Genomic DNA, 114248 nt, shown 5'->3' on the forward strand with positions numbered 1-114248 from the left:
CGGGACGACCGCGACGCCGAGCCCGGCGCGCACGTACCCCGGGACCGGGCGCAGGTCGGCGACCTCGACGGTGACCCGCCGCGGCGAGCCGAGCGCGTCGAAGGCCCGGTCCAGCAGGACCCGGTTGCCGAACCCGCGCGGGGTGTCGATGAACGCCTCGCCGGCGAGGTCGGCCAGCCGGACGGCCTTCCGGGCGGCGAGCCGGTGCGTGGCCGGCAGCACCACGACGAACGGGCGCGTGTCGACCCGCAGCACGTCCAGCCCGGCGAGGTCGGTCTCGGGCAGGCCCACCAGAGCGACGTCGAGCCGGCCCTGGCGGACCTCGTCGGCCAGCCCGGTGGAGCCGGTGATCGACACCGTCACGTGGATGTCCACCAGCGGGTAGCGCCGGTGGAACGCGCCGAGCAGCGCGGGCAGGTCGACGCCGCCGATCGACGTCAGCGTGCCGACGCGCAGGCTGCCGCGCAGGCCCTCCGAGGCCTCCTGGACGGTCGCGCGCGCCCGTTCGAGGGCCTCGATCGCCGCTTTGGCCTCGGGCAGGAACGCGGCACCCGCGGCCGACAGCGCGACCCGGCGGGTGGACCGGTCGAACAGCCGCGTGCCGAGCTCGGCTTCGAGGGACCGCACGGCGGCGGACACGGTGGACTGCACCGCGAACACCCGCTGGGCGGCCCGGGTGAAGCTGAGTTCCTCGGCGACGGCGACGAAGTACTCGAGCTGACGCGTCTCCATCCACCCAATCTATCGCCTTGACCGATAACTGGGACCAGCACTTTTCGTTGGACTTGCTGAGTCGGCGGGGTGATCGTGGACAGCGGAAGATCCACTGGCGTTCTGGAAGGTCCCGATGTCCGTCACCCTGTCCCCCGCCCGGCTCCGCGTGAGCCGCGGGCTGGGTTTCCGCGTCGTCGCGGTCGCGTTCGCGACGGCACTCGCGTTCTCCACCCTGCCGACCCCGCTCTACGCGCTTTACCAGCAGCGGGACGGCTTCCCCGCTTTCCTCGTCACGGTGATCTTCGCCGCCTACGCGGTCGGCGTGATGCTCAGCCTGTACCTCGCCGGGCACGTCAGCGACTGGCTCGGGCGCCGCCGCGTCCTGCTCGCCGGGCTGCTCGCGGAAGCCCTCGCCGCCGCGCTCTTCCTGCTGTGGCCGGACGTTCCCGGCCTGATCGTCGCGCGGCTCCTCAGCGGCGCGGGGATCGGCGTCATCACCGCGACGGCCACCGCGCACCTGTCCGAGCTGCGGGCCCCCGCGCTCACCGCGACCGTCATGAACGCCGGTGGTCTGGCCCTCGGCCCGCTCGTGGGCGGGGTGTTCGCGCGGTTCGCCGTCCACCCGCTGAGCACGCCGTTCGCGGTGTTCCTGGTCGTGCTCCTGCTCGAAGCGATCGCGGTGAGCCTGGTGCCGGAGACGGTCGAACGCCGGGAAGAGCGCCCGGCCTACCGCCCGCAGCGGCTCTCGCTGCCGCCTTCGGCCCGGCGCGAGTTCACCGGCGCCGCGATCGGCGCGTTCGCGGCGTTCGCGCTGAGCGGCCTGTTCATGGCGCTCGCCCCGGCTTTGCTGGCGCACGAACTGCACGAGCCGTCCCGCCTGCTCGCCGGGCTCGCGCCGTTCACCATGCTGGGCAGCGCGGCGCTCGCCCAGATCGCGTTCTCACGCCTCGGCACGCGCGCGCAGCTGCGGTCCGGCTACGTGCTGATGGGCACCGGCCTGGTGCTGCTGACGGCGTCGGCGTTCGCGGCCTCGCTCCCGCTGTTCTTCGCCGCCAGCGTGCTCGCGGGCGCCGGGTTCGGGCTGGGCTTCCGCGCGTCGGTCGGCACGGTGGCGGCGCTCGCGGACGACCTCACCCGCGGCGAAGTGCTGGCGGCGCTGTTCCTCGTGGCGTACGCGGGTCTGGTGCTGCCGGTGCTGCTCGTCGGGCTGGCGCTGCTCCTGGCGCCGGGTTCGGTGGCGCTGGCCGGGTTCGCGGTGCTGGAACTCGCGCTGCTCGCCTGGTCCGTTCACCGCTCGGTGTAGACGAACCCGATCTTGTCGACCTCGCCGCCGGCGCGCCCGTGGAAGCCGGCGAGCTGCCAGCCCGCCGGCGCCACGCGGGTCACGCAGTCCGCCGTCGCCGAGCCGCCGGCCAGGGTGCGGCCGGTGCTGGTCGTGAACGCCGCGGAGAAGATCCGCGTGTGCCCTTGGTAGCTGCCCTGGCACAACGTCGCTCGCGTGACGTATTCGCCGGCGCCGAGGGTCAGCGCGGCCGCCGTCCCGCCGGTCCCGCCGTGGGTCAGCACCGTGCCGTTCTCGAGCGTGACGCCGAGCTGGTCCACCCGCGAGCCCGCGCGCAGCGAGAGCGTCCGGACGCGGGCGCCCGCTCCGACGGCGCCGACGTCGGTGAAGTAGTCGCCGTGGGGGCCGCCGAACTGCTCGGACAGGCGCAGCGCCGGGTTGCGCGTCCAGCCGAACCCGACGGTGACCGGGTCGTGGTCGGACAGCATCCGGCCTTGGTCGTCGAGGAACTTCGCGTGCTCGTTGTGGTAGGCCGTCGCGTCGAGGGAGACGAGCGGGCTGCCGCGGTAGAGGACCTTGTCGACGACTTCGCAGTCGTCGGTGACGTGCTGCGGGTCGCACACCAGCGCGGGACTGCCCGGCGCGGGCGCGGACCCGCCGCGGACGAGCTGCACCCAGGCGTCGGTGAGACCGTTGTCGGCGGCGAACGCCGCGATCGTGTCCGCCGCGCGGGTGTAGCGCGTGTTGGTGTCGCCCATGACGAGCACCGGGTTGCCCGCCGAGTGGGTGCGGATGAACGCGGTCAGCTGCGCCAGGTTCGACGCGCGCGACTCCTCGTCGCCGTCGTTCGTGCCCGCGTTGGTGTGCACGTTGTACGCGTCGACGTAGACGCCCTCGGCGAGCCTCAGCCGCATGAAGGTGAATCCCTTGGGCGTCAGGCAGTCCCCGGAGTCGAACTGGCACGACTTCCAGCGCACGCGCTCGAAGTCGCCGGTGTCGTAGGGCAGCGACGACAGCGTGTTCAGGCCGCTGCCGATCCCCGCGCCGCCGCTCGTCGGGGTGCGGTACGGGTGGTGGTCGGCCGCGTAGAGCGTGGCGTGGTAGTTGAAGTCCTCCTCGACGTGCACCACGTCGTAGGGGCCCAGCCGCTGCCCGATGGCCGTCGTGGCCGGCTCGCGGGGAGTCGGCGCGCTCGAAATGCCTTCGGGCAGCCCGGCGACGTTGTAGCTCACCACGGAGAAGGTGCCGCCGTCGGCGGAATCGGCGTGCGCGGCGGCCGGCACCAGCGCGGTGGCCCCGCACAGCAGGACCACGACGGCGAGGCGGATCTTCACGGAGTACCTCGTTCTCCCGGGGACGAGCGACCGGAATGATCGGGCGGCGCCGGGACGCGCGTCAAGGGCCCGCGGAGGAATTCGGCCGAAAGCCGGACCGTTCCTTTCGCCGCCACCGTGAATTCGTCGAATTCGACCGCCGCTCGCTGATTCCGGGACATCGCCGCACGGGTCCTCGCGGCGGCCTACAGTCTTGAGGATGACCGGACCGCCGATCGTCGCCGGGGTGGACGGGTCGGCCGAGTCGCTCGATGCCGTCCGCTGGGCCGCGCGGGCCGCGCGTTTGCGGGGCGCGCCGCTCGAAGTCGTGCATGCCCTCGATGTGCCCGCGCTGCTCGCCGGTGGGGTCGTGCCGCCGCCGGACGAGCTGGTGGACGGCCTGCGGGCGCGGGGCCGGCGGGCGTTGCGGATCGCGCGGGAGCTCGCCGCCGCGCAGGGTGTCGATGATGCGGCCACGCGGCTCGATCCCGATCGGGCGGCGCAGGCGCTGATCGACGCGTCGAGGTCCGCCGCATTGCTCGTCGTCGGCTCGGCCGGGCACGGGCGGCTCACCAGCCTGCTCGCCGGCTCGGTCGCCGCGGCCGTCGGGACGCACGCGCGGTGCGACACCGTCGTCGTCCGCGGGGACGGCTGGGACGAGCCGGACGCGGCGCAGCGCCCGGTCGTCACCGGGATCGACGGCAGCGAAGCCGGCAGCCGGGTCCTCGAAGCCGCGCTGGCCGAAGCGCGCACCCGCGGCGCCCCCCTCGTCGTGCTGCACGCCTGGGCGGACACGCCACCGCCGCGCGCGGATCCCCGGTGCGTCACCGAAGCCGGGCACCGGCTGCTCGGCGCGGGGGTGCTGGCCCACGACACCGGCGACGTCGAAGTCGAGCGCGTCCTGGTGCACGCCCACCCGCGGCGGGAGCTGATCGAGCGCAGCGGCGACGCCCAGCTCGTCGTCCTCGGCGACCGCGGCCGCGGCGGCTTCCCCGGTCTCCTGCTCGGTTCGACCGGCCAGGCCCTCCTGCACCACGCCGCCTGCCCGGTCCTGCTGGTCCGCACCGCCGGGTGAGGAGAAGTGAAACGGAAGTGCCGCCGTCCAGGATGGGGGCATGAAGACTGCGATCCGAGCCGGACTGGTGGCCGCGCTGGCGAGCGCCACGGTGCTGGCGGCCCCGGCCCAGGCGGCCACGATCACCCAGAAGACCGCCGTCTGCCATTCCGGCGACTTCGGCGGCTCGTTCACCCTGCGCTACGACACCTCCGGCGGCTACCACCACATGCTCGGGGCGACGACGTCGTCCGGGCCGTACATCGGCGACGCGGGCAACCTGCTGCTGCGGATCTCCTACCGCGACGGCTTCACCACGCACACGGTCTACACCCGGTCCGTGCCGACGTCCGGGACCACGAGCCTGACGCTGCCCCCGGGCGTCGACGTGCCGGCGACCGCGGTCGGGACGGCGTCGACGACCTTCAGCAACGGCACCGACTCCTGCATCGCGACGGTGCCGATCACGTAACCGGGTCGAGCGCCGCCCGCAGGATGGCCCGCGCGGAACCCGCCAGCATCTCGGCGGCCCGCGCGCGGTCGAGGCCGCCGATGTCGGTCAGCCAGACCAGCGACTCGATGCCGGACGCCGAGCGGATCGCCGTGGCCAGGCCGTGCACGTCCAGGTGCGGGTGCGTGTCCGCGAGCGGGACGAGGGCCTCCTCGATCCAGCGGATCGCCCGGCCCCGGCGCAGCACCGGCTGCCGGGCGCCGGGTTCCAGGGACAGCCGGAGCTGCGCGCGCAGCTGCGGCTCCCAGCGCAGGGTGAAGGCGATGAACTCCCGCATCACAAGCTCGAGCCGCGCGACGGGATCGGCGGGCGCGTCCGCGGGCAGCAGGCCGGCGTCGTCCTGGATCTCCGGGTAGGCGGCGAGCAGCAGCTCGCGCTGGTTGGGGAAGTACCGGTAGGCGGTGGTACGCGAAATCCCGGCCGCCGCGGCAGCGTCCTCGACGGTCGGCGACCCACCATCGGCGAGCAGCGCGTGCGCGGCCTCGACCAGCGCGGCCCGGGTCCGGCCCTTCTGCCGCTGCCTGCCGGTGGACTCGTATGGGACGGCCATGCCATCATGGTACTCACGTCCCACGAAGGAGGCGGCCATGACCGGTGACCCGGCCGAAACGAACCCCGAGCTGTACCAGGTGGTTTTCGAGAACGAGCGGGTGCGGGTGCTGGAGTACCGCGACCGGCCGGGCGATCGGACCGAGCCCCACCGGCACCCCGACACGGTGATGGTCACGTTGAGCGCCTTCAGCCGCCGCATCTCGTCGGGCGGCCGCGAGGTGGCGGTGGACTTGCCTGCGGGGGCGGTGCGCTGGGTGGGGGCGCAGGAGCATTCGGGCGAGAATGTCGGCACCACGCCTACGCACTCGCTGTTCGTGGAGTTGAAGGAACCCGGCGGGGCGGTGGCGGGCTCCGCGCTGGGGCCGGCCCCGGCTGGCGGGTAGGGAGTTTCGCGTGCGGGCAGCACGGTCGGGCTTGGGAGGCGTTTGTTGCGGTGCGCGGCTGGCTCGAGGCTGCCGCGAGTGAGGGCGACGGGGGAAGTTCGGCAGTTGCGGTGAACGGCCAGCACAGTGACCCCGCGAGCGAAGGGACGCCGCAGGAAGCTCGGCAATTGCGGCGAACGACCAGTCCAGTGCCGCCGCGGCTGAGGGACCGCCGCGGAAGCTCGGCAGCTGCAGTGAACGGCCAGCACAGCGATGCCACGACTGAAGGGCTGCCACAGGAAGCTCAGCAGTTGCGGCGAACAGCCAGTCCAGTGACCCAGCGACAGAGGGACCACCGCGGAAAGCTTGGCAGCTGCAGTGAACGGCCAGCAGAGCGATGCCGCGACTGAAGGGCCGCCCTCGAGAAGATCGGCAGTTGCGGCGAACAGCCACTCCAGTGACCCCGCGAGAGAGGGACCACCGCAAAGCTCGCCAGCTGCAGCGAACGGCCAGCGCAGTGATCCCGCGAGCGAAAGAACGCCGCAGGAAGCTCGGCAGTTGCGTGGAAAGGCCAGTGCAGTGAGGCCGCGGGTGAGGGGCCACCGCGGGGAGGCTGGGTGCCGCCGGTGCCAGGATTGGTGCGGGTCCGGGGATTGCTTGCGGCGGGTTCGCCGACCGATCGGGCGTCGGAGGATGGCGGGCTTCGTCGATCATGCGGGTGGTGTTGTGGGTGTAGGCCCGCAGCCGGTGGCTGCGGGCCTTTCCCGTGTTCGGTTGTGTCACGCCGCGAAGGGCAGTGGCTGATGCAGGTTGTTGCGCCTGGGTTTTCGACGCTTGTCCAGGAACACCGGGGGTAGGAATTCGGGGTGGCCGTCGGTCGCGAGGCGGACCTGCCAACCCGAGCGGTGCATGAGGCGGTGATGGTGGGCGCAAAGCAGGACCAGGTTGGCGAGGTCCGTGGGGCCGCCGTTGGCCCAGTGGCGGATGTGGTGGCCTTGACAGTGCCGCGGTGGGCGGTGACAGCCGGGGAAGGCGCAGCCTCGGTCACGTAAGAACAGGGCCCGGCGGAGGCCGGGTGAGATCAGGCGGCGAGCTCTACCCAAGTCCAGGGGTTCGCTGCTGGCGCCCAAAACGGACGGGATCAGTTTGCAGTCGCAGGCGTGGATGCGGGCCTCGACCGCGGAGATCAGGCCGGTGTCGCCCAGGGTCGCCTGGCCGAGGCCGGATTGCAGGTCGGCGAGGGAGACGGCGACTAGGACGTGGGCGCGTTCACCGGCCTGCGTGGGCAGCTCTGGGGAGTTGAGCGCGAGGTCGATGGCGTCGGAGAAGGCGTCGCCGTAGCGTTCCTGCGGGGAACGGAAGTCTCCGCCGTCGTCGGCAGTACGGCGTTCGGCCAAGGCATCGAGCAGGGCGCTGGCTCGGGTGCCGGTTTCGTCGTCGAACCGGCCGGTGAGTTCCCAGGTTCCGGTGCGCCTGCGGCGTAACGAGAGTTCGCGGGCCGGGGTGGCGGGCTCGACATCGACCGGCTCGGCGCCGTCAGGGTCGAGGTGGGCCAGGATCCGGGTGCCGAGCGCCGCGACTTGTTTGTGGCCTGCGTCGACGGCGAAGGCGAGCAGGTCTTGTTCGGCGGAGTCGCGGTGTTCGAGGGGGATGGGGGTGAGGGCGGTGATGATGGTGTCGATCATCGGCGTGCTCAGGGCACCCGTCAGGGCGGCAGCGCCGGTGGCGGGGGCGAGAGCGGGCGTGGCGTCGAGGGTGTGCGCAGAGGTGAGAGCGAGGGCTCGGGTGACCGTGCGCTGGGCGGCTGCGTGGGGAATGTCGGCGAGGTGTTCGAGTAAGCGGGCAACCGAGCGGTAGCCGAACAGTTCCATCACGCCACGCGACTCGATTTCCACCAGCAGAGTCCCGATTTCCGCCTCGGCAGACCGCACAACGGTGAGCAGCCCACGGAGACGGTCGGCCAAAGCCTCCGCGTCCGTCTGCCACACCGCTTCTCTGTCCACACAACAAGATTACCCGACACCCGAACATCTGTTCATCACTCGATCAGGCGAACAAAGCCGGAGCGAGAATCGGAGCCAGCCGGTCGGCGATCTTCGTGTGGCCCCCGTCGTTCGGGTGGCCGTCGCCGTCCGCGTAGTCCATTCCCGTTGTCAGCCAGCCTTCCGTGGTGATGAACCGGACCTTCGGGTCGCCCGTCGCCGCGACCGCGTTCTTCGTCTCCGTCACGTACCGCTTCTTCAACGTCTCGAACGCGAACAGCGTCGCGTTCGGGTACTTCGCCCTGATGTCCCGCAGCAGCTTCGTGTACGCCGCCTGGAAAGCCGGTCCGCTGACACCGTGCCCGGCGTCGTTGGTGCCGAGGTTGATCACCACCGCCGTCGCCTGGTAGCGCGTGAAGTCCCAGGCCGTGTCGCCCGTGCTGTCCGTGCGGAAGAACTGCGCCGCCTGCCCGACACAGCCCGACGCCGCCACCAGGCAGTAGCCGGAACGCGCGATCTGCTTGTGGCGCACCCCGAGCCGCTCCCCCACCTGCCAGCCGTACGCGGAAAGCGCCAGTTTGCTCGTCAGCGCGCCGTACGTGATCGAGTCGCCGACGAACTCCAGCAGCTTCGGCGGCGGTGTCACCGGCGCCGTCGACGCTCCCGCGTCCAGGCCCAGGCCCTGGAAGATCGTGTCGCCGGACCGGTAGGACAGCCGCAGTGAATGCGTGCCGGCGGGCAGTGCCGACGGCGTCAGCGGGACCGTCCCCTTCACCCCGGCGAAGAACACGTCGGGGCCGTTGTCGATGCTCGCGTAGAAGTTCACCGCCGCCCGGGCCTTCACCTTCACCGTCGTGCCGGTGAACTTCGCCGTGACGTACGCGCCGGCCCAGTGCGGGACCGCGCCGGCGGACTCGGTGGTCCACCGGCCGGTGTAGGCGAGGTTCGCGTCGGTGACCGGGACGTCCGCGGCCGCCGCCGGGGCGAGCGACACCGACGCCACCGCGGCGATCGTCAGGAACAGGCGCATGACGGGGACTCCCGAATTCAGTAGACGTAGGGCCAGCCGGCGCTGTCGTAGCCGATGAGGTTGATGCCGAGCTTGCCCGTCTGCGGCGTCGCGTCGGAGTAGTAATAGTGGTAGACCAGCACGTCCGCGTCGGTGTCGTGCAGCACAGCCACGTGGCCGGGGCCGTGGACGTCGCCGTGGCTCGCCAGGATCTGCGTGCCGCCGCCCGCGGTCAGCCGGACGCCGTTGCGGTCGGTGTACGGACCGGTGATCGACGTCGACCGGCCGGCCATCACGCGGTACGTGCTCTTCGTGCCCTGGCAGCACGAGTCCCACGAAACGAACAGGTAGAAGTAGCTCCCATGCTGCACGATGTACGGCGCTTCCTCGGCCGTCGTGCTGCCCGTGCGCTGCGCGATGCTGCGCAACGCGGTGTCCGTCGTGCTGCGCTTCCCGGTCGCCGGGTCCAGCCGGTACACCTTGATGCCCGTCCACCACGAGCCGAAGCTCAGCCACCAGCGGCCGCCCGAATCGACGAACAGGTTCGGGTCGATCGCGTTGTAGTCGTCGCTGGTGCTCGTCTGTGTGACGATGCCCTGGTTGGTCCAGCTGCCCGGCAACCCCGTCGGGCTGGTGGCCAGGAAGATCGCCGAATTGCGCGAGCCGAACGTCGAAGCCGCGTAGTACAGGTAGTACCGGCCGTTGTGGAACGAGATGTCCGGCGCCCACAGGTAACCCGGGTGGGCCGGGTCGGTGAAGGGTGCCGTCCACGGCGCGCCGCCCGGCCACACCGAGCCGATCTTCGTGAAGTGGATGCGGTCGGTCGAACGGCGGATCTGCAGGTACTGATCGGTCGAGTAGAGCAGGTAGCTGCCGTCCGCCGCGCGGATCATCGACGGGTCGTGGACCGCCGTGACGTCCCCGGTGACGTACCCCGGGTCCGGGTAGGTGGCGGCCTGGGCGGCGGGTGCGCTCAGCAGGGCGGCGGCCAGGACGGCGAGCAGGCGGGGCAGGCTCATGAGGTGTCCTCGCAGTCGATGGGGTTTCCGGGTCAGTGCACGGGGTTCCACCCGTCGCCGCCCGCGAGGTAGCGCTGCGCGGTGAAGTTCGCGGCCTGCGCGGCGGGGAGCTGCGGCCGGTCGGTGCCGGTGCCCGCGCCGGGTCCCGTGTTGCGGTATTCGAAGAACCGGGCGTCCTTCCACGAGAAGCCCGACATGTCCGTCCACGGCGTCGCCTTGATCGCCGCCGGCAGGATGGTCTCGCGGATGACGACCTGCGCGATCGCGTCGACGTCGCCGCTCGGGTGCCACGGCCGCCCCAGGTAGAAGCTGGCGTTCGCGGCCGGGCTGAGCACCCGGCTGCCCACGATCAGGAAGCCGTACGGGTTGGTCCGGCGGGTGCTGGCCGCGGTCAGGTAGCCGTTCGGGTTCGAACCGCGGTCGAGCGCGGTGATCGTCGCCCGGTCGAACACCGCGGTCGCGCGCCCGAAGAGGAAGTCGACGTCGCCGCTGATCGAGCAGTTCCGGTAGTACTGGCGGCCGGTCGTGCCCACGGCCGCGGTGTCGGCGTAGAGCGTGTCCTGGTGCCCGAGGAAGGTGACGTCGTCGAAGACCATCCGGTCGCCGGTGGTCTTGACCGCGACGGCCTGGGTGGCGGTGATCTCCGGGTGGGCCTTGCGGTCGAAGGAGTTGCGGAAGGTCAGCGCCGTCGCGGTGAAGCCGTTCGCGGCGATCGTCGCGGTCGCGCTGCCCGTCGTGCCGTAGGTCGAGCCGTCCGGCTTCTTCGTCCCGCTGGCGTTGTCGTAGTCGACGACGACGTCCGACGCCTTGCCGGTGGTGCCCCGCAGGGTCACCCCGGTCTTGGCCGCGGGCACGGTGATCACCTCGCGGTAGGTGCCGGGTTTCACCGACACGGTGCCGCCGGCCGACACGGCGTCGATCCCGGCTTGGACGGTGCTGTGCGTGCCGGTGCCGTCCTTGGCCACGACGACGTTGACGACCGCGGCCCCGGCCGGCGGGGCGGCCAGCGCCGTCCCCGCGAGCGCCGAAGCGACGAGCAGGGTCTTGAGCATGACGCCTCCCTGGGAGCGCCGCGGGTGCCGGACGGCGGCCGGCACCCGCGGCGCGGCTCGGACTACCGGTAGGTGATGTTGGCGCTGGTGTAGAGGCAGTTCGTCGCATCGGGGCCGCTGCCGGTCTTCGTCGGCTCGCCGCTGGTGACGCCCTTGTACTTCTGGCAGGGCTCGATCTTGCGGCTCGAATCGCCGACGATCGTGATCCGCGTCAGCTTCGCGGTGTCGCCGTAGTTCGTGTTGATGCCGACCAGCGCCTTGCCCGGCACGGTGGCCGTGACGTTGTCGACGACGACGTTGCGCTTGTACTGCGTCTTGCAGTTGCCGCAGGAGCGGTACAGCTTGCCGAAGTCGTTGACCTCGAAGTTCCGGATGTACATGGTGCCCGGGCCGTTGTGCTGGAAGACCTTGTCCGACGCCTTGCGGGCACCGCCGCCGTCGATCGTCATGGTCTGCGAGGCGGAGGTGCCCTTGAAGGTCGCCGCGTCCTCGCCGACGTCCTCCCACCAGACGTTGAGCAGCGTGCAGGTGCCGAGGCAGTGCACGCCGTCGGCGGCCGGACTGCCCAGGACGACGTTCTTCAGCGTGGTGCCGTTGGCGAGCTGGAACAACGGGTCCTGGCCCTCGTCCTGGCCGCCGGACCCGAGGTCGCCGGTGCCGTAGAACCGCTTGAGCCCGCCGTCGTAGGTGCCGCTGGTGACCTTGATCGTCGCGCCGACCGGCACGTTCGTGCTGGGGCTCGGCCAGGTGGCGGCCGACGCGGTCGCGCCGGTGCCGGCCGCCGCCGAAACCACGAGCGCGGCCACGGCGGCCACCCGGATCATCCGGGAAATCACTGGGGAAACCATTCATCACTCCCTGGTCTGATTCTTCAATCGGCGCTGACGAAACGTCCGACCGGGTTGTGAAAGCGCTTTCTCGCCACTGAGTTTCGGGTTGCGGACAGTCCGTGTCAATGTCGTTCGCCGCTGCGCCGGGCAAGTCGCCCGGATGGTCGCCGCCCGCGCGGGTTTTCAGAAAACACCGAAAGTGTCGAACGGTCAGCGCGCGGGCCCGGCGCCGGTGAGCACCCGCGCCGGGACCTGCCACGCCGGGTCGAGCCGGTCCACCAGGGCCGGCGTCCACCCGACGTCGGGGCCGAGGTCCGGGTCGTTGGCCGCGTTGTACTCGGCCAGCAGGTCCACCGGCCGCGGCCACGCGGTACCCGTCGCGACCAGGGTGCCGGTCGCGTGCAGCACCGTGCCCTTCCAGTACTCGACGAGCGCGCCCAGCGGTACCGACGCCGGGATCCGGAAGAAGTTGTCCTCCGCGTAGATCCGGGATTCCACGCCGACCCCGAGCGAATACGTGTAGGCCGCCGCGTCCCGCACCGCGTACAGGTTGTCGTAGACGTGCACCTGCCCGTACCGGACCCGCGGCGCGCGCTGCCCGATCTCGGAAAAGAGGTTGTGGTGCACCGTGACGCGCAGCTTGCCCACGTCGTGGGTGGGCTTGTCGGTGTTGCCGATCAGCATCGTCTTGTCGTGGTCGTGCAGCCGGTTGTACGACACGGTCACCAGGTCCGACCCGTTCACGATGTCGAGCAGGCCGTCGTGGACCTCGTACTCGCGCCCGAAGTAGGTCGGCTGCCGGTCGTTCCCGCCGTCGCCGAAGTCGTTGTGGTCCACCCAGACGTGCGTCGCGCCGACCAGGTCGACGTTGTCGTACTCGGAGTTCCAGTTGCCGTCGGCGCCGTCGAGGGGGTCCCACTGCGGGAAGCAGTCGTGCGCGTCGGCGAAGCCCAGGTTCCGCAGGATCACGTTGTCGCCGGTCACGCGCAGCGTCAGCCCGTGCAGTGTGGCGTGGTCGCCGATGATCGTCGTGTTCGGCCCGACGTCGAGGACCACCTGCGCCGCCTGGTTGGCCTGGGACCGGGCGCGTGCCTCCTCCAGGGGCCCGGACGGCTCGACCTTGCCCCAGGTGGCCGGGTCGTACGCCGCCAGGTAGGCGGGCAGGGTGTAACCGGGGTCGGCGAAATCGGTGCAGCTCATCGGCCGGTCCCGGTCGTCCGCGTTGCCCTCGATCGTGCCGCGGACGCGGATGATCTTCGGCGCGCCCGGGTCGGCCGCCAGCGCGGCGACGAGTTCGGAGCGCTTGGTCACCGTGCGGATGCCGGCGGCGGCCGCTCCCCCGGTCGTCCCGGTGGTCGCCGCGGCCCAGCCGTCGCGCGCGCCGAGCACGACGCGGCCGGGGTCGTGCCCGTGCGCGGACGCGGGCGCGGCCGCGCAGGTGAGTCCGATCAGGGCGAGGCACCCCGCGAAAGCCTTCCAGCGCATGGCAGTCCTTTCACTCGGCCGCCCGGGCCGCGAGCTCGGACAGCCGGGCGGGGTCCGGATCGCCGTCGACGACGACGAGGTGGTGGGTCAGCGTCAGTTCGCCGCCGGGTTCGAACAGCCACGGCCGGTGGTAGGTGGCGGCGAAGCTGACCACCGGGAACGGCTCGGCCCGGACGTACCAGGCCGTCGGGTACGCGGGGTTGGCCGGGCTGTCGGCGAACAGCAGCGTCGAGGTCCGCAGGCTGACGTCGTGCCGTCCGGTGAAGGCGAGCCACGGCGCCCGGTGCCCCATCGCGCCGGCCGCGCTCCGGCCGTCCGGGGTCCGGACTTCGCCGCCGACGAACGAGCGCGGCCCGCGCCAGAACAGCCCGCCGTAGCCGGCCGTGTCCCGCCCTTCGGTGACCGGGCTGCCCCAGCGCAGTTCGCGGCCGCTGGTGTTGCGCAGCCGGCTGGTCCAGGTGAGCGTCCAGTGCCCGCCGTCGACGTCGACGTCCCCGAAGCGCAGCGTGCGGTGCTCGGTGAGCCAGCGACGGCCGGCCGCGGTGCGCCAGGCCAGCTCGTGCCGCAGTTCGCAGTGCCCGGGCGCGGACACCCGGCTCTCCCAGCGGACGTGACCGACGGTGCCGTTGTTGTCGAGCGGGGTGTACCCGCGGCCGCGCACGTAGGTGCGCCCGCCCCAGAAGTTCTCGCCCGAGAGGTGGGCCATCGTGAACTGCAGGCCGTTGTGCCAGGTGTGGTCGTGCGGCCGGACCGCGGTCACGACCTCTCCCGCGGTGGTGCGCAGCGGGTGCAGGTACGGCTTCGGCGAGTCCCCCGCCGGGGTCGGCGGCGCGACCACGTACTCGGCGAGGTCGAGCTCGCCGAGGCGGACCCGCACCCGGCCGTCGCCGGCTTCGGCCGGCGCGAGCGTCCCGTCCCCGACCGCCGCCCGGCTCACGCCGGGTCCCCGAGCTCGGCGAGCAGTTCCGCGACGGCGACCGGTCGTCCGGTCGCCAGTGACCGGTTGGCGGCCAGCCCGGTGAGCAGCGCCGCCAGCCCGGCGTCGTGGCCGGCCGCGCAGCCGAGCGCGTCCGGCTCGGCGTCCCCGAGCAGCTCGGCGAGCATCCGCTCGTCCCCGCCACCGTGCCCGTCGCCGAGGACCTGGTCGAGCACGACTTCGGGCGGCGCCCAGAGCCGTTGCAGCGTCAGCCGGGCGCGGCCGGGTTCGGGCACCACGCCGGGCGGGAGGTCCGCGACGGACTTGGCCGCGCCCACGGCGTGCTCGTTCTCGCGGACGTCGAGCTCCAGCCGTCCCTCGCTGCCGGAGAAGGCGACCCGGTAGCCCTCGCGGGGTGAATACGCGTGGAGGTGGTAGTTCAGCACCGCGCCGCCCCGGTGGCGGACGAGCACCGACAGGTCGTCCTCGATCGTGATGCCGGGCGCGAAGACCGCGCGGTCGCGGAGGTAGCCGTCCTCGGCCTCGGCGTCGCGGTAGAGGGCGCGCAGCCGGGGCGAGCGGTCGAGGTCGAGCGCGAACGGGTCGCCGGTGGTCCCGCTGCCCCGCGCGTAGTCCGTACGCTGTCCGTGCCGCCGCCCGTTTTCCTCGCCGTAGAAGAACAGCCGGCCCAGCGCGAAGACCGTCTCGGGCCCGCGGCCGAGCCACCAGTTGACGAGGTCGAAGTGGTGCCCGGACTTGTGCACGAGCAGGCCGCCGGAGTTCGCCTTGTCGCGGTGCCAGCGGCGGAAGTAGTCGGCGCCGTGCGCGGTGTCGAGCAGCCAGCTGAACTCGACCGAGCCGATCTCCCCGATCGCGCCCGCCGCCAGGAGTTCCCGGACCCGGCGGTGCACCGGGTTGTAGCGGTAGTTGAAGGTGACGCGCACCGAACGCCCCGTTTCGCGCCGGGCGGTGAGGATCCGGCGGGCGCCGTCGACGTCGGTGGTCATCGGCTTTTCGGTGACGACGTCGCAGCCGGCCTCGAGCGCGGCGACGACGTAGTCCGCGTGCGTGTGGTCCGGCGTGCACACCACGACGACGTCGATGCGCTCCTTCGCGAGCATCGCGGTGAAGTCGCCGGGCCGGTAGCAGGGCACCGCCGTGCCCAGCCAGCCGTTGTGGACGCGCATGCGGGTCTCGTTGGTGTCGCAGAAGGCGGCGAGTTCCGCCCGCGGCGACCCGGCCAGCGCGCCGGCGAACAGCCCGGCCCGCGAGCCCAGGCCGACGATCGCGTACCTACGCACCACCATCACCTCTCTTCCCGGCGCGGCTCCCGGCGCCGATCCAGGGCAGAGCGAGTTCGGAGAAGAGGGCGAGCCGCCCGGCGGCGTCGTCGACCGCCGCGTCGACGCCCGGGACGACGTAGTGCCGGTCGGGGCCGGTGCCGGCGGTCCGGACCCACTCGGCGGGCAGCGGCCGCGGTTCGGGTGCGTCGCGGACCGCCTCGACCAGCGCGGTGAAGGCGCGGGTCGCGGCCAGGGGCGCCCGCAGCGCCACGCCGTCGCGCAGGTGCTCGACGAGGTTGACCAGGAGGTCTTCGGGCGGCTCCACCGGCACCGGGGTGCCGCGGATCTCGACGACGTCGGTCTTGTAGTCCCAGCGGATCCGCCCTTCGGTGCCGTGCACGAGGACGTAGGGCTGGTGGTCGGCCTCGGCGGCGAGCGTGGCCGCGACGACGACGTCCGGCGCGCCGGCGAAGGCGAGCCGCGCGCAGGCGGTGTCGTCGGATTCGATGGCGCGGGCCCGGTACAGCTCGACGCCGACGTGGTCCGGGAGCAGTCCGGCGGTGCCGTTGAGCAGCAGAGCGGTCGCCACGGCGTGCGCGAAGGGGTTGGTCAGGGAGCCGTCCACGACCGGCTGCCCGCCGACGCGCCGCCGTCCCGCCCACTCGGCCCGCCCGAAGTACCGGTCCCGCCGGATCCACGCCCCGGCGGCGGCGATCCCGGTGACCGTCCCGATCTCACCGCGCCCGATCGCCGCGCGGATCAGCGGGACGGCGGCCGAGCCGAAGCTCTGGAACCCGGTCTGGCAGGCGAGGCCGCGGTCACGGGTGAGCCGCTCGAGCTCGCCGAAGCCCGCGAGGTCGAGCACCGGGGGCTTCTCGACCAGCAGGTGACAGCCGGCTGCGAGCGCACGCCGGGCGAGGGCGAGGTGGGTGTGCGGCGGCGTGGCCACGACGGCGATGTCCGCCCCCGCGACGAGGTCCCCGGGATCGGTGGTCAGCTTCGCGTGGTCCGGGAGCAGCGCGCGGGCTTCGTCGGGCGGTTCCCGGACGTCGCAGGCCCCGGCGAGGACGATCTCGCCGCGGTCGTGGAGCGCGCGGGCCCGGCGCAGGTGGGTGAGTGCGTGCCCGGCGGTCCCGAAGACGACGACGGCGGGGATCACGATCGCCTGCCGGTCGCGACGGCGGCGAGGCAAAGCGGCCCGGGGACGACGAACGCGAGGATGGGGAGCATCCAGACGAGGACCGCGCAGAGGAGGATCGCCCCGGCGAGGAGCGCGGCGCTGCCGGGAGCGGCCGGGGTTTCCCGCGCGGCGGCGAGGCCGGCGCGGAGCCAGGACGCGGACCCGCGCCGAGCCGCGGCCGGGCCATTCGCGCCCGTCTCTCCCCGCGCCAGGGCACCGGCCATCGCCGGCGAGCCCGCTGCCGAGTCGCGGGTGGCCACCACCTCACAGGTCCGCACCGCGATCACCAGCGCCACGCCGGCCAGCACCCCCAGTACCGGCCGGAGCACGCGCCCTCCCGGCAGCGAGCCCGCCACCTCCAGGTCCACCGCGAACAGCACGGCCGCCAGCACCGCGAGCCCGCCGAACACCACCCCGCCGCGGGCGGCCGCGCGGAAGTCGGCCCAGAACGTCGTCCACAGTGGACCGCCCACGCCGCGCCCGGACCGCTCGATCGCGCGGCAGCCCGCCGCCAGGGCCGGGGCCGCCGTCACCACCGGCACGGACGCCAGTGCCACCAGCACCCCTGCCAGGAGGCAGTCCGAGAACTCCCCCAGTCCACCCCGCCAAGTCGCTTCGCGCATCCTCACCCCTTCAGGCCGCTCGTGCTCACGCCCTCCACCAGCAGGCGCTGGAAGGCGAGGAAGAAGAGCACGATGGGGACCAGCGCGAGCGCGGACATCGCGAACATCGCGCCGAAGTCGGACTGGCTGCTGGTGTCCACGAACAGCCGCAGCCCCAGCGGAACCGTGAACTTCTCCGTGTCGTTCAGGTACACCATCTGCGTGAAGAAGTCGTTCCACGTCCAGATGAACGTGAAGATCGACGTCGTCACCAGCGCCGGTTTCGACAGCGGCAGCACCACGTGCCAGAACGTCCGGTACACCGAACAGCCGTCGATGATCGCGGCTTCGTCGAGCTCCCGCGGGATGCCGCGCATGAACTGCACGATCAGGAACACGAAGAACGCCTCGGTCGCCAGCAGCTTCGGCAGGATCAGCGGGACGAACGTGTTGACCAGGCCGGCCTGCTGGAAGATCACGTACTGCGGGATCAGCGTCACGTGGTAGGGCAGCATCAGCGTCGTGATCATGAACGCGAACAGTGCGCCGCGGAACCGGAAGTTCAACCGGGCGAAGGCGTACGCCGCCAGGGAGCACGAAAGCACGTTGGCCGCCACCGACAACCCGGCCACCAGGAAGGAGTTCAGGAAGAAGCGGCCGAACCCGACGTCCGCCGCGCCCTCCCAGCCCTTCGTGTAGCCGTCGAAGACGAAGCGGGTCGGCAGCAGCGCCAGCCTCGAGAGGATCTCGTCCGGCGGCTTGACCGACGCGAACGCCAGCCACACCAGCGGGTACAGCACCACGGCCACGATCACCAGGCACAGCGCGTGCCGGCCGAACGAGCGGGCCGGGCGGGGCAGTGTGGTCATCGGCGCTCCCCCGTGCCTTCCGCGTCGTCGTAGAACACCCACAGCTTCGCGGTGCGGAACACGATCGCCGTGACGATCGCGATCACCACCAGCAGCACCCACGCCATCGCCGACGCGTAACCCATCCGGAAGTCCTGGAAGCCGACCTCGAACAGGTAGAGGGTGTAGAACAGGTCCGCGTCGGCTGGGCCGCCGCGGCCGCCGCCGATGACGAACGCCGGGGTGAACGCCTGGAACGCGTGGATGGCCTCCATCACCAGATTGAAGAAGATCACCGGCGAGAGCATCGGCAGCGTGATGTGCCGGAAGCGGCGGAACGCGCCCGCGCCGTCGATCGCCGCCGCCTCGTGCAGCTCCGCCGGGATCTGCTTGAGCCCGGCCAGGAAGATCACCATCGGCGCGCCGAACTGCCACACCCCGAGCAGCACGATCGACGCCAGGCTGAACTGCGGGTCGTCGACCCAGCTCGGCGTGTGCCAGCCGAAGAACGCCAGCGCCTCGTTCACCGGGCCGCCGCCCATGAACAGCGCCCGCCACACGAGCGCCGCCGCGACGCTCGCGCCGAGCAGCGACGGTGCGTAGAACGCGGCCCGGTAGAAGCCGTTGGCCCCGCGGCGGGTGTTGAGCAGCATCGCCACCAGCAGCGACACCGTCAGCTTCAGCGGCACCGAGACCAGGACGTAGATCAGCGTGACCTTCACCGACTGCAGGTAGCGGTCGTCGTCGGTGAACATGTGCGTGAAGTTGCCGAAGCCGACCCAGTCCGGTGCGGTGAACATGTCGTAGTCGGTGAACGACAGGTACAGCGAGACGACCATCGGGCCGACGGTGAGCGCCACCGCGCCGAGCAGCCACGGCGTCAGGAACGCGAAGGCCTCCGGCTGGCTCTTGCGACGGCGGCCCGGCCGGTCCCGGCGCCGGGGGCGCACGGTCGCCGGGGCGAGCGGCGGGTCCGGGGTGCGCACGGTCGTCATCGGTTAGGACAGCCCCTTCTCGGCCTCGGTCATGAACCGGTTCACGGCGTCGTCGATGCTCATCCGCCCGAACGCGACCTCTTCGTAGGTGCGCTGGAGGAGCTTCTGGATCGCGCCGGCACCCTTCGGCGGCACCGGCGGTGCGGCCCCGAGCTTCGGTTCGAGCGCGGCTTCGAAGTCGTAGAGGGTCTTGTCGTTGCCGGTCGCCGACCCCGCCAGCTGCGCGCGGACCTTGAGGTTCGGGGCCAGCCCGCGGTCGGTGCCGACGATCTTGCCCACCTCGGCGTCGTTCACCAGGAAGTCGACGAGCTTCGCGGCCGCCTCCTGCTGCGCGCTGCGGGCCGAGACGGCCAGGAACATCGACGGCCGCCGGTACTGCCCGGTGTCGCCGGCCTTGTCGCTCGGGTACGGCGCGACGTTCAGCGGCTTGCCGTTCGCCTTCTGGTACGCGGGCAGCAGGTTGTCGTAGGCGAACTCCGAGCTGGTCAGCTTCTTGCCGAGCGGGGCCTGCTCGGGCGAGGTGTTGTACGACGCCGTGACGTCCGCGGGCGAGGCGCCCTTGGCGTCGCGGAACCCGCTCGCGAGCTGCCAGTAGCGGCGCAGGTCGTCGGCGGCGAAGCCGAGCTTGCCCGCCGGGGTGTAGAACTGCTTGCCCTGCTGGCGCAGCCAGATCTCCAGCGTCGTGTCGAGGATGCCGAAGTCGGTGGTCCCCCGTGCGGAGAACCCGCTCGCGGCGCTCACCTTCCGCGTCGCGTCGGCGTACTGCTGCCAGGTCAGGCCCTTGGCCGGGTCCGCGCCCGCCGCGGTGAACGCGGCCGGGTCGTAGATCATCGCCGGGGTGTTCTGCGCCCACGGCACGGCGTACCGCTTGCCCTGGTACACCCCGGTCGCGGCCAGCTCCGGGTTGACGTCGGCGAGCGAAACCGCCTTGCCCGCGCCCTGGTTCAGGTCGGCCAGCACGCCCCGGCCGCCGTACTCGGCCAGGTAGCGGGTGTCGACGTTGAGCACGTCCGGCGGCCTGCCACCGGCCGTCTGCGTCGCCAGCTTCTCCCAGTAGGCCGCGTACGCCGAGAACGACGTCTGCACCTTGATCTTCGGGTTCTTCTGCTGGAACAGCTCCACGGCCTTCTTCGTCAGGTTCGCGCGCCCGTCGCTGCCCCACCAGACGAAGGTGATGGTCACGTCCCCGTCGCCGGCCCCGGAGCCCGAGCCGCACGCGGCCACCCCGGTCAGCAGCAGGGGAACCACCACGGCCAGCGCGGCGACCCCGCGCCCGGTCCTACGCACCGTTGTCCGCACCATCGAATTCTCCGTCCTCAGCCGGTCAGCACTTTTCTGAAAACGCTGTCAGCGCGCTCACGGTAGGCAGTGCGCGACACCGGTGTCAACGGTCGATTCGCAACCACAACCCTTGTGCAGCAATGGTTCCGACGATTGGCGGGCACGCTGAGAAAGCGCTTACAGCGACCGGGTGAAGGTCCGGGCCGCCAGCGCGATGGGCACCGGCGCGGGTTATCCGGTGCGTTGGGCGGCCCCCGCGGCGCTCGCCCACGGGACACCGATTTCCGAGAACAGCGCCAGCCGGTCCGCGGCCACGGCGACCTCTTCGCCGATCCCCCGCACCACCGGGTGCCGGCTCGCGCCTTCACCCGCCGTGCGGATCCAGCCCGCCGGGATCCGCGCCGGCGACGGCGCGTCCCGGACCGCTTCGACCACCGAGGCGAACGCCCGGGTCCGCGCCAGCGGCGCGAGCAGCGGCACCCCGGCCGGGTCCCGGTGGTGGGCGACCAGGTTGCGCAGCAGGTCGGCCGGCTCCCCGAGGTGGACGCGCTCGTCGTCGACCTCCAGCCGGTGGCTCTTGTACCAGAACTTCGCGCGCCCCTTCGTGCCGTGCACGACGACGTAGGGCTCGTGGTCCTGCTCCGCGCACAGCGACGCGGCGACGACGATCTCGGGCCCGCCGTCGAACCGGATGCGCAGGCACGCGGTGTCGTCGGCTTCGATGTCGCGCGCGCCGTAGAGCTCGAGCGCGATCTCCGCCGGGTCGAGAGCGGCGACCCCGCCGACGAGCAGTGCGGTGGCCACCGCGTGGGAAAAGGGGTTGGTCAGCGCGCCGTCGACGACGGCCTCGCCGTCGAGCCACCGGCGGCCCGCCCACGGGTTGCGGCGGTAGTAGGCGTCGGTGCGGATCCACGCCCCGGCCGCGCCGACGCCCGCGACCGCCCCGAGCCGGCCGGCGGCGATCGCCGCGCGGAGGACGGGCAGGGCCGGGGAGCCGAAGCTCTGGAACCCGGTCTGGCAGGCCGCGCCGGACTCAGCGGCCAGCCGGGTCAGCGTGGTGAACCCGGCGAGGTCGAGCACCGGCGGGGTTTCCAGGAGCAGGTCGCCGCCCGCCCGCAGCACCGCGCCGGCGACCTGGACGTGCGCGTGCGGCGGGGTCGCGACCACGGTGATGTCGGGACGGCAGCGGCGGAGCAGGTCGTCGACGCCGAGGTGCGCGGTGGCGTCCTCGGGCAGCAGCGCGACCGCGGCGGCCGAGGGCACCCGGATGTCGGCCATGCCCGCGAACCGCACCAGGCCCTCGTCGTGCAGGATGCGCGCGCGGTGCAGGTAGCTGAACGCGTAGCCGGACGTGCCGACGACGGCCAGCCTCGGCGGGTCCGCGGCGGTGCGGCTCCGGCTCCCCGACATGGGTCTCCGATCGGCGGGGCCCGGCCGGGCCGCGCGGAAGGTGACGAACTGGGTCAGGCGTTCGGGAGAAACTTCAGGTCGTCACGGTAAGGCGTTCCCGACAAGGGTGTCAATGTTCGTCGAATTCATCGAAACAAAGGTACTCCGAACGGCGGCGAGCGATTCGAGATAGCGCTTACTGGAAACGGGGAACGGGTTTGCAGCATTTGTTGACAACACTGCCGGGCGTTTTCATCATGGTGCAGGAGCCCGAGGAGTTGCCGTGACCGTCACGATTCACGACGTCGCCCGCCGCGCCAACGTGTCGATCTCGACGGTGTCGCGGGCGTTCACGTCTCCGGATCTGGTCCGCCGGCAGACCCGCACCCGGGTGCTGGCCGCCGCGACCGAGCTGGGCTACCACGCCGCGGGCGCGCCCCAGCCGGTGCCCGCCGCCCGCACCGGGCACATCGGCATCGTGGTCTCGGACCTGGGCAACCCGTTCTTCACCGGAGTGCTCAACGGCGTCCAGGCCCGCGCGCGCCAGGACGACATCGCCGTGCTCTTCGCCAACAGCGACGAGGACCCGGCGACCGAGCAGAACCTCGTCCGCCGGATGGCGAAGCAGGTCGACGGCGTCGTGCTGTGCAGCCCGAGCATGACCGACGACCAGCTGCGCGCGCTCGCCGGGCAGACCACGCTGGTGCTGCTCAACCGGGAGGTGGAAGGGATCCCGTCGATCGTGATGGACGCCGCCGACGGGATGCGGCAGGCGATCCAGCACCTGGCCGCGCTGGGGCACCGCCGGTGCGCCTACCTGGGCGGGCCGCGGGCGTCGTGGGCGAACCGCGCCCGGCGCCAGGGCCTGGCGGAGGCGGCCGAGCGGCACGGCACCGACGTGGTCGAGTTCGGCCCGTTCCCGCCGGTGTTCGAGGGCGGGCTGCAGGGCGCGGACCTGGCGCTGGCCGCGGACGTGACGGCGATCGTCGCCTACAACGACCTCGTCGCGTTCGGCGCGCTCGCGCGGCTCAACGCCCGCGGCGTGCCGGTGCCGGACGAGATCAGCCTGGTCGGCTTCGACGACCTGGTCTTCGCGGCCATCTCCGCGCCGCCGCTGACGACGATCGCGATGCCGACCGAGGCGGCGGGCCGCGCGGCGGTGACGATCCTGCTGGGCCTGCTCGAGGGCGAGGCCGACGAGCGCACGGCGCAGGTGCTCGACACCTACCTCATCGTGCGCGCCACGACGGCTCCTCCCGCCGCGGCCGGTCGTGAGTGAGAAACAGTGTTCTGAGCCTGTTTCCCCCTCACGACCGCTTGTCGGCCGGGCCGAAGACGTGGCGGTCGAGGAACGGGTTCCGGAACTTGCCGCCGGGGTCGAGGCTCGCCGCGAGCTCCCGGAAGCCGGCCAGCCGTGGGTAGTCGCCGCGGACGGCGTGGAAGAGCTTGCCCCAGTGCGGCCGCGCGCCGAAGGGCGCCAGGCGCTCCTCGATGACCGGCAGGAGCGCCTCGACCTCGGGCTGGCGCGGCTGCCAGGTGAAGTGCAGCGCGACGCGGTCGCCGCCGTGGCACGGGCTGAGCCACAGCTCGTCGCCCGCGATCGCGCGGATTTCGGACACCAGCAGCAGCGGCGCGATCCGGCCGGCGAGCTCGCGGACCGCCGCGATCGCCGCCGTCGCGTGCTCGTACGGCACGAAGTACTCCGACTGCAGCTCGTCCCCGACGCTCGGGGTGAACGCGAGCGCGAAGTGCGGCAGCCGCTCGTGCCAGGGGCCCGGAACCCCTTGCTGCGGCGTGCAGTTGCCCGCCGTGATCCCGGCGGCGTGCGCCGGGTGCCGCGGCCCGTCGGCGGGGACCGCGCCGAACAGCTCGCGCCGCTCGGTGAAGGCGTCCGCCCGGCTCTTGACCCACGCCAGGTCGATCGTGTCGTTCGCCCAGTTCGTGAACAGGCTGACGCTGTAGCCGGCGTCTTCGACCTCGTCGAAGTGCCGGTCCGCCGCGTCCCACGGCAGGTGGTCGAAGACGTCCTGGCGGACGTCGAACGCGGGCACGACGTCGAGCGTCAGCCGGGTGACGATCCCGGTCGCGCCGAGCCCGACGACCAGGCCGGGGAACTCGGCGTCGGCACGGGTGAACGTCCGCAGGCCGCCGTCGGCGGTGACCAGCTCGATCGCCGAGACGGCCGCGGCGAGCCCCGGCTGGCGGCGGCCCGAGCCGTGGGTGCCGGTCGCGACACTGCCGGCCACGGTGATGTGTGGGAGCGACGCGAGGTTCGGCAGCGCGAACCCGGCGGCGTGCAGCTGTTCGGCGAAGTCGCCGTAGCGCGCGGACCCGCCGACGGTCACCGTGCCCTCGCCGATCTCGACGCCGGCGTCGAGCGCGCTCAGGTCCAGCAGGGTGCCGCCCGGGGAGTCCGCGATGTCGTTGAAGCAGTGGCGGCTGCCGAGGGCCTTGACGCGGCTCGCGCCGGCCACGGCTTCGCGCACCTCGTCGACCGTGCGCGGGGTGTGGACGGCGGACGCGGCGTAGGTGTGGTTGCCCGCCCAGTTCGATTCGCCCACCCGTACGTCCTTCCACCGCGCCGGAAATCCCGTCTCCGACCCTACGCTCAGCGGGCGGGGATGATCGCCTGGTGGGTGCCGCCGAGGCCGTGCGGGCTCAGCAGGCGGCCCATCCGCTTCGGCATCCGCAGCGTGATCGCGCGGTCGACCACGCGCGAGCCGGGCGCCGCGGTGGCGAGCGCCGACTCGTAGGCCGTGCAGCCGGCCGGTTCGCGCAGCCAGGCCGACACGACCAGGTTGCCCTCCCCCACGACCGCCGCCGAGAGGCGGGTTTCCGGGAGGTGCGCGATCGCCGTGCCGGCCCGGTCGAGGTCCACCGCGGGGATTTCGAGGCGGTAGCCCGCGATCACCGGCCAGCCCGCCGGGACGTGCGCGAGGTCGCAGCGGAAGTCGAGTTCGTGGTTGCGCACCATCCGCGCCAGCGCGCGCCGGACCGCCGACTCGCTCATCCGGCAGTCGCGGGCCAGCTCGGCGTAGCTGCGCCGCCCGTCCTCGCCGAGGGACTCCACGAGCGCGCGCAGGTCGCGGTCGTTCCACTGCTGCGGGACGACCAGCCGGGCCTGCTCCGCGGTGTCGTCCAGCACCGCCCGCTGCTCCGGGGCCAGCGCGTTGACCAGCCACCCGCTGCCTTCGCGGTAGACGCGGGTGGCGACGGCGAACCGCACCTCCACGACGCCGGGCAGCGCGCCGATGCGGCCGGTGACCAGCGCGTCCAGCGCGTCGAGGTCGCGCGCGGCCAAGGACAGGAACAGCCCGAAGCGGCTGGTCGTGCGCTCGACGCTGAACACCGCCGGCCAGCCGCAGAGCTCCTGGGTGAGCGCGCTCAGCGCGTCCGGGCGGCAGGCCACGTCGACGTAGCCGACCGTCGTGGTCGGGGCGGTGACGTACGCGGTCAGCCAGGCGAGGCCGGCCGCCTGCAGCCGGTCCCAGCGGCGGGCCGCCGTCGTGGCGTCGGTGCCCACCGCGGCGGCGATCCGGGTCCACGGCGCCCGCGGGTCCCGCTGCAGCGCCTCCACCAGCGCGAGGTCCGAACCACTCGGCCGCGCCGGTTCCGGCGGGGCCGAAGGAACGGGCATGGCGCATTGTGCCCCGATCATGATCACCTGCCAAGGGCCGCCGGTCCGGACGTCATGAACGAGTCGTTCACCGCGTCCGGCGTGGTGAACGACTCGTTCATGACGTTGCGGGCCGTCCTACTGGCGCCGCAGCCGCGGGGCCACGACCGCGCCGGCCGCCAGCAGGAGGACACCGCCGAGCGCGAACGGGAGCACCGGGACGTCGCCGGAGTCCGTGGCCGGGACGGCGCGTTCGCGGCCGCCGTAGCCGCCGCCCGCGCCGTCGCGGTCGTAGGCCGAACCCGGCAGCTTGTCCGCGTACCGCCGGTGCAGCGCCGCCCGGTAGTCGGTCAGCGCGAGCTTCGTGCCCGCGGCCAGGCCGGTGACCGAGCCGTCGAGGACGGTCACGGCGTCGCCGTGCACCGCGTACCAGGCGTTGACCTGCGGCTCGTGCAGGAGGTAGCCGCCGGCCGCGGCCTGGGCGTACCGCTGCTCGTAGTCGCCGGACGCGACGTTCACGACGGTCCAGGCCGGGCCCTGCCGCTCGGCCCAGACCGTCGCTTCCGCACCGTCGCCGGTCCGCGCCGGGACCGCGACGTAGGCGAGCTCGGCGGGGACGTCCGACTTGCCCTCGACGAACGCCGCCGTCGGCTCGTACACCGCGACCTGGGTACGCGGGTCGGCCTTCGCGGCGTTCACCGCGGCCGCCGCGCGGGCGCCGGGGAACTTCGTCGAGGCCAGCCGGCCGAGCGTGGCCTGGCTCCCGGTCAGCTGCCCGATCGCGGCGGTGTCCGCGGCGGTCGGGGTGCCGGTGGGGCCGTCCGCCGCACTCGCGGCCCCGGTCGTGGCGAGCATCGCGGCGCCGGCCAGCACGGCCGCGCCCATCGCTTTCCGCAGCACGCTCATCCCTCGATTCCGTACACGGTGTGGGTCCACTGGAACTGGGTGTTCGAACGGTAGGTGTCGTAGTTCATCGAGTTGTAGCGGCTGTTGTTCGGCCACGGGTCGCCGTATTCGACGCGGGTGGCGCCGCCGGAATTGTCGTAGCCGTAGAGCACGTGCATGTGGCCGCCGCCGGAACGCCAGCCGATGCGGGTGCCGATCGGCTGCCCGGCGTCGATCTGGTTCTTGATGCCGGTGAACGACAGGACCTGCCCGTTCGAGTTGTACGTGCCGGCGCTGGAGAAGCCGAGGTAGCGGAACACCCGCTGCTGGTCGGACAGGTAACCCTGGTTGTTGGCGCAGTCGCTGCCGGATTCGTTGTGCGCGATCTGGCAGAACCGGGTCTGGGTCAGGGAACTGCCCCAGTAGGCGGCGATGGTGTTGCCGCTGGCGTCCCAGCACCACTGGTCCTTCTGCTGGGCCTGCATGGAGATGCCGAGGTCGGTGCGCGCGGCGGCCGCGGTGGCCGGCGCCTGCAGCGCGACGGCCGCGGCCGTCGCGGCCGAAAGGACCGCGAGTCCACGTAGGACTCCTGGAATGGTTTTCACGGAGGGGACCTCCAGCCGGGGAGAGCGATCTGGTGGCACGGAATACTCCGCGCCCGGCCCGTGCACCCGATACCTACTAAGGGAGGAACCCGTTGGGAAGGAACGGTTTCGGGTGGATCCCGGCATTTCCCGGGTGCCGGATTCCGGCATCGGCTCACCCCCGCCGGACGGATTCCGGCGGGGGTGGCCGTGGGCCCGCGTCAGCTGACGGTCGTGGTGCCCAGGGTGGCGTCCTGGTCCGGCGGGTCGAGCGTCAGGTCGACGTCGAACTCGCCGAGGCTGCTGTCGGTGACGACGTGGGTGGTCGCCGCCGCGTCGACGCTGCTGGTGGCTTCGCCGGCCGGGGTGCCGGCCGGGACGGTGAAGTCGACCTGGCCCTGCGCGGTGAACTTCAGGGAGCCTTCGGCGGGCACGGGCGTTTCGGGGATCGGGAGCTCGATCGGGATCGCCACCGACTGGCTGGCGACGGCGACGTTCACCTTCGACTTGATCGCACCGGAGACCTTCGTGGCGCCGACGAGCCGCAGGCCGTCACCGGCGGCCTGGCCGGCGTCGACGTCGAGGCTGAACGGCACCGAAACCGGGGTGCCCGCGGTGGCGGTCGCCGGGATGTCGGCCTTGACCACCACCGAGACCTGCTGGTCCCCGATCAGCGGGAACCCGCCCTTGTAGGTGAGCGTTTTCTCGGCTGCTGCGGCCGGCCCGGCGGCCACCACGGCGACCGCGCCCGCCAGCAACGCGGCCATCCCCATTCCGAGGAATCGGCGGCCGGTTTTCCGAACGAGGGTTTCCGTCATATCGGATCCTTTCATCGTCGAACGGACTTTCGGATCGTAGGTGGAAACTACCCAACCGGCCATTCTCCTTTTCCGTTGCCGGGGAATTTGTCACGCCTGTTTGGGCGCGTGGACTCGTTTTTTGTCACCACCCCGATGGCACGTGACAATTACCGGCCGGCGGGCACTCATTCGCGTCAGCACCGGCGAGAGCGGCGGTGTAGTGGCGGTGTAGCGGCCGCGCGCAGGGTTCTCCCCGACACCGGGGCACGCCGTCCCGGTCCACCGAGGGAGACACCCATGCGAACCATCTGCCAGGCGGCCGCGCTGTCGGCCGCCCTGCTCTTCGGCGGCGCCACCGTCGCTTCGGCCGCCACCGCCCCGCCGTCGGAGGTGTACTCGGAGGTCACCGCGGCCGACATCGCGGACCCGGGCGCCGTCCTCACCGACTCGGCCGCCGACCTCGCCGCGGCGCGCACCGCGAACCAGGCGATCGCGTGGTACTCGAGCCGCAACGGCAGCACGGCCTACCAGGGCTACTGCGAGAAGGCGGCCCGCCTGTCCTGGAACCGCACGACCCACCACGCGAGCGCGATCGAGCACTGGCGCTCCTCGGACGGCGCCCGCCACACCACGGGCACCCCGCCCCGCGGCGCGTTCGTGTTCTGGAACATCTCGGCGTACGGCCACGTGGGCATCGCGGACGGCAGCGGCGGCGTGTGGGCGACGAGCGTCAACGGCGCGATCGGCCACGCCCGGCAGGGGTACTTCGCGAACTACCTGGGCTGGAAGCCGGGCAACAGCAACTGATCGCGGGTCGCCGGGCGTGCCTGGGGGTTGCGCCCGGCGCCGGGTTCGGCGGGGACGGCGAGGATCGGCGGTGCGGCTGTGGTGCGGCTGTGGTGCCGGCCCACCACCGCCTGCCGCACGCCCCGCCACGCGAGACTCCGGCTGGGCGCACCGGCGACCAGGCGAGCGAAGTCCCACGCCTGCCCGCCACGCCCGGGACCGGCGGGCGGCAGCACCGGTGGTCCCGGGCGCGGTGCGGGCTTACACCGGCCCTGGCGCACACGGCCACCGCACCCGATCGCGCACGGCTTCCACCGCCGCTCTTGCCCACCCCCGGGAGCCGGCAGGATCCCGCAGCCGAACATGCCGGCCGGCTGCCGCCCGCCCGGCGACTGCCACCCGCCCGGCGACTGCCACCCGCCCGGCGACTGCCGCCCGCCCGACGGGCGAATTGCCGCTCGCGGGCGGGCAAGAACTGCGGCGCGCCCGCCGCACCGCGCGCGATCGCGGCCGGGCGCACGTGGACGCCGGGCGACCGTGCTGCCTTGCCACCCGACCGCCAGGCGAGCGTGCTGCGCTTCCGTGCCCGCTGCACCGCCCACCCCTGCGCGATTCCGGCCGCCGGGCGAGTGAACCGCGTTGCCCTACCCGCCGCACGGCCCATTCTGCGCGGCTCCGACCGCCAGGCGAACGAACCGCGCTGCCCTACCCGCCGCACACCCCACCCTGCGCGACCCCCGGCCACCAGGCGAACGAACCGCGCTGCCCTACCCGCCGCACACCCCACCCTGCGCGACCCCCGGCCACCAGGCGAACAAACCGCGCTGCCCTACCCGCCGCACACCCCACCCTGCGCGACCCCAGCCACCGGGCGAACGGCTGCGGTACCGGCGTCCACCGCGTGCCGGCTCTCAAGCGCGCGTCGCGGTCGAAGGGGTGCGTCGGCGCTGTGCCTGCTCCAGCAACGCCAGCCCCGTCGTCTCCCCCTGCCGGTTCCCCGTCTCCCGGAACACCCGCAGCGCCCGGTCGCACACCCCGCGGGCCTGGACCGGCTCCCCCGCCGCCAGCAGCGTCTGGCCGATGCCCAGCAACGCGTACGCGCTGCAGCGCTCGTCGTCCAGCTCCTCCAGGATGCTCAGCGCCAGCCGCAGGCACGCCAGGGAATCCGGCAACCGGCCGGCGTCCCGGTGCAGGGTGCCCAGTTCCGTCAGGACCTTCGCCTCCCGGTGCGGGTCCTCGATCTCGCGCGCCAGATCCCGTGCCCGCCGCAGCCACGTCTCGGCCTCGGTGAACTCGCCCAACAGCGCGTACGTCGAGCCGATCGCGTTGCGCATCTGGGCGACGCCGGTGCGGTCGCCCGCCCGGTCCAACCCGGACAGTGCGCGCCGGTAACACCCGAGGGCCTCGCGGGGGCGGTCGCGGACCCGGGCGACCGTGCCGAGGCCCGCCACCGCCAGTGCTTCGCCGCGGATGTCGCCCAGCGAACGGAACAGCGCCGCCGAGCGGTCCATGTCCGCGACCGCCGCCTCGTACTCGTCGTGGTAGAGCCGGACCTGGCCGAGGCCGCGGTGCAGCACCGCCGCGCCCGCCGTGTTCCCCGCCGCCTCGACGGCCGCGAGGGCGGCCAAATGGCTTCGGCGCCATTCGTCGTACGCGCCGCGCAGGTCGTAGAACGGGACCGCCGCGGCCGTCAGCTGCCAGGCCAGTTCGTCGAGGCCCGCGTCCGCCGCGAGCTGGACCGCGCCGGCCAGGAGCTTGCGTTCGGCCGTGAACCACTCGAGCGGCGCGGCGGGCAGCTTCGGGGTCGCGGCGGGCAGTGCGGGTCCCGTCATCGCGCCGAACGCCGGGGGCAGGCCCGCGGCCGCCGTCTTCGCCAGGGCCAGCAGCACGGACAGCACGCGTGACAACGTTTCCCGCTGCGTCGACGCCGGTTCCGCCGCCAGCAGTTCCGCCGCGTAGCACCGCAGCAGGTCGTGCAGCCGGTAGCGCGGCTGGCCGCCGGTGTCGCGGCCCGCGAGCGAAACCAGGTTGGCGTCGACGAGCACGTCGAGCACCTCGTGCGTGTCCTCGCGGCCGAGCACCGCGTCGACCACCCAGCTCGGGAAGTCCTGCGCGCCCAGCACCGCCGAGCGGCAGAACGCGGTCCGCGCGCGGGCGGGCAGCTGCCGCAGGCTCAGCTCGAAGCTCGGCCGGACGCCGAGGTCGCCGACGCGCAGCTCGCTCAGCCGGCTCGACTCGTCGGCGAGCCGGTCGTGCAGCGTCCGCAGGCTCCACGCCTGCCGCCCGGCCAGCCGCGCCCCGGCGATCCGGATCGCCAGCGGCAGGTACCCGCAGCAGCGCACGATCGCCGCGGCCTCGGCCGGTTCGCCGACCACCCGGTCCGCGCCCGCGACCCCGGCCAGCAACGCGGAAGCCTCGCGCTCGCCGAACACGCCGAGCTCGACGTGCTTCGCGCCCGCCAGCTCCGGCAGCCGCCCGCGTGTCGTCACGAGCACGGCGCACCCGGCGTCGGCGGGCAGCAGCGGCCGGACCTGCGCGGCGGTGGCGGCGTCGTCGAGCACGAGCAGGAGCCGCCGTCCGGCCAGCCGCGAGCGGAACAGCGCGGCCCGCTGGCCGAGCCCGGCCGGCACGGTGTTCCCGGTGACGCCGAGGGCGTGCAGGAAGTCGGCGAGCACTTCGGCCGGGTCGCGCGGGGTGCCGGTGCCGGCCAGGTCGACGTAGAGCTGGCCGTCCGGGTACCGCTCGGCGAGGCGGTGGGCGACGTGCATGGCCAGCGCCGTCTTGCCGGTGCCGGGCGCACCGGTCAGCACCACCGGCGCCGGGCCGACGGCGGCCTCCAGGTCCCGCACGTAGTCGTCGCGGCCGGTGAAGTCCGGCAGGTCCGCCGGGAGCTGCCGCAACGGCCGCGGATCCGCCGAAGGCACCTGGAGCGGCTCACCGGAAAGGATCGCGGCCTGCAGCGCCCGCAGTTCCGGCCCCGGTTCGACGCCGAGCTCGGTGACCAGCCGCTCCCGCGCGGTCGAGTACGCCTGCAGGGCTTCGGCGCGACGTCCCGCGCCGTTGAGCGCGAGCAGGTACTGCTGCCACAGGCGTTCCCGGTACGGGTGTTCGGCCAGCAGCCCGGTCAGCTCGGCGATCGCGGGGTCGTGCCGGCCGAGCGACACCTGCAGCGCGAGCCGCTCTTCGACGGCGGCCAGCCGGTTCTCGACGAGCCGGCCGAGTTCGGCGTCCCACGCCGGCGCGGTCGGCAGGTCCGCCAGCGGATCGCCGCGCCAGAGGGCTTCCGCCTCGGCCAGCAGCGTCAACGCGACTTCGGGGCGGTCCGCCCGTTTCGCGTCGGCGACGAGCCGGGTGAACCGGTGCGCGTCGACGGCCCCGGGGTCGGCCACCAGGGAGTACCCCGGGCCGTGCGTGCGCAGGAGCGTGTCCGGCAGCAGGCGGCGCAGGCGCCAGACGTAGGTCTGCAGGTTGGCGGTGGCCGACGTCGGTGGTTCCCGGGGCCAGATGGTCTCGACGAGCTGACCGGGCGTGACCGTCCGGTTCGCGTTGAGCAGCAGGTGGGCCAGCAGCACCCGCTGCTTCGCCCCGCCGAGCGGCACCGGGCACCCGCCGACCGTCACGGTCAGCGGTCCGAGCAGCAGAAACCGCACTTCAGGCCCCATCGTGCACCCCGTTTCCGAGGCCGCCCCCAGGCGGCCGGCACCCAGCAGCCGGACTCTAACCAGGGGGCGCGGCGCCCGTGGGCGATTCGCCGACATCCGGGACATCGCGGGCACCGCTGTCACTCGCTTGGCAGCAGGCTGCGCCGGACGGCCCACGACGAAAGTCGTGTCCTTGATCAACCGACTAACGGCGGGTTTCGGAGATTCACCCACAGCCGTGACGGTAGGTGTGTCCTTGACCACCCCGTCACCGCGAGGCCCCGGTCCGCGGCTGGAGGTTGATCGTAAAGTGCGTATCGCGCGAACCGGCGTAGTCGTCTCCGGTGTTTTCCTGTCGGCGTTCGTGGCCGCGGCGCCCGCCATGGCCGCCCAGCCGGCCATCATCGACGGCAGCAACGCCGACTCGCTCCACTCCGCGGCCCGGATGTTCGCCGGCGGCCAGGAGATCTGCTCGGCGACGATCATCGCGCCGGACTGGATCCTCACCGCCCGCCACTGCACGCAGGGCGCGGACGGCCAGCCGATCAGCTTCCACGTCGGCGACCTGGACCAGACGAAGGGCACCACGGTCAACGCGACATCGGTGCACGAGGCGCCGGACGCGGACATCGCGCTGGTGCAGATCGACCAGCAGGTGCAGACGGACTACGCGCCACTGGGCAGCGAGGGCGACGTCAAGGTGGGCGACCAGGCCGAGGTCTACGGCTGGGGCGCGACCTGCACCGACAAGCCGGAGATCGAGTGCCAGTCGCAGCTGCTGAAGGTGGCGAAGGTCAGCGTCAGCTCGATCGACTGCCCGGACGGCGCGGCGGGCGTCTCGGTCTGCGCGAACCGCGGCGACGGCATCACGGCGGGCGGCGACTCCGGCGGCCCGATGTACGCGAACGGCAAGCAGGTCGGCGTCGCTTCGACCAGTGACCGGCAGTCCTACACCGCCTACATCAACATCACGAAGTACCGCGACTGGATCTCCACCACCGCGGGCGTCTGAGCCCTCCGGACAAGCCCCCGGACCACCGGGGGCTTGCTTCGCGGACGAGAGTGAGTGTACAGTCACTCACATGACGAAGCGCGGTGCGACCCTCTCCACCTCCGACGCCCGGCGGGACGTCGTCGTCGACGCCGCCATCGCCGAGTTCGCCCGGGGCGGGTTCCACGCGACGCCGATCAGCGCGGTGGCCGAGCGGGCCGACATCTCCCCCGCGTACGTCTTCAAGTTGTTCCCCGGCAAGGTTTCCCTCTTCGTCGCCGCGCTGGACCGCTGCTACGAACTCGTCACGCACGCGCTGTCGAACGGCGCCGCCCGCGCCGAGGACGACGACCCCGAAAAGCTCCTCTACGCAATGGGGGGCGCCTACGCCGAGCTGATCGCCGACCGGAACCTGCTCATGCTGCAGGTGCACGCCCAGTCAGCGGCCGACACGCCGGAGATCGCCGACGCCGTGCGGCGCGGGCTGGCCAAGGTGACCGAGTTCGCCCGGTCCCGCTCCGGCGCCGCGGACGAGCAGGTCCAGCGGTTCATCGCCTACGGCCAGCTCTGCCACCTGATCGCCACCCTCGACCTCGGCGAGCACACCGGCGAGTGGGCCGCGGTCCTCTCCACCGGCATCCGCCACCCCGGCAAAAACTGACCCCTGACCAGCCGGTCCTCTTTCATGCCCGTCGAGTGATTGATCAGTCACTCACACTCGGAAGGAAGCACCATGAACGTCACCGAAATCGTCCTCCCCGGCCTCGTCGAGCCGGACGGCCTGCGCGTCGAGCACCGCGAGCTGCCGCCCCTGGCCGCCGGCGAAGCCCTGGTCCGCGTCGAGGCGAGCGGGATCTCCTTCGCCGAACAGCAGATGCGGCGCGGCAAGTACTACGACCAGCCGCCGTTCCCGTTCGTGCCCGGCTACGACGTCGTCGGCACGGTGGCCGAAGCCGACGACCCCGCGCTGGTCGGCCGGCGCGTGGCCGCCATGACCAAGATCGGCGGCTGGAGCAGCCACCTCGCCGTCGCCGCCGCCGACCTCGTGCCGGTGCCCGACGGCCTGGACGCCGCCGACGCGGAGACGTTCGTGGTCAACGGCATCACGGCGTGGCAGATGCTGCACCGGCACGCGAAGGTGAAGCCGGGCGGCACGATCCTGGTCCACGGCGCGAGCGGCGGCGTCGGCACCACGCTCGTGCAGCTGGCCCGCGCGGCCGGGATCACGGTCATCGGCACCGCTTCGGCCCGCAACCTCGACGTCGTGACCGCGCTCGGCGCCACCGCGCTCGACTACCGCGGGGACGTCCCGGCCCGGGTGCGCGAGCTGGCGCCCGGCGGGGTCGACGCCGTCTTCGACCACGTCGGCGGGCCCGGCATCGTCGACTCGTTCCGCCTGCTCGCGCCCGGCGGCGCGCTGATCGCCTACGGCAGCGCGTCCACGAAGGACACCGGCGGCAACCCGAAGCCCGCGGTGCTGAAGCTGGTCGCCCGCCTGGTGTGGTGGAACGTCGCCCCGAACCGGCGCCGCGCGCACTTCTACAACGTCTGGGGCGGCAAGCGGAACCTCGCCCGGTTCCGCGCGCGGCTCGCCGAAGACCTCACCGCCGTCTTCGCCCTGGCCGCGAAGGGACAGCTCAAGGCGCAGGTGGCCGCGCGGATCCCGCTGGCCGACGCCGGGAAGGCGCTGGCACTGGCCGAATCCGGCACCGTCACCGGCAAGGTCGTGCTCGTCCCCTGAACGCACCGAAGGCCACCACGGTGACCGTGGTGGCCTTCGGGAACGCGGGAATCAGTCGGTGCCGAACTCCATCGCGGCGCTGTCGAGCAGCTCCACGTCGTCGGTCTTGCCGCGCGAGGCGATCACCTGGGCGCCGCCCTCCGGCATCGCGCCGATGAGGCCGGTCGACGCGGCCTGCGCGGCGCCGATCAGCTTCGGGTTCGAGCCGCCGACCATGCCGAGGCTCGCGTACTGCTCCAGCTTCGCCCGCGAGTCGGCGATGTCGAGGTTGCGCATGGTCAGCTGGCCGATCCGGTCCACCGGGCCGAACGCCGAGTCCTCGGTGCGCTCCATCGACAGCTTGTCCGGGTGGTAGCTGAACGCCGGGCCGGTCGTGTCGAGGATCGAGTAGTCCTCGCCGCGGCGCAGCCGGAGCGTCACCTCGCCGGTGATCGCGGTGCCGACCCAGCGCTGCAGCGACTCGCGCAGCATCATCGCCTGCGGGTCCAGCCAGCGGCCTTCGTACATCAGGCGGCCGAGGCGGCGGCCCTCGTTGTGGTAGCTGGCGAGGGTGTCCTCGTTGTGGATGGCGTTGACGAGCCGCTCGTACGCGGCGTGCAGCAGCGCCATGCCCGGCGCTTCGTAGATGCCGCGGCTCTTGGCCTCGATGATCCGGTTCTCGATCTGGTCGGACATGCCGAGGCCGTGCCGGCCGCCGATGGCGTTGGCCTCCAGCACCAGGTCGACGGCGCTGGCGAACTCCTTGCCGTTGATCGTCATCGGCCGGCCGTGCTCGAAGCCGATCGTGACGTCCTCGGCCGGGATCTCGACGGCGGGGTCCCAGAACGCCACGCCCATGATCGGCTTGACGATCTCGATGCCGGTGTCGAGGTGCTCCAGCGACTTCGCCTCGTGCGTGGCGCCCCAGATGTTGGCGTCGGTCGAGTACGCCTTCTCGGTGCTGTCGCGGTAGGGCAGGTCGTGCGCGACCAGCCACTCCGACATCTCCTTGCGGCCGCCGAGCTCGGTGACGAAGTCGGCGTCGAGCCACGGCTTGTAGATCCGCAGGGAGGGGTTGGCCAGCAGGCCGTAGCGGTAGAACCGCTCGATGTCGTTGCCCTTGTAGGTGGAGCCGTCGCCCCAGATCTGGACGTCGTCCTCGAGCATCGCGCGCACCAGCAGCGTGCCGGTGACCGCGCGGCCGAGCGGCGTGGTGTTGAAGTAGCCGCGGCCGCCGGAGCGGATGTGGAACGCGCCGCAGGTCAGCGCGGCGAGCCCCTCTTCGACGAGTGCTTCCCGGCAGTCGACCAGCCGGGCGATCTCGGCGCCGTACTGGCTCGCGCGCCCGGGCACCGAGTCGATGTCGGGCTCGTCGTACTGCCCGATGTCGGCGGTGTAGGTGCAGGGCACCGCGCCCTTGTCGCGCATCCACGCGACCGCTACGGAAGTGTCGAGGCCACCGGAGAAGGCGATACCGACACGCTCGCCGACGGGCAGGGAAGTGAGCACCTTGGACATGCGAATGATTATGCACGGCTATGCATCACCGTGCAATCCGGGGTGCCTGGTGTCACGGAAACCCGGTTGACGTGCGTGGTTGCGTGCTCACATGGGCCGGATGCACGCCGACGAGCACGCGATCGACACCGCGCTGGTCCGGCGGCTCGTCGACGGCCGGTTCCCGCGGTGGGCCCGGTTGCCGCTCATCCGCCTGGCCTCCGGTGGCACGGCCAACGCGGTGTACCGGCTCGGCACCGGCCTCACGGTCCGGCTTCCGCTGACCGCCGGCGGCGCGTCCGACATCGCGAAGGAGCGCCGGGTGCTCGCCGCGCTCGGCGGGTTGCCGGCGGCGGTCCCGGCCGTCGTCGCGGTGGGCGAACCGGCCGAGGGCTATCCGTGGCCGTGGGCGGTGCACCGCTGGCTCGACGGTGCGCCCGCCCTCGAAGGGCGGCCCGCACCGGCCCACGACCTGGCGGAGTTCGTCCGCGCCCTCCGGTCGCGGCGAGCGGACGGTCCCCCGGCTTACCGCGGCAAACCCCTGGCACTGGTCGACCGGGCCACCCGCCGGGCGATCGGCGAGCTGAGCCGCACCGATGAGCCGTTCGACGCGGACGCGGCCCTCGCCGTCTGGTCCGAAGCGCTCGAAGCTCCACAATGGACCGGACCGCCGTGCTGGGTCCACTCCGACCTCATGCCCAGTAATCTGCTGCTGCGTGACGGCCGCCTCAGCGGCGTCCTCGACTGGGCGACCGCGGGCCTGGGCGACCCGGCCTGCGACCTGGTCCCCGCGTGGAACTTGCTGTCCGCGGCCACGCGCCCGGTCTTCCGCGACGCCCTCGGCGCCGGGGAAGCGACCTGGGCCCGCGGCCGCGGCTGGGCGTTGTCGATGGCCGTGATCCAGCTGCCGTACTACCGGCACACCAACCCGGTCATCTCCGCCAACGCCCGGTACGTGCTCACCGAGCTTGGTTGCCGACCGGCTCCCCGAAGCGCCACAGCACCGCGTGGGAGTTCTGGCCCGGCAGCGAACACGACCCCGTGACCTCCCAGTCGTCCAGCCCCTTCGCGAAGCAGATCCCGCCGTCGGGCACCGGCAGCCGCAGCACCCGGCCGGCCCGGTCCCACACCACCGGCGTCCCCGCGTCGAGCTGCCCGAGCACCGCGCCCGACGGGCTCACGGCGGTGAACCGGCTTTCCCCGCCGTCCGGGAGCACGGTGAGCGTGCCCGCCGCGTCCCAGCGCGCGATCCGCGTGGTGGAGTCCTTGTCGCGCACCTCGCCGACGATCGACCCGTCGGCGGCGATGGCCAGCGCCTCGCTGGCCTCCCAGGTGGTGTCGAGCACCGTGGGACGGCCCGTCGAGTCCCACTTCGCCGCGTGGACGCCGATGCTGCCGACCACGGTGCCGGCGTTGTCGAGGTCGTGCAGTGAACCACCGTCGGTCAGCGCGACGACGTTGCCCGCGGGGTCCCAGTACGTGGACTCGCTGATCACCGCGCCCGCGTCGTTGACCGCCCTGGCCCGGCCGAGGCCGAGGACGGTGACCTTGCCCAGGCTGTCCCACCGCACCGCGGCGTCCGGGCCGGGCGCGCCGTAGGCGGTCCCGGCGACCACGCCGCTCTCGTTGATCGCGACCGGCGTGGACCACGGGTAACCCGGGAAACCGGTCGGCTGTTCCAGCTCGACCGGCATGCCGGAGGCGTCCCAGCGGGTGGCCCGCCCGGTTGTGAAGTGGTTGGTCGAATCCCCGACCGCGACGCCGGCCTCGTTGAGCGCGGTGGCTTTCACCGTGCGGTAGCCGTCCAGCGGCCGCAGCTCGCTGATCCGGCCGGCCGGGTCCCAGCGGGCCCCGTGCACGTCGAACGCCTTGTCGTACGCCTCGCCGAACACCGTGCCGTGGTTCGTCACCAGCAGTCCCGAGCTGGTCAGCCCGCCGGGCAGCGTGCCGAGGTCGACCGGCCCGGTCACCTCGTCCGCACTCGCCGGGACCGCGGCGAGCACAGTCATCGCCACCGCCGTCGCGAGAACACCTCTGAACATCCCCTGCTCCTCCCCTGTCAGGTGGGTTCCGGGGTGTCCACGCGCGGCGGCGGCGATCGGTTGAGTCAGCCCGGCAAGAGCGCCGGCGCCGCGAGGCGGGTGGCGTTCGCCGCCGCGTCGTCCGGGGCCTCCTGGGCCGAGCGCTCGGCCGCCACCCGCGCGAGGTAGTTGGCCACCTCGCGCTCGGTGCGGTGCGCGTCCCAGCCCAGCACCGGGGCCATCAGCGCCGCGACCTCGGGGGCCGCCGTGACACCGCGGTCGCGCTCCTCGATCGAGATGCGCGTCCGGCGGGTCAGGACGTCCTCCAGGTGCAGCGCGCCTTCGTGCGAAGCTGCGTACACCGCTTCGGCACGCAGGTACTCCGAAGCGCCCGGGATCGGCGAGCCCAGCTCGGGCTCGTCGCGGATCAGGTCCAGGAGGTTCCAGATCCGCGTGCCGTAGCGCTGCAGGAGGTGCTCGACCTGCGGCACCGTGAGGCCCGCCCGCGAAGCGACGCCGAAGCGGTCGTCCCACAGCTCGTGGTAGCCGTCCGCGCCGACGATCGGGAGGCGGTCGGTCCACGACGGCGGGGCCGGGCGGCCGACGTCCTCGACCACCACGTCGACCGTGTCCGCGGCCATCACCCGGTACGTCGTGTACTTGCCGCCGGCCACGATCACCAGGCCCGGCACCGGGTGCGCCACCGCGTGTTCCCGCGACAGCTTCGTCGTCGCGGCCGCCTTCGCCGCGAGCAGCGGTCGCAGGCCCGCGTAGACGCCCTCGATGTCGTCGTGCGTCACCGGGGTCCGGAGCACCTTGTTGAGGTGCTCCAGCACGTAGTCGACGTCCGCGCGGCTCGCCGCCGGGTGCTCACGGTCGAGGTCCCACTCGGTGTCGGTGGTGCCGACGATCCAGTGGCGGCCCCACGGGATCACGAAGAGGACACTCTTCTCGGTGCGCAGGATCAGCCCGGTGTCGAGGTCGATCTTCTCCCGCGGCACCACCAGGTGGATGCCCTTCGACGCGCGGACGGTGAACGGCGCGGGGATCCCGGCCGCCTCCGCCATGTCGTCGCTCCACACGCCCGTCGCGGCGACGACCGTGCGAGCCCGGACCTCGAACTCGACGCCGCTTTCGCGGTCGACCACCTTCGCACCGACCACGCGAGAACCCTCGCGAAGCAGCGAAGTCACGCGAGCCCGCGTCAGCACCGAAGCGCCCTGCTCGGCGGCCGTCCGCGCGATCGTCATCGTGTGGCGGGCGTCGTCGACCTGGGCGTCGTAGTACTGGATCGCGCCGATCAGCGCGTCATCGGCCAGTGCCGGCGCCGCCTTGAACGCGCCGCGCTTGGACAGGTGCCGGTGCCGCGGGAGGGCGCGGGCGCCGCCGAGCGTGTCGTACAGCGTGACGCCGGCGCCGATGTACCCGCGCTCCCACACCCGGTGCTGCAGCGGCACCAGGAACTTCACCGGCCGCACCAGGTGCGGCGCGAGCTTCTGCAGCAGCAGCCCGCGTTCCTTGAGCGCCTCGCGCACCAGCTTGAAGTCGAGCTGCTCCAGGTAGCGCAGGCCACCGTGGATCAGCTTCGACGACCGGCTGGACGTGCCGGCGGCGAAGTCACGCGCCTCGACCAGCGCGGTCGACAGGCCCCGCGACGCGGCGTCGAGCGCGACGCCGGCCCCGGTCACTCCCCCGCCGACGACCAGCACGTCGACCTCTTCGCGCGCCAGCTTCTTCAGCGTCTCCGCCCGGTACAGCGGGGACAGCGGCACGGCTTCCACCGAACTCCTCTTCATCGGATCCTCACTCCACATCGACCCAGTCGAGCGTGCGGCCGACGGCTTTCTGCCAGCCCGCGTAGCCCTCGGCGCGCTGCTCGTCGTTCCACGACGGCGTCCAGCGCTTGTCTTCGTTCCAGTTCTGTTCCAGCTCGTCGGTCGACCGCCAGAAGCCGACGGCCAGCCCGGCCGCGTACGCGGCACCGAGCGCGGTGGTCTCGGCGACGACCGGCTTCGACACCGGCACGCCGAGGATGTCCGCCTGCAGCTGCATGCACAGTTCGTTGGCGGTGACACCGCCGTCGACCCGCAGCACGTCGAGGGTGACGCCGGAGTCGTTCTGCATGGCCTCGACGACGTCGCGGGTCTGGTAGCAGATCGCTTCCAAGGTGGCCCGCGCCAGGTGGGCGTTGGTCGTGGCCCGGGTCAGGCCGACGATCGCGCCGCGCGCGTCGGACCGCCAGTACGGCGCGAACAGCCCGGAGAACGCCGGGACGAAGTAGACGCCGCCGTTGTCCTCGACCTGGCGGGCCAGGCTCTCGCTCTGCGACGCACCGCTGATGACGCCCAGCTGGTCGCGCAGCCACTGCACCGCGGACCCCGTGACGGCGATCGAGCCTTCGAGCGCGTAGACCGGCTTCTCGTCGCCGAACTGGTAGCACAGCGTCGTCAGCAGGCCGTGCTTCGAGCGCACCAGCTCCTGGCCGGTGTTGAGCAGCAGGAAGTTGCCGGTGCCGTAGGTGTTCTTGGCCTCGCCGGGCCGGAAGCAGACCTGGCCGACGGTGGCCGCCTGCTGGTCGCCGAGGACGCCGGTGATGGCGACCTCGCCGCCGAGCGGGCCGTCCGCCCGGGTGACCCCGAAGAAGCCCGGGTTCGACGACGGCCGGATCGCCGGCAGCATCGCGCGCGGGACGGTGAAGAACGACAGGAGCTCGTCGTCCCAGTCGAGGGTCTCCAGGTCCATCAGCATGGTGCGCGAGGCGTTGGTCGGGTCGGTGACGTGCACGCCGCCGTCCGGGCCGCCGGTCAGGTTCCAGATGAGCCACGAGTCGGTGGTGCCGAAGAGGGCGTCGCCCTTCTCCGCGTCCTCGCGCACGCCGTCGACGTTTTCGAGGATCCACTGCAGCTTGCCGCCGGAGAAGTACGTGGCGGGCGGGAGGCCGGCCTTGCGGCGGATGACCTCGCCCTTGCCTTCGCGCTCCAGTGCGGAGGCGATCCGGTCGGTGCGCGTGTCCTGCCAGACGATCGCGTTGTGGTACGGGCGGCCGGTGCGGCGGTTCCACACGACCGTGGTCTCGCGCTGGTTGGTGATGCCGAGCGCGGCCAGGTCCCCCGCCGTCAGGTTGGCCTTGTTGAGCGCGGTCGCGATGACCGAGCGGGTGCGTTCCCAGATCTCGGTGGCGTCGTGCTCGACCCAGCCCGGCTTGGGCAGGATCTGCTCGTGTTCGAGCTGGTGGCGGGCGATTTCGTTGCCGCCGTGGTCGAAGATCATGAAGCGGGTGCTCGTGGTGCCCTGGTCAACGGCGCCGACGTAGTCAGGCATGCGGGTACTCCTCACTCAGTTGGCGGGCTCGAGGTCCTTGGCGGGCATGGCGTCCAGCGGGTCCCCGGCGGGCAGGAAGCGCTCGATCAGGTACTTGTAGATCGCGCCGCCGACGAGGGCGCCGATGATCGGGCCCACGATCGGGATCCACCAGTAGGGGAAGCCGTACTGGTCGGACCACGCTGTGTCGTAGCCGGTCAGCCAGGACGCCAGGCGCGGGCCGAAGTCGCGGGCGGGGTTGATCGCGTAGCCGGCGTTGGTGCCCCAGGCCATGCCGATCGCGACGACCAGGAAGCCGACGACGACCGGGGCCAGGTTCGCGCCCGGCGAGGTGTTGCGCAGGTCGGTGATGGCGAAGAGGACGATCAGGAGGATCGCGGTGCCGATGATCTGGTCGCGGAAGGCGCCCCAGTCGCCCACCGGGAGCGTGCCGTTGCCCGGCAGGGTGGAGAAGACGCCCTGGGTCTTGATCGTGAGGCCGGGGTCCTTGGCGTTGAGCACCTCGGTGTAGTTCCAGCGCACCAGCAGGGCGGCCAGGAACGCGCCGGCGGTCTGCGCCACGGCGTACGGGGCGACCTTGCGCCACTCGAAGCCCTTGAACACCGCGAGCGCGATGGTCACGGCCGGGTTCAGGTGCGCGCCGCTGATCCGCGAAGCGACGTAGACACCGAGCGTGACGCCGAGCCCCCAGGCCCAGGCAATGCTGTCGTGGTCCCCGATGCCCGCGGCGGCGACCTGCGCCACCACCCCGCACCCGAACAGGATGAGGATCATCGTTCCCACGAACTCGGCGGCCATCTCGCCGCCGAGCCCGCGGGCCTTGAGGTTTCGCACCATTGCTTTCCTCCACAAAGGACCGTTGTTCCCCCTGGTGGGTTCCAGCCAAGCTCGCCGGTCACAGCCGGTCAACGGAAGGCGGTCGGCATTGTCGAACGGCCGATGTGGATGTTCGACATTGTCGAATCAGGGCCGGTCGGGTTAGGTTGGCGGCGTGCCCGGTCCGATCCAGTCCATCGAGCGCGCCGCCGCGATCCTGCGGTTGCTGGCGCGCGGTTCGGGGCGTCTGGGCGTCGGCGAGATCGCCGAGTCGCTCGAGCTGGCCAAGGGCACGGCGCACGGGATCCTGCGCACGCTGCAGGGCGTCGGGTTCGTCGAGCAGGACCGCGACACGGGCAAGTACCAGCTCGGCGCGGCGCTGCTGCACCTGGGCACGAGCTACCTCGACGTCAACGAGCTGCGCTCCCGCGCGATCAACTGGGCGGACGCGCTGGCCTCGCGCAGCGGCGAGGCCGTCCGGATCGGCGCGCCGCTGGAGGGCCGGGTGCTGGTGGTGCACCACGTGTTCCGCCCCGACGACAGCCTGCAGAGCCTCGACGTCGGCACGCTGCTGCCGCTGCACGCGACCGCGCTCGGCAAGGTCCTGCTGGCCTACGACACGACGTTGAAGGCGGACCCGGAGTCCTACACGCGCCGGACGCTGGTCACCCAGACGGCGATCAAGCGGGCGTGTGCGAAGGTACGGGAGGCGGGCTGGGCGGCGGAGAACAGCGAGATGATCTCCGGCGAGGCGGGGATCGCGGCCCCGATCCGCGGCCACGGCGGCATCGTGGTCGGCGCGATCGGCGTGTCCGGCGCGGTGGAGCGGATCTGCGAGCCGGACGGCAGCCCGAGCCCGAGGTTGCTGGGCCACGTCCGCGACGCGGCGCGTGCGGTGTCGCGCGACCTGGGTGCGTCGCGATGGTGAAGGAGGTGCCCGGCATGGACCCGGCCTCAGCGGGACTTGGCCGGGCCCGGCCACCCGGCCCGGCCGGTACGGAGGTGAGCACGTGGTCCAGCGGTACGTGATGTCCATCGACCAGGGCACCACCTCCACCCGGTGCATCCTGTTCGACGCCCGCGGCCGGCTCGTGTCGGTCGTGCAGCGCGAGCACCAGCAGCACTTCCCGCGGCCCGGGTGGGTCGAGCACGACGCCGTCGAGATCTGGCGGAACGTGTCGCGGATCGTCCCGCAGGCGCTGGCCGACGCCGGGGCGGGCGCCGAGCAGGTGGTCGGGCTCGGGATCGCCAACCAGCGCGAGACCACCGTGCTGTGGGACCGGCGGACCGGCAACCCGGTCGGGCGCGCGATCGTCTGGCAGGACACCCGCACCGACGCCATGCTCGAACAGCTCGCCCGCGAGCCCGGCGCCGACCGCGTGCGGCAGCTGTGCGGCCTGCCGCTGGCGACGTACTTCTCCGCACCGCGCATCCGCTGGCTGCTCGACCGCACCCCCGGCCTGCGCGAACGCGCCGAGCGCGGCGACGTCCTCTTCGGCACCATCGAGAGCTGGCTCATCTGGAACCTGACCGGCGGCGCCGAGGGCGGCGTGCACGTCACCGACGTCACCAACGCCTCGCGCACCATGTTGATGAACCTGCGCACCCTCAGCTGGGACGACGAGCTCCTGGACTTCTTCGACGTCCCGCGCGCGATGCTGCCGGAGATCCGGTCCTCGACGGAGGTCTACGGCACGACGTCGCGGGTGGTGCCCGAAATCCGCATCGCCGCGGCGCTGGGCGACCAGCAGGCCGCGCTGTTCGGCCAGACGTGCTTCGCGCCCGGCGAGGCGAAGTGCACCTACGGCACCGGCAGCTTCCTGCTGCTCAACACCGGCCCGACCCCGGTGCTGTCGACCCACGGCATGCTCACCACGGTCGGCTTCAAGATCGGCGACGAGCCCGCGGTGTACGCGCTGGAAGGCTCGATCGCCGTCACCGGGTCGCTGGTGCAGTGGTTCCGCGACGGGCTGGAGCTGATCGGGAGCGCCCCGGAGATCGAGACGCTGGCCAGGACGGTCGAGGACAACGGCGGCTGCTACATCGTGCCCGCGTTCTCCGGGCTGTTCGCCCCGCACTGGCACAGCGAGGCCCGCGGGGTGATCGCCGGCCTGACGTCGTACATCACGAAGGGCCACCTCGCGCGGGCGGTGCTGGAGGCGACCGGCTGGCAGACCCGCGAGGTCGTCGACGCGATGAACGCGGACTCCGGGCTGGCGCTGTCGTCCCTGAAGGTCGACGGCGGGATGACCGCGGACAACCTGCTGATGCAGTTCATCGCCGACGTCCTCGACGTCCCGGTGGTCCGCCCGATGGTGGCGGAGACGGTGTCGCTGGGCGCGGCCTACGCGGCCGGGCTGTCGGTCGGCTACTGGCCGGACCTGGAGGGCCTGCGCCGCAACTGGCACCGCGCCGGCCAGTGGCTCCCGGCGATGGACCCGGCCCGCCGGACCTCCGAGTACGGCCACTGGCGCCAGGCGGTGGAGCTGACGTTCGGCTGGATGCGCCCCGGCCCGGCCGCGGCCCCGCCCGGCTCGGACCTGGTCGAGGTCCTGCTGGCCGACCACCGCCGGTTCGAGCAGCTGCTGCGCGACCTGCGCAACACGGAAGCGGACCGCGCGGCTTCGGTGGCGGAGCTGGCGGCTCTGCTGGTCGCCCACGCGACGGCGACCGAGCGGATCGTCCGGCCGGACTCCCCGGGTTCGCCGTTCGCCGACGACCTTCTCGCGGTGCTGGAGAGCGAGGACTTCGAGAAGGCGTTGCCGCACTTGGAGAACATCGTGGACGCGCACGTGCGGAGCGAGGAACGCGGCCTGCTGAACGACTTGCGCCGCACGATGTCCACTTCGGACCGCACCGGGCTGGGCCGGGTGTTCGTCGCGGAACGGCGCCGCCAGCTGGACCTGGACTGCGGGAACGCGGACCACATCCGCGAGCTGGGCGACCGGCTCACCCTTTGAGGACGTGTCCTGGGGATCTTGGGTCCTTGGCATCGACGGCCAAGCGGAGCTTGGCCGTCAGTCCTGCGCGGGTGCCCGGACGGTCGTGGATCGACGCTGACCACGAACGCGACGTTGTCCTCCAGCGTCCCGAGGTAATCGTCTTTGACGATCGCCTGCTCGAGGATCGGGTCCCACGTCCCCGTCCGCGCCGGCAGCGACGGCGCGATCCTCGCCCCGGCCTTGTCCGTCAGCTCACCGCGTCCGTCCACGCCCATCGTCTGCACACGATCATGAGAAAGATCCGCCGGACACGCTCTAGACGGTTTTCAGGCAGCGGCTGCTCTCCCGCACCACCAGCTCCCCCTCCACCGTGCCCCGCGCCGGTCCCGCCACCCCGTCGATGCGGGCCGCCAGGGCCGCGAGCGTCTGGCGGCCCGCCGCCACGAAGTCCTGGCGGACCGTCGTCAACGGCGGAGCGAAGAACGCCGCCTCCGGGACGTCGTCGAAGCCGACCACGTGGGCGTCGCGGGGAACCCGCATTCCCGCCTCGCTGAACGCCGCCAGCAGGCCCAGTGCCATGTGGTCGTTGGCCGAGAACACCGCTCGCACACCGGGTTCCGCCGCCAGGGACTGGCCCGCTCGGTAGCCGGACTTCGCGGACCAGTCGCCGCGGACCACCGGCGGGACTTCCGCGCCGTGGCGCTCCAACGTTTCTCGCCAGCCTCGCTCGCGGGCGCGGGCGGCCGGGCCGTCTTCCGGGCCGCCCAGGTGCCAGACCGTCAGGTGGCCGAGGTCCAGAAGGTGCTCCGTGGCCCGGCGGGCACCCGCGTACTGGTCGGTCGACGCCGCCGGGACGAGGGGGATCGGGGCCGGGTCCGGGACGAACCGGGCGTCGAGCACGACGATGCCCGCCACGCCCTGCAGCAGCAGGCCGGCCACCGCGGCCGGGACCGCCGCGCCGTCGCGGCCCGGGACGCTGAAGACGGTCAGCGCGTACCCCTGCTCCCGGGCGGCCGAACGGAGGCCGTTCAAGGTCGCGCCGGAGGCGGTGGAGCCGGTCGCGATCACGCCGAGCGTGCCCCGGCGGGCGGGCAAGGGGCCGTCGTCCAGGGACATGGGGCGATGTTAGCGATCACACCACCGGACGTGAACTTTGTTCGCCTTCCATAAATAACGAAACGATAACGCGCCCTTCGCCGCTTGAACCACCCCTCGGCGGGAGCCGTTTCTGCCAGTGCCGGAACCAAGTGCCCCGGACGCGGTGGCACTCCCCCGGGTTCCGCGCGTCTCCCACCGGGTACGCAGCCCTCTCCGGCGTGCCCGGAAAACCGAACGAGGTGACCATGGCCCGGAAAACCACCCGCACTCCCGCCACGGGCAGGCATCGCATCACCCGCCGCACGAAGATCGCGACCGGCGGCCTCGCCCTCGCGCTCGCTGTCGGCGGCATCGTCGTCGCGACCACCGCCGGGCGCACCGGCGAGGCCAGCGCCGACGAGGCAGACCCGTCGTTCTTCCTCGACATCGCCAAGGTTCCCAGTGGTGTTAACGTGAACAAGGCGCTGCAGCGGCAAGGCGCGCGCGGCACGTTCACCGTGGACTGCGGCCGCAACGAAAACCAGCACTTCAACCCCGACAACTTCATCGCGCAGCCCGGGATCCGCAACGGCGCGCAGCACCTCCACGACTACGTCGGCAACCTCTCGACCAACGCCGACTCGAACAACAAGAGCCTGGTGAAGGCCGGCACGACCTGCCGCAACGGCGACAAGTCCGCGTACTTCTGGCCCGTCGTCCGGATCGACACCGGCGAGGAGGAAGCGGCGAACCCGCCCGCCACCCAGCCCGACCGCGCCGGCAGCGCCAAGGACAAGGCGAGCACCCAGGTCGACTGCCCGGACGTCGCCAGCAAGCTCCCCGACGTCCCCGACCAGGCCATGGACGAGGTGAACCGCAACCTCGACCTGCTCGACAAGCAGATCGACGAGGCCAACCAGCGGATCGCGAACGGCGACCTCAAGACGCCGCAGGACGTCCAGAACGCCGTCGTCGGCCCGCTCAAGGACAAGCGGGCGGCGACCATCGACCGGATCGCCATCGCGATCGGCCGCCGCGCCGCGAAGCCGACCGACCTCGGTGGGCTCGCGGCGTGCGCGCTCAAGCAGAACGGCCAAGGCGGGCTCGACAACGGCGGCCAGAACAGCGGTGGCGGCCAGGCGACCGAACTGCCGGGCGTCAACGACCAGAACGAACTGGCGGGCAACGACGGCGACATCCAGCGCGTCCGCTCGGCGACGATCACGTTCACCAGCGGTGGCGCGAAGCGGGTCGTCGCGATGCCGCAGTTCCTCCGCGTCCTCTACGGCGACGCCAAGCAGAGCACCAACGGCCCGGCCAACGCCCGGCCCAGCTGGACGTGCACCGGGTTCGAAGACCGGCTGACCGACCACTACCCGATCTGCCCGCAGAACAGCCGGGTCGAGCGGATCCACGCGTTCCCGAACTGCTGGGACGGCAAGAACATCGACAGCGCCAACCACCGCACGCACATCGTGTTCGCCGACCAGCAGGGCAAGTGCCCGCAGGGCTTCAAGAACGTGCCGCAGCTGGTCATCAAGCTGGTCTACGACATCCCGCACGACATCCAGGTGAAGGGCCAGTACAAAGTGGACGCCTTCCCGCAGGAGAGCCACAACCCGCGTTCGGACCACGACGACTTCGCCAACGTCATGGGCCAGCGCCTGATGAACCAGGTGGTCAACTGCATCAACACCGGCAAGCGCTGCAACCAGTAGCTCAGGACGTGGTGACGGAGTAGCTGTTCGCGGCGAAGTCCAGTCCACCGGCGGACGAGGTGATCTCGAAGCCGAACTGGACTTCGCCGAGCGTCACGTCGCCGAACCAGCCACGGGCCCGGATCCAGTTCAGCACCGCCAGGACGTCGACCGTGCCCGCGTTGGTGTTCGACGTGCGCACGAACGAGAACACCGCGTTCGACCCGTTCGATCCTTTGTAGACGTCCCAGGTGTGGCCGCCGACCGTGGCCGTCGTCTGCTTGCTGCCGAGCGGGCCCACCGCGCCCTGCTTGTTCATCCACAGCATGGTCTCGTAGGCGTTGTTGTCCGCCCAGATGTCGTATGCGGTCTCGTAAGCGCCGCTGCCCGGCCGGTTGACCGAGAAGCTGCTGGAAACCTTCCCGAGCGCGCTGAGCTTCTTGCCGACGTTCTTCGCCGAATGCGGGTACGACTTCACGCCGCCGGTGTTCGGCTGGTTCGACCAGACTCCCCAGTTCGAATACGAATTCGCCCAGATGGTCTGCGGGCCCGCCCCACCGCCCCAGACGTCGTTGCGGATCGTGTACCCGCCGTTGGACCAGGTCGCCCATTGGTCCGAAGACGACCACGTCGCAGCTGTTGCGACACCGGCCGAGGTGGCCACGGAAGCAGCCACGGTCAAGGAAACCACGAGGGAACGCACGGCTTTGTGCATGGGATGGGGCCTCCACTGGTGAGGGATTCACCAGCACTATGACCGTCCCGTTACCGCCCGGTCAAGCAATTCGAGAACTTCGAAAAAGAAAGGAGCTTTCCCCGTGCGGGAGGCACGGGGAAAGCCCCTTTCGACGCCGTCGCTCAGGAAGCCGCGCGGCGTTTCGTCCAGATGTCGTAGGCCACCGCGGCCAGCAGCACGACGCCCTTCACGAGCATCACCCGCTCGCTCGGCGCGCCGATCAGGGACATGCCGTTGTTGATGACCGCCATGATCAGGCCGCCGGTGATCGCGCCGACCACCTTGCCGACGCCGCCCTGCACCGCCGCGCCGCCGATGAACGCCGCCGCGATCGCGTCCAGCTCGAAGTTGACGCCCGCCGTCGGGCCGGCCTGGTTGAGCCGGCCCGCGAAGATGATCCCGGCCAGCGCCGCCAGCACGCCCATGTTGACGAAGATCCAGAACGTCACCGACTTGACCTTGACGCCCGAGAGCGTCGCGGCCTGCAGGTTGCCGCCGACGGCGTAGATGTGCCGCCCGAACACGGACTTCCCGGCCACCAGCGAGTAGCCGAGCACCAGCACCGCCAGCAGGATCAGCACCCACGGCAGGTTCTTGAACCGCGCCAGCTGCACGACCAGCGCGAGGACCAGCACCGCGATCCCGGCGAGCTTGAGGACGAACATCGGGAACGGGTCGACGTCCTGCCCGTAGCCCAGCCGCGCCGAGCGCTTGCGCCACTGCGTGAACCCGATCCCGGCCACCGCGGCGACGCCGGCGAGCAGCGACACCAGGTCGGCGCCCCCGAGCGGCCCGAGGCCGATGTTGCCCAGGTAGCCGTCGGTGAAGCCGTTGGACAGCGTGCGGATGGCGTCCGGGAACGGCCCGATGCCCTGGTTGCCCAGCACCGTCAGGGTCAGCGCCCGGAACGCCAGCATCCCGGCGAGCGTCACGATGAACGCCGGGATCCCGAAGTAGGCGACCCAGTAGCCCTGCCACGCGCCGATCACCGCGCCGACGACGAGCGTGATCAGCACCGCCCAGAACCACGGCAGGTGCCAGTTCACCATCAGCACCGCCGACACCGCGCCGGTCATCGCCACGACCGACCCGGCGGACAGGTCGATGTGCCCGGAGATGATCACCAGGATCATCCCGATCGCGAGGATCAGCACGTAGCTGTTCTGCACGATGATGTTGGAGATGTTCTGCGGTTCCAGCAGCGCACCGCCGGTGAGCACCTCGAACAGGACCACGATCAGCGCGAACGCGACGTAGATGCCGCTCTGGCGCGGGTTGATCGAGATCCGCCGGGCGGAGCGCTCGGCCGGGGGCGCGTCGGGCCGCGCTTCGGTCGTGGTCATTGCCGTTCCTTGGTCATGTACTGCATGAGCAGTTCCTGGGTGGCTTGTTCGCGGGTCGCCTCGCCGGTGATGCGCCCCGCCGAGAGCGCGTAGATCCGGTCGCAGAGCCCGAGCAGTTCCGGCAGCTCGGAGGAGATGACCAGGACGGCCTTCCCCTGGGCGGCCAGTTCGTTGATGATCGTGTAGATCTCGAACTTCGCGCCGACGTCGATGCCGCGGGTCGGCTCGTCGAGGATCAGCACGTCCGGGTCGGTGAAGATCCACTTGGCCAGCACGACCTTCTGCTGGTTGCCGCCGGAGAGCTTCCCGGTCACGCTGCGCACGGACGGCGCCTTGATCCGCAGGTCGCGGTGGTAGCGGGCGGCCGTGTCGTGCTCGGCGTGCTCGTTCACCCACCCCCGCTTCGCCAGCTTGCCCAGCCCGGCCGCGGACACGTTGCGCTGGATGTCCTCGATCAGGTTGAGCCCGTAGCGCTTCCGGTCCTCGGTGGCGTAGGCGATGCCGTGGCGGACGGCGTCCTGCACCGACCGGACCTCGATCTCCTTCCCGTGCTTGACGATCCGCCCGGAGATGTCCTTGCCGTAGGACCGGCCGAACACGCTCATCGCGAGCTCGGTGCGGCCCGCGCCCATCAACCCCGCCAGCCCGACGATCTCCCCGCGCCGCAGGGAAAGCGACGCGTTGTCGACGACGACGCGCCCGGCCTGGCTCGGGCTGTGCACGGTCCAGTCCTCGATCCGCAGCACCTCTTCGCCGATGTCCGGCTCCCGGGGCGGGAAGCGGTGCTCGAGGTCGCGCCCGACCATCCCGGTGATGATCCGCTCTTCGGTCAGCCCGGCCGCGTCCAGCGTCTCGATGGTGCGGCCGTCGCGCAGGATCGTGACGGTGTCGGCGATCGCGGTCACCTCGCCCAGCTTGTGCGAGATGATCACGCAGGTCACACCCTCGTCGCGCAGCCCGCGCAGCAGGTCGAGCAGGTGGGCCGAGTCGTCGTCGTTGAGCGCCGCGGTGGGCTCGTCGAGGATGAGCAGCTTCACCTCCTTCGACAGGGCTTTGGCGATTTCGACGAGCTGCTGCTTGCCGACGCCGAGTTCCTGCACCGCCCGGGTCGCGTTTTCGGCGAGGCCGACGCGCCGCAGGAGCGCGTCGGCCTCGTGGTTGGTGCGGTTCCAGTCGATCCAGCCCCGCTTGTGCTGTTCGTTGCCGAGGAAGATGTTCTCCGCGATCGACAACTGACCGCACAGCGCGAGCTCCTGGTGGATGATCACGATCCCGCGCCGTTCGCTGTCGCGCACCGACCCGAACTCGCACCGCTGCCCGTCGAAGGTGATCTCGCCGTCGTAGGTCCCGTGGGGGTAGACGCCCGAGAGCACCTTCATCAGGGTGGACTTCCCGGCGCCGTTCTCCCCGCAGATCGCGTGGATCTCCCCGTGGCGCACGGAAAGCGTGACGTCGGACAGCGCCTTGACCCCGGGGAAGGTCTTGGTGATCCCGCGCATGCCGAGTAGTTCGGTCATTTCAGCTGACCTGCCGTGTAGTAGCCGGAGTCCACGAGCTCCTTCTGGTAGTTGGCCTTGTCCACGGTGACCGGCTGCAGGAGGAAGGACGGGACGACCTTCTTGCCGTTGTCGTAGTCGGTGGTGTTGTTGACCTCGGGCTTGCCGCCCTTGAGCACCGCGTCGGCCATCTTCACCGTGGTGTCGGCGAGGATGCGGGTGTCCTTGAAGACCGTCGAGTACTGCTCACCGGCGATGATGGACTTGACCGAGGCGACCTCGGCGTCCTGCCCGGTGACGATCGCGTACGGCTGGCCGGCGGTGCCGTAGCCGTTGCTCTTCAGCGCCGACAGGATGCCGATCGACAGGCCGTCGTACGGCGAAAGCACGCCCGCGACCTTCGCGCCACCGGTGTAGGTCTTGGTGAGCAGGTCCTCCATGCGCCGCTGCGCGGTGGCCGGGTCCCAGCGCAGGATGGCCGCGCGGGCGAAGTCGGTCTGCCCGCTCTTGACGACCAGCTTGCCACTGTCCATCAGGGGCTTCAGGACGGACATGGCGCCGTTGAAGAAGAAGGTGGCGTTGTTGTCGTCCGGCGAGCCGGCGAACAGCTCGATGTTGAACGGTCCCGGGCCGGTGCCCAGGCCCTTGACCAGCGAGTTCGCTTGCTCGACGCCGACCTTGAAGTTGTCGAAGGTGGCGTAGTAGTCGACGTTGGGCGAGTTGCGGATCAGCCGGTCGTAGGCGATGACCGGGATCTTCTTGTCCGCCGCCTCCTGCAGCTGGGTGGTGATGGCGGTGCCGTCGATCGAGGCGACGACCAGGAGCTTCGCGCCCTTGGTGATCTGGTTCTCGATCTGGTTCACCTGGGTCGGGATGTCGTTCTCGGCGTACTGCAGGTCGACCTTGTACCCGAGCTTCTCCAGCGCCGACTTGATGTTGTCGCCGTCGTGGATCCACCGCTCCGACGACTTGGTCGGCATGGTGACGCCGACCAGCGCGCCCGCCGCGCTCGCGGTGCCGGCCGGCGCCGCCTGGTCGGCGGTCTTCTGGCTCGACCCGCACGCGGAGAGCGTCAACGCGAGTCCCGCGGCCGCGAGCGCCGCGATTCCTCTGGTGAACTTCATTGTTCCGTTTTCCTTTCTCAGAAACCCTGGGCGAGGCGGTGGTACGCCTGGTTCCAGCGGATGCGGTCGGCGAAGCCGTGCGGCGTGGTGTCCTTGTCGATCACCAGCAGCTCGACGCCGAGCAGGTTCGCGAAGTCGCGAAGGGATTCGGTGCTGACGGCCTGGGTGAGCACGGTGTGGTGCGGGCCGCCGGCGGTGATCCACGACTCCGCGGAGGTCGACAGCGACGGCGCCGGCTCCCAGACCGCCCGCGCCACCGGCAGGTTCGGCAGCGGCTCGTCCGGCGCGACGACCTCGATCTCGTTGGCCACCAGGCGGAACCGGTCGCCGAGGTCGACCAGGCCGAGCGTGACGCCGGGCCCGGGCTGGGCGTCGAAGACCAGCCGGACCGGGTCCTCGCGGCCGCCGATGCCGAGCGCGTGGATCTCGCACGACGGCTTCGCGGCGGCGATGCTCGGGCAGACCTCGAGCATGTGGGCGCCGAGGATCTTCGGCGTGCCCGGTCCGAAGTGGTAGGTGTAGTCCTCCATGAACGACGTGCCGCGGTCGGCGCCGACGCCCATCGCCTTGACCGCGGCGAGCAGCGCCGAGGTCTTCCAGTCGCCCTCGCCGCCGAAGCCGTAGCCGTCGGCCATCAGCCGCTGGACGGCCAGGCCGGGCAGCTGGCGCAGGCCGCCCAGGTCCTCGAAGTTCGTGGTGAACGCGCCGAACCCGCCGTCGGTGAGGAACTTCCGCAGCCCGGCCTCGATCTTCGCCGCGTACCGCAGCGACTCGTGCCGCGCTCCCCCGGCCGCCAAGTCGGCGACAACGTTGTAATCCTGCGCGTACTGCGCCACGAGGGAGTCCACATCGGACACGGCGTCCACGACCTCGACCAGGTCGTTGACGCCGTAGGTGTTCACCGAGACGCCGAACCGCAGCTCCGCCTCGACCTTGTCCCCTTCGGTGACGGCGACGTCGCGCATGTTGTCGCCGAACCGGGCCAGCCGCAGGTTCCGCAGGTGGTCGGCGCCGATCGCGGCCCGCGCCCACGCGTCGATCCGCGCGACCACGGCCGGGTCGCCGACGTGCCCGGCGACCGTCTTGCGCGGCACGCCCAGGCGCGTCTGGATGAACCCGAACTCGCGGTCGCCGTGCGCGGCCTGGTTGAGGTTCATGAAGTCCATGTCGATGGTCGACCACGGCAGGGCTTCGTTGAGCTGGGTGTGCAGGTGCAGCAGCGGCTTGCGCAGCGCGTCCAGCCCGGTGATCCACATCTTCGCGGGCGAGAAGGTGTGCATCCACGCGATCACGCCGACGCAGGCCGCGTCGGCGTTGGCTTCCTGCAGCACGCGCCGGATGGACGCGGACTCGGTGAGCACCGGCTTGCCGACGATCTCGGCCGGGAGCCCGCCGGAGGCGGCCAGCAGCTGCTGGATGCGCAGGGACTGGCCGGCGACCTGTTCGAGGGTCTCCTCGCCGTAGAGGGCCTGGCTCCCGGTGAGGAACCAGAGCTGGGGTTTCGACGCGCGGGTCATCGTTCTCCTTGAAATCAGTGCTGGCCGTAGACGTTCTGGTACCGGGCGTAGAGCCGGTCGACGTCCTCGGGCGGCAGGGGTTCGGGCGTGCCCAGCTCGAAGGCCTTGTGCACGGTGCGGGCCACGTCCTCGACCATCACCGCCGCCTTGACGGCGTCGCGGGCGGTGCGGCCGACGGTGAACGGGCCGTGGTTGCGCATGAGCACGGCCGGCGAGCGGCTGGCACGAAGCGTTTCGACGATGCCGCGGCCGATGGAGTCGTCGCCGATCAGGGCGAACGGCCCGACCGGCACCTCGCCGCCGAACTCGTCGGCGATCATCGTGAGCACGCACGGGATCGGCTGGCCGCGGGCGGCCCACGCCGTGGCGTAGGTCGAGTGCGTGTGGACGACGCCGCCGATCTCGGGCATGTGCCGGTAGACGTAGGCGTGCGCGGCGGTGTCCGACGACGGCGCGAGCTCGCCGTGCACCAGCTCGCCGTGGAGGTCGGTGACGACCATGGTGTCGGCGGACAGGTCGTCGTAGGACACGCCGGAGGGCTTGATGACCATCAGCTCGCGGCCGGGCACGCGGGCCGAGACATTGCCCGCGGTCCAGATGACCAGCGCGTTGCGGGTCAGCTCGCCGTGCAGGTTCGCCACGGTCTCCCGCAGTTCCGCGACGGTGTCGAGAACCTCGTCGGTCAGGGACATCAGGACCGTCCTTCCGCGACAGCTCGGGAAACGGCGCGGCGGCGGGCCGCGAGGCGGTGCATGACATCGTTGCCGCCGCGGCCGAAGTAGTCGTGCAGCGTCGTATACTCGGCGTACAGCTCGTCATAGGCGGCGACGTGGGCGGGGACCGGCTGGTACACCGCGCGGCGCACCGAACCCATCGCCTCCGCGGCCGCGCGGATGTCGGCGTGGGCGCCGGCGGCGACGGCCGCGTGCATGGCCGACCCGAGCGCGGGGCCCTGCTCGGAGCCGATCACCGACAGCGGGAGGTTGGTGACGTCGGCGTAGATCTGCATGAGCAGCGCGTTCTTGACCAGGCCGCCCGCGATGATCAGCTCGGTGACCGGGACGCCGGCCTCGCCGAACGTCTCGATGATCTTGCGGGTGCCGAACGCGGTGGCCTCGAGCAGCGCGCGGTAGACGTCCTCGGGGCGGGTGGCGAGGGTCTGGCCGACGATCACGCCGGACAGCTCGTGGTCGACGAGCACCGACCGGTTGCCGCTGTGCCAGTCGAGGGCGACCAGGCCGTGTTCGCCGATCTCCTGCTGGGCGGCCAGCCGGGTGAGCTCGTCGTGCCCGTCGCGGGCGAAGTGCCCGGTGAACCAGCCGAAGATGTCGCCCACGCCGCTCTGCCCGGCTTCGTAGCCCCAGAGCCCGGGGACGATGCCGCCTTCGACGACCCCGCACATCCCGGGGACCTCGCGCAGTTCGGCGCCGTTCATGACGTGGCAGGTGGAGGTGCCCATGATCGCGACCATCTGCCCGGGTTCGACGGCGTTCGCGGCGGGCGCGGTGACGTGGGCGTCAACGTTGCCAACGGCGACCGCGATGCCCTCCGGCAGCCCGGTCCACGCCGCCGCCTCCGCCGTCAGCGACCCCGCCCGGGAGCCCAGCTCGCCCAGCGGGTGCTCCAGCTTGTCGGCGACGAAGGACTCGAAGCCCGGCGCCAGCTCGCGGAGGAAGTCGCGGCTCGGGTACTGGCCGTCCTGGAGGATGCCCTTGTACCCGGCGGTGCAGGCGTTGCGGACGTAGACCCCGGCGAGCTGCCAGACGATCCAGTCGGCCGCTTCGACCCAGTGCCGCATGGCGCCGTAGACCTCGGGCGCCTCTTCGAACACCTGGAGTCCCTTGGCGAACTCCCACTCCGAGGAGATCAGCCCGCCGTAGCGCGGCAGCCACTTCTCGCCGCGGGTGCGGGCCAGCTCGTTGATCCGGTCCGCCTGCGGCTGGGCCGCGTGGTGCTTCCACAGCTTGACGTAGGCGTGCGGGTCGCCGGCGAACTCGGGCAGTTCGCACAGCGGCGTGCCGTCCGCGGTCGTCGGCACCATCGTGCAGGCGGTGAAGTCGGTGGCGATGCCGATGACGTCGGCCGGGTCCGCCCCGGCCGCGGTGAGCGCGGCCGGGACGGCGGTGCGGAGCACCCCGACGTAGTCCGCGGGCACCTGCAGCGCCCAGTCCGGCGGCAGCGCGCGGCCGGTGGCCGGCAGCGTCTCGTCGAGCACGCCGTGCGGGTACTCGAAGACCGCGCTGCCCAGCTCGGCCCCGTCCGCCACGCGCACGACCACCGCGCGGCCCGACAGCGTGCCGAAGTCGACGCCGACGGTTAGTGGTTCTCCCACGGTGTCCTCTCTCCTGGTGTTGTTCAGCGGCCGGTCATGACCAGGGTGGTCACGGAGTTGGCGGGCAGGGTCAGCTTCGAAGTCGCCGCCAGCCCGGTGAGCTCCCTCGTCTGCGGCACGATGGCGGCCGGCGCGGCGAGGCTGTTGCGGCCCGCCGGGTCGCCGGTGAGCGTGGTGAGCGTCCCGGTGCCGTCGACCGCCGTGACGCCGGTGAGCGCCAGCCGCGCGGTCTGCACCTGTCCGGTCGGGTTGACGAGCTTGACCGTGAACGTCTTCTTCCCGCCCTTGGTGGTCACGTTGACCACCTGCCGCAGCGGGCTGCCCTGGTTGAGGCGGCTGGTCACGATCTGCTTGCCGAGCGTGCTGGAGAACATCTGCTGCACCCAGTACGACGGCGAGCCGTAGCTGGTCCCGGCGTCGAAGCCGATCAGGTTGACCGGCCAGCTGGACTGGTTCTCCTGCACCAGCACCGGCGCGTACATCGAGCCGATGACGACGTCGCTGTTGCGTTCCAGCCCGGTGAGGAACGCGGCCTCGCCGATGGCGGCGGCCAGGGTGCCGGTGGGCCGGCCGTCCTGGGCGCCGTACTCGCCGACGAGGATGTCCGGGCCGGAGCGGTCCGCGGTGTCGTAGCGGGTCGAGTTGTCGGTGAACCACTGCGGCGACTGGTAGTAGTGGTCGTCCGCGGCGTCCGGGCGCACGCCGGTCGGGGTGCTCGACGCGGCCCCGCCCTGCAGGCCGCCGGTGGTGGCGATGACGGTCAGCTGTGGGTACTTCGCCTTGACGGCGTTGTACATGTCGGTGAAGCGCCAGGCGTAGCTGCCCGAGCCGTCGAACCAGTCCTCGTTGCCGACCTCGACGTAGTGCAGGTCGAACGGCGCCGGGTGCCCGTCGGCGACCCGCTTCGCGCCCCACGTCGTGGAGGCGTCGCCGATGGCGTACTCGATCTCGTCGAGGGCTTCCTGGACGTACTGCGGGTAGTCGGCCTGGCTGACGTGCCGGCCGTCGAGGGTGTAGCCGGCGAACAGGGCCAGGAGCGGCTGAGCGCCGATGTCCTCGGACAGCTTGAGGTAGTCGAGGATGCCGAAGCCGTCGGTGGACCAGTAGCCCCACGCGGTGTTCTGGTGGCCGGGCCGCTCTTCCGGCTTGCCGATGGTGTTCTTCCAGGCGAACCGCGTGTCGAGCGTGTTGCCCTCGAGGAAGTTGCCGCCGGGGACGCGGAACAGGCCGAGCTTCATCGCCGCGAGCTTCTGCCCGAGGTCGAGGCGGACGCCGTGGTTCTTGAAGGTCGGCGGGAACAGCGACACCTGCTGGAACCAGGCGTCCCCGTCGAGGGCCTTCTTCGTCTTGTTCACCAGCGACACGACGATCCGGTTGTCGGTGGACGTCGTGATCGTCGACGGCGTGGTGAAGCTGAACGTCTGCTGCGCCCAGGCCGCGCCGGCCGGCTGGACGTCCTTGCTCGCCAGCACCGTGCCGTCCGGCTTCTCCAGGCTCACGCGGACGGCGCCCGTCCAGGTTCCGCGAGCGAAGAAGCTGCCAGTGTACTTGGTGGACGGCTTCGCGGCGACGCCGTAGTAGCCGACGTTCGCGGCGGCCACGCGCCCGCCGGCCGGGACCGCGTCGGCGTGCAGCTTCAGCGATCGGTCGAGGGCGGTGTTCAGCGGCGTGGCCGTGTCGACGGCGTAGGTGCCGGTGGCGCCGGCCGACGTGACCAGCGACCAGTACGGGACCGGGGTGTCGCCCGCGCCGCTGCCGCGCTGGTAGGCCTCCTTGAAGGTGCGGTTGCGGACGAGTTCCGCGTACAGCCCGCCTTCGACGGAGTGGCTGATGTCCTCGAGGATCGAGCCGTAGGTGGTCGGGCGGGTGTTCGCGCGGACGACGTTGGCGTCCACCGCGAGCTGGTTGGCGCCCGCGAGGGTGCCGATCTGGGCGGCGGTGAGCGGGAAGCGGCGCAGCTCCAGCTCGTCGACCGCGCCGGTGAGCCCGGCGCCGACCGTCAGGGGTGCCGCCGCGGTCCCGGAGGCCGGGCACGCGGAGACGTCGAGGGTGGTGCCGGTGGGGGTTCCGCAGGTGCTGGTGACCGCGGCGGCGTCGCCGTCGGCGTAGACGGTGAGCCGCTGGGACGCGCGGTCGAGGACCAGGGCGGCGTGGTGCCAGGTGCCGTCGGCGAGCCCGCCGCCGGTGGTGGTCACCCGGAGGGTGCCGACGCGGGCGGTGAGCTTGCCGCCGCTGACGCCGAGCGCGTAGCCGTCGCCGTGGTCCACCAGCGTTCCGTCCGCTGCCGTGCGGAACCACGCGGCCAGCGAGAGCGAGCCGGTGCCGGTGTCGAACGCGGGCGAGGTGCCCATGTCCACAGTGGACTTGCCGTCGAGCTGGACGGCCTTGCCCGCCGCACCGGCGGTCCAGGTCGCGCCGCGAAGCGTGCCGCCGGCCGCGTTCGCCGACGAGTCACGCGCGATCGTGCCGGTGCCTTCGTCGAAGTGCCACGAGCCGCTCGCGGCCAGTGCGGCGACGGCGGACGCGGTCAGCGGCATCGGGTACGCGCGGACGTCGTCCACTCCTCCGGCGAACCAGTCGGCCGGGGCGCCCGCCCACTTGCCGCGCCCGATGACCAGGTGCCCGGCGGCGGTCCACGGCGTGGTGAACGGGACGCTCTGCTGCAGGGTTCCGTTGACGTACAGGGAAAGCGTGCCGGCGGCGCGGTTGTAGACGCCGACGACGTGCTGCCACTGGCCGGCCTGTGCGGGCAGCGTCGACACCGCGGCGGAGGACGCCGAGTCGCCGTCGCCAGCCCGGCGGGTGAAGGCGAACCGGCCGTCGGCGGCGCGCTGGAGGTAGAAGCCGCTGATCGCCGAGCCGTCCACGCTCACCGCGGTCCGGAAGCCGGGGTCCGCGGTCGGTTTCACCCACGCGGACACCGAGAAGCTCTGCCCGGTGTCGACGACCGGGGCGGGGACGTCGACCGCGGCGCCGGTGCCGTTCAGCACCGCGCCGTGCGGGCCGACCACGCCGTCGCCCCAGCTCGCCCCGCCGGTCAGGGTGGCGGCGCGGGCGTCGAGGGAGTCGTCGGCCGCGGTGGTGCCGGTGCCCTCGTCGAGACCCCAGTGGCCGGCGATGGCCAGGCGGCCGGCGTCGGCCGCGGTCAGCGCCCCCGAGTAGGCGCGGACGTCGTCGATCGAGCCGTCGACGTAGTCCACCGGGTTGCCGCCGTACTTGCCGCGCCCGATCACCAGGTGCCCCGTACCGGCCCAGCCCGCGGGCGCGGAGACGGTGGCCTGGCGGGTGCCGTCGACGTAGAGCGAAAGCGTCGACGCGGCCGAGTCGAAGACGCCGGTCAGCTGGTACCACTGGCCGGCGACGGGGTCGAAGTTCGCGGCCGCGACGACGCCGTCGGCGGGCGCGTCCCCGGCGAGGCGGGTGAAGGCGAACCGGCGCGAGTCGTCGCGGAACTGCAGGAAGAAGTTGCTGACCTGATTGCCGTCGATGCTGACGAACGTCTGAAAGCCCGACGTCTTGTCGAGCTTGACCCAGCTGCTGACGGAGAAGCTCTCGGTGGTGTCCAGCACGGGCGCGCCGGCGTCGGCGAACCCGCTCGTGCCGTCGGTCGTCAGCGCGCCGCCGCGGATGCCCGGGCCCCAGCCCGCGCCGGGGTTCAGGGCGGCGGGGTGCTCGCCCGCGGTGTCGGCGGCGGTCGTCCCGCTGCCGTCGTCGAACGTCCAGTGCCCGGCCAGGCCCGGCTCGGGGCCGGCCGCGGCGGTGGTGACGGGCAGGGCGCAGAACAGGGTCAGGGCCGTGAGGAGGGCCAAGGGGCGCCGGAGGGAAGGGATCATCGGTGGCTCCCCCGGGTCACGAGGCGCTGCAGGACGATGAAGACGAAGAGGAGGGCGCCGGTGATGATCGAGGTCCACCAGGAGTTCAGGGTGCCGTCGAAGGTGATCAGCGTCTGGATGATGCCCAGCACCATGATCCCGAGCACGGTGCCCAGCACGTAGCCGGAGCCGCCGGTGAGGATGGTGCCGCCGATGACGACCGCGGCGATCGCGGTCAGCTCGAGGCCGACGCCGTTGAGCGGGTCGCCGGAAGACTTGTACAGCACCAGCAGCAGCCCGCCCAGCGCCGAGCAGAACCCGCTGATCGTGTACACGGCGATCTTCGTGCGGCCGGTCTTGAGCCCCATCAGCATCGCCGACTGCGCGTTGCCGCCGATCGAGTAGACCGTCCGCCCGAACCGCGTGAAGGCCAGCACGTACACCGCGACCGCGACGACGACCAGCGCGGCGACCACGCTGATCGAGATGTGCAGCTCCCCGCCGAGCGGGATCTGCGTCTGGGCGAGGGTCGCGATCGTCGCGTTGTCGATCGAGTACGCCTCGGTGCTGATCGTGTAGCAGAGCCCGCGGGCGAAGAACATCCCGATCAGCGTCGCGATGAACGGCTGGATCTCGAAGAAGTGGATGAGCGCGCCCATCCCGGCGCCGAGCAGCGCGCCGACCACCAGCACCACCGCGATCGCCGCGTACGCGGACCAGCCGTGCTTCTGCATCAGGTCGCCGGAGACCACAGTGGACAGTGCGACCACCGAGCCGACGGACAGGTCGATGCCGCCGGTGAGGATCACGAACGTCATCCCGACCGCGACCACGAGCAGGAAGGCGTTGTTGATGAACAGGTCGAGCACGACCTGCCCGGAGCCGAACGCGTCGTAGCTCGATGCGCCGAAGATGTACGCCCCGATCAGCAGCGCCATCGTCGCGAGGATCGGGAGGTGCCGCTGCTGCGGCCGGTAGCCCTTGATGCGGGTGAGCGTGGTCACGCCGTGACCTCCACCTTCTCCGGAGCGGATGCGGGGGCCGGCGCGGCCGGGCGGGCCTTGCGGCGGCGGAGCTTGCGGCGGAAGGCGGGCGACTGCAGCAGGCACACCGCCAGCACGACCACGGCCTTGAACAGCATGATCGCCTCGGGCGGGATGCCGAGGGCGTAGACGGTGGTGGTCAGCGTCTGGATGAGCAGCGCGCCGATCACCGCGCCGCCGATGGAGAAGCGGCCGCCGGTCAGCTGCGTGCCGCCGACGACGACGGCGAGGATCGCGTCGAGCTCGATGAACAGCCCGGCGTGGTTGGCGTCGGCGCTGTGCACGTTCGCGCTGATCATCAGCCCGGCGATGCCCGCGCACAGCGCGCAGAAGACGTAGACGAGCCAGGTCAGCCGCGCCGAGCGGAGCCCGGCCAGCCGGCTGGCCTCGGGGTTGCCGCCGACGGCCTCCACGAGCAGCCCGAGGGCCGAGCGGCGGACCAGCAGGGACGCGAGCACGAACACCGCGAGGGCGATGAGGATCGCGCTCGGCAGCGTCAGCACGAACCCGCTGCCGATCCACTCGTAGGGCGCGGAGTTGATCGTGATGATCTGACCGCCGGAGATCAGCTGTGCGATCCCGCGCCCGGCGACCATCAGGATGAGCGTGGCGATGATCGGCTGGATGCCGAGCGCGGCGACGAGCCAGCCGTTCCACACCCCGAGCACCAGGGAAAGCCCCAGCGCCAGCCCGACCGCGACGAGCGTGGCGCCCACGCCGTCGGGGTGGTCGGCGATCCACAGGCAGGCCAGCGAGCCGCTGATCGCGACCACCGCGCCGACCGAGAGGTCGATGCCGCGGGTGGCGATCACGAGCGTCATGCCGATCGCGATGAGGATCAGCGGGGCGCCGTTCTTCAGGATGTCGACGAGGTTCCCGTAGAGGTGGCCGTCGCGCAGTTCGATCGAGAAGAACGAGGGGCTCGCGATCAGGTCGCCCAGCAGCAGCGCGAGCAGCGCCACCACGGGCCAGAACAACCGGTGCTTGGTCATGAGACGGCTCCCTCGGCCATCGTGGCCATGATCTCGTCCGCGGTGAGTCCCTGGTTGTCCCGCTGCGCCACGACCTTCCGGTCGCGCAGCACGACGACGCGGTGGCTCAGCCGCAGCACCTCGTCGAGCTCCGCGGAGATGAACAGCACGGCCATCCCCTCGGCGGACAGCTGCGTGACGAGCCGCTGGATCTCCGTCTTGGCACCGATGTCGATGCCGCGGGTCGGCTCGTCGAGGATCAGCAGGCGGGGTTCGGTGATGAGCCAGCGGGCCAGCAGGACCTTCTGCTGGTTGCCACCGGAAAGGTTGCCGACCAGCGCTTCGGGGTCGGCGGGGCGGATGTCGAGCGTCTTGATGTACTTCTCCGCGATTTCGTCCTGGCGGCGCCGGGACAGCGGCCGCGCCCAGCCGCGGGACGCCTGGAGCGCGAGGACGATGTTCTCCCGGACGGTGAGTTCCTCGACCAGCCCTTCGGTCTTGCGGTTCTCCGAGCAGAACGCGATCCGGTGGTCGAGCCCGGCCCGCGGCGTGCGCAGGTTCGTGGCCTCGCCGTCGACGCGTACGGAACCGTGGTCGGCGTGGTCGGCGCCGAAGAGCAGCCGGGCGAGTTCGGTGCGCCCGGACCCGAGCAGGCCGGCCAGCCCGACGACCTCGCCGGCGTGGATGTCGAGCGTGAACGGCTCGACCCCGCCCTTGCGGCCGAGGTCCTCGGCGGCCAGCAGCACCGGCGCACCCGCGACCTCGGCCCGGCTCGGCCCGGAGTCCTCCAGGTCTTCGAGGACCTGCAGCTCCTTGCCGATCATCCGGGTGACGAGCTCGACCGGCGTGATGTCGGCCGTGCGGTACTCGCCGATCAGCTTCCCGTTGCGCAGCACGGTCATCCGGTCGGCGACGGCGAAGACCTGGTCGATGAAGTGCGAGACGAACAGGATCGCCAGCCCCTGCTCGCGCAGGGACCGGACGACCTTCAGCAGCTGCTCGACTTCGCCGGCGTCCAAACTGGACGTCGGCTCGTCGAGGACGAGCACCCGCGCCTCGACGTCGAGGGCGCGGGCGATCGCCACCAGCTGCTGCACTGCGATCGAGCAGGTGCTCAGCTCGGCCGAGACGTCCACGTGGACGTCCAGCCGGGCCAGGAGTTCCTCGGCCCGCCGCCGCATCGGACCCCACTGGATGCGGCCGAAGCGGCGGGGTTCCCGCCCGAGGCAGACGTTCTCCGCCACGGACAGGTTCGGGCAGAGGTTGACCTCCTGGTAGACCGTGCTGATGCCGGCCTGCTGGGCCTCGCCGGGACCGCCGAAGGCGACAGCGGTCCCGGCGAGCGTGATCGTGCCCGCGTCCACCCCGTACACCCCGGTCAGCACCTTGATCAGGGTGGACTTGCCGGCGCCGTTCTCCCCCATCAGCGCGTGGACCTCGCCCGGGAACAGGCGGAAGTCGACGCCGTCGAGGGCGAGGACGCCGGGGAACTCCTTGCGGATCCCGGTCATGGTCAGGATTTCGGCGGGCATGCGGTGACCTCTCAGTACTGCCGCTGCGGCAGGGCGGCCTTGGCCGACGCCTGGTCGAATTCGGTTTCCTGGGTCTCGATGCGGGCGGGCACCTGCTCGCCGGCGGACACCTTCTTGACCAGGTCCATCAGCTGCGGGCCGAGCAGCGGGTTGCACTCGACGACGTGGTTGATCTTGCCGTCGGCCAGTGCGGTCAGCGCGTCCTTGACGCCGTCGACCGAGACGATCTTGATGTCCTTGCCCGGGACCTTGCCCGCGGCTTCGATCGCCTCGATGGCGCCGAGGGCCATGTCGTCGTTGTGCGCGTAGAGGACGTCGATCTTGGGCTGGGACTTCAGGAAGGCCTCCATGACCTCCTTGCCCTTGGCGCGGGTGAACTCACCGGTCTGCGAGGCGACGATCTTGTACTTCGGGTCCGCCGCGATGACGTCCGCGAAGCCCTTCTTGCGGTCGTTGGCCGGCGCCGAACCCGTGGTGCCCTGCAGCTCGACGATGTTGACCTGGCCGGTGGCGCTGCCGTACTCCTTGGTCAGCCACTCCCCCGCCTTCTTGCCCTCGGCGATGAAGTCCGAGCCGAGGAAGGTCTTGTAGAGCGACTTGTCCGGCGAGTCGATCGCGCGGTCGGTGAGGATGACCGGGATGTTGGCGGTCTTGGCTTCCTTGAGCACGGTGTCCCAGCCGGACTCGACCACCGGCGAGAAGGCGATGACCTTGACCTTCTGCTGGATGTAGGAGCGGATCGCCGAGATCTGGTTCTCCTGCTTCTGCTGCGCGTCGGAGAACTTCAGCTCGATGCCCGCGGTCTTGGCCGACTCCTGGATGGACTTGGTGTTCGCCGTCCGCCACCCGCTCTCGGCGCCCACCTGCGCGAAGCCGAGCGTGATCGCCCCGCCGGAGCTTCCGGAGGAGCCCCCGCTCCCGCAGGCGGTGAGCAGCACGAGTCCGGCTGCCGCGGCCGCCGCGGCGGCCCATCGCTTCTTCAGCACGTTCACTCCTCGATCGACGGTGATCAAATCTGTTAGCGTTAACATTCGGAGCTGGTCTTCTTCGGGTTTCGCGCGTGCGCCGCTAGCGCGGGCCGGTGCTTTCGCGGACGATCAGCTCGGGGACGACCAGGGCGCGCGCGTGCTGGTCGCCTCCGTCCATCCGCTGGGTGAGCAGGCCGAACGTGCGCCGGCCGACTTCGATGAAGTCCTGGCGCACCGTGGTGAGCGGCGGCGTGAAGTACGCCGCCTCCGGCACGTCGTCGAAGCCCGCGACGCGCACGTCGCGCGGCACCGAGATGCCCGCCTCGGCGAAGGCGCGCAGCAGGCCGAGCGCCATCTGGTCGTTGCCGGCGAAGACGGCGTCCAGCTTCGGTTCCGCGGCGAGGGATCGCCCCGCCTCGTAGCCCGACCGCGAACTCCAGTCGCCGCGGATCACCCGCGGGGCCGCGACCCCGTGGCGTTCCAGGGTTTCGCGCCAGCCGAGCTCGCGGTCGCGGGCCTCCAGCCAGTCCTCCGGCCCGGCGACGTGCCAGACGGTCCGGTGGCCGAGGGCGAGCAGGTGCTCGGTGGCGCGGCGGGCGCCGTCGCGCTGGTCGACGGAGATGACCGGCACCGGCGCGGTCTCCCCGCCGCCGACGGCGACGACCGGGAAGTCCGCGGGCGCGGCTTCCAGTGCACGGCCCGCACTGACGTGCGGGGCGATGACGATGATGCCTTCGACCGCCTGACGGCGGAGGTTCTCCACCGCGTCGGCGATCGACGACCGGCCGGGCCGGCTGACGCTGGAGATCGTGATCGCGTACCCGGCTTCGCGGGCGGCGTTCTCGATGCCGTACAGCGTGCTGGCCGGACCGTACAGATTGGACTCGAGCGCGACGACGCCGAGCGTCCCGGTCCGCCCGGTGACCAGCGCGCGGGCCGCGGAATTGGGCCGGTAGCCCAGTTCCTCGATCGCCGCGAGCACCCGGGCCCGCGTCTCGGGGCGCACCGGGCCGGTCCCGTTGATCACCCGGGACACGGTCATGTGGGACACGCCGGCCACGCCCGCGACGTCGGTCAGGCTCGGCTGCCGCGTCCCGGCCGCGGTCACTCGCACGGGTCCGCCGGAGCGGGGTCGTTCGGCCACCGGCGTCCCCTTTCCGTCCGCGCCGACTGGGTCTGCGTCACCTGTTCCGGTGACGGCGAGGAGTAGTGTTAGCGATAACACCCTCGCGGTCAACCCTGGGTCGCGTAACGGTGTGGTCACGTGCCCCGGCCGCGGCCCGGCTCGGGCTTCGGCGCCCCGGCCTGCGGAAAGCTTCGTCCGTGATTCACCAGCTGCCCGGTGACCTCGGTGTTCAGCCGCATGTTCGCGGTCTCACCCGAGCGCGATCGTGGCCGCCACGGGCAGGTGGTCGCTCCCGGTCGCGGGCAGCGTCCAGGCCGCCACCGGCCGGACCCCGCCGACGAAGATCTGGTCGATCCGCGCCAGCGGCAGCGACGCGGGCCAGCTGAACCCGAACCCGTCCCCGGCTTCGTCCTGCGCGGCCCGCAGGCGCGCGGTGATCGGCGCGAGCGCCCGATCGTCGGTGGTGCCGTTGAAATCGCCGACGAGCACGGTCTTCTTCGCGGAATCCGCGGCGACGTAGGCCGCGAGCCGCTCGACGGCCGCGTCCCGGCCGTCGGCGGTGAACCCCGCGTCGAGGCGCACCCGCACCGACGGGAGGTGCGCGACGAAGACCGCGACGGGCCCCTGCGGAGTGTCCACTGTGGTCCGGAGGGCACGCGTCCACGGCATGATTTCGAGCGGCTGGGTGTCCCGGAGCGGGTAGGTGCTCCAGACCCCGACGGTGCCTTGGACGGTGTGGTGCGGGTACCGCGCGGCGAGGGCGTCTTCGTACTTCGGGACCTCGGACCGCTTGAGCTCCTCGAGCGCAACCACCTGCGCGTTCGAGGCGGCGAGCGCCCGCGCGGTACCGGCCGGGTCCGGGTTTTCGTCGTTGACGTTGTGCGAGACCACGGTGAAGTCCCCGCCGGTGCCGCGCTGGTCGAAGAGCCTGCCGCCGAAGGAGGCGCCCCAGCCGAGGGTGGGCAGGAGGAGCACGACCAGCGCGAGGGCCGAGCGGCGGAGCACGGCGGCGACGAGCAGGAGCAGGATCGGGACGCCGGTCCACGGGAGGAAAGTTTCGAGGAGGCTGCCCGCGTTGCCCGGCCAGTTGGGGACGAGCGGGTGCGCGAGCAGGAGCAGCGCGGTGAGCACGGCGAAGGCGGCGATGACGCGGCCGCGGCGCCAGACCCCCGAGCGCCGCGCCACCGGCACCGCGATCGGCTCGGTCGCCTGGTCGGTGGTCGCCGTCATCGGGTGGCCGCCGCGGGGAGTTCGTGCTGGATGGCCGCGATCAGGCGCCGGCTGTTCTCCAGCGCCGCCCGCAGGCCGGACGCCGGGCTGCCGCCGGGACTCTGGTGGAGCACCACGCCGAGGATCAGCTTGCCGCCTGGAGCCTGCGCCGCCCACATCAGGGCGCCGCCCGCCGCGGTGGACGAGCCCGTCTTCAGGCCGATCACGCCGTCGCGGCCGAGGAGGGTGTTGGTGTTGACCACCTCGCCCGGGACGCCGTCGACGCGCAGGTTCGGCGTGGCCACGATCGCGCGCAGCACGGGGATCTTCATCGCCTCGCGCGCCAGCCGCAGCTGGTCGGCGGCGGTGCTCGTGGTCGAGTCCTCGACGCCGCTCGCGCCGGTGTACGTCGTGCTCGTCATGCCGAGCGCCGCGGCTTCGCGGTTCATCTTGGCGACGAACGCTTCCTGGCTCCCGGCGTCCCACCGGGCGAGCAGCCGCGCGATGTTGTTGCCGGACGGCACCAGCATCAGGGCCAGCAGGTCGCGTTCGCTGATCCGGCGTCCCGCGCGCACCTGGGCGGTCGACTCCTCCGCCGACGTCGACTCGGCGTCGGCCTGCTCGTCGACGGTGATCTGCGGGCCCGGCTCGTCCGCGTCGAGCGGGTGGTCCTTGAGGACGACATAGGCCGTCATCACCTTGGTGACGCTGGCGATCGGCACCGGCTGCTGCTCACCCCGGCTGCCGAGCGAGCCCAGCCCCAGCACCTCGGCGCTGGACTGCCCGTCCGACGGCCACGGCAGCGCCAGGTCGATCGACGGCCGCGAGGCGCTCGCCCGCCCGGCGAGCTCCGGCGGGAAGAGCACCCAGCAGGTCACGGCGACGGCGACGGCCACCGCGGCGGCGACCCCGCCGACGGCGGGTGGGATGCGGGTACGGGACATGCTCTCCTCCGGGTGCCGGGGCACGCTCCACCGAGCGCACTCCGGCCACTCTCTCCGGGGAAGATCGCCGGCCCGTCGGGGTTGTTCGACAGGTTCGAACCAGAAGTGTCACAGGTCTGTACCAAGACGCCGCGACGAACGTCCCGGCCTGCCCGCCGCGCGCGACGTCATGATCGAGTCGTTCATGACGTCCGGCGAGGTGAAAGGGTCGTTCATGACGTCCGGCACTAGGGCTTCGGCAAAGTCCCGGTGGCGGCAGGTTCGGCGGCCGGCGTGCGGCTACGCCCGGGCTCGCACCACCGGACCCGGCCCGTCACACCGGTCACGCTCCCTCCGGCTGGACCTGAGCCGACGGGCCGGCCCGCTCGTTCGCCCTGACCCCGGTCCGGGACGTCATGAACGACCCTTTCACCGCGTCCGGTGCGGTGAACGACCCGTTCATGCGACAGCGCGAGCGCGTAGCGGTGATCCGCGCGGCCGGCGTGCCGGCGTCGGTGTCCCGACGTTGCGAACCGCCGGACCGGCCGCGCCGACCCGACTCTGCCCGGCCCCTGACCTCTGGCGAGGTGAAAGGGTCGTTCACGACGTCCCGAGCCCACCGCCGGCCAGCTCGCCGACGAGGGGAAAGAAGCGGGACCGGTCCGCTCCCCGCCGCGCACGGGGAGCGAGCCGGTCCCGCCGGTCCGGCCGCTCAGCTCACGTGGACGTAGTCGACCACCAGCTGCTGCGGGAACTGCGTGCTGCCGTCCGGGTCGCCCGGCCAGTAGCCGCCGACCGCGAGGTTCAGGATCACGAAGAACGGGTGGTTGAACGCCCACGCGTTGCCGCCGACGTCGGCCGGTGTGCGGGCCTGGTAGACGTTGCCGTCCACCGACCACACGATCTTGTCGGTCGACCAGTCCACGGCGTAGGTGTGGAAGTCGTCGGAGAAGTTCGGGCCGTTGTAGGCCGCGCCGATACCGCCCGAACCCGAGTAGCCCGGGCCGTGGATGGTGCCGTGCACGGTGTTCGGCTCGAAGCCGACGTTCTCCATGACGTCGATCTCGCCGCAGTTCGGCCAGCCGGCGCTGCCGATGTCGGTGCCGAGCATCCAGAACGCGGGCCACATGCCCTGCCCGCGCGGCAGCTTCATCCGGGCTTCGACGTGCCCGGACGACGTGGAGAACTTGCCGGAGGTGTTCAGCCGCGCCGAGGTGTACTCGCACGCGCCGTACCAGCAGTTGTTGCCGCTGTTCTCCTTCTTCGCGGTGATCACGAGGTGGCCCTGGCCGTCGAGGGCCGCGTTGGCGGTCCCGTCGGTGTACCACTGCCGTTCGTGGTTGTTGACGTTGTCGCCGGTCTCGTGGACCCACTTCGAACCGTCGACGCCGCTACCGGCGGCGCCGTCGAAGTCGTCGGAGAAGCTCGCGAGAACCGAAGCGGCCTGGCTCGGCGGGGCGGCCACCACGGCGCCGAGCACGAGCAGAGCGGCGGGGGCGGCCAGCAACCGGGCCGTCCGGCGCCACCGGGTGGGGATCCTGGTCGACGTCATTGTCGCCTCTTCTTCTTCCGCGGGCGACGGCTGGCGGCTCACCGGCGCCCTATTTGTTGTGGATCGCAACAAAGTATGGGCGCCCCGGTGGCGAAGAACAAGGATAATCGGTCGGACATTTTCCGACGTACCCGATGGTCCGGACCACCGGGTACTTTCGGGCAACTTCAGCGCTGGATGCAGTCGAGCCCGAGCCCGGCGGCGGTGAGGACGTACTGGCAGATGTGCGACGCGTGGGCGACATCGGTCCGGGTGCACGCCAGCGGGACGCCGAGCAGGTCGACCGAGCAGTAGGCGTAGAACTGGTTCGCGCTGCCGGGCACCGGATCGGCCGATGCCGGGGCAGCCGCGGCCACCACCGCGGAAACCGCGAGCGCACCGGCCGCCGCCAGGGAAGCGATTCGGGTCTTCATCGTGCTCTCCTCCCGCTTTCTCCCCCCGCCTGTCAGGGGTTTCGTGCTGATCAAGATTCCCCGCGCCGCGCCCACTCAGCTTCGCGTCACCGGAAAGTGTCACGCGGACGGACCGCGAACCGAACAGCCGATGAACACCAGAGTGCGTGATTACGTCCGAACGTAGGTACTTCCGAACACCTTCGATCATCTACCCTGGGCGCCGCTGCCCCGTCGAGGCCCCTGGAGGCTCCCGTGATGGCCGACCCGCACAAGCTCACCCGACGCGGTTTCCTCGGCGGGGTCGCCGCCGCCGGTGCCCTCGGCGCCCTGCCGCCCGGCATGGCCGAAGCCCTCGCCGAACCACGCGCCACCGGCAGCCTTTCCGACGTCCAGCACGTCGTGGTCCTGATGCAGGAGAACCGGTCCTTCGACCACTACTACGGCACGATGCGGGGTGTCCGCGGCTACGGCGACCGATCGGCGATCGTCCAGCCGAACGGCCAGGACATCTTCCACCAGCCCGATTCCGGACGCTCCGACGGGAAGTACCTCCTGCCGTTCCGGGTGGATACGACCAAAGTGGACGGTCAGGACCTCGGCGACCTCGGGCACGGCTGGGCCGACCAGCACCAGGCGATCGCCGGCGGCGCCAACAACGCCTGGATCCCCGCCAAGGGCGAGATGACCATGGGCTACTTCGACCAGGGCGACATCCCGTTCCACCGCGCGCTCGCCGACGCGTTCACCGTGTGCGACCACTACTTCTGCTCGGTGCAGGGCCCGACCACGCCCAACCGGCTCTACCTGTTCACCGGCACCATCGACGCCGCCGGCCAGGCCGGCGGCCCGGCGAACTACAACCCGGCCGACTACAAGCCGGTCTTCCGCTGGACGACCTACCCGGAACGCCTGCAGCAGCACGGGGTGTCGTGGAAGGTCTACGCCAACAAGGAGGTCGGCGACGCGGGCGGCTCCTTCGTCGGCGACTACGGCGACAACCCCCTGTGGCTCTTCCAGGCCTACCACCAGGACTACACGAGCGAACTGTCCCGGCGGGCCAGTGTGTTCAAGACCTGGGGCCCGGATTCGGGACGGGGCAAGGACGTCGACCACGTGCTGGCCGAGTTCAAGGCGGACTGCGCGAGCGGCTCGCTGCCGAAGGTGTCCTGGATCGTCGCGCCCTACGGCTACTGCGAGCACCCCGAGGCCCGGCCGGTCGACGGCGCCGCGTACACCCAGACCGTGCTGAACGCCTTGTGGGCCAACCCGAAGCTGTGGGAATCCACCGTGGTCCTCATCAACTACGACGAGAACGACGGCTTCTTCGACCACGTCGCCCCGCCGATCGCGCCGTCCGGCACCACCGGCGAATACATCGGCGGTCAGCCGATCGGCCTCGGCGCGCGCGTGCCGATGACGGTGATCTCGCCGTGGAGCCGCGGCGGCTGGGTCAGCTCCGAGGTCACCGACCACACCTCGGTGATCCGGTTCCTGGAGCGCTGGACCGGCGTCGCCGAGCCGAACATCAGCGCGTGGCGCCGCGCGGTCTGCGGCGACCTCATGACGTGCTTCGACTTCCGCACGCCGGCCACGCAGATCCCGCTGCTGCCGGACACCGCCGCGCTGCGCAAGCAGGCCGACGACACCCAGAAGAAGCTGCCGAAGCCGGCCCCGCCCGCAACCGGGAAGCAGCAGGTCCCGGTCCAGGAGCCGGGGACGCGGCCCGCCCGCGCGCTCCCCTACCGGCCGCTGGTCACGACGTCGCTGAGCGCCGATCGCAAGATCCTCACCACGACGTTCGCCAACCAGGGCACGGCGGCCGTCCAGCTGCTGGCCCACCGCAACGACGGCCAGACCGACGGCCCGTGGCCCTACGACGTCGCACCCGGGGCGCAGGTCAGCGACACGTGGCGGGTCCAGCTCTACGGCGGCGGCAAGTACGGCGTGGCGGTGCACGGGCCCAACCGGTTCCGCTGGGTCCTGACCGGGGACGCGAACAGCGCCGGCGCGGGCGTCGACGTCCTCGGCAGCTACACCGCGGAGAACAAGCTGCGGCTGACCATGCGCAACAGCGGGACGACCGCGGTCAAGCTGACGATCACCGCGAACCACTACCGCACCGACGGCCCGTGGACGTACGCGCTGGCCGCCGGCCAGACGGTGACCGACGACTGGAACCCGGTCGCGTACGGCTCCGGCTGGTACGACCTGTCGGCCACCCTCGACGCCGACCCGAAGTTCCTGCGCCGGTTCAGCGGGCACCTCGAAACCGGCGCGCCGAGCATCACCGGGTAGACGTTCACACTCTTGACTGTTGTTCAGCCCATTGACGGGCCGGACCGTGGTCGCCTATAAAGAGAACGTCCGGGTGTACGCCGCAACACCTCCGCTGTCCCCTTTTCCGGAGGCTTCTGGTGTCCCCACGAAGTGCCGTTTTCCTCGGTACCGCAACCGTTTCCGCCGTCGCGGTCGCCCTCGCCCTGACCGGCGGGGTGACCGCGCAGGCGGCCGCGGCGAACCTCTCCGCCGCCTTCGCGCAGTCGTCGGTCTGGACCGGCGGTTACGGCGGCGGCTACACGATCGCCAACCGCGGTGACGCGCCCGCCGTCGGCTGGGCGGTCGAGTTCGACCTGCCCGCCGGCTCGGCGGTGACCAGCTCGTGGAGCTCGGTGAAGACGCAGACCGGGCAGCACTACAAGTTCACGAACGCCGGGTTCAACGGCACGATCGCCCCCGGCGCCACCGCGAGCTTCGGCTTCAACGTCTCCGGCGCGGGCCTGCCCGCCGCGTGCACGGTGAACGGCGCCGCGTGCACCGGCGGCGGCCAGGTCACCACCACGCCGACGACGACGGCCACGCGCACGAGCACCAGGCCGCCGGCCACGACCACCACTCCCCCGCCGAGCGGCGACGTCGTGAGCGTCTCGACGGCCGCCCAGCTGCAGGCCGCGCTGGCGAACGCGGCGCCGGGCCAGGCGATCAAGCTGGCGGCCGGCACCTACCGCGGCTCCTTCGTCACGACGAAGCCCGGCACGGCCGCGGAACCGATCACCCTTTCGGGGCCGTCGAACGCCGTCCTGATCAACGACGGCCCGTCCGGTGACGCGCCCGACTGCCCGGCGCCCACCCCGGGCTGGGACTCGGGCTACGGCCTGTGGCTCTCGGGCGCGCCGTACTGGAACCTGACCGGGTTCACGGTCCAGGAGTCCAAGAAGGGCATCGTCGTCGACGACTCGCCGCACACCACCATCGACGGAGTCACCGTCCACCACGTCGACGAAGAGGCGATCCACTTCCGCCGTTCGTCGGCTGACAGCGTGCTGAAGAACTCCACGATCACCTACACCGGGCTCGTGCAGCCCGGCTACGGCGAAGGCGTCTACCTGGGCTCCGCCAACTCGAACTGGGCCTGCCACGGCAACTCCGGCGGCGTCGACCGCGGCGACCGGATCCAGGTGCTGGACAACCACATCGGGCCGTTCATCGCGGCCGAGCCGATCGACGTCAAGGAAGGCACGTTCAGCGGTGTGATCCGCGGCAACACCTTCGACGGGCGCGGGATCAGCGGCGAGAACTCGGCCGACTCCTGGATCGACGTCAAGGGCATCGGCTACACGATCGAGGACAACACGGGCACGTTCTCCGCGCCCGGCACGTTCGCCAACGGCTACGAGAACCACAACACCAGCACCAGCCCGTCGTTCGACAACGGCTGCGGGAACGTCTGGCGCGGCAACAAGTCCGACCTCGGCGGGGCCGGCGACTACGCGATCAAGATCAGCTCGGTGTCGAAGTGCTCGGCGAACCCGAACGTGGTGTACGCGTCGAACACCGTGGCGAACGCCAGGTCGGGCCTGACGAATATCCCGGTCACGCCGTAGTCCTTCCCCTTAAAGGTGCATGGCCAGCCACAGCGCCACCCACGCGGCGGCGGCGATCAGCGCGCCCGCCGCCGCCGCGAGGAGCACCCGGTGCAGGCCGCGGGCGGGTTTCGCCGGTGTCTCGATGTGGTCCATGGAGTCGATCATGAACCACGCGGGCCGATCACGACAGCCGGCGCGCTCGTCCGGGCGACCCCTGCGCGGGGTACCCCGGGCGACGCACGTCACCCCCGGAACCCGGAATACCCGCCCGCCCGGCTCGTTGTAATGGGTGTCAGGGCGGCGATCCGCCCGGTCCCCCGAAACCCCCGTTCCCTCCCGGGGTTCCCCCGTGCTCCTGGGCGGGAACGGGCCTCACGGCACGATCGCGTCGACGTACCCGCCGTCGACGCGCACCGCCGCGCCGGTGGTGGCCGACGCGAACGGGGAACTCAAGTACACCACCAGGTGCGCGATCTCCTCGGGCTCGATCAGCCGCTGCAGCAACGACTGCGGCCGGTGCCGCTTCATGAACTCGCGCTGCGCCTCTTCCCACGGCAGGTCCTTGTCGACCAGCTCGTAGACGAAGTCCTCGACGCCGCCGGTGTGCGTCGGCCCGGCGATCACGGCGTTGACCGTGACGCCGGTACCCGCCGCGTGCTTGGCGAACCCGCGGGAGACGCCGAGCAGCGCCGTCTTCGACACTCCATAGTGGATCATCTCGGCCGGGATCACGATCGCGGAATCGCTGGCGATGTACTGGATCCGGCCCCAGCCGCGTTCGATCATTCCGGGCAGGTAGGCGCGGGTGAGGCGCACCGCGGCCAGGACGTTGACCTCGAAGTAGCGGCGCCAGTCGGCGTCGGTGATGTCGAGGGGTTCCTGGGCGCCGAAGATGCCGAGGTTGTTGACCAGGATGTCGGCGTCGGGCACCTCCTCGACGACCTGCGCGGCGCCGGCCTCCTCGGAGACGTCACCGGGGGCCGGGAGGAAGTCCGCGTCCGGCAGTTCTTCGCGCAGCCGCGCGATGGCCTTGAGGACTCCGGTTTCGCTCCGGCCGTTGATCGCGACGCGGGCACCCGCGGCGGCGAGGCCCGCCGCGATCGCCGAGCCGATGCCCTGGGTGGACCCGGTGACCAGTGCCGTCTTCCCGCTCAGGTCGACCCGCATCGTGAAAGCCCTCTCTCCGCTCGGCGTCCCGCTCCCCGGCCGATTCAAGCACAGCCGGGGGGTGCGCACCGGCTGGAAAACCGGTTGCCCCTTTTGCCCGGTGACCACACCATCTGCGCATGACTTCCCGCCGCACACCGCTCCCGACGGCCGCCGCGACCCCCGCGCCGGTCCAGCGGCAGCGCGGCCCCCGGAGGCCGATCCCGCCGGCGCTGTGACCGCCGCGCTCGTGGCCGGCCTGGTGGCCGGCTACGGCATCGCGATCCCGGTCGGCGCCGTCGGCACCCACCTGGTCGCCCTCACCGCCCGGACGTCGCTCAAGACCGGCTTCGCGGCCGCTCTCGGCGTCGCCACCGCCGACGGGGTGTACGCGCTGGTGGCCGTGCTCGGCGGCGCCGCGATCGCGGGGGTGATCACGCCGATCGCCGGAGCGCTGCGGCTGGTTTCGGCGGGGATCCTCGTCGTGCTCGCGGCCCGCGGCGCGGTACTGGCCCTGCGGTCGCACCGGGACGTCACCGAACGGCCCGTGCCACCGCTCACCCCCGGCCGCGCCTACGCCGGCTTCCTGGGCATCACGCTCGTCAACCCGGCGACGGTCGTCTACTTCGCCGCGCTGGTGGTCGGCGGCCGGGCCGGGACCGCGGTGCCGGTCCTCGACCAAGGGGTGTTCGTGCTGGCCGCGCTCGCCGCCTCGGCCAGCTGGCAAGTCCTCCTCGCGGGCGGCGGTGCGCTGCTCGGCCGGGTGCTCACCGGCCCGTGCGGCCGGCTGGTGACAGCGCTGGTGTCGAGCGCGGTGATCACCGCACTGGCCGTCCGACTTGTCCTGGCTTGAGCGAAACCCGTTGTCCTGTAACGGTTTGTCCGAGCCACCGGCGCACACGGGAAGACGTTTCCCGCCCCGTGACGGCGTTAGGCTCGGCCTCGACGACAGGAGGCGGTCATGGACATGCCGATGACGGGGATGTCGGGCTGGGACACCGCGGGAGCCGTCCTGATAGTCCTCTGGGCGCTGGCCATGTGGGCCGCGGTCGGTGTCCTGGCGTACGCGAACCGCGGCCCGGTGCGGCCGTGGGTCTACCGCGGCTCGGCCGCGGTGATCGGCATCGGCGTGCTCGGGCAGCTCGGGCACGTGCAGGAGCACATCGCCCAGGCCGGGTACTGGCTCGGCCACCCGAACGCGCCCGCGTGGATGACACCGTGGGGCACCGGGCTCGCGAACGGGCTGCAGGCGGTGCTGCCGAACCGGCCGACGTTCGGGATGGAGCTGCTGCACCTGACCGGCAACTTCATCTTCCTGGCCGGCCTCGCCGGCGTCATGGTGATCACGCGGCGGGCGCTCAAGACCCGCGCCCGCCGCTGGGCGAAGATGGGCGTGTGGATGCAGGGCCTGCACGGGCTCGAGCACCTCGTCCTCACGCTGTCGGTGGCGTTCGGCTCGCGCGCGATCGGCCTGTCGACGTTCTTCGGGCTCGTCGACCCGGGCCCGGGCCTGACCACCTACCGCGTCTGGTGGCACTTCATCGCGAACGTCGCGGGCTCGATCATCTTCGGGCTGGCGTTGTACCACCTGTGGAAGGAACGCCGGGAAGTGCGGGCGACGTTCTTCGTGCGCCCGCTCCCCGAAGTCACCCGGCGGGCGGCGTAGCGCAGGTCAGCGTCGGCACCGCCCAGTCCGCGTGGTCGTTGCCGTTGCCGTCCCCGCCGTCGCTCACCAGCAGGTCGAGGACCTGGGCGCCGGTGACGTCGACGTCGATCGGCACCGCGGCCTGGCCGCCGCGGACGACCGGCGTCGTGACGCGGGTGGTGCCGTCCACCGACACGCTGAAGGCGACGCTGCCGCCGGTGCCGGTTTCGCCGTCGACACCCACCGAGGCCGTCAGCCGGGTGCACGTGCCCGCCAGGTAGAGCTGGACGTCGCTGGCCGCGTGGGCGCCGAGGCCCTTCGCGTACGCCACCCCGCCGATGGTCATCGGCTTGCCGTCGCCCGCGCCCGCCTCGCCGTTGCTGGTGTCGCGTTCGACCGGGCCCCAGCCGTTCGTCGCGGTCAGGAAGGGCAGCGAGCTCACCGCGACCTGGCCCGCGGGTGGCGCGGGCGGCACCGCGCCGACGATCCGTTCCCCGGTCACCGAGCCCGGGCGCCCGGCCTGCCGGTAGGCCACCGCCACCTTCAGCGCCGCGGTGTCCACTGTGGACGGCGGCGTCACGGTCCAGGTGAACGTGGCCGAGCCCCCGCCGTCGATGCGCGCGGCCGAGGGCGGTGAAGCGGAACCGGCCGTCCACCCGGCCGGGAGGGTCAGCGCCGGTTTGACGTCGAACGCCGGCGGCGCGCCCGCCGGAACCCGCACGGTCGCCGACGCCGTGAACGGCTGCCCGCCCGAGGCCGTGTCCGGCGCGGTGAGCGACACGCCCGCGGTCGGTGCCGGCGGCATCGCGTACCGCGCGGGGTCGTAGCCGGGCGAGGCGTTCGGCCGGACGGTCAGCGGCGAGCGGTGGCTGCCGTAGTTCGTCCAGGCGATCTTCCCGAGCCCGCCGGTGCTGCCGTCGAGGTTCCACACGGCGACGGCGATCGTGTTGTGCCCGTTGGGGTTCAGCACGCCGTTCGGGATCGGGAAGCTGTGCTGTGGCCCGAGGTGGTTGATGTACTGGCCGAGCTGCCAGCCGTTGACGAACAGGAGCGCCCGGTACTGCCGCGCGGGGTCGTCGGTGATGGTCAGCCCGAGCGAGGTGTCCTGGCCGCGCGGTAGGTCGAGGTCCGCGGTGGTCCGGTACCACGAGACGCCCGGCGTGGTGTCCTTCACCGGCAGGGACGCCGGGGCCCAGTTCGCGTCGGGGAAGCCGGGCAGGGACCAGCCGGCGCGCTCGCCGTAGAGGCCGCCGGTGTTGAGCGTGCCGCGGACCGGGTCGAGGCCGGTCTCGCCGCCGCGGACGCCCTGCAGCCGCCAGGTGACCGACGTCAGCGGCGCGCCGGTCAGCCGGGCCGCGGTGAGGCCGCGGGCCGCCTTGTTGCCGTTGTTCGCGCCGTAGTCCTCCTCGTGGCCCATGTTCACGGTCAGCACGGAGATCTCGTTCTCGCCCGGGCGCAGGGCGCCCGCGGGGAAGGTGAACGTGTGCTGCGGGTCGGTCGAGCTGCCGAGGAAGACTCCGTTGAGCCACGCCGAGAAGGCGCCGGCCGGGCCGCCGCTCTGGCTCGAGAGGGTGATCCCGGTCTGCTTGCCGTCGCCGGTGAACCGGCCGCGGTACCAGGTGTTGCCGGTGTGGAAGCCGTAGTCGTCGGCGAAGAGCACCGGTTTCGTGCCGAGCGTGGTCGAGCTGTTGCTGGTGTCCTTGTCGGCCACCGGCCACGCCGAGTCGTCGAACCCGGGCCGGCTCTCGGGCGACTCCTGCTGGTGCTTCCACCCGGTCAGCGCGGGCAGGGTGACCGGCGCGGCGGTCGGCGCGGTGCTCGTGAGGCTGCCGCTGGACGTCGGCTTGACCGGCACCGGGGAACCGTTCCACAGCACCGACTTCGCCGCCGTGAAGACCTCGAACGCGCCGTCGGTGCCGGTGTCGCCGGTGAGGGCGAGGGTGCCGTTCCGCGTGGCCGCGGTGCGGACCAGATCGGTGCCGCGGACCAGGACCGGGCCCGCCGCGGTGTCCTGGCGCCAGAACGTGGCCGCCATCGCCTTGTCGGCGAGCAGCAGGAGCAGCGGCCGCGCGCCGGGGGCGGTGACGAGCACGCGGGCCAGGCCGTCGTGGGTGTAGTTCAGCCGCAGGTCGCCGCGGGCGGCGTCCCAGGTGGACGTCGCGGCGCCGCCGAGGACCTGCACGGACGGCTGCTTCGCGAACCGCAGGACGGTCTCCCCCGGCCCGCCGTGGTCGCCGTAGAGGACGGCGACGTCGCGGCCGCCGATGGCGGCGGACGTCATGACTTCGGACGTCGAGTACTGCATCCGGGTCTGCCCGAGGTCGTAGCCGGCGACGAGGATCTTCGACTGGCGGCCGTTCAGCGTGAGCCCGGTGCCCGCCTGCTGCGGCACGACCGGGTAGTAGTCGGTGCTGCCGGAGAGCAGGTCGACGGCGTCGACCACGACGAACGGGCCGGTGGCCTTGGCGTTGCGCTGCCCGGTGACGGTGATCTTCAGCGTGTGCGCCCCGGCGGGCAGGTCGCGGACCTGGTAGCCGGTGACCTGGTTCTGCTTGCTCGCCGCGTAGAGATCGACCGTGTCCACTTTGGACCCGTCCAGGGAGACGTCGGCGATGCCGTGGCTCGGGTCCTTCGACGTCACCCAGCGGATCCCGGTTCCGGTGAAGGGAATGCTGACGCTGTCGCCGGTGACCTCCGAAAAGGACTCCGTGTGCTGGTAGTCCCCGCCGGTGTAGTCGACCTCCGGGCCGACGTGGCTCCAGGTGCCGGTGTAGCCGACCTCGGCCGCCCGGTCGTCGTAGGTGTAGCCGGCGCGCGCGGCGAGGTCGAGCGCGATGCTCGTGGTGTTCGTGGCGGTCGACGTCGAATCGGTGTGCCGCAGGGTGTGGAACTGCGTGCGGGTGTCGGGGTTGATCCGCGCGGTGTCGGTGAGCGCGGGATCGGTGAGCGGCGCGGCGGCCAGCCCGTCGGTCTTGGTCAGCGGGGCGACGGACTGGGTGAAGGAGCCGATCAGCTTGTCCTCGGCGTACTTCGGGTCGAACTGGCGGCCTTCGGTGATCGCGGCGCCGTAGTCGTAGGAGGTGTAGTTCTGCGGGATCGCGCTCCAGCCCCACGACGTGCCGCCGTGCAGCATGTAGAAGCTCTGCCCGGTCGCGCCGACGGCGATGTTCTGCTTGTAGAAGACGTTCGCGAACTGGTCGTTGATCAGCTGCGCGCACTTCTCGTAGCCGGGACCGCCCCACGGGTCGAAGGCCCCGCCCTGGAACTCGGCGGTGATGAGCGGCTTGCCGGGGACGTGGTCGTAGCTGATGTCGGGGACGCCGTTCCACCGCGTGGGGTTCGAGCAGTCGAAGCCCTGCGGGTAGGAGTCGGCGGCGTCGACGTCGAGCGCGGCCTCCCCGGCGTTGAAGGTGCCGTTGTTGTTGCCGACCAGCGGGACGGTGATCCCGTCGGCGCGGGCCTTGTCCTCGAGGTGCTTCATGTACGCGCGGCCGTCGGCGTTGCCGTTGTAGTACTCGTTTTCGACCTGGTAGGCCAGGACGCTGCCGGTGCCGTCGGTCAGCTGGTGGCGGGCGATGATCCGGTCGATCTGCGTCTGCCACTCGTCGGAGTACTTCAGGTAGCCGGGATCGGCGCTGCGGGTGTGGCCCGGAGTGGTGGACAGCCAGGTCGGGAAGCCCCCGCCGTCGACCTCGGCGTTGATGTAGGGCCCGGGCCGCGCGATGACGTAGAGCCCGGCCTGCTGCGCCATGTCGAGGAGCTTGTCGAGGTCCCGGATCCCGCTGAAGTCGTAGACGCCCTGACGCGGCGAGTGGTAGCCCCAGTCGAAGTAGAGCGAGGTCGAGTTGAAGCCGGCGGCCTTCATCTTCTGGAAGATGTCGAGCCACAGGTCGGGGCTGGGGAGGCGGTAGGAGTGGAACTCGCCGGACCAGAGGTAGGTCCGCTGCCCGTCGACGAGGAAGGAGTAGCCGTCGTAGGTGACGGTGTGCCCCTGCTTCGGTGGCGCGGCCGCGGCGGCTTGCGGGACGGTCACCCCCGCGACCGCGAAGACCATCGCGAGCAGAGCGGTCAGCAACGTCCGGACGCGGCGCATGTGGCCTCCTGACACTTCCTGGCACGGCGGGGGACCAGAATCGAACACGATCCTTTGCTGATCACACAGAAGCGGTCAAGATACAACACCGAGATGGATCAGTGCCGAGGTCGCGTTAGCGCTAACAGTACGCGGGCGAATGTCGTGAACGGGTCATTCGAGACGATTCAGCGCGGTCCGGTGCTCTCCCGGACGATCAGCTCGGCGGGCACCAGGTGCCGGGCCCCCGCGTCGCCGCCTGCCATGCGTTCCTCCAGGAGACCGAACGTCCGGCGGCCGACCTCGATGAAGTCCTGGCGGACCGTCGTCAGCGGCGGGGAGAAGTACGCCGCCTCCGGGACGTCGTCGAAGCCCGCCACGTGGACGTCCTCCGGCACCCGGATCCCCGCCTCGGTGAACGCCCGCAGCAAGCCCAGGGCCATCTGGTCGTTGGCCGAGAAGACCGCCTTGAGCCCGCGCTTGCCGGCCAGCGCGCGGCCGGCTTCGTACCCCGAGCGCGGGCTCCAGTCGCCGCGCACCAGGGCCGGGACTCGCAGGCCGCGGGCCTCCAACGTCTCCCGCCAGCCGCGTTCGCGGTCGCGGGCCTCGAGCCAGTCCTCCGGGCCGGCGAGGTGCCAGACCGTCCGGTGGCCCAGTGCGAGCAGGTGCTCGGTGGCGCGGCGGGCGCCGTCGTACTGGTCGACCGAAAGGACCGGGACCGGGGCCGACTCGCCGCCGCCGACGGCCACCAACGGGATGTCGGACGGGGCCGCCGCCAGTGCGCGGCCGGCCGTCACGTGCGGGGCGATCACGACGATGCCTTCGACCGCCTGGCGGCGCAGGCTCTCCACGGCGTCGCCGATCGACGTCCGGCCGGGGCGGGTCACGCTGCAGATCGCGACGCCGTAGCCGGCCTCGCGCGCCGCGTTTTCGATGCCGTACAAGGTGCTCGCCGGCCCGTAGAGGTTCGACTCCAGCGCGACCACGCCGAGCGTGCCCGACCGGCCGGTGACGAGCGTGCGCGCGGCCGTGTTGGGCCGGTACCCGAGCTTCTGCACGGCGGCGAGCACCCGCTCGCGGGTCTCCGGGCGCACCGGCCCGCTCTCGTTGACCACGCGTGAGACGGTCATGTGCGAAACCCCGGCCATGCCGGCGACGTCGGCGAGGCTCGGCTGCCGCGGCCCGGGTGCCGCCGCCCTCGTCTGCTCCCCCGCCTTCGCCCGGTCCACCACCCTGGCCCCTTCCACCTCGCGCCTTGTCCCCACGTCCGAGACGTTACCGCCGAATCGGCGGGCGCCGGGCTTCCCGCGCCGGGCCGGGACCAGCCGAGCGGACCGGACCACGTGCGGTTACCGTCGGCGGGTGGAGAACGCCCGGTTTCCCGAGCGGTTCGGGCGGTGATCGCCGTCCTGCTCGTCGCGGTCCCGGTGGGGATCTGCATCGGGATCGTCGGCATCGGCGGGGTCCTGCTGCCACCCGCGCTCACGTGGCTGGCGGGCCTCGACATCCACGCGGCGGCCGGCACGAGCAGCTGGTGCTTCCTGTTCACGGGCATCGCCGGCACGCTCGCGTACGCCCGCAACCAGGCGATGCCCTGGCGTTTCGGCGGCTGGCTCACCCTCGGCGCGGCCCCGGCGGCGGCCGCGGGAGCCCTGGTGAACGGCGCGGTACCGGCAACGGCGCTGTGGCTGGTGCTGGCAACGCTCACGGCGGGGTCCGGAGCGTTCAACCTCTGGGGACGGCCACGCAAGGGACTCACGGACGAGCCCGGGACGGCGGCGGAGCTCGGCCCGGCTCACCCCGCAACAACGGCAACGCCCGAGGCGCTACCGGCCGAGCCTGGCGACGCGCCACCCGCCGAGCCCGGGTTACCCGCCGCAGCACCGCCAGCCGAGGCCGCGCCAACGGCCAAGACACCACCGGCCAAGCCCGAGTTGCCCACCGCAGTGCCGCCGGCTGAGCCCGCACTGCCCACCGGAGAACTACCACCCCAACCCGAGCCACCCGCCACAACGCCAACCGCCAAGCCCGAGTCACCCACCGCAGCACCGCCGACCGAACCCGCACTGCCCACCGGAGAACTACCACCCCAACCCGAGCCACCCGCCACAACGCCAACCACCCAGCCCGTGACGACCCGGACGCCAGCACAACCCAAGCCCACCGACCCCTCACCAGGCGAGCTCGGGCGTAGGCGCGAGCTGCCGCCCCTCGCCGCAGTTGCCGTCGGGGTCTTCGTCGGGTTCGGGTCCGCTCTCACCGGGACCGGCGGGCCCGTGCTGCTCGTTCCCGTCCTCCTCGCCCTCGGCGTGCCCGTGCTCACCACCGTCGCCGCCGGGCAGCTCATCCAGTTGCCGCTCGTCGGGTTCGCGACCGTCGGCTACGCCCTGCACGGCTCCGTCCACTTCGGACTCGGGAGCCTCCTCGGCGTCCTCTCCGCGGCCGGCGTCCTGCTCGGCGCGCGCTGGGCACGAAGGCTCCCCGGCCGCCACCTGCACCGCGTCGCCTCGGCCGCGCTCGTCGGCTTCGGCACCGTTCTCTTCGTGCTTCCCTTCCTCCCCCGCTAGGCAGGCCCGAGGCGCACGCAGCACAGCCCCGGCCCCGGTGCCAGCCGGGCACGCAGCCGGTCGTCCCCCACGCCGGCGAGCATCCCCTCGACCAAGCCGAGGTTCATCTCGCAGACCAGCCGCTGGTGCGTCCGGGCCAGCTGGTGGAACGGGCAGTTGCCCAGCAGCACCTCGGCCCCCTCGACGCGCGGTTCGAAGCCGTTTTCTTCGAGCGTGCCGACGATGTCCGCCCCGTGCGCGAGTTCCGCGCCCCGCTCACGGGCTCGCCGGACCAGGATTTCGCGGGCCGGGTCACCCGTCTCGTCGGCCTCCTCGACCGCGGTCGCGAGCAGCTGACCGGCCAGTTCGTACTGCCTCTCCGGCAGGGAGACGCTCACCTGCCGGTCGGACCTGCGGTACAGCTTCGCCGGCCGTCCGGCGCCCGGGCCGGTGCGGCCGGTGCGGCGTTCGTGGCCGACCGCCAGCAGCCGTTCGTCCACCAGGCGGTCGAGGTGGAACGCGACGGTCGCGCGGGGCACGCTGAGGGCGGCGGCGACGTCGTCGCGGCTCACCGGCTCCGGCTGGCGGACGACGAACTCGTACAACCGGCGCCGGGTCGGCTCGTCGAGCGCCGCGACCGCGGCCAGCGCACCGGCCTGGGGTTCCTGCATCACCGCATTCTAAAACACAAAACTGTTGACGAAAACCCCGGAGAGCTTCTAACGTCGGCTCGACTTGATTTTAGAAGGAGGCACGCCCGTGAGCGTCGAACCCGTCCCGCTGCGGCACCTCGGTGTCGTCCACGACCGCGACGCCGTCGACCTGCACGCGGCGGAACGAGCGGTCGCCGATCTGCTGCGGGCGCTCGGCAAGGACCCGACGTCGGAGCACCTGGGCGACACCCCGCGCCGGGTCGCCCACGCCTACGCGGAGATGCTGCGGCCCCGCGACTTCCAGCTGACGACCTTCCCCAACGACGAGGGCTACGACGAGCTCGTGCTGGCGAAGAGCATCCCGGTGCAGTCGCTGTGCGAGCACCACATGCTGCCCTTCCGCGGCGTCGCGCACGTCGGCTACCTCCCCGGCGACCGGATCCTCGGCCTGTCGAAGCTCGCCCGCGTCGTCGAGCTGTTCGCGCGCGACCTGCAGGTGCAGGAGCGGCTGACCAAGCAGGTCGCGGACTGGCTGCAGGAGCACCTCTCGCCGAAGGGCGTCGGCGTGGTGATCGAAGCCGAGCACCTGTGCATGTCGCTGCGCGGGGTCCGGGCGACCGGCGCGCTCACCGTCACGTCGTCGCTGCACGGCCTGCTGCGCGAGGAACCCAAGACGCGCCAGGAGTTCTTCGCGCTGACCGGGGTGAGCGCATGACCGACACCTTTGTCGTGATCGGCGCCGGGCTGACCGGCGCGAAGGCCGTGGAAACCCTGCGCGCGGAAGGGTTCGCGGGCCGGATCGTGCTCGTCGGCGCGGAACCGGACCTGCCCTACGAGCGGCCGCCGCTGTCGAAGGGCTACCTGCTCGGCCAGGACGACCGCGCGTCGGTGTTCGTCCACGACGAGAAGTGGTACGCCGAGCAGGACGTCGAGGTGCGGACCGGACAGCGGGCCAAGGCGCTCGACCGCGCCGCCCACGAGGTCGAGCTGGCCGGCGGCGAGCGCCTCGGCTACACGAAACTGCTGCTGGCCACCGGATCCTCGCCGCGGCGGCTGCGGGTGCCCGGCCACGACCTGGCCGGCGTCCACTACCTGCGCCGGCTGTCCCACGCCGACCAGCTGCGCTCGGCGCTCTCGGCGGGCGGCCGGGTCGTCGTGGCCGGCGCGGGCTGGATCGGCCTGGAGACCGCCGCGGCGGCGCGCACCTACGGCTGCGAAGTGACCATCGTGGAGCCCGGTCCCTCGCCGCTGCACGCCGCGCTCGGCCCGGAACTGGGCGGGTTCTTCGCGGACCTGCACCGCGGCCACGGCGTCGAGCTGCGGTTCGGCACCGGCGTGACCGGGTTCGCCGGCGACGACGCGGTTTCGGCGGTGCTGACCGACGACGGCGAGATCCCGGCCGACGTGGTCGTCGTGGGCATCGGCGCGCGGCCGGAGACGCAGCTCGCGGAAGAAGCGGGCCTGACCGTCGACGACGGCGTCCGCGTGGACGCGGCCCTGCGCACCGAAGACCCGGACGTCTACGCGGCGGGCGACGTCGCGAGCGCGTGGCACCCGCACTACGAGCGGACGATCCGCGTCGAACACTGGGCGGCGGCCACGAACGGCGGCCCCGCGGCGGCGCGCTCGATGCTCGGCCAGGCGGTCGAATACGCCGAGCTGCCCTACTTCTTCTCGGACCAGTACGACGCGGGCCTGGAGTTCACCGGCTGGTTCCCGCCGGGTGGCTACGACCGGGTCGTGCGCCGCGGCGACGCCGAGGCGTTCCACGCGTTCTGGCTGGCCGGGGACCGGGTGGTCGCGGGCCTGCACGTCAACCGCTGGGACGAGGGCCTCGACGCGGTGCGCGAGCTGATCCTCAGCGGCCGCGCGGTCGACCCGGACCGGCTCGCCGATCCCGGCCGGCCACTCGACTCGCACTGACAGAGCGGGGGCCGGAGTGGACTCCGGCCCCCGCTCGACGTCAGTCCGCGCGCCGGTGCCGGCCGCGGCGGGCGCCGGCGAGCGCCCGCACCCGCAGCACCAGATCCCCGCGGCGGGCCTTCTGCGCGTACTCGAGCAGCGCCTCGACCTGCTCCTGCGGCAGCCAGCCCTGATCCGCCCCGGCTTCCAGCCGCAGCAGGTGGGTCACCAGCTCCCGCGAGTCCTCGTCGTTTTCCCCGGCCAGCTCGGCGAACCTGCGGGCCGACTCGACCTCGCCGTCGCACCACGCCGTCATCGCCAGCAGCGTCGCCGTGGCCGTCATGATGTCGCCGCGGTGGACGCCACCTTCCGCCGCCAAGTGCTCCGCCAGCTGGAAACTGCGCGTGCCGACGCCGCCGGCCCCTTCCCGGCGCACCGCTTGCGCGAGTGCCCGGATCTGCTGCGTGACGTAGTCCCCGCTCGACAACCCCGACATGCCGTCCCCTCCACCGCGCACGCCGATCCGTGCGTCCCCCGACAGGTGTACCGCATCGGCGGCTGGATACGTCGAACGCCCCACCGGGTTGCGGCCGATCGGTCCCGGATTCAGCCCGATCGGTCCGGGCCGGCGCGCCGCTGGGACATGTAGACAGCCGCCGACGTGCGCCGTTCGACGCCGAGTTTGTGCAGCACCGACGAAACGTAGTTCTTCACCGTCTTCTCGGCCAGGAACAGCCGCTCCGCGATCTGGCGGTTGGTCAGGCCCTCGGCGACCAGGTCGAGCACCCGGCGTTCCTGCGGGCTCAGCTGCTCGTAGCGCGGGTCGGCGGTGGCGACGTTCTCCCCGCGCAGCTTGTTCATCACCGACGCGGTGAGCGTGGCGTCCAGCAGCGAGCCGCCGCCGGCGACCGTGCGGACGGCGTCGATCAGGGACCGGCCGGACACCTGCTTGAGCATGTAGCCCGCCGCGCCCGCCATGATCGCGCCGAACAGCGCGTCGTCGTCCGAATAGGACGTCAGCATCAGGCACGCCGGCGGCGGTTCCACAGTGGACCGGATCTCGCGGCACACCTCGACGCCCTGCCCGTCCGGCAGCCGGACGTCGAGGATCGCGACGTCCGGGCGGGCCTGCGGGATCCGCACCAGCGCCTCGGCCGCCGTCCCCGCCTCGCCGACCACTTCGATGTCGGGTTCGGCCTCGAAGACGGTCTTCAGCCCGGTCCGGACCAGCTCGTGGTCGTCGAGCAGGAACACCGCGATCGTCATCGTCCACTCCCCTGCTCGCCGGCCCTGGCCGGCAGTTCGGCGGTCCATTCCAGCCGGGCGCCGCCGTCTTCGGCGGCCACCAGCACGCACGTCCCGCCCCAGCGGGCGGCCCGCGCGGCCAGGTTGCCGAGCCCGCTGACCCGGTCGCGGTCCGGCGGCGGGCCCGTTCCGTCGTCGCGCACGACCAGGGTCAGCCGCCGGCCCAGCCTGTCGACGGTCACGTCGACCGACGACGACGTCGCCCCGGCGTGCCGCGCGACGTTCGTCAGCGCCTCGCGCAGCGACGCGATCAAGTCCGAGCGGACGGCGTCCGGCACCGCGGCGTCCAGCGGCCCGTCGAACCCGACGCGCGGCTCGAACCCCAGCGTGTCGCGGGCGTCCACGGCCACCCGCAGCAGCTCCGCGCGGAGGCTGCCGTGCGCCTGCGCGGGTGCCTGCAGCGAAAAGATGCTGTTGCGGATCTCGCGGATGGTGCCGTCGAGGTCCTGGGCGAACCCGGCCACGCGCGCGGCGACCGCCGGGTCGGCGATCAGCCTGCTCACGCCCTCCAGGCCCAGCCCGGTCGCGAAGAGCCGCTGGATGACCAGGTCGTGCAGGTCGCGGGCGATCCGGTCGCGGTCTTCGAACACCGCCAGCTGCTGGCGCGCTTCCTGCGCGCGGGAGAACTCGACGGCGAGGGCGGCGTGCCCGGCGAAGGTCTCGGCCAGCTGGACGTCGGAGTCGGTGAACGGCGACTTGTCGCGGAACTTCGCGACCACCAGCACCCCGAGGGTGTCCTCACCGACGAGCAGCGGCACCGAGATGGCCGAGTCGAGGTCCTTGATCATCGCCGGCATCGGCCCGGCGCGGTCGCGCTGCTCCTCCTGGACGCGCTCGCCGTAGTCGCGCACGACGACCGGGCGGCGGGTCGCGAACGCGACGCCGGTGGCGGTGCCTTCGGTGGGGACGGTCAGCCCGGTGAGCCGGTCGGCGTCGTCGCCCGGGGGCTCGACGACGTCGAAGATCAGCTGCCCCGGCCCGGCCGGGCGGGCGATCGCACCCGCCGTGCCGCCGGCGACGATGCGGGCGCGTTCGGCGATCAGCCGGAGCGTGGTGTTCAAGTTCTGCGACGCGAGCAGCGCGCCGGTGACGTCGTAAGAGGCTTCGAGCCAGCGTTCGCGGCGGCGCATCTGGTCGACGAGCAGGGCCTTTTCCACGGCCATCCCGGTCGCCGCGGTGAGCGCGCCCAGCACTTCCCGTTCCCGCCGGGAGAACCCGCCGCCAGGACCGGGTTCGATGACGAGGGTCCCGTAGACCTGCGGCCCGGCGCGGACCGGCAGCTCGACCGCGCCGGCACCGGGCTCGCCGCCGAAGCGGGCGACGCCGTTTTCCGGCAGCTCCAGCCGGCCGCGCGGGGCGCCGACCAGCTCGCACGTCGTCGCGACCGCGCGTTCCAGCAGCGACGGCAGCTCCAGCTCGCGGGCGATGCCGCCCACGGCCGCGAGGATCGCCGGCATGCTGATCTCGTCCGTCACTTCCCGTCGACCCCGCAGGCTCCGCCCGAATCCCGGGCCACTCCCGGGCCGTCAAGGGTGCCACAGAAGACTGCCCGCGTCGGCCCAATCCGGTTCGTCCATCCGGTGGGTCGATCGGCGGAGCCGGTTCGTTACTGGGCGTGGCAGGCGAGGCGGTGACCGCTGATCGACTCGGCCGGGACGCGCAGGAAGCGGTGGCCCGGCGGCACCGGGCAGGGGCACGGGCAGGCGATGTCGACCGCGCCGGACTCGGCGGCCCGCCCGAGCAGGCTGACGTACCAGCCGGCGCCGAGGTCGTCGGCGTATTCGTCGGCTTCGAACGCGACGACGGCGTCGCGCGCACCCGCGTAGAGGGGACTGGCCGCCGGGACGGCGAACACCACGGCGTCCTCGACGACCGTGAAGCGGACCGGGCGGACCGCCGGCATCGCCCGGTGGGTGAAGATCACCCGCCCGAGGCTCGCCGTCCGCAGCAGCGCCAGGCATTGCTGCCGGTCCAGCAAGAGCCCGAAGCCCACGTCGTCCACCATCGCGTCCCTGTGTTTCTCCTGTGAATAACCCGGTCACCAGCGTGATCGGTGGCCCGGGCGCCCCGATAGGGCCGTTCGGCCCGCCCACCGCCGCGGGCGCGCGGACGCACACCGCGGTCCCGCGCACCAGGGCCGGAAGACCCGGGCCGCAGCGGCCGGCCGGCCGGTGTGGCGACCACGCGGAGTGACTTAGCGTCGTGATCATCCGTGACGGCGAGTGTGGGAAAGGGTGAGGTCGATGTCGCCGCACTCCGCCGAGGGCGCGTCCGCTCCCCCGGCGACGTTCACCCTGGACCCGGACCTCGTCCGGTCGGCGATCCGCGGCGACCGCGCCGCGGTGGCCGGGCTGCTGCACACCCTGCGGCCGCTGGTGTTCCGCTACTGCCTGGGCCGCCTCCGCACCTGGCAGGACGGCTCGTCGGACGCCGAGGACTGCGCGCAGGACGTGCTGCTGGCGATCGTCAACGCGCTGCCCGGCTACCGCTACGCGGCCGACGGCTTCCTGGCGTTCGTCTTCGGCATCGCGTCGCACAAGGTGTCGGACTTTCACCGCCGCCGGGCGCGCGACCGCACGAGCCCGGTCGCCGAGCCGCCCGCCGACCGCTGGACCGGCGACGACCCGACCGGCGAAGAGGTCCAGCGCTCGGCGGCGCTCGACTGGTCGTCCGGCCTGCTCGACACGCTCCCGCCGCGGCAGCGCGAAATCCTGGTGCTGCGGATCATCCTCGGGATGACCGCGGAGGAGACGGCCGCCGCGGTCGGCCTCGCCAGCGCGGGCGCGGTCCGCGTCGCCCAGCACCGGGCGCTGGCCACCCTGCGGCGCGGCCTGCTCGCGCAGAAGCACGCCTCGTGAGGGCCGCGCGTGCGATCATCCCGGGGTGCCCCCGCTGCTGATCGCCGTCGGCGGCCTGCCCGCGACCGGCAAGACCACCGTCGCCGCGGAACTGGCCCGCCGCACCGGTTTCGCGTTCCTGCGCGTCGACACGATCGAACAGGCCATCGTCCGTTCGTCGCCGCTCGCGCAGCCGCTCGGGCCGGTCGGCTACGTCGTCGCCCAGGACGTCGCGGCCGACCTGCTCCGCACCGGCGTGAGCGTGATCGCCGAGTGCGTGAACCCGCTCGCGGTGACCCGCGACGCGTGGCGCGAGGCCGGGCTCCGGGCCGGCGCCCGGGTGCTCGAAGCCGAGATCGTCTGCTCCGACCCCGCGGAACACCGGCGCCGCGCGGAAACCCGCGACGTCGGCATCGCGGACCTGGTTCCGCCGACGTGGCAGCAGATCGTGGACCGCGAGTACGAGCCGTGGACGCGCGAGCGCCTCGTCGTCGACACCGCGCGGCTGCCGGTCGGCGAGGCGGTGGCGGTCATCGAATCGGCCGCGCTGCCGCGTCGTTGACGTTCTCCAGGCGGCGGCCCGTGGTGCGCGGGCCGAAGACCGCGATGTCCACCGCGACCACCACCAGCGCGCCCGCGACGACCAGGAACAGTGTGGTCGGGCCGTGCGAGCTCAGCAGCGGGACCAGGACGAACGGCATCGCGCCGCTGGCCAGGCGCGAGAGCGAGTACGTGCCGCTGGACGCCGTGGAACGCAGCGCCGTCGGGAAGATTTCGGCCTGGTAGATGTGGAACGCGTTCGAGAAGAGGTTGCTGGTCGCGGTGTAGAGGAAGCCGAAGATCAGGATCAGCGCCATCGAACCCGCATAGCCGAACGCGATGCCGAACACCGCCATCGCCAGCACCGAACCGATCACGAGGAACTTGCGCTCGACGCGTTCCACGATCGGCAGGGAAAGCGCGGAGCCGACCGGGTAGCCGAGGTAGGTCAGCGCGGCGAACAGCAGCGACTGCGAAACGGCGTACCCCTTGGCCGCGAGGACGAGCGGGACCAGCGTGCCGAAGCCGTAGTAGCCGAGGGTCTGCAGGATGTGGAAGACGACCATCATCCACGTCCGCCGCCGCAGGGCGGGGGCGAAGAGCTCGCGCACGGGTGCGGCGACGCGCTTGCGGGTGACGCCGCGCGGCGGGGCCGGGGTGCCGGCGGTGGCCCCGCGCGCTTCGGCCTCCATGCCGGCGACCAGGTGCTCGGCCTCCTCGGTGCGGCCGACGGAGTCCAGCCAGCGCGGCGATTCGGGCAGGCCGCGGCGCAGCAGGAAGACCGCGGCGGCGCCGAGCGCGCCGATCACGAACAGCCAGCGCCAGCCGGCGATGCCGAAGACCTCGTGGTCGGTCAGGCCGCGGGCGAGGAAGCCGACGACCGGGAAGCCGCAGAACGCGAGCGTGTAGGCCCAGGCGATGAAGCGGCCGCGCTTGCGGGCGGGCAGCAGGTCGGTCAGGTAGGTGTCGGCCAGCGGTGGCTCCGCGCCGAGGCCGATGCCCGCGAAGAACCGCGTGACCAGCAGCATGAGCGCGCTGCCGCTGAACGCGCCGAGCAGCGAGAAGACCGAGTAGAGCCCGAGGTTCACGAGGAACGCCCCGCGCCGCCCGAACCGGTCGGCGAGCCGGCCGAGCAGGAGCGCCCCGAAGAACATGCCGACGAACGTCGAGGCGAGCAGCGGCGGCAGGTCGGCCTTGGTCAGGGCGAACTCTTCGACGAGCACCGAGCTGAGCACCCCGGTCAGGAAGACCTCGTAGAAGTCGAAGAACAGCCCGAGCCCGACGGCGACGGTGGCCCGCCGATGGGTGCGGGTGATGGGCAGCCGGTCGAGCCGGCCCGCGATCGTGCCGGTGTCCGGCGCCGCGTCGGGGAGGTGGGCCATCCGTCGTCTCCTTTGACTTCGCCACTATGTGGTTGGCCAACCCATAATGTGACGGCAGGTGCGATGGAGTCAAGGACTCACGGGACGGGGACAGGATGGGTCAGGTGGCGCCGGATCGCAGGTCGGGGCGTGGATCCGGACAAGAGGGGACCGACCGGGAATTTCGCCGCCCCGCAGGTCCCGGCGAAGTCGCACGGCCGGGCAACTCTGCCGCCGGTGATCCGCACGCCCCAGACCGGCACAACGTTGCGGACCACACCGACGCGTCTTTGCCGGAGCCCCGGCATCCGGCGAGGTGAACGACTCGTTCATGACGTTGCGGACCGCGGGACCAAATCCCGCAGCCCGCTCAGAGGCCGGAGACCTGCTCCACGCCCGGCCGGTACCCCAGCCGCTCCGAGGCTCGCCGGGCCGCTTCCACCACCACCGGTGCCAACCGCGGCACGTCGGCCGGTGTCATGCGCTGGGTCGGGGCGCCGATCCCGATGGCCGCGCCGACCTCGCCGTTCAGCCCGAACACCGGGGCGCTCAACGACGCCGCGCCCAGGTCACGTTCCTCGAAGCTCACCGCATAACCCGTCGACCGGATCTGGCCGAGCTGCTCGGTCAGCAGGTCGATGTCCACCACCGTGCGCGGGGTGAACCGGGCCAGACCGTGGCCGATCGCGTCCTTGATCGCCAGTTTGTCCCAGGCCAGGAAGACCTTGCCCGCCGAACCCGCGTGCAGCGGCATCACCATGCCGACCACGAACAGCCGGACCACCGGGTGGCGGGACTCGGCCAGCGAAATCACCGTGCGGTAGGCGCCGTCGCGGACGTACAGGCACGCCGTCTCGCCCGTTTCGTCGCGCAGCTGCTGCAGCACCGGGCGGGTCAACCGGACCAGGTCGAGGCCGAACGTGCCGGGCGCCGCCCAGCGGACCAGGCCGAGGCCTACGCGGTAGGTGTCGTCGTAGCGGTCGAGGAAGCCTTCGCGCACCAGGTTGTGCACCAGCCGCTGGCACGTGCTCGCCGGCAGCCCGGTGGACCGCGTGATCTGCTGCAGCGTCAGCTCCGGGTCGTCGATCGTGAACGACTCGAGGATCTGCTTGAACTTGCGCAGCACCAGCACCGGCGTCGTCCCGCCGCCGCTGCGCTCTTCCTCTGCCATCGCCCCGCCCCGTGCCCGTGGTGTGCCGCACAGTCTAGCGACGCTCGCCCCCATTGACTCCACGACACACGCCCGTATTCTGAGTTGACAACTCACATAGTGGTTTGGAGTCGGGCATGAGTGAACAATCCGGGCCCCTCGCGGGCCTCCGGGTGGTCGAACTGGGCAACTTCATCGCCGCGCCCACCGCCGGGCGGCTGCTGGCCGACTTCGGGGCCGACGTCGTCAAGGTCGAGCGCCCCGGCACCGGCGACGAGCTCCGGCGCTGGCGGCTGCACGACGGCGACACCTCGCTGCTCTTCCGCACCCTCGGCCGCAACAAGCGCTCGGTGACCGTCGACCTCCGCCGTCCCGAAGGCCAGGACATCGTGCGGGCGCTGGCCGCGCGCAGCGACGTCCTGCTCGAGAACTTCCGGCCCGGCACGCTCGAACGCTGGGGGCTCGGGCCCGGCGAGCTCCGCGCGCTCAACCCGCGGCTGGTCGTCGTGCGCGTCTCCGGCTACGGCCAGACCGGCCCGTACCGCGACCGGCCCGGCTTCGGCGGTGTCGCCGAAGCGATCGGGGGGCTGCGCGCGCTCACCGGCTACCCCGGCCAGGCGCCCACCCGCGTCGGGGTCAGCCTCGCCGACTCCGTCGCCGGTCTCTACGCGGTGATCGGCGCGCTCATGGGCTTGCTCCGCCGTGAACGCGAGCCCGGCGCCCGCCCCGGCGAGGTCGTCGACGTCGCGCTCTACGAAGCCGTCTATTCCCTGATGGAGTCGCTGCTCCCGGACTTCGACGCGCACGGCGTCGTGCGCGGCCCGGCCGGCTCCGCGCTGCCCGGGGTGGCGCCGTCCAACACCTACCGCTGCGCCGACGGCAAGTACATCGTGGTCAGCGGCAACGGCGACGCGATCTTCCGCCGGCTCGCGCACGCCATCGGCCGCGCGGACCTCGCGGCCGACCCGCGGCTGGCGGACAACGCCGGGCGCGTCCGCCACACCGGCCTGCTCGACGAAGCGATCGGCGCGTGGGCGGCCACCCTCACCCAGGAAGCCGCCGAAGCCGCGCTGCTGGCCGCTTCCGTGCCGAGCGGCCCGATCCTCACCGCCGCGGACATCGCGAAGGACCCGCACTTCGAGGCCCGCGGCATGCACGAACGCCACCGCGTGCGCGTCGGCGCGGGCCGCGAAGCCGAAGTCACCTTCCCGGGCATCGTCCCCGCGCTGGCCGAACGGCCCGGGCGCACCCGCTCGCTCGGGCCGGACCTGGGCGAACACACCGAAGCCGTGCTCGCCGAGCTCGGCATCACCGGCGACGCCGTCGCCGGCCTCCGCGAAAAGGGAGTGATCTGACGTGACCGAAGTCCTCATCACCGAGGTCGTGCTGCGCGACGGGCTGCAGGACGAGTCCCTCACCGTGCCGACGCACGAAAAGGTCCGGCTCGCCCGCGGCCTGGTCGACGCCGGCGTCCGCGCGCTCGAGGTCGGCTCCTTCGTCTCCGCGCGCCGCGTACCGCAGCTGGCCGACACCGGCGAGGTGCTCCGCGCGCTGCTGCCGGACACTCCCGCTTGCCTGCACACCCTCGTGTTCACCGAACGCGGGGCGCGGCAGGCGATCGACGCCGGCGCCAGGTCGGTGCGGCTGGTCGTCTCCGCCAGCGACGGGCACAGCACCGCGAACGCCGGGGTCCCGACGGCCGCGGCGCTCGACCGGCTGGCCGGGTGCGCCGAACTGCTCACCGGCGCGGGGGTCGCGCTCGAAGCGTCGGTCGCGACCGCGTTCGCCTGCCCGTTCGACGGCGACACCGAGCCGGACCGGACCGCCGACGTGGCCGCGCGCCTCGGCCGGCTCGGCGCACGGGTCGTCCACCTCGCCGACACGATCGGTGCCGCCCGGCCGAGCCGGCTGCGCGCGGTCGTTTCGGCGGTGCGCGACGAACTGCCGGACGTCCCGCTCGGCCTGCACCTGCACAACACCTACGGGCGCGCGGCCGCCAACGCGTGGGAGGGGCTCTCGCTCGGGATCCGCCGGTTCGACGCCGCGCTGGGCGGGATCGGCGGCTGCCCGTTCGCCCCGGGCGCGTCCGGCAACGTCGGCACGGACGACCTCGTCGACTTCTTCCACGGCGAAGGAATCGCGACCGGAATCGACGTCGCGAAACTCGCCGAGGTGCGCGATCAGGTCGGCCTCGCGGTCGGCCACCGGCTCGGCTCGGCACTGGCCGCCATTCCCGCGGTGCCCGCGCCGCTGCGCTGATCCCGGGTTCGCGCAAGGCTTTCCGGCCGGGCCCAGTCGCCGGGCCTCACCTGGGGATACGGACGGGGGTTCAGTTCGGTTCAAACTTTTTTCAGTGCTTGCCCGGTGTCAAAGGCCCGTGTAACTTCCATAACGGAACGATAACCAGCCGGTTGACGACGCGGCCACGGGCAGGTGAGCGCGCACCCACTGATGTCGGGTCAGTGGACCAGCCGGAAAGCCGTTCCTTGCCGACGCATTCCTGATGGGCACGAGCCTGGGCTCGTACCCGTTCAGTGTCGCGCGTTCCCGCCAGCCCGACACCCCGGAGGATTTCCCCATGCCCAGCAGCACCCAAGGACGGCACCGCCTGTCCCGCAGAACCAAGATCGCGACCGGCGGCCTCGCCCTCGCGATCGCGGTCGGCGGCATCGTCGTCGCGACGACCACCGGAAACACCGGCGAAGCCAGCGCCGACGAGGCGAACCCCGCGTTCTTCGTCGACATCCTGAAGGTGAAGCCGAACCAGTTCGACCCGCGGCCGGTCTACGGCGCCGCGACGGGCACGTTCACCGTCGACTGCGGCCGCAACGAGAACCAGCACTTCAACCCGGACAACTTCATCGCGCAGCCCGGGGTCCGCAACGGCGCCCAGCACCTGCACGACTACGTCGGCAACCTCTCCACCAACGCCGACTCCACCAACAAGACCCTCGCGAAGGCCGGCACCACCTGCCGCAACGGCGACAAGTCCGCCTACTTCTGGCCCGTCGTCCGGATCGACACCGGCGAAGAGGAGAAGAACGAGCCCGCGAAGGCGCCCGACGGCGACCGCGCGCAGGCCGCCCAGGAGTCGAAGACGGTCCAGATCGCTTGCCCGGACGTCGCGAGCAAGCTGCCGGACATCCCCGACCAGGCGATGGACGAAGTGGACAGCAACCTCGACCAGCTCGACTCCCAGGCCGACGAGGCGAACAAGAAGGTCGCGGCGACGCAGGGCCAGGGCGGCGAGAACCTCGTCCAAAACAGCATCATCGGCCCGCTCAACGACCGCCGCAAGGCGATCATCGACCGGATCCTCACCGCGATCGGCCGGTTCGCGCCGAAGCCGGGCGGCATCGGCGGCCTGCCGTGCGGGACGAAGCCCGGCAAGGACACCGGATCGCCGACGCCGCCGCCGAGCAGCACCGCGGGCGGTGCGCTGCCCGGGCAGGACGACAACAACGAGCTGCCCGGCAACGACGGCAAGATCCTGCGTCCGCAGAAGGTCCAGATCACCTTCCGCGGCAGCCCGGTGGGCAAGGTCGTGGCGATGCCGCGGTTCCTGCGCGTGCTCTACGGCGACGCGAAGGTCTCGACCAACGGCACCGCCAACGCCCGCGCCAGCTGGACGTGCAGCGGGTTCGAAAACCGCGTCACCGAGAAGTACCCGATCTGCCCGGAGAACAGCAAGGTCAAGCGCGTGCACACGTTCCCGAGCTGCTGGGACGGGCAGAACACCGACAGCGCGAACCACCGCACGCACATCGTGTTCCCGGACCAGAACGGCCGGTGCGCCAAGGGCTTCAAGGCAGTGCCGCAGCTGCAGATCTCGCTGACCTACGACATCCCGCACGACATCCAGGTCAAGAAGCAGTACAAAGTGGACGCTTTCCCGCAGGAGAAGCACAACCCGTTCTCCGACCACGACGACTTCGCGAACGTGATGTCGCAGCGGATCATGAACGGGCTGGTCAACTGCGTGAACCGCGGACGGACCTGCCGGGCGTGAGCTGACCGGAATTCCCCCGACCGGCGGATTCCCGGGGTCGTCGCACCACAGGTGATCGACTGGCTTCGGTCAGGAGCTTGGCCAAACGCTCGGCTGGGATGTCCCAGCCGAGCGTTTCGCGTGGACGGCGGTTGAGCTGAGCAGGCCGTCGGGGTTCTCGTTGGAGCCGCGTTGCCACGTCGGGTGCGGGTCGCAGACGTGGACCGGGATTCCGGTGGCGATGCCGAACTCGTGGTGACGACCCATCTCGCTGCCCTGGTCCCAGGTCAGCGACCCGCAGCTGGGGGGCAGGCGGCGATTCTGCCGGAGTTGGGCCGCGATCGGCGGGCTTCGGCGCGGGTCTGGGCAGCACAGGGGCGGTAGCCACCGGTGCCGGGATGGCCCGCCCGGCGCCGGTCGGCGATGCCCATCCGCTCTTGCCGTGAGAAGAACCGTGCTGACACGGGCGGTTCGGCAGCAGCCGGAAGCGACGGCGGGGCGGGGTCTCGCGGATGTCGGCACCGCACCCCCTGAACAGCTCAGGTGTTGCCACCACCACCAGAACCCGAGGGTTGGGGCCTTCGTCGTGCGCGGGTCATGTCCGGACCGTGACGAACGCATGGGCGCGGGCGTGCGGATCGCAGTCCAGAAGACGTCAGGACGCACGGCGCCGCCCGAAACTGGTTCCCGTCACCCCGCCCCGGTGGGCCCGCCGGGGGACATCCACTTCACCCCGCAGGAGGAACCATGATCTCGAGCTTCGAGCGTCCCTCGGCCGTCGTCGTCCACAACCGCGCGGTCGTGCACAACCGGGCCGTCGTCCACAACCGCGCCGTGGTCCACAACCGCGCCGTCGTGCACAACCGCGCGTCCGCCAAGTAGTCCCGGCCCAGCCGTAGACGTGCCGCGGCCCTTCCCCGGGCCGCGGCACGGCCCCGCCGACGAGGGGATCGCCATGCCTTCCGACGACATCCGCCTGCAGCTGACCGGCGTCGAGCTCCACGACCTGGAGCCGGAGCTGTGCCTGCTCAGCACCCCGAACGGCGGCCAGTACTCGATCACCGCGCCGGTGGGCGAGTTCCGCGCGTGGCTGAGCCGCTGCGACGGCACCCGGACGCGGGCCGAATTGCTCGCGGGGATGAGCCCGGACCACGCGGAGGTGCTCGACGTCCTCGAAGCGGACGGCTGCCTGCACCCGGCAACCGGCGACGACGGCGCCCGGCGCCTCGCCGCGACGACGGTGCTGGTCACCGGGGCGGCCGAGCTGACGGGACCGCTGGCGGAGGTTCTCGGAGCGACCGGTTACGGGTCGGTGCGGCCGCTGGCCGAAGCCGCGCTCCTGGTGAACCCGGCGGAGGTCCTCCGCACGGCCGGCGATGGTCCGGCGCGGTTCGCGGACCCCGAGGACCCGGCGGAGATCCTCGGCTCGGCCGCCTACAACGCGGTTCCACCGCTCGTCGAAGCCGCGTTCCCCCTGAACCCGGCCGACACCGTCCTCGTCGCCGCCTACACCCACCCCGCCTACCGGGAGCTCAGCGCGCTCGACGCGTTCTGCACCGAGCACGGCGTGCGGTTCTTCCCCTTCCGCTGCGAACGCGGCCAGGGCATCGCCGGTCCCGCGGTCGAGCCGGGCTTCGGCCCCGACTTCGCCGACGTGCTCGCGCGGCGCCGCTCGGCCGCTCTCGACGCCCGGGTCCCCGACGCCTTCGCCGCCGCCGAAGCCCCACCCGGGCCGCGGTTCCGGCGAACCGACGCCCGCTGGCTGGTCAGCGCCCTCGCCGTCCAGCTCGAACGGTGGATCGCCGGCGAGCCCGCCGAGACGACGACCGGCGAACTCGAGCTCGACCCCGTCCGGCTGACCGCGCTCCCCCGGCCCGTTCTCCCGGTGCCCGACCGGCCCCGGCCGGTCCGGGACCAGGGCCTGCGGCCGGACCTGCTCGTCGACGACCGGACCGGGATCGTGACCGCGGTGCACGAACTGCCCGCCGCGCCGGGGATGCCCGCCCGGCTCAAGGTGTGCGCGGTGGACGTCGCGGACATGCGGCGGGTCGTCGACTGGCCCAACGACCGCCAGGCGTTCGGGACGTCGTGGCACGACTTCGAGCCAGCCCGCGAGTCCGCGATCGGCGAGGCCGTCGAACGCTACTGCGGCAGCTGGCTGCCCCCGGAACGCGAACTCCGCCACGGCAGCTACGACCAGCTGCGCCGCGCCGGCGTCCCGGCGCTGGACCCGCGCCGGCTCAACCTCTACTCGGCCCGGCAGCACCGCACCCCCGGCTTCCCGTTCGCGCCGCTGACCACCGGCGCGGAATGCGCGTGGGTGGAAGCCTTTTCGCACACGACGAAGGAGCCCGTTTGGGTACCGGCGTGCCTCGTCTCGCAGGCACCCGAACCCGGTGGGGCCCGCTTCACCGACCCGCTGATCGCCGGGCTGGCCGGTGGCACGAGCGCCGAGCACGCCGTCACCTCCGGCCTCGAAGAGGTCCTCGAACGGGACACCACGATGGTGTGGTGGGCCAACGCACCGCGGCTGCGGGCCCTGCCGGTGCCGCCCGAGGTGCGCGCGCTCGTCGCCGACACCACCGAAACCTACGAAGTCACGCTGATCCCGCTGGACAACGAGTTCGCCGTCCCGGTCGTCGCGGCGGCGGTGTTCGACCGGGCGCGCCGCTGGCTGTCGATCGGGTTCGCCACCCGCCCCGACGCCCTGGAAGCGGCGAAGAAGGCGCTCGCCGAAGGGTTCACGCTGCAGCACACCTGCCTCGCGCTCGACGACGAGCGCGAACTGGCCGCGATGCGCGACGACCTGCCGCACCTGGGCAACCTGAAGCCGTACCGGGCCGACCGGCGCTACCTCGACTCCTACCGCGCGGACTTCGGCGACGTCGTGGACCTGCTGTGCCAGCAACAGGTCTACCTCGACCCGCGGGCGGCGGCCCACGTCGCGCCGTGGGTCCGCGACCTGCCGGAGCGGAGCTGGGAAGGCCTGCCCGCGCTCGGCGAGCGGACGCTCAAGACCTACCAGGACCGCGTCGAGGCACGCGGGTTCGAGGTGCTCAGCGTGGACCTCACCACCCGTGACGTCGCCGCGGCCGGGTTCCACGCCGCGCACACGCTGGTGCCGGGGCTGGTGGCCAACTTCCCGGCCGGGCTGCCGTACTGGGGCGACGGCCGCGTGCGCCGCGCGGCGGTCGACCTCGGCTGGCGCGCGCACCCCCTGCCCGAAGCGCGGCTGAACACCTTCCCGCTCCCCCACGCCTGAGGACGCACCGATGGCCGTCACCGCACTGCTCGGGCTGCCCCGCACCCGGGGCCGCCTCCCGCTGGTCGCCGCCCAGGGCGTGGACGCGCTCGGCACCGGCCTGTTCCTGCCGTTCGCCGTCGTCTACTTCCACGCCGCCAAGGGACTTCCGCTGACGGCCGTCGGCGCGGCGCTCTCGCTCGCCGCGTTGCTCGCCCTGCCGGCCGGGCTCTGCGCGGGCCCGCTGGTGGACCGCTTCGGCCCGCGGCGGGTGGTCGTCGCGGCCAACCTGCTGCGGGTGCTCACCTTCACCGGGTACGTCTTCGCCGGGTCGCCGCCGGTCCTGGTGGTGCTGGCGGCGCTGACGTTCTGGGGCGAAGGCCTGTTCTGGCCCGCGTCCGGTGCGCTGGTGGCGCAGGTGGCCGACGACGGGCAGCGCGCCCGCTGGTACGCGATGGAGCGCACGCTGCGCAACGTCGGGATCGGCCTCGGCGGGCTCGCCGGCAGCGTGCTCGTCGTAGTCGGCGGCTACGCCGCGATCGTCGTGCTCAACGCCGTGAGCTTCCTCGTCGCCGCCGTGCTCGTGGCGACCTGGAAGGGCCGGGCGGGCGAAGCCCCACCGCGGACCACCGCGCCGCGCGGGGGTTACCGGGCCGTGCTCGCCGACCGCGGGTTCCGCCGCGTGCTGGTGACGGTCTTCGTCTTCGCGTTGTGCGACCTGGCTTTGACGGTGCTGCTGAGCGCGTACGTGCTCGACGCGCTGCGGTTGCCGGCGTGGCAGCCCGGCGTGCTGTTCGCCCTCAACACGGTGCTGGTGGTGCTCGCGCAGACGGTCGTGGCCGGGCGGGTGGAGCGGTTCCGCCGGGCGCGGACGCTGCAGGTCGCGGCCGTGGTGTGGGCCGGGGCGTTCCTGCTCTACGCGGCCGTGCCGCTGGTGACGGCGCTGCCCGCGTTCGCCGTGCTGACGCTGGCCACGGCGGTTTTCACGGTGGCCGAGCTGCTGCAGGCGCCGACCAGCAGCGCGTTGACCGTGGCGCTCGCGCCCGCCCACCTGCGCGGGCGCTACCTCGGGCTCGAGGAAGTGCTCTGGGGTGCGGCGCGGGTGCTGGCACCGGTGACCTTCACGGCGTTGCTGGCGGGTGGCCCGCAGCTGCCGTGGCTCGTGCTCGCCGGGTGCTGCATCATGGCGGTGGCCGTCCTCGCGGGACTGAAAGCGGTCCCGGACGCGGCCCCGGCACGGGAGAACGTGGATGCCTGACTGGGCCGAGCTCGCCGACCTCTACCACGAGGTCTACCGGGAGCCGCCGTACGGGGAGACCGAAGCCGACGCGGCGCGGTTCCGCGGAGCGGTGGCCGGACACGCGCAGCAGCCCGGCTTCGCGCTGGAGACCGTCCACAGTGGAGGGATGCTCGCCGGGTTCGCCTACGGGGTCGGCCGCGAGCCAGGCTGGTGGCCTGCCCTGGCAGGCGGCGGACCGCCGTCGTGGATCGCCGGGAGCCCGCTGTTCTACGTCTACGAATTCGCGGTCCGGCCGGGGCAGCGCGGCCGGGGGCACGGCCGGGCCCTACTCGAAACCCTGCTGGGTGCGCGGACCGAGCCGGCCGCGGTCCTCGCGGCGGCGACCGCGGCGCCGGCGCACGCGCTGTACCGCCGCTGGGGCTGGATGGTGGTGGCGCCGGTCAAGACGGGTGCGTCGGAACTGCTGGCTCGGCGGCTCTGAGGGCGTCCTCGGTCACCACGAACAGCCCGCCCACCACCGAAAACGCCAGCACGGTCATCACGACGAACACCGCGTGCAGCCCGAAGGCCTGCGCGAGCGCGCCGCCGGCCAGCGCGCCGAGCGACTTCGTGCCCCACGCGACCAGCCGGTGGCTGCTGGTGAGGCGGCCAAGCAGCCGGTCCGGCGTGATCCGCTGGCGCAGCGACACCATGACCACGTTGGACACCAGGATTCCCGCGCCGCCGGCGAAGAAGGCCGCACCGACGACGTACGGGTCGGCGGACACGGCGAACACGCCGACCGTCAGGCCGCCGGCGAGCCACGACACCCGGAGCGCGCGGACGCGGCCGAGCCGGCGTTCCACCGTCTCGGCGAGCAGCGACCCGGCCAGGCCGCCCGCGGCGGTCGTCGCCGTCAGCAGGCCGAAGGCCGGACCGGACAGGCCCATCGCCGAGCCGGGACCGACCGCGTAGAGGACCAGGACCGCGAACGTGGCTCCGGTGGCGAAGTTGAACGTGCCGACCATGAGGGAGAACGTCCGCAGGACCTTGTGACGGGCGAGGAACCGCAGGCCCTCGGCGATGTCCGCGCGCAGGGTGGTGGGTCGGTCGCCGCGCGGGATCCGGTACGAGCCCCGCACGAACAGCAGCGCGGCGACCGCCACCGCCCACAGCGCCACCGGCGTGACGAACGCGGCCAGCACCCCGGCGGTGACCAGGACCCCGGCCAGCGGCGGCCCGGCGAACTCGTTGGCGGTCTGTTCGACCGCGTAGACCCGGCCGTTGGCGCGCGCGAGCTCGGCCCGCCCGACGACCTGCGGGACGATCGACTGCGCGGCGGTGTCGTAGAGCGTCTCGGCGGTCCCGGCACCCAGCGCGACGACGTAGAGCGCCCAGATCGAGCCCCCGCCGAGAGCGGTCAGCACCGCGACGACGGCGACGAGCGCCCCGCGCAGGACGGTGGCGCCGAGCATCGCGCGGCGGCGGTCGAGCCGGTCGACGAGCGCGCCGGCGGGCAGCGCGAGAGCAGCCACGGGACGCTGAAGGCGAACGCGAGCCCCGCGACCAGCGCCGGCTCGCGCGTGTACCCGACGGCGACCAGCGGCAGGGCGACCTTGAGGACGCCGTCGGCGAGGCTCGACAGGCCCGCGGCCGTCCACAGCCGCCAGAAGGTCCGGTGTATGAATGGAGGATCGCACATCGATGGGCTTTTCTCCATCGATCTGAGCTTTCCCCATCGATCGACTACGCTGCGTCCATGAACGAACCACGCCGCCGCCGTCCGGCGACGCCGGAGGAAGCCAAGGCCCTCGGCCACCCGCTCCGGTTGCGCATCATGCGGCTGTGCCTGGTCGACGAGCTGACGAACAAGCAACTGGCCGACCGCCTCGACCGCGACCCGGGCACGGTCCTGCACCACGTCCGCCAGCTGGTTTCAGCCGGCCTGCTGCACCCGGCGCCGGTCCGGACGGGGCCGAGCGGAGCGCTGGAGAAGCCCTACCGCGCGGACAACGAGACCTGGTGGCTCGACGGTCCCCTGGCCACCGCCGACGCGGAGACGCGGTTCGCGCCGATCGAGATCTTCCAGGAGGAGCTGCACGCGGCGGGCCCGGCTTCGGTGGCGGTGCACGAGAAGTTCCTGCTGCACCTGTCGCCGGACGAGGTGGAAGAGCTGGACCGCCGGATCCTGGCGGTCCTGGACGAGTACGTGGCGACCGACCACGAGCGCCCGGACCGGCCGGCGATCGGCGGGATCTTCGTGCTGCACCACCTGAAGCCCGGAACCTGAACCGCCCCCTGCCCCGGGGAGGTGGGCAGGGGGCGGTCCGGTTGGTCAGGTCAGTGGTTCACCTTGAACCACGGCTGCGACCAGCCGAGGTAGGTCTGGCCCCACTTGCTCTTGATCTGGGCGATCGTCGTCTCGGTGTAGCTGCCGTAGCCGTTGATGTCGTTCGACAGGAACTTGCCGCCGCCGATGGAGATCATCGTGTGGCCCGCGCCGCTGCTCTTGAAGAACGCGAGGCCGCCGGCCGGGACCTGGGTGTCGCCCGGGTGCTTGAACGAGGCCGGGATCTGGGTCCAGTGGATGTAGGCCGTCTCCGAGCCCGACGCGGTCCAGCCGTAGTTCTGCGCGTTGATCCGGTCGCACCAGCCCTCGTAGGAGTCGAGGTCGTTCGTGTGCACGCGGGTCTTGGCGTAGGCCACCGCCTGCGCGCAGGTCTTCGGGTTCCCGGTGCCCGCGGTGGTGCAGGTCAGGGTCGAGCCCGCGCAGTCCGGGGCCACCCGGCCGTCCGAGCCCGTGTAGACGTAGGCGTCGCTGATGTAGCCGTCGCCGACCTTGTCCCAGATGTCCGACGTGCCGTACTTGCCGTCGACGGTCGATCCGTTGGTCTGGCAGGAGATGGTGACGGCGGTGCCGTCCGCGATCGTGCCGACCGCGCTGCCGCCGGTGCTCGGCGTGGACCGCACGGTCAGCGCGATCCCCGAGTCCGTGTGCACCGTGCCCGTCGCCGCCAGGGCCGGGGTGGCGCCGGCCAGTGCGATCGCCGCGGCGATGCCGGCCACGCCGGCCACCCGCTTCCCGATCCGAATTCTCATTTGTCCGTCCCTCCGGGATTCGTTGTGGGGACAGCGTGGCGGCCGCCGGTACAAGGGCCGTACAAACGCACGCACCGGCCTCTGGAGATGCGGCAAACAGGACGAAGCCCCGCCGGAGGTGTCCGGCGGGGCTTCGACGCGAACTCAGGCCAGGTACTCGGCCGCCGCCCGCAGGCTCACGTAGGAGCCGCTGAACGTGTCGATCCGCGGGCCGCCGTCGTCGGCCGGTCCCGGTGCCCCGGTCTCGACGCGGATGTAGTCCACAGTGGACAACGCGGCCAGCAGCTCCCGCACGCGCGGGTGCCGGTGCGCCTCCCGCGTGACCACGACGACGCTGCGGAACCCCCGCGCCGCTTCGAGAACCGCGTCGGCGTCGTCCGGGGTCGCGGTCAGTACCCGCGTTCCCGGCACCAGCTCGGCCAGGTGCGCACCGAGTCCCCACGGCATCGGGCCGGCCGCGATGCTCGGCTCGGTCTGGACGTCGACGACCAGCGGCGGCCCGTCCAGCCGCACGTCACCCCGCACGCGCAACGCCTTGCGCGCCGCCTCCAGCCCCAGCCGCCGGTCGACCGGGCCCACCGTCGCCGGGGCCGGGTCGGTGCCCAGCGCCGCGGTTCGCGAAGCCGCCTCGGACAGCCGCTCCAGGGGCAGCTCCCCCGCCGCCACCGCGGCCACGATCGCCGCGACGCAGGCGTCCAGGTGCTCGGCCTCGAACGCCGCGCCGCCGAGGCAGAGCGCGTCCGCGCCCGCGGCCAGCGCCCGCACGGCCGAGCGGCCGAGGCCGTCGTGCTTGCCGTACGCGCCCGAAACCGCGCCCATCTCCAGCGCGTCGGTGATGACCGCGCCGGTGAAGCCGAGCTCGCCGCGCAGGACGTCGGTGAGCGCCGTCCGGTTGAGCGTGGCCGGCTCGTCGCCCCAGGCCCGCACGACCAGGTGGCCCGACATCACCGAGCGCACCCCGGCCCGGATCGCCGCGGCGAACGGGACCAGCTCGATCTCGCGCAGCTCTTCGACGGTCCGCGGCAGCACCGGCAGGGCCACGTGCGAGTCCTCGGTCGCCGCGCCGTGGCCCGGGAAGTGCTTCGCGCACGCCGCCACGCCGTACTTCTGCAGCCCGGTCACGTACGCCGCGACGTGCGGCGACGCCTTCGCCGGGTCGGACCCGAACGCCCGGACGCCGATGATCGGGTCCTCGGCCGCCAGCGTCAGGTCCGCGCACGGCGCCAGGTCGAGCGTGACACCGCAGGCGGCCAGCCGTTCGCCGAGCGCGGCGGCGACCGCCGTGGTCAGCTCCGGGTCGTCGGCCGCGCCGAGGGCCAGCGGCCCCGGCACGAACGACCCGGTGTTCACGTCGAGGCGGGTGACGTCGCCGCCCTCCTCGTCGATGCCGACCACCACGCCGTCGCGCTCGCCCCGCAGCTGCGCGGTGAGCGCGGCGACCTGCTCGTCGTCGACGACGTTGCGCCCGAACAGGACCACCCCGCCCAGCCCGCCGGCGACGCGGCGCCGGAGCCAGTCCGGCGCGGTCGTCCCGGCGAACCCGGGCAGGAGGACGGCTTCGGCGAGCTTCTCCGGTGTGGACAACGGCTACCCCTTCACGGCACCGGCGGTCGCGCCGGACACGAGCTTGCGCTGCACGAGCAGGAAGAAGATCAGCGCCGGGATGGCGTAGATGACCGACGCGGCCATCACCCCGCCCCAGTCGGTGGCGAACGCCGTGCGGAACGACGCCAGCCACACCGGCAGCGTCTCCTTCGGCTTGTCCTGGATGAAGACCAGCGCGAACAGGTACTCGTTCCACGCGGTGATGAAGCTGAACACCGACGTGGTGACCAGTCCCGGCCCGAGCAGCGGCAGCGTGACGCGGCGGAAGGCGCCGGTCTGGCTGCACCCGTCGATCATCGCGGCCTCTTCCAGCTCGTACGGGATCCCGTTGACGAAGCCGTAGAGCATCCACACCGTGAACGGCAGCGTGGTGGCGAAGTAGATCAGCAGCAGCGACGGCAGCGTGTTGAGCAGCCCGGCGTCCCGCATCAGCAGGAACAGCGGGATGAACAGGGCCGACACCGGCGCCAGCTGCGCCACCATGACCAGCACCAGGAAGCCCTTGCGGCCGGTGAAGCGCAGCCGCGAGAGCGGGATCGCCGCGAGCGTCCCGGCGATCAGCGCGCACAGCACCGACCCGACGGTGACGATCAGGCTGTTCAGCAGGTACGTCGGGAAGTTGTCCTTGCCGAGCGCGGTGGCGAAGTTGCCGAACGAGAACGACGTCGGGATGAGGTCGTACTTCGGCGAGAGGATCTCGCCGGGCGTGCGCAGCGACGTGACGAACATCCAGTACGTCGGGAACACGATCGCCAGTGCGACCAGCACGCCGACCACCGAGAGCACGATCCGCTGCGACAGCGACTTCTTCACGACAGATCACCTTCCCGGGTCCGGGTGAGCAGCTGGATGTACCGGCCCGTGATGAGCGCGAGCACGATCAGCATCAGGGTCGCGATCGCGCCCGCCGCGCCGAAGTGGTTGCCCGCGATGCCCTTGAGGTACAGCACGACGGCCAGCGTGGTGCTCCCGCCGTCCGGGCCGCCCTCGCGGATCGCCCAGATCTGGGCGAAGGCGTTGAAGTCCCACAGCACCGACAGGAAGGTCACCATGGTGGTGATCGGCCGGATCGCGGGCCAGGTGACCGCGCGGAACGTCTGCCACGCGCTGGCGCCGTCGATGCCGGCGGCCTCGTACTGCTCGCGCGAGACGCCGATGATGCCCGCGTACAGCGAGAACGTCACGAAGGGCACGGCCTGCCACACGATGAGCAGCCCGATCACGGCGAGCGTGCTGGGGCCGCTGGAGAACCACGAGAAGCCGATGAAGCCGTGGAAGCCCAGCCGGTCGAGGGTCTTGTTGAGGATGCCGTACTGCTGGTCGAAGATCCACTGGAACACGGTGGTCGTCGCGATCACCGGGGTGGCCCAGGCCAGCACCAGGGTCACCTGGACCATGATCCGCACGACCGGGCCGAGGTGGCGCATGAGCACCGCCAGCAGCAGGCCGCCGAGGATGGTGGCGGCGACGATGGCGGCGGTGAAGACCAGGGTCCGGAAGGTGATCGTCCAGAACTCCGGGTCCGAAAGCGTGTTCGTGTAGTTGTCGAACCCGATCCAGACCGTCTTGCCGGAGACGAGCTGGCCGATGTCGAGCTTGCGGAAGCTGATCGCGAGCACCTGGACCAGCGGCCAGGCGAGCAGCACCAGGATGGCCGCCAGGGCGGGGAGGAGCAGCAAGTACGGGAGGACCCGGTCGCCGAACCGGCCCCGCTTGCGCCGCTTGACCCCCGCGTCGCGCGGCGATGCCGGCGGGGTCGCCCCCGCCGGCATCGTCACATTCGCGGTCGCTGTCATCCGCCGATGAGCTTGTTCAGCGCTGCGTTGGCGTCGGCGGTCGCCTGGTCGAGCGTCTTCTTGCCGGTCAGGTACGCGGTCAGCATGTCCTTGACCGGGTTCTGGCCGGACTCCACGTCACCCCACTTCGGGCTGGCCGGCACGGCCTTGCCGTTCGTGGAGGCCTTCGCCATCACGCTGCCCAGCGGGTCCTTGTCCAGGCCCGTGAGGTCGGTCGACGTGCCCGGCACGACGCCGGCGGCGGCGAGCTGGCCCTGGTACTTCGCGCTGGAGAGCAGCTTGATGTACTCCTTGGCCGCGGCCACGTTCTTGCTGTTGGCCGGGATGGCCAGGTTCGAGCCGCCCAGGAAGACCGGGGCGCTCTGGCCGGCGGTCTTGCTCGGGATCGCGAAGGCACCCGTCTTGGCGGTCAGGCTCGCGTCGGTCTTCGCGGCCGTCGCCAGCTCCCACGGGAGGCCGATCATCATGGCCACCTTGCCGGCACCGTAGACGGTGGCCTGCTGCGGCTTGGCCTCGTCCGCGTCCTTCGGCGCCTTGGTGCCGGAGGTGTCGACGAGCTTCTTGTAGAACTCGAGGCCCGCCTTCGCACCGGCGCTGTCCAGCGTCGCCTTGAAGTTCTTGCCGTCGGCCTGCGCGATGTCACCGCCGTTGTCCCAGATGAAGGACAGCAGCGAGTACCAGTTCTGCCCCGGCATGTACAGCGCCTGGAAGTCGGGGTCCGAGCCGAACTTCGTCTTCAGCTTGGTGATCGCGTCGACCCACTCGTCGTTCGACGTCGGCGGCTTCGTGATGCCGGCCTGCTCGAACATGTCCTTGCGGTAGATGACCTCGCGGTTCGCCGCGTAGAACGGCACGCCGTAGGTCTTGCCGTCGTAGGTGCCCGAGTCGGCGAGGCCCTTCAGCCACTGCGCGCCGTTGAAGCTGTCCTTGTCCCCGGACAGGTCGGTCAGCACGCCTTCCTGCGCGGCGAAGGCAGCGGTCTGCGTGTTGCCGATCTCGATCACGTCCGGCGGGGTGCCGCCGGCCAGGGCGGTGGTCAGCTTCTGCTGGATGCCGTCCCACTGCTGGACTTCGTACTTGACCTTGACCCCGGGGTGCGCGGCCTCGAACTCCTTGTTCAGCGCGTCGGTCAGCGTGGCGGGCGCGGAGCCCGTCATCAGCCAGACCGTGACGTCGCCGGTGATCTGCGCGGGAGCACCGCTCGACGACGCGGCGGTGTCCGATCCGCTGGAGCCCGCGCACCCTGCGGTGGCGAGCGTGAGTGCGGCGGCGCCCGCCGCCAGCTTGAGCCAGCGTTTCACTCGATGCCGTCCTTTCGATACCCGGCCGCCACGGCCAGGCTCCCCAAATGGTGTAGACCAATGTTGGGGTTAGAGTGGTACGTACCACAGGCCCTGTCAAGGCGGTTGCCGGAACGTTGTAAACCCACCGGGCACTCTGACGCGGAGTAGTCGCCCGGTCACCCGGTCGCCGCTTCCGGCGGGGGAAGTCGTCCGGATAGGAAGGTGTCCGGGCCGTTTTTCACCGCAAGGGAGCCGGAATCTCGCAGCCGGCGGTTCGGGGGCACGACGAAAGCCGCCCCGGGAAAGAACTCCCGGGGCGATGATTGCGGCGAAGCCGGCGTTTTCGCCGGTGGCGCCGCATGTCGGCGGGCGCGGTCCGCGGCGAGCAGCGCTTCGGGGCGATAGGCGGCCGCGCGGGGTCAGCGCTGGTCAGCGCGACCGCGCCGGCCGGGTTCAGGCGGCGCGAGCCGCCTCCCCTTCGAGCGCGTCGGAGGGGCGCAGCATCCGCGCGGATCGGGCTCGGCGCCGATGACGAGCAGCCCGGCCGGCAGTGGCGAGCGGCCGTCTCGGTCGAGGTGGCGTGCACGAGCCCGCCGGCGCGCTCTACGGCCGTCAGGTCGCCCACCAGCGGAGCGCTGCGGGTGCCGCCGCCTGGGGCGAGTTCGTCGAGGTGCGGCAGGATCGGCTCCACGTTCACTGACAAACGACCCAAAGCCGCGACAGTCTCCGCAAGTGTACGAACTGGTTAGTTCGTTCTACCGCGATGAGCGCACCACTGAAGAGCCGGGCTCGCGCGGGGGCCCGGGACGTCATGAACGACTCGTTCATGACGTCCGAGCGGACCTGGGCAGCGAGGAGACCGCGACTCCGTCCACTGTGGACGACTAGAACGGCACGCCGAGGCCGCCGGCGTCGCGGAGCAGGTCACGGGCGCGCGTCACCGTGGAGCGCGCGGACCCGCCGTGCACGACCTCCCGGTCGACCTCGTCCAGGGCCTCGTGCACGGCTTCCTTCGCCGCCGACGGGAGGCGGGCCGCGTCGAGTCCGGTGCGGACCGTGCGGACCAGCTCGGTGACCTGGCGGGCGTCGAGGCCGCGGTGGATCTTCTGGTGTCCACCGTGGACGGTGTTGATGTCGCCGTGGACCGCGTTGGCGACCGTTGCGGCGCCGCTCGCGCGCCGCCTTGGCCATGACCGTCCCGATCAGCACCACGACACCACCCAGCCCGAACAGCGCGAAGCCGACCACGCCGAGCGGAACGCCGTCGAAGACCTCCGGGCCGAGCAGCGGCGGCGACCCGGACGAGACCGAGTCGGAGCCCGCCTTGTTGAACCGGAAGATCACCGACACCCAGCTGCCGAACCCGGCCAGGATCGTCAGCAGCCCCAGCACCATCACCACACAGCCGGCGCCCTTCCCGGTGGCCGGCAGGGTGATCGCTTCGCCTTCGGGCTTGGTGAACCCGTCGTCGTGGTGCTGCCGGTGGTCGTAGCTGTTGTTGACGTCGCGCCCGGCGTTGGTGATCGTCCCGGCCGAGACGTCCCCGAAGGAAACCCCGGCGGAGGACGACCGCTCCCACGTCCGCGTCGGCCGCGCGCCGCCCTCCCCGTCGGAGTAGGCGTCGGCGACCGGGCCGGACTCGAGCCGGTCCCCGGTGCGCAGCGGGTGGTCCTGGCGCGGGGCCAGCCGCCGGCCGTTCACCCAGGTGCCGCTGCGCGAGCCGGCGTCGGCGACCCAGGTGCCGCGCCGACCAGCCACGAACCCCGGCGCACCGCCGGCCGCGCCCCGGACCCGCCGAGCGTTTCGATCCTCGCCTCGGCCATCGGCACTCCTCCCGCACGGCTCTCCGCCTTTCGAGGAAGAGCCGTGCGGCGGGTGCGGGGACATCCGGCGAACGGGTGAACCCGGTCAGACCTTCGGTGCCGGGCTGTCCGGGGTCTTCACCCGCTCCAGCAGGAGCTGGGCCACGTCGCGGACGTCGACGTTCTGCGCCTTCTGCTCGCTCTGGCGCTGGACCAGGCCGTCGGTGAGCATCACGCGGCAGAACGGGCAGCCGGTCACGATGGTTTCCGCGTCGGTCGCGATCGCTTCGTCCACGCGCTCGAGGTTGATGCGCTTGCCGATCTGCTCCTCCATCCACATGCGGGCGCCGCCCGCGCCGCAGCAGAGGGCGCGGTCGGCGTGCCGCGGCATCTCCGTGAGCTGGGCGCCCGCCGCGCCGACCAGGTCGCGCGGCGGGGTGTAGACCTTGTTGTGGCGGCCCAGGTAGCAGGGGTCGTGGTAGGTGACGCGCGGACCGTCCTCGACGCCCTTCACCGGCGTCAGCTGCCCGCCGCGGACGAGGCGGTTGAGCAGCTGCGTGTGGTGCACGACCTCGTAGTGCCCGTACAGCTGCGGGTATTCGCGGCTGAGCGTGTTGAGGCAGTGCGGGCACGTCGTGACGATCTTGCGCAGCCGCGGTTCGCGGCCTTCGAACACGGCGTTGAGCGTCTCGGCCGTCTGCTGGGCCATCATCTGGAACAGGAACTCGTTGCCCGCGCGCCGCGCCGGGTCGCCGGTGCACGACTCCTCGTTGCCGAGCACGACGTAGTTCACGCCGGCGATGTTCAGCAGCTCGGCCGTCGCGCGGACGGTCTTGCGGGCCTGGTCGTCGAACGCGCCCGCGCAGCCGACCCAGAAGACGTACTCGACGTCCTCCCCCAGCTCGCCGTCGAACACCGGGACGTCGAAGGGGAGGTCCTTCGTCCAGGCGAGCCGCTCGGAGTTGTTCTGGCCCCAGGGGTTGCCCTTGGTCTCCAGGTTCTTGAACAGCCCGCCCAGCTCGGTCGGGAACGCCGATTCGATCATCACCTGGTAGCGGCGCATGTCGACGATGTGGTCGACGTGCTCGATGTCCACCGGGCACTGCTCGACGCACGCGCCGCAGGTGGTGCACGACCAGAGGACGTCGGGGTCGATGACGCCACCGTCGGCCTCCGGGCCGACCAGCGGGCGCGCCTCCTCGTGCTCGGTGCCGGCGAGGATGTAGGGCGCCTCCTCGAAGAGGTTGTCGCGCAGGTTCATGATGACGAGCTTGGGCGACAACGGCTTCCCGGTGTTCCACGCCGGGCACTGCGACTGGCAGCGGCCGCATTCGGTGCACGTGGCGAAGTCGAGCATGCCCTTCCACGTGAAGTCGCCGATCTTGCCGCGGCCGAACGTGTCGTCCTCGCCCGGGTCCTCGAAGTCGATCGCGACGCCGCCGGACTCCATCGGCAGCAGCGGGCCGAGCGCGTCCGGCAGCCGCTTCGCCGAGACGTTGATCGGCGCGACGAAGATGTGCAGGTGCTTGGAGTAGAGCACGATCGACAGGAACACGAGCATGACGCCGATGTGCAGCAGCAGGCCGACGGTCTCGAGCACTTCGGTCGTCGAGTGCCCGAGCGGCTCGAGCAGGTTCCCGACGCCGAGGGAGACGTACGCGCCGTTGTCGTAGGGGAAGTTCCCGGACGCCGAAGAGGCGCCGCGGAAGAAGAACATCGTCCAGACGACGTTGAAGATCATGATCAGGATCAGCCAGGCGCCGCTGGTGTGCGAGCCGTAGAAGCGCGACGCGCGGTCCTTGCGCGCGGGGGCGTTGCGGATCCGGATGAGCGTGAACACGCCCAGCGAGACGGCCACGGCGACGGCGATGAAGTCCTGGAGGAAGCCCAGCACCGCCCAGTGGCCGATCCACGGGATCGCGAACCGCTCGTCGAACAGGGCGCCGTAGGCCTCCAGGTACACCGAGGCCAGGATCACGAAGCCCCAGAAGGTGAAGAAGTGCGCGGCGCCGGGCACCGACCACTTGAGCAGCTTGCGCTGGCCGAACACCTCGCGCACCTGCGCGAGGAGGCGGGCGCCCAGTTCGTTCGACCGCTTCGCGTCGGGCTGGCCCGCCTTGATCAGCTGGTACAGGAAAGCCACTCGCTTGCCGGCGACGGCGAGGCCGACGACGGTCATGAGCAGACCGAGGATGAGACGAACGAGCACGAGTCCTCCGCGTCGTGATGGAAGGACCGGCTCAGTGCGAGCCGGTGTAGTACCGGCACGCCTTGCACGCGTACCGCATCTTCGCGACCCGCCAGTGTTTCCGGTACAAGTCGAGGTCGGCCGAGCGGCGGACGCCGAGGCGCTGGTAGCGCCCGGGCCGCCGCCGTCCGGTTTCGTACTGCTCGGTCGCGCGGCCGAGGTGGGCGCGCCGCAGCACGCACCCCCGCGTCCGGCAGCGGCCGAGCGCGCCGCGGCAGAAGCGGTGCAGCAGCACGAGGTCGCCGCTGCTGTGCCTTTCGTGACCGATCCAGCCACAGTCACGGCCGAACCGGTCCGTGGCCCCGGTTGCGTGCCGTTCGCGGGCCGGCCTGCTTTCGGCCGGATCGATCACTTCTTCGACCACGCCGTAGCCGGGGTGGTCGCCCGGTCCGGTGAGCCGCACCGGCAGCCCGCAGTACGCGCATTTGAGCGTGCACGGAAGGCAGCCGGAGAGGTGCCGGATGCGCAGTTCTCGCCGGTCTTCGGAGCCGGGTCCTCGGACGCGCGACGCCATAGAGCCTCCCGGAACGACTGTGACCGGCACCACTGCCTGCTACTGGAGGGTAATGAGGAGATCACTTCGCGCGACAGGACCGAACAGCCTAGTTGCCCTGGGCTGTCCGGCGTAAAAACCCAGCAAAGGCAGACCTTACTGTCCGTAGAACGGACGCTTCACACCGCGGATCGTACGTTTGGCCCTGCTGCGGCGAGCGTGTCGCCCGCCACAATCCGGGCATGAGCTACCACCCGGTCCCCTACCGGCCCGCCCGGTTGCCCGACGACGAAGCCCTCGCCCAGGCCGCCGCGCTGCGGCA

At 72.0% G+C, this 114248-nt stretch carries 97 protein-coding genes and 2 pseudogenes (2 of these 99 only partly in view); 31 read left to right on the plus strand and 68 right to left on the minus strand.

Annotated features, from left to right (window positions below; translation table 11 throughout):
* Positions 1-732 carry the 5' portion of a LysR family transcriptional regulator gene (locus tag AB0B33_RS10205; RefSeq protein ID WP_360769226.1) on the minus strand. It extends 150 nt beyond the left edge of the window, so the window shows 732 of its 882 coding nt (coding positions 1-732); it begins with the start codon at positions 730-732; its stop codon lies off the left edge, out of view.
* 115 nt (positions 733-847) lie between these two features.
* On the opposite strand from AB0B33_RS10205, the gene AB0B33_RS10210 reads away from it, so the two are divergent.
* The gene (locus tag AB0B33_RS10210; RefSeq protein WP_360769229.1) at positions 848-2017 is read left to right on the plus strand and encodes an MFS transporter; all 1170 of its coding nucleotides are present in this window, start codon (positions 848-850) and stop codon (positions 2015-2017) included.
* Here AB0B33_RS10210 and AB0B33_RS10215 read toward each other — a convergent pair.
* Positions 2002-3330, minus strand: coding sequence for an endonuclease (locus AB0B33_RS10215; RefSeq protein WP_360769232.1), 1329 nt, complete (start codon positions 3328-3330; stop codon positions 2002-2004). The two genes, AB0B33_RS10210 and AB0B33_RS10215, sit on opposite strands and share 16 nt — an antisense overlap.
* 199 nt (positions 3331-3529) lie before the next feature.
* On the opposite strand from AB0B33_RS10215, the gene AB0B33_RS10220 reads away from it, so the two are divergent.
* Both AB0B33_RS10220 and AB0B33_RS10225 read left to right on the plus strand, forming a co-directional pair.
* The gene (locus AB0B33_RS10220) at positions 3530-4384 is read left to right on the plus strand and encodes a universal stress protein (protein WP_360769234.1); all 855 of its coding nucleotides are present in this window, start codon (positions 3530-3532) and stop codon (positions 4382-4384) included.
* A gap of 40 nt (positions 4385-4424) precedes the next feature.
* Positions 4425-4835: a hypothetical protein gene (locus tag AB0B33_RS10225; RefSeq protein ID WP_360769237.1), complete on the plus strand. Its 411-nt coding sequence runs from the start codon at positions 4425-4427 to the stop codon at positions 4833-4835.
* Here AB0B33_RS10225 and AB0B33_RS10230 read toward each other — a convergent pair.
* Positions 4828-5424 (minus strand): TetR/AcrR family transcriptional regulator, encoded by a 597-nt coding sequence (locus AB0B33_RS10230; protein WP_360769239.1) that lies wholly within the window; start codon positions 5422-5424, stop codon positions 4828-4830. The two genes, AB0B33_RS10225 and AB0B33_RS10230, sit on opposite strands and share 8 nt — an antisense overlap.
* A 37-nt stretch (positions 5425-5461) precedes the next feature.
* On the opposite strand from AB0B33_RS10230, the gene AB0B33_RS10235 reads away from it, so the two are divergent.
* Positions 5462-5809: a cytoplasmic protein gene (locus AB0B33_RS10235; RefSeq protein ID WP_247023645.1), complete on the plus strand. Its 348-nt coding sequence runs from the start codon at positions 5462-5464 to the stop codon at positions 5807-5809.
* A 758-nt stretch (positions 5810-6567) separates the two neighbouring features.
* On the opposite strand, the gene AB0B33_RS10240 is transcribed toward AB0B33_RS10235, so the two are convergent.
* The 14 genes from AB0B33_RS10240 to AB0B33_RS10305 all read right to left on the minus strand — a co-directional run bounded on the left by AB0B33_RS10240 (position 6568) and on the right by AB0B33_RS10305 (position 21680).
* Positions 6568-7791, minus strand: a complete 1224-nt coding sequence (locus tag AB0B33_RS10240) for a DUF222 domain-containing protein (RefSeq protein ID WP_360769242.1) — start codon at positions 7789-7791, stop codon at positions 6568-6570.
* A 43-nt stretch (positions 7792-7834) separates the two neighbouring features.
* Positions 7835-8800: a GDSL-type esterase/lipase family protein gene (locus AB0B33_RS10245; RefSeq protein ID WP_360769245.1), complete on the minus strand. Its 966-nt coding sequence runs from the start codon at positions 8798-8800 to the stop codon at positions 7835-7837.
* 17 nt (positions 8801-8817) lie between these two features.
* On the minus strand, positions 8818-9798 hold the full coding sequence (locus tag AB0B33_RS10250; protein WP_360769248.1) for an arabinan endo-1,5-alpha-L-arabinosidase: 981 nt from the start codon (positions 9796-9798) through the stop codon (positions 8818-8820).
* Positions 9799-9830: 32 nt separating this feature from the next.
* Positions 9831-10850, minus strand: coding sequence for a pectinesterase family protein (locus AB0B33_RS10255; protein ID WP_360769250.1), 1020 nt, complete (start codon positions 10848-10850; stop codon positions 9831-9833).
* A gap of 62 nt (positions 10851-10912) precedes the next feature.
* Complete coding sequence (locus tag AB0B33_RS10260; RefSeq protein ID WP_360769508.1) at positions 10913-11683, minus strand: pectate lyase; 771 nt, start codon at positions 11681-11683, stop codon at positions 10913-10915.
* Positions 11684-11890: 207 nt separating this feature from the next.
* Positions 11891-13165, minus strand: a complete 1275-nt coding sequence (locus AB0B33_RS10265) for a pectate lyase (protein WP_360769253.1) — start codon at positions 13163-13165, stop codon at positions 11891-11893.
* A 10-nt stretch (positions 13166-13175) separates the two neighbouring features.
* Positions 13176-14102 (minus strand): PmoA family protein, encoded by a 927-nt coding sequence (locus tag AB0B33_RS10270; protein ID WP_247023652.1) that lies wholly within the window; start codon positions 14100-14102, stop codon positions 13176-13178.
* Positions 14099-15388, minus strand: coding sequence for a Gfo/Idh/MocA family oxidoreductase (locus AB0B33_RS10275; protein WP_360769256.1), 1290 nt, complete (start codon positions 15386-15388; stop codon positions 14099-14101). The genes AB0B33_RS10270 and AB0B33_RS10275 overlap by 4 nt, the downstream gene beginning before the upstream one ends.
* Entirely contained in the window at positions 15375-16523 is a 1149-nt protein-coding gene (locus tag AB0B33_RS10280; RefSeq protein WP_360769259.1) for a Gfo/Idh/MocA family oxidoreductase, read from the minus strand. The genes AB0B33_RS10275 and AB0B33_RS10280 overlap by 14 nt, the downstream gene beginning before the upstream one ends.
* The gene (locus AB0B33_RS10285) at positions 16520-17167 is read right to left on the minus strand and encodes a YesL family protein (protein WP_360769262.1); all 648 of its coding nucleotides are present in this window, start codon (positions 17165-17167) and stop codon (positions 16520-16522) included. Before AB0B33_RS10285 ends, AB0B33_RS10280 begins: the two co-directional genes overlap by 4 nt.
* Positions 17168-17169: 2 nt before the next feature.
* Positions 17170-18015, minus strand: coding sequence for a carbohydrate ABC transporter permease (locus tag AB0B33_RS10290; RefSeq protein WP_360769265.1), 846 nt, complete (start codon positions 18013-18015; stop codon positions 17170-17172).
* Positions 18012-18989, minus strand: a complete 978-nt coding sequence (locus AB0B33_RS10295; RefSeq protein WP_360769268.1) for a sugar ABC transporter permease — start codon at positions 18987-18989, stop codon at positions 18012-18014. Before AB0B33_RS10295 ends, AB0B33_RS10290 begins: the two co-directional genes overlap by 4 nt.
* A 3-nt stretch (positions 18990-18992) precedes the next feature.
* Positions 18993-20291 carry an extracellular solute-binding protein gene (locus tag AB0B33_RS10300; protein WP_360769271.1) on the minus strand — a complete coding sequence of 433 codons (1299 nt, stop codon included), beginning with the start codon at positions 20289-20291 and terminating at the stop codon, positions 18993-18995.
* Between the two features lie 210 nt (positions 20292-20501).
* Positions 20502-21680, minus strand: coding sequence for a Gfo/Idh/MocA family oxidoreductase (locus tag AB0B33_RS10305; RefSeq protein ID WP_360769273.1), 1179 nt, complete (start codon positions 21678-21680; stop codon positions 20502-20504).
* Positions 21681-21942: 262 nt separating this feature from the next.
* Here AB0B33_RS10305 and AB0B33_RS10310 point away from each other — a divergent pair, with 262 nt between their 5' ends.
* Positions 21943-22938 (plus strand): LacI family DNA-binding transcriptional regulator, encoded by a 996-nt coding sequence (locus tag AB0B33_RS10310; protein ID WP_360769276.1) that lies wholly within the window; start codon positions 21943-21945, stop codon positions 22936-22938.
* Between the two features lie 28 nt (positions 22939-22966).
* Here the strand turns inward: AB0B33_RS10310 and AB0B33_RS10315 are convergent, their stop codons facing one another.
* From AB0B33_RS10315 to AB0B33_RS10335, 5 genes are all read right to left on the minus strand, one after another.
* Entirely contained in the window at positions 22967-24220 is a 1254-nt protein-coding gene (locus AB0B33_RS10315) for an FAD-binding protein (RefSeq protein WP_360769279.1), read from the minus strand.
* Between the two features lie 47 nt (positions 24221-24267).
* Positions 24268-25296: an Lrp/AsnC family transcriptional regulator gene (locus AB0B33_RS10320; RefSeq protein ID WP_360769281.1), complete on the minus strand. Its 1029-nt coding sequence runs from the start codon at positions 25294-25296 to the stop codon at positions 24268-24270.
* A gap of 117 nt (positions 25297-25413) precedes the next feature.
* Positions 25414-26181, minus strand: coding sequence for a hypothetical protein (locus AB0B33_RS10325; RefSeq protein WP_360769284.1), 768 nt, complete (start codon positions 26179-26181; stop codon positions 25414-25416).
* Entirely contained in the window at positions 26178-26765 is a 588-nt protein-coding gene (locus AB0B33_RS10330; protein WP_247023664.1) for a papain-like cysteine protease family protein, read from the minus strand. Before AB0B33_RS10330 ends, AB0B33_RS10325 begins: the two co-directional genes overlap by 4 nt.
* Before the next feature lie 200 nt (positions 26766-26965).
* Positions 26966-27562, minus strand: coding sequence for a DUF6801 domain-containing protein (locus AB0B33_RS10335; protein WP_360769287.1), 597 nt, complete (start codon positions 27560-27562; stop codon positions 26966-26968).
* Between the two features lie 279 nt (positions 27563-27841).
* Here AB0B33_RS10335 and AB0B33_RS10340 point away from each other — a divergent pair, with 279 nt between their 5' ends.
* Positions 27842-28351: a hypothetical protein gene (locus AB0B33_RS10340; RefSeq protein WP_247023666.1), complete on the plus strand. Its 510-nt coding sequence runs from the start codon at positions 27842-27844 to the stop codon at positions 28349-28351.
* A gap of 890 nt (positions 28352-29241) precedes the next feature.
* Here the strand turns inward: AB0B33_RS10340 and AB0B33_RS10345 are convergent.
* Positions 29242-31980 carry a BTAD domain-containing putative transcriptional regulator gene (locus AB0B33_RS10345; RefSeq protein WP_360769290.1) on the minus strand — a complete coding sequence of 913 codons (2739 nt, stop codon included), beginning with the start codon at positions 31978-31980 and terminating at the stop codon, positions 29242-29244.
* A 301-nt stretch (positions 31981-32281) separates the two neighbouring features.
* Between AB0B33_RS10345 and AB0B33_RS10350 the strand changes: the two genes are divergently transcribed.
* From AB0B33_RS10350 to AB0B33_RS10360, 3 genes are all read left to right on the plus strand, one after another.
* Entirely contained in the window at positions 32282-32983 is a 702-nt protein-coding gene (locus tag AB0B33_RS10350) for a trypsin-like serine protease (RefSeq protein WP_360769293.1), read from the plus strand.
* A gap of 70 nt (positions 32984-33053) precedes the next feature.
* The gene (locus tag AB0B33_RS10355; protein WP_360769295.1) at positions 33054-33623 is read left to right on the plus strand and encodes a TetR/AcrR family transcriptional regulator; all 570 of its coding nucleotides are present in this window, start codon (positions 33054-33056) and stop codon (positions 33621-33623) included.
* 72 nt (positions 33624-33695) lie between these two features.
* Complete coding sequence (locus AB0B33_RS10360; RefSeq protein ID WP_360769298.1) at positions 33696-34703, plus strand: medium chain dehydrogenase/reductase family protein; 1008 nt, start codon at positions 33696-33698, stop codon at positions 34701-34703.
* A gap of 51 nt (positions 34704-34754) precedes the next feature.
* Here AB0B33_RS10360 and argG read toward each other — a convergent pair whose 3' ends face one another.
* Positions 34755-36200: an argininosuccinate synthase gene (argG, locus tag AB0B33_RS10365; RefSeq protein WP_247023671.1), complete on the minus strand. Its 1446-nt coding sequence runs from the start codon at positions 36198-36200 to the stop codon at positions 34755-34757.
* Between the two features lie 91 nt (positions 36201-36291).
* On the opposite strand from argG, the gene AB0B33_RS10370 reads away from it, so the two are divergent.
* Positions 36292-37224, plus strand: coding sequence for an aminoglycoside phosphotransferase family protein (locus tag AB0B33_RS10370; RefSeq protein WP_360769301.1), 933 nt, complete (start codon positions 36292-36294; stop codon positions 37222-37224).
* Here AB0B33_RS10370 and AB0B33_RS10375 read toward each other — a convergent pair.
* The 4 genes from AB0B33_RS10375 to AB0B33_RS10390 all read right to left on the minus strand — a co-directional run bounded on the left by AB0B33_RS10375 (position 37139) and on the right by AB0B33_RS10390 (position 42358).
* On the minus strand, positions 37139-38221 hold the full coding sequence (locus AB0B33_RS10375) for a hypothetical protein (RefSeq protein WP_360769304.1): 1083 nt from the start codon (positions 38219-38221) through the stop codon (positions 37139-37141). The genes AB0B33_RS10370 and AB0B33_RS10375 overlap by 86 nt on opposite strands.
* A 65-nt stretch (positions 38222-38286) precedes the next feature.
* Positions 38287-39996 carry a glycerol-3-phosphate dehydrogenase gene (gene glpD, locus AB0B33_RS10380; RefSeq protein WP_360769307.1) on the minus strand — a complete coding sequence of 570 codons (1710 nt, stop codon included), beginning with the start codon at positions 39994-39996 and terminating at the stop codon, positions 38287-38289.
* 7 nt (positions 39997-40003) lie between these two features.
* Positions 40004-41521 carry a glycerol kinase GlpK gene (gene glpK / locus AB0B33_RS10385; protein WP_360769310.1) on the minus strand — a complete coding sequence of 506 codons (1518 nt, stop codon included), beginning with the start codon at positions 41519-41521 and terminating at the stop codon, positions 40004-40006.
* A gap of 15 nt (positions 41522-41536) precedes the next feature.
* Positions 41537-42358 (minus strand): MIP/aquaporin family protein, encoded by an 822-nt coding sequence (locus AB0B33_RS10390; protein ID WP_247023674.1) that lies wholly within the window; start codon positions 42356-42358, stop codon positions 41537-41539.
* 154 nt (positions 42359-42512) lie between these two features.
* Here AB0B33_RS10390 and AB0B33_RS10395 point away from each other — a divergent pair, with 154 nt between their 5' ends.
* Both AB0B33_RS10395 and glpK (AB0B33_RS10400) read left to right on the plus strand, forming a co-directional pair.
* The gene (locus tag AB0B33_RS10395) at positions 42513-43265 is read left to right on the plus strand and encodes an IclR family transcriptional regulator (protein WP_360769314.1); all 753 of its coding nucleotides are present in this window, start codon (positions 42513-42515) and stop codon (positions 43263-43265) included.
* Positions 43266-43347: 82 nt separating this feature from the next.
* Positions 43348-45297, plus strand: coding sequence for a glycerol kinase GlpK (glpK, locus tag AB0B33_RS10400; RefSeq protein WP_360769318.1), 1950 nt, complete (start codon positions 43348-43350; stop codon positions 45295-45297).
* A gap of 297 nt (positions 45298-45594) precedes the next feature.
* Here glpK (AB0B33_RS10400) and AB0B33_RS10405 read toward each other — a convergent pair whose 3' ends face one another.
* Complete coding sequence (locus AB0B33_RS10405) at positions 45595-46395, minus strand: substrate-binding domain-containing protein (protein WP_247023678.1); 801 nt, start codon at positions 46393-46395, stop codon at positions 45595-45597.
* Between the two features lie 227 nt (positions 46396-46622).
* Here AB0B33_RS10405 and AB0B33_RS10410 point away from each other — a divergent pair, with 227 nt between their 5' ends.
* Entirely contained in the window at positions 46623-48074 is a 1452-nt protein-coding gene (locus AB0B33_RS10410) for a DUF1996 domain-containing protein (protein ID WP_360769321.1), read from the plus strand.
* 1 nt (position 48075) lies between these two features.
* Here AB0B33_RS10410 and AB0B33_RS10415 read toward each other — a convergent pair whose 3' ends face one another.
* From AB0B33_RS10415 to AB0B33_RS10495, 17 genes and pseudogenes are all read right to left on the minus strand, one after another.
* Positions 48076-48768: a hypothetical protein gene (locus AB0B33_RS10415; protein WP_360769324.1), complete on the minus strand. Its 693-nt coding sequence runs from the start codon at positions 48766-48768 to the stop codon at positions 48076-48078.
* 143 nt (positions 48769-48911) lie between these two features.
* Entirely contained in the window at positions 48912-50132 is a 1221-nt protein-coding gene (mmsB, locus tag AB0B33_RS10420) for a multiple monosaccharide ABC transporter permease (RefSeq protein WP_360769326.1), read from the minus strand.
* Entirely contained in the window at positions 50129-51649 is a 1521-nt protein-coding gene (mmsA, locus tag AB0B33_RS10425) for a multiple monosaccharide ABC transporter ATP-binding protein (RefSeq protein WP_360769329.1), read from the minus strand. The genes mmsB and mmsA overlap by 4 nt, the downstream gene beginning before the upstream one ends.
* Entirely contained in the window at positions 51646-52752 is a 1107-nt protein-coding gene (gene chvE, locus AB0B33_RS10430) for a multiple monosaccharide ABC transporter substrate-binding protein (protein WP_247023683.1), read from the minus strand. Before chvE ends, mmsA begins: the two co-directional genes overlap by 4 nt.
* Positions 52753-52769: 17 nt before the next feature.
* Positions 52770-54269: an L-arabinose isomerase gene (gene araA / locus AB0B33_RS10435; protein WP_360769333.1), complete on the minus strand. Its 1500-nt coding sequence runs from the start codon at positions 54267-54269 to the stop codon at positions 52770-52772.
* A gap of 14 nt (positions 54270-54283) precedes the next feature.
* Complete coding sequence (locus tag AB0B33_RS10440; protein ID WP_247023685.1) at positions 54284-54961, minus strand: L-ribulose-5-phosphate 4-epimerase; 678 nt, start codon at positions 54959-54961, stop codon at positions 54284-54286.
* Positions 54961-56601 carry a ribulokinase gene (gene araB, locus AB0B33_RS10445; RefSeq protein ID WP_360769336.1) on the minus strand — a complete coding sequence of 547 codons (1641 nt, stop codon included), beginning with the start codon at positions 56599-56601 and terminating at the stop codon, positions 54961-54963. The genes AB0B33_RS10440 and araB overlap by 1 nt, the downstream gene beginning before the upstream one ends.
* Before the next feature lie 23 nt (positions 56602-56624).
* Positions 56625-60434, minus strand: coding sequence for a LamG-like jellyroll fold domain-containing protein (locus tag AB0B33_RS10450; protein WP_360769338.1), 3810 nt, complete (start codon positions 60432-60434; stop codon positions 56625-56627).
* Entirely contained in the window at positions 60431-61417 is a 987-nt protein-coding gene (yjfF, locus tag AB0B33_RS10455; RefSeq protein WP_247023688.1) for a galactofuranose ABC transporter, permease protein YjfF, read from the minus strand. Before yjfF ends, AB0B33_RS10450 begins: the two co-directional genes overlap by 4 nt.
* The gene (locus AB0B33_RS10460; protein WP_360769341.1) at positions 61414-62448 is read right to left on the minus strand and encodes an ABC transporter permease; all 1035 of its coding nucleotides are present in this window, start codon (positions 62446-62448) and stop codon (positions 61414-61416) included. Before AB0B33_RS10460 ends, yjfF begins: the two co-directional genes overlap by 4 nt.
* Positions 62445-63959, minus strand: a complete 1515-nt coding sequence (locus AB0B33_RS10465; RefSeq protein ID WP_360769344.1) for a sugar ABC transporter ATP-binding protein — start codon at positions 63957-63959, stop codon at positions 62445-62447. The genes AB0B33_RS10460 and AB0B33_RS10465 overlap by 4 nt, the downstream gene beginning before the upstream one ends.
* Positions 63960-63970: 11 nt before the next feature.
* Positions 63971-64951 carry an ABC transporter substrate-binding protein gene (locus AB0B33_RS10470; protein WP_247023691.1) on the minus strand — a complete coding sequence of 327 codons (981 nt, stop codon included), beginning with the start codon at positions 64949-64951 and terminating at the stop codon, positions 63971-63973.
* A gap of 76 nt (positions 64952-65027) precedes the next feature.
* Entirely contained in the window at positions 65028-66071 is a 1044-nt protein-coding gene (locus tag AB0B33_RS10475; protein WP_247023692.1) for a substrate-binding domain-containing protein, read from the minus strand.
* A 231-nt stretch (positions 66072-66302) separates the two neighbouring features.
* Entirely contained in the window at positions 66303-67283 is a 981-nt protein-coding gene (locus AB0B33_RS10480) for an endonuclease/exonuclease/phosphatase family protein (protein ID WP_360769347.1), read from the minus strand.
* Entirely contained in the window at positions 67280-68206 is a 927-nt protein-coding gene (locus AB0B33_RS10485) for a serine hydrolase (protein ID WP_360769350.1), read from the minus strand. The genes AB0B33_RS10480 and AB0B33_RS10485 overlap by 4 nt, the downstream gene beginning before the upstream one ends.
* A 694-nt stretch (positions 68207-68900) precedes the next feature.
* Positions 68901-69737: pseudogene (locus AB0B33_RS10490) on the minus strand (glycoside hydrolase family 16 protein); the annotation flags it as partial.
* A 167-nt stretch (positions 69738-69904) separates the two neighbouring features.
* Positions 69905-70150 carry a hypothetical protein gene (locus AB0B33_RS10495; RefSeq protein ID WP_360769353.1) on the minus strand — a complete coding sequence of 82 codons (246 nt, stop codon included), beginning with the start codon at positions 70148-70150 and terminating at the stop codon, positions 69905-69907.
* 237 nt (positions 70151-70387) lie between these two features.
* Between AB0B33_RS10495 and AB0B33_RS10500 the strand changes: the two genes are divergently transcribed.
* The gene (locus AB0B33_RS10500; protein WP_360769356.1) at positions 70388-72427 is read left to right on the plus strand and encodes a phosphocholine-specific phospholipase C; all 2040 of its coding nucleotides are present in this window, start codon (positions 70388-70390) and stop codon (positions 72425-72427) included.
* 119 nt (positions 72428-72546) lie between these two features.
* A complete protein-coding gene (locus AB0B33_RS10505; protein WP_360769359.1) occupies positions 72547-74013 on the plus strand; it encodes a cellulose binding domain-containing protein in 1467 nt (488 codons plus the stop codon).
* 9 nt (positions 74014-74022) lie between these two features.
* Here the strand turns inward: AB0B33_RS10505 and AB0B33_RS10510 are convergent, their stop codons facing one another.
* Positions 74023-74148 carry a hypothetical protein gene (locus AB0B33_RS10510; RefSeq protein ID WP_264086318.1) on the minus strand — a complete coding sequence of 42 codons (126 nt, stop codon included), beginning with the start codon at positions 74146-74148 and terminating at the stop codon, positions 74023-74025.
* 219 nt (positions 74149-74367) lie between these two features.
* Complete coding sequence (locus tag AB0B33_RS10515) at positions 74368-75162, minus strand: SDR family oxidoreductase (protein ID WP_247023698.1); 795 nt, start codon at positions 75160-75162, stop codon at positions 74368-74370.
* A 214-nt stretch (positions 75163-75376) separates the two neighbouring features.
* On the opposite strand from AB0B33_RS10515, the gene AB0B33_RS10520 reads away from it, so the two are divergent.
* Together AB0B33_RS10520 and AB0B33_RS10525 are read left to right on the plus strand one after the other, a co-directional pair.
* Positions 75377-75994, plus strand: a complete 618-nt coding sequence (locus tag AB0B33_RS10520; protein ID WP_360769362.1) for a LysE family transporter — start codon at positions 75377-75379, stop codon at positions 75992-75994.
* A 108-nt stretch (positions 75995-76102) separates the two neighbouring features.
* Entirely contained in the window at positions 76103-76807 is a 705-nt protein-coding gene (locus AB0B33_RS10525) for a DUF6008 family protein (protein WP_360769365.1), read from the plus strand.
* Here AB0B33_RS10525 and AB0B33_RS10530 read toward each other — a convergent pair.
* A complete protein-coding gene (locus tag AB0B33_RS10530; protein WP_360769368.1) occupies positions 76788-80879 on the minus strand; it encodes a beta-galactosidase in 4092 nt (1363 codons plus the stop codon). The two genes, AB0B33_RS10525 and AB0B33_RS10530, sit on opposite strands and share 20 nt — an antisense overlap.
* Positions 80880-81046: 167 nt before the next feature.
* Positions 81047-82090, minus strand: a complete 1044-nt coding sequence (locus AB0B33_RS10535) for a LacI family DNA-binding transcriptional regulator (RefSeq protein ID WP_360769511.1) — start codon at positions 82088-82090, stop codon at positions 81047-81049.
* A 111-nt stretch (positions 82091-82201) separates the two neighbouring features.
* Here AB0B33_RS10535 and AB0B33_RS10540 point away from each other — a divergent pair, with 111 nt between their 5' ends.
* Positions 82202-83425: a TSUP family transporter gene (locus AB0B33_RS10540; RefSeq protein ID WP_360769371.1), complete on the plus strand. Its 1224-nt coding sequence runs from the start codon at positions 82202-82204 to the stop codon at positions 83423-83425.
* On the opposite strand, the gene AB0B33_RS10545 is transcribed toward AB0B33_RS10540, so the two are convergent.
* Positions 83422-84075, minus strand: coding sequence for a helix-turn-helix domain-containing protein (locus tag AB0B33_RS10545; protein WP_360769373.1), 654 nt, complete (start codon positions 84073-84075; stop codon positions 83422-83424). The genes AB0B33_RS10540 and AB0B33_RS10545 overlap by 4 nt on opposite strands.
* A gap of 88 nt (positions 84076-84163) precedes the next feature.
* Here AB0B33_RS10545 and folE point away from each other — a divergent pair, with 88 nt between their 5' ends.
* Positions 84164-84772, plus strand: a complete 609-nt coding sequence (gene folE / locus AB0B33_RS10550) for a GTP cyclohydrolase I FolE (RefSeq protein ID WP_247023702.1) — start codon at positions 84164-84166, stop codon at positions 84770-84772.
* On the plus strand, positions 84769-85980 hold the full coding sequence (locus AB0B33_RS10555) for an FAD-dependent oxidoreductase (RefSeq protein WP_360769376.1): 1212 nt from the start codon (positions 84769-84771) through the stop codon (positions 85978-85980). The genes folE and AB0B33_RS10555 overlap by 4 nt, the downstream gene beginning before the upstream one ends.
* Positions 85981-86020: 40 nt before the next feature.
* On the opposite strand, the gene AB0B33_RS10560 is transcribed toward AB0B33_RS10555, so the two are convergent.
* From AB0B33_RS10560 to AB0B33_RS10575, 4 genes are all read right to left on the minus strand, one after another.
* Entirely contained in the window at positions 86021-86455 is a 435-nt protein-coding gene (locus AB0B33_RS10560) for a hypothetical protein (protein WP_360769379.1), read from the minus strand.
* 110 nt (positions 86456-86565) lie between these two features.
* Positions 86566-87225 (minus strand): response regulator transcription factor, encoded by a 660-nt coding sequence (locus tag AB0B33_RS10565; RefSeq protein ID WP_360769381.1) that lies wholly within the window; start codon positions 87223-87225, stop codon positions 86566-86568.
* On the minus strand, positions 87222-88721 hold the full coding sequence (locus AB0B33_RS10570) for a GAF domain-containing protein (RefSeq protein ID WP_360769514.1): 1500 nt from the start codon (positions 88719-88721) through the stop codon (positions 87222-87224). Before AB0B33_RS10570 ends, AB0B33_RS10565 begins: the two co-directional genes overlap by 4 nt.
* Positions 88722-88870: 149 nt before the next feature.
* Entirely contained in the window at positions 88871-89269 is a 399-nt protein-coding gene (locus AB0B33_RS10575) for a pyridoxamine 5'-phosphate oxidase family protein (protein WP_247023706.1), read from the minus strand.
* A 238-nt stretch (positions 89270-89507) separates the two neighbouring features.
* Here AB0B33_RS10575 and AB0B33_RS10580 point away from each other — a divergent pair, with 238 nt between their 5' ends.
* Positions 89508-90122: a sigma-70 family RNA polymerase sigma factor gene (locus tag AB0B33_RS10580; protein WP_360769385.1), complete on the plus strand. Its 615-nt coding sequence runs from the start codon at positions 89508-89510 to the stop codon at positions 90120-90122.
* Positions 90123-90147: 25 nt separating this feature from the next.
* Entirely contained in the window at positions 90148-90663 is a 516-nt protein-coding gene (locus AB0B33_RS10585; RefSeq protein ID WP_360769388.1) for an AAA family ATPase, read from the plus strand.
* Here the strand turns inward: AB0B33_RS10585 and AB0B33_RS10590 are convergent.
* Positions 90632-92023 carry an MFS transporter gene (locus AB0B33_RS10590; protein ID WP_360769391.1) on the minus strand — a complete coding sequence of 464 codons (1392 nt, stop codon included), beginning with the start codon at positions 92021-92023 and terminating at the stop codon, positions 90632-90634. The two genes, AB0B33_RS10585 and AB0B33_RS10590, sit on opposite strands and share 32 nt — an antisense overlap.
* Positions 92024-92372: 349 nt before the next feature.
* Complete coding sequence (locus AB0B33_RS10595) at positions 92373-93173, minus strand: IclR family transcriptional regulator (protein ID WP_247023709.1); 801 nt, start codon at positions 93171-93173, stop codon at positions 92373-92375.
* A 116-nt stretch (positions 93174-93289) separates the two neighbouring features.
* Between AB0B33_RS10595 and AB0B33_RS10600 the strand changes: the two genes are divergently transcribed.
* From AB0B33_RS10600 to AB0B33_RS10610, 3 genes are all read left to right on the plus strand, one after another.
* Positions 93290-94507: a CaiB/BaiF CoA-transferase family protein gene (locus AB0B33_RS10600; RefSeq protein ID WP_360769394.1), complete on the plus strand. Its 1218-nt coding sequence runs from the start codon at positions 93290-93292 to the stop codon at positions 94505-94507.
* Between the two features lies 1 nt (position 94508).
* On the plus strand, positions 94509-95411 hold the full coding sequence (locus AB0B33_RS10605; RefSeq protein WP_360769397.1) for a hydroxymethylglutaryl-CoA lyase: 903 nt from the start codon (positions 94509-94511) through the stop codon (positions 95409-95411).
* A gap of 319 nt (positions 95412-95730) precedes the next feature.
* Positions 95731-97161 carry a DUF1996 domain-containing protein gene (locus AB0B33_RS10610; RefSeq protein ID WP_360769400.1) on the plus strand — a complete coding sequence of 477 codons (1431 nt, stop codon included), beginning with the start codon at positions 95731-95733 and terminating at the stop codon, positions 97159-97161.
* On the opposite strand, the pseudogene AB0B33_RS10615 reads toward AB0B33_RS10610, so the two are convergent.
* Positions 97124-97434: pseudogene (locus AB0B33_RS10615) on the minus strand (hypothetical protein); the annotation flags it as partial. The gene AB0B33_RS10610 and the pseudogene AB0B33_RS10615 sit on opposite strands and share 38 nt — an antisense overlap.
* Positions 97435-97887: 453 nt before the next feature.
* Between AB0B33_RS10615 and AB0B33_RS10620 the strand changes: the two are divergent.
* The 4 genes from AB0B33_RS10620 to AB0B33_RS10635 all read left to right on the plus strand — a co-directional run bounded on the left by AB0B33_RS10620 (position 97888) and on the right by AB0B33_RS10635 (position 102102).
* Positions 97888-98022 (plus strand): hypothetical protein, encoded by a 135-nt coding sequence (locus AB0B33_RS10620; protein WP_255482016.1) that lies wholly within the window; start codon positions 97888-97890, stop codon positions 98020-98022.
* A gap of 73 nt (positions 98023-98095) precedes the next feature.
* Positions 98096-100402 carry a YcaO-like family protein gene (locus AB0B33_RS10625; protein WP_360769403.1) on the plus strand — a complete coding sequence of 769 codons (2307 nt, stop codon included), beginning with the start codon at positions 98096-98098 and terminating at the stop codon, positions 100400-100402.
* 10 nt (positions 100403-100412) lie between these two features.
* Complete coding sequence (locus AB0B33_RS10630; RefSeq protein ID WP_360769406.1) at positions 100413-101639, plus strand: MFS transporter; 1227 nt, start codon at positions 100413-100415, stop codon at positions 101637-101639.
* Entirely contained in the window at positions 101632-102102 is a 471-nt protein-coding gene (locus tag AB0B33_RS10635) for a GNAT family N-acetyltransferase (RefSeq protein ID WP_360769409.1), read from the plus strand. The genes AB0B33_RS10630 and AB0B33_RS10635 overlap by 8 nt, the downstream gene beginning before the upstream one ends.
* Here AB0B33_RS10635 and AB0B33_RS10640 read toward each other — a convergent pair.
* Together AB0B33_RS10640 and AB0B33_RS10645 are read right to left on the minus strand one after the other, a co-directional pair.
* Entirely contained in the window at positions 102062-103135 is a 1074-nt protein-coding gene (locus tag AB0B33_RS10640; protein ID WP_360769412.1) for an MFS transporter, read from the minus strand. The genes AB0B33_RS10635 and AB0B33_RS10640 overlap by 41 nt on opposite strands.
* Positions 103021-103302: a hypothetical protein gene (locus tag AB0B33_RS10645; protein ID WP_360769414.1), complete on the minus strand. Its 282-nt coding sequence runs from the start codon at positions 103300-103302 to the stop codon at positions 103021-103023. The genes AB0B33_RS10640 and AB0B33_RS10645 overlap by 115 nt, the downstream gene beginning before the upstream one ends.
* A gap of 57 nt (positions 103303-103359) precedes the next feature.
* Between AB0B33_RS10645 and AB0B33_RS10650 the strand changes: the two genes are divergently transcribed.
* Positions 103360-103890 carry a winged helix-turn-helix domain-containing protein gene (locus AB0B33_RS10650; RefSeq protein WP_360769416.1) on the plus strand — a complete coding sequence of 177 codons (531 nt, stop codon included), beginning with the start codon at positions 103360-103362 and terminating at the stop codon, positions 103888-103890.
* A gap of 50 nt (positions 103891-103940) precedes the next feature.
* Here AB0B33_RS10650 and AB0B33_RS10655 read toward each other — a convergent pair whose 3' ends face one another.
* The 8 genes from AB0B33_RS10655 to AB0B33_RS10690 all read right to left on the minus strand — a co-directional run bounded on the left by AB0B33_RS10655 (position 103941) and on the right by AB0B33_RS10690 (position 113947).
* Positions 103941-104699 (minus strand): hypothetical protein, encoded by a 759-nt coding sequence (locus AB0B33_RS10655; protein ID WP_360769419.1) that lies wholly within the window; start codon positions 104697-104699, stop codon positions 103941-103943.
* Positions 104700-104843: 144 nt separating this feature from the next.
* The gene (locus tag AB0B33_RS10660) at positions 104844-106283 is read right to left on the minus strand and encodes a glycoside hydrolase family 3 N-terminal domain-containing protein (protein WP_360769422.1); all 1440 of its coding nucleotides are present in this window, start codon (positions 106281-106283) and stop codon (positions 104844-104846) included.
* A gap of 3 nt (positions 106284-106286) precedes the next feature.
* A complete protein-coding gene (locus AB0B33_RS10665) occupies positions 106287-107117 on the minus strand; it encodes a carbohydrate ABC transporter permease (protein WP_247023720.1) in 831 nt (276 codons plus the stop codon).
* On the minus strand, positions 107114-108100 hold the full coding sequence (locus AB0B33_RS10670) for a sugar ABC transporter permease (protein ID WP_360769425.1): 987 nt from the start codon (positions 108098-108100) through the stop codon (positions 107114-107116). Before AB0B33_RS10670 ends, AB0B33_RS10665 begins: the two co-directional genes overlap by 4 nt.
* On the minus strand, positions 108097-109401 hold the full coding sequence (locus AB0B33_RS10675; protein ID WP_247023721.1) for a sugar ABC transporter substrate-binding protein: 1305 nt from the start codon (positions 109399-109401) through the stop codon (positions 108097-108099). The genes AB0B33_RS10670 and AB0B33_RS10675 overlap by 4 nt, the downstream gene beginning before the upstream one ends.
* A gap of 906 nt (positions 109402-110307) precedes the next feature.
* A complete protein-coding gene (locus tag AB0B33_RS10680; protein ID WP_360769429.1) occupies positions 110308-111141 on the minus strand; it encodes an FHA domain-containing protein in 834 nt (277 codons plus the stop codon).
* Between the two features lie 150 nt (positions 111142-111291).
* Positions 111292-113394: a (Fe-S)-binding protein gene (locus AB0B33_RS10685; RefSeq protein ID WP_360769432.1), complete on the minus strand. Its 2103-nt coding sequence runs from the start codon at positions 113392-113394 to the stop codon at positions 111292-111294.
* Positions 113395-113425: 31 nt separating this feature from the next.
* The gene (locus AB0B33_RS10690; RefSeq protein WP_360769435.1) at positions 113426-113947 is read right to left on the minus strand and encodes a hypothetical protein; all 522 of its coding nucleotides are present in this window, start codon (positions 113945-113947) and stop codon (positions 113426-113428) included.
* 221 nt (positions 113948-114168) lie between these two features.
* Here AB0B33_RS10690 and AB0B33_RS10695 point away from each other — a divergent pair, with 221 nt between their 5' ends.
* Positions 114169-114248, plus strand: partial view of a nitroreductase family protein gene (locus tag AB0B33_RS10695; protein WP_360769438.1) — the start only. Its footprint extends 583 nt past the window's final position; only the first 80 of its 663 coding nucleotides appear in the window; its start codon is at positions 114169-114171; the stop codon falls past the right edge of the window.

The sequence above is a fragment of the Amycolatopsis sp. NPDC049159 genome, from assembly GCF_040648295.1.
Lineage (GTDB): Bacteria > Actinomycetota > Actinomycetes > Mycobacteriales > Pseudonocardiaceae > Amycolatopsis > Amycolatopsis pretoriensis_A.

Excerpts from the sequence above, each read along its gene's own strand:
- AB0B33_RS10375 (WP_360769304.1), bottom strand. The coding sequence starts at position 38,221 with ATGTTCAGAGGTGTTCTCGCGACGGCGGTGGCGATGACTGTGCTCGCC.
- argG (WP_247023671.1), bottom strand. The coding sequence starts at position 36,200 with ATGTCCAAGGTGCTCACTTCCCTGCCCGTCGGCGAGCGTGTCGGTATC.
- AB0B33_RS10220 (WP_360769234.1), top strand. The coding sequence starts at position 3,530 with ATGACCGGACCGCCGATCGTCGCCGGGGTGGACGGGTCGGCCGAGTCG.
- AB0B33_RS10600 (WP_360769394.1), top strand. The coding sequence starts at position 93,290 with ATGAGTGAACAATCCGGGCCCCTCGCGGGCCTCCGGGTGGTCGAACTG.
- AB0B33_RS10495 (WP_360769353.1), bottom strand. The coding sequence starts at position 70,150 with ATGAAGACCCGAATCGCTTCCCTGGCGGCGGCCGGTGCGCTCGCGGTT.
- AB0B33_RS10560 (WP_360769379.1), bottom strand. The coding sequence starts at position 86,455 with ATGTCGGGGTTGTCGAGCGGGGACTACGTCACGCAGCAGATCCGGGCA.
- chvE (WP_247023683.1), bottom strand. The coding sequence starts at position 52,752 with ATGAAGTTCACCAGAGGAATCGCGGCGCTCGCGGCCGCGGGACTCGCG.
- AB0B33_RS10335 (WP_360769287.1), bottom strand. The coding sequence starts at position 27,562 with ATGACGGAAACCCTCGTTCGGAAAACCGGCCGCCGATTCCTCGGAATG.
- AB0B33_RS10460 (WP_360769341.1), bottom strand. The coding sequence starts at position 62,448 with ATGACCAAGCACCGGTTGTTCTGGCCCGTGGTGGCGCTGCTCGCGCTG.
- AB0B33_RS10525 (WP_360769365.1), top strand. The coding sequence starts at position 76,103 with ATGGACATGCCGATGACGGGGATGTCGGGCTGGGACACCGCGGGAGCC.
- AB0B33_RS10210 (WP_360769229.1), top strand. The coding sequence starts at position 848 with ATGTCCGTCACCCTGTCCCCCGCCCGGCTCCGCGTGAGCCGCGGGCTG.
- AB0B33_RS10415 (WP_360769324.1), bottom strand. The coding sequence starts at position 48,768 with ATGCACAAAGCCGTGCGTTCCCTCGTGGTTTCCTTGACCGTGGCTGCT.
- AB0B33_RS10630 (WP_360769406.1), top strand. The coding sequence starts at position 100,413 with ATGGCCGTCACCGCACTGCTCGGGCTGCCCCGCACCCGGGGCCGCCTC.
- glpD (WP_360769307.1), bottom strand. The coding sequence starts at position 39,996 with ATGAAGAGGAGTTCGGTGGAAGCCGTGCCGCTGTCCCCGCTGTACCGG.
- AB0B33_RS10645 (WP_360769414.1), bottom strand. The coding sequence starts at position 103,302 with ATGTGCGATCCTCCATTCATACACCGGACCTTCTGGCGGCTGTGGACG.
- AB0B33_RS10465 (WP_360769344.1), bottom strand. The coding sequence starts at position 63,959 with ATGCCCGCCGAAATCCTGACCATGACCGGGATCCGCAAGGAGTTCCCC.
- AB0B33_RS10480 (WP_360769347.1), bottom strand. The coding sequence starts at position 67,283 with ATGACGGCGACCACCGACCAGGCGACCGAGCCGATCGCGGTGCCGGTG.
- AB0B33_RS10440 (WP_247023685.1), bottom strand. The coding sequence starts at position 54,961 with ATGTCCCTGACCGACGAGGTTCTCGACACCGTCGCGGAACTGCGGGAG.
- AB0B33_RS10510 (WP_264086318.1), bottom strand. The coding sequence starts at position 74,148 with ATGGACCACATCGAGACACCGGCGAAACCCGCCCGCGGCCTGCACCGG.
- AB0B33_RS10390 (WP_247023674.1), bottom strand. The coding sequence starts at position 42,358 with ATGGTGCGAAACCTCAAGGCCCGCGGGCTCGGCGGCGAGATGGCCGCC.
- AB0B33_RS10610 (WP_360769400.1), top strand. The coding sequence starts at position 95,731 with ATGCCCAGCAGCACCCAAGGACGGCACCGCCTGTCCCGCAGAACCAAG.
- AB0B33_RS10650 (WP_360769416.1), top strand. The coding sequence starts at position 103,360 with ATGAACGAACCACGCCGCCGCCGTCCGGCGACGCCGGAGGAAGCCAAG.
- AB0B33_RS10235 (WP_247023645.1), top strand. The coding sequence starts at position 5,462 with ATGACCGGTGACCCGGCCGAAACGAACCCCGAGCTGTACCAGGTGGTT.
- AB0B33_RS10635 (WP_360769409.1), top strand. The coding sequence starts at position 101,632 with ATGCCTGACTGGGCCGAGCTCGCCGACCTCTACCACGAGGTCTACCGG.
- AB0B33_RS10670 (WP_360769425.1), bottom strand. The coding sequence starts at position 108,100 with ATGACAGCGACCGCGAATGTGACGATGCCGGCGGGGGCGACCCCGCCG.
- AB0B33_RS10690 (WP_360769435.1), bottom strand. The coding sequence starts at position 113,947 with ATGGCGTCGCGCGTCCGAGGACCCGGCTCCGAAGACCGGCGAGAACTG.
- mmsA (WP_360769329.1), bottom strand. The coding sequence starts at position 51,649 with ATGACCGAACTACTCGGCATGCGCGGGATCACCAAGACCTTCCCCGGG.
- AB0B33_RS10370 (WP_360769301.1), top strand. The coding sequence starts at position 36,292 with ATGGGCCGGATGCACGCCGACGAGCACGCGATCGACACCGCGCTGGTC.
- AB0B33_RS10230 (WP_360769239.1), bottom strand. The coding sequence starts at position 5,424 with ATGGCCGTCCCATACGAGTCCACCGGCAGGCAGCGGCAGAAGGGCCGG.
- AB0B33_RS10325 (WP_360769284.1), bottom strand. The coding sequence starts at position 26,181 with ATGAGCGTGCTGCGGAAAGCGATGGGCGCGGCCGTGCTGGCCGGCGCC.
- AB0B33_RS10285 (WP_360769262.1), bottom strand. The coding sequence starts at position 17,167 with ATGCGCGAAGCGACTTGGCGGGGTGGACTGGGGGAGTTCTCGGACTGC.
- araA (WP_360769333.1), bottom strand. The coding sequence starts at position 54,269 with ATGACCCGCGCGTCGAAACCCCAGCTCTGGTTCCTCACCGGGAGCCAG.
- AB0B33_RS10320 (WP_360769281.1), bottom strand. The coding sequence starts at position 25,296 with ATGCCCGTTCCTTCGGCCCCGCCGGAACCGGCGCGGCCGAGTGGTTCG.
- AB0B33_RS10405 (WP_247023678.1), bottom strand. The coding sequence starts at position 46,395 with ATGTCCCTGGACGACGGCCCCTTGCCCGCCCGCCGGGGCACGCTCGGC.
- AB0B33_RS10225 (WP_360769237.1), top strand. The coding sequence starts at position 4,425 with ATGAAGACTGCGATCCGAGCCGGACTGGTGGCCGCGCTGGCGAGCGCC.
- glpK (WP_360769310.1), bottom strand. The coding sequence starts at position 41,521 with ATGCCTGACTACGTCGGCGCCGTTGACCAGGGCACCACGAGCACCCGC.
- AB0B33_RS10250 (WP_360769248.1), bottom strand. The coding sequence starts at position 9,798 with ATGAGCCTGCCCCGCCTGCTCGCCGTCCTGGCCGCCGCCCTGCTGAGC.
- AB0B33_RS10625 (WP_360769403.1), top strand. The coding sequence starts at position 98,096 with ATGCCTTCCGACGACATCCGCCTGCAGCTGACCGGCGTCGAGCTCCAC.
- AB0B33_RS10500 (WP_360769356.1), top strand. The coding sequence starts at position 70,388 with ATGGCCGACCCGCACAAGCTCACCCGACGCGGTTTCCTCGGCGGGGTC.
- AB0B33_RS10245 (WP_360769245.1), bottom strand. The coding sequence starts at position 8,800 with ATGCGCCTGTTCCTGACGATCGCCGCGGTGGCGTCGGTGTCGCTCGCC.
- AB0B33_RS10620 (WP_255482016.1), top strand. The coding sequence starts at position 97,888 with ATGATCTCGAGCTTCGAGCGTCCCTCGGCCGTCGTCGTCCACAACCGC.
- AB0B33_RS10595 (WP_247023709.1), bottom strand. The coding sequence starts at position 93,173 with ATGGCAGAGGAAGAGCGCAGCGGCGGCGGGACGACGCCGGTGCTGGTG.
- AB0B33_RS10450 (WP_360769338.1), bottom strand. The coding sequence starts at position 60,434 with ATGATCCCTTCCCTCCGGCGCCCCTTGGCCCTCCTCACGGCCCTGACC.
- AB0B33_RS10305 (WP_360769273.1), bottom strand. The coding sequence starts at position 21,680 with ATGTCGGGGAGCCGGAGCCGCACCGCCGCGGACCCGCCGAGGCTGGCC.
- AB0B33_RS10485 (WP_360769350.1), bottom strand. The coding sequence starts at position 68,206 with ATGTCCCGTACCCGCATCCCACCCGCCGTCGGCGGGGTCGCCGCCGCG.
- AB0B33_RS10410 (WP_360769321.1), top strand. The coding sequence starts at position 46,623 with ATGGCCCGGAAAACCACCCGCACTCCCGCCACGGGCAGGCATCGCATC.
- AB0B33_RS10290 (WP_360769265.1), bottom strand. The coding sequence starts at position 18,015 with ATGACCACACTGCCCCGCCCGGCCCGCTCGTTCGGCCGGCACGCGCTG.
- AB0B33_RS10360 (WP_360769298.1), top strand. The coding sequence starts at position 33,696 with ATGAACGTCACCGAAATCGTCCTCCCCGGCCTCGTCGAGCCGGACGGC.
- AB0B33_RS10565 (WP_360769381.1), bottom strand. The coding sequence starts at position 87,225 with ATGACGATCGCGGTGTTCCTGCTCGACGACCACGAGCTGGTCCGGACC.
- AB0B33_RS10515 (WP_247023698.1), bottom strand. The coding sequence starts at position 75,162 with ATGCGGGTCGACCTGAGCGGGAAGACGGCACTGGTCACCGGGTCCACC.
- AB0B33_RS10265 (WP_360769253.1), bottom strand. The coding sequence starts at position 13,165 with ATGCGCTGGAAGGCTTTCGCGGGGTGCCTCGCCCTGATCGGACTCACC.
- AB0B33_RS10575 (WP_247023706.1), bottom strand. The coding sequence starts at position 89,269 with ATGGTGGACGACGTGGGCTTCGGGCTCTTGCTGGACCGGCAGCAATGC.
- AB0B33_RS10275 (WP_360769256.1), bottom strand. The coding sequence starts at position 15,388 with ATGGTGGTGCGTAGGTACGCGATCGTCGGCCTGGGCTCGCGGGCCGGG.
- mmsB (WP_360769326.1), bottom strand. The coding sequence starts at position 50,132 with ATGACCACGACCGAAGCGCGGCCCGACGCGCCCCCGGCCGAGCGCTCC.
- AB0B33_RS10530 (WP_360769368.1), bottom strand. The coding sequence starts at position 80,879 with ATGCGCCGCGTCCGGACGTTGCTGACCGCTCTGCTCGCGATGGTCTTC.
- AB0B33_RS10655 (WP_360769419.1), bottom strand. The coding sequence starts at position 104,699 with ATGAGAATTCGGATCGGGAAGCGGGTGGCCGGCGTGGCCGGCATCGCC.
- AB0B33_RS10300 (WP_360769271.1), bottom strand. The coding sequence starts at position 20,291 with ATGGTGCGGACAACGGTGCGTAGGACCGGGCGCGGGGTCGCCGCGCTG.
- AB0B33_RS10580 (WP_360769385.1), top strand. The coding sequence starts at position 89,508 with ATGTCGCCGCACTCCGCCGAGGGCGCGTCCGCTCCCCCGGCGACGTTC.
- AB0B33_RS10295 (WP_360769268.1), bottom strand. The coding sequence starts at position 18,989 with ATGACGACCGTGCGCACCCCGGACCCGCCGCTCGCCCCGGCGACCGTG.
- AB0B33_RS10255 (WP_360769250.1), bottom strand. The coding sequence starts at position 10,850 with ATGCTCAAGACCCTGCTCGTCGCTTCGGCGCTCGCGGGGACGGCGCTG.
- AB0B33_RS10555 (WP_360769376.1), top strand. The coding sequence starts at position 84,769 with ATGACCGACACCTTTGTCGTGATCGGCGCCGGGCTGACCGGCGCGAAG.
- AB0B33_RS10570 (WP_360769514.1), bottom strand. The coding sequence starts at position 88,721 with ATGCCGGCGATCCTCGCGGCCGTGGGCGGCATCGCCCGCGAGCTGGAG.
- AB0B33_RS10355 (WP_360769295.1), top strand. The coding sequence starts at position 33,054 with ATGACGAAGCGCGGTGCGACCCTCTCCACCTCCGACGCCCGGCGGGAC.
- AB0B33_RS10590 (WP_360769391.1), bottom strand. The coding sequence starts at position 92,023 with ATGGCCCACCTCCCCGACGCGGCGCCGGACACCGGCACGATCGCGGGC.
- AB0B33_RS10545 (WP_360769373.1), bottom strand. The coding sequence starts at position 84,075 with ATGCAGGAACCCCAGGCCGGTGCGCTGGCCGCGGTCGCGGCGCTCGAC.
- AB0B33_RS10340 (WP_247023666.1), top strand. The coding sequence starts at position 27,842 with ATGCGAACCATCTGCCAGGCGGCCGCGCTGTCGGCCGCCCTGCTCTTC.